Annotated in this window: 127 protein-coding genes and 1 tRNA gene (2 of these 128 running past the window's edge); 77 read left to right on the top strand and 51 right to left on the bottom strand. The window is 46.9% G+C overall.

The window, feature by feature from the left end:
• From gltB to ASF99_RS08230, 22 genes are all read left to right on the top strand, one after another.
• Positions 1–3439, top strand: partial view of a glutamate synthase large subunit gene (gene gltB, locus ASF99_RS08335; RefSeq protein ID WP_055968460.1) — the 3' portion only. 1034 nt of this gene lie to the left of the window's left edge; only the last 3439 of its 4473 coding nucleotides appear in the window; the start codon falls outside the window, past its left edge; the stop codon is at positions 3437–3439.
• On the top strand, positions 3436–4902 hold the full coding sequence (locus ASF99_RS08330) for a glutamate synthase subunit beta (RefSeq protein WP_055968458.1): 1467 nt from the start codon (positions 3436–3438) through the stop codon (positions 4900–4902). The genes gltB and ASF99_RS08330 overlap by 4 nt, the downstream gene beginning before the upstream one ends.
• Positions 4903–5060: 158 nt before the next feature.
• Positions 5061–5354, top strand: coding sequence for a hypothetical protein (locus tag ASF99_RS08325; RefSeq protein WP_023468563.1), 294 nt, complete (start codon positions 5061–5063; stop codon positions 5352–5354).
• Positions 5347–7359, top strand: coding sequence for a BglG family transcription antiterminator (locus ASF99_RS08320; RefSeq protein ID WP_055968456.1), 2013 nt, complete (start codon positions 5347–5349; stop codon positions 7357–7359). The genes ASF99_RS08325 and ASF99_RS08320 overlap by 8 nt, the downstream gene beginning before the upstream one ends.
• A 193-nt stretch (positions 7360–7552) precedes the next feature.
• Entirely contained in the window at positions 7553–8983 is a 1431-nt protein-coding gene (locus ASF99_RS08315; protein ID WP_023468561.1) for a PTS mannitol transporter subunit IICB, read from the top strand.
• Between the two features lie 34 nt (positions 8984–9017).
• Complete coding sequence (locus tag ASF99_RS08310; RefSeq protein ID WP_023468560.1) at positions 9018–9455, top strand: PTS sugar transporter subunit IIA; 438 nt, start codon at positions 9018–9020, stop codon at positions 9453–9455.
• 2 nt (positions 9456–9457) lie between these two features.
• Entirely contained in the window at positions 9458–10600 is a 1143-nt protein-coding gene (locus tag ASF99_RS08305; protein WP_055968453.1) for a mannitol-1-phosphate 5-dehydrogenase, read from the top strand.
• A 238-nt stretch (positions 10601–10838) separates the two neighbouring features.
• Positions 10839–11636, top strand: a complete 798-nt coding sequence (locus ASF99_RS08300) for a hypothetical protein (protein WP_035396979.1) — start codon at positions 10839–10841, stop codon at positions 11634–11636.
• Positions 11637–11704: 68 nt separating this feature from the next.
• Positions 11705–12229: a TraR/DksA C4-type zinc finger protein gene (locus ASF99_RS08295; protein ID WP_023468557.1), complete on the top strand. Its 525-nt coding sequence runs from the start codon at positions 11705–11707 to the stop codon at positions 12227–12229.
• A gap of 197 nt (positions 12230–12426) precedes the next feature.
• Positions 12427–13947 (top strand): aldehyde dehydrogenase, encoded by a 1521-nt coding sequence (gene adh / locus ASF99_RS08290; RefSeq protein ID WP_055968451.1) that lies wholly within the window; start codon positions 12427–12429, stop codon positions 13945–13947.
• A gap of 22 nt (positions 13948–13969) precedes the next feature.
• Positions 13970–14332 carry a DUF779 domain-containing protein gene (locus ASF99_RS08285; RefSeq protein ID WP_023468555.1) on the top strand — a complete coding sequence of 121 codons (363 nt, stop codon included), beginning with the start codon at positions 13970–13972 and terminating at the stop codon, positions 14330–14332.
• A 184-nt stretch (positions 14333–14516) separates the two neighbouring features.
• Positions 14517–15527, top strand: coding sequence for a S66 family peptidase (locus tag ASF99_RS08280; RefSeq protein WP_055968449.1), 1011 nt, complete (start codon positions 14517–14519; stop codon positions 15525–15527).
• 15 nt (positions 15528–15542) lie between these two features.
• Positions 15543–15884 (top strand): hypothetical protein, encoded by a 342-nt coding sequence (locus tag ASF99_RS08275; RefSeq protein ID WP_023468553.1) that lies wholly within the window; start codon positions 15543–15545, stop codon positions 15882–15884.
• Between the two features lie 21 nt (positions 15885–15905).
• Positions 15906–16838, top strand: a complete 933-nt coding sequence (locus tag ASF99_RS08270; protein ID WP_055968447.1) for an alpha/beta hydrolase — start codon at positions 15906–15908, stop codon at positions 16836–16838.
• 42 nt (positions 16839–16880) lie between these two features.
• Positions 16881–16964, top strand: a tRNA-Leu gene (locus tag ASF99_RS08265).
• A 201-nt stretch (positions 16965–17165) separates the two neighbouring features.
• Positions 17166–17933 carry a transporter substrate-binding domain-containing protein gene (locus ASF99_RS08260; protein WP_023468551.1) on the top strand — a complete coding sequence of 256 codons (768 nt, stop codon included), beginning with the start codon at positions 17166–17168 and terminating at the stop codon, positions 17931–17933.
• Positions 17934–17964: 31 nt separating this feature from the next.
• On the top strand, positions 17965–18609 hold the full coding sequence (locus ASF99_RS08255) for an amino acid ABC transporter permease (protein WP_023468550.1): 645 nt from the start codon (positions 17965–17967) through the stop codon (positions 18607–18609).
• Complete coding sequence (locus ASF99_RS08250; RefSeq protein ID WP_023468549.1) at positions 18606–19334, top strand: amino acid ABC transporter ATP-binding protein; 729 nt, start codon at positions 18606–18608, stop codon at positions 19332–19334. Before ASF99_RS08255 ends, ASF99_RS08250 begins: the two co-directional genes overlap by 4 nt.
• 312 nt (positions 19335–19646) lie before the next feature.
• Entirely contained in the window at positions 19647–22487 is a 2841-nt protein-coding gene (locus ASF99_RS08245; RefSeq protein ID WP_055968445.1) for a 2-oxoglutarate dehydrogenase E1 component, read from the top strand.
• A gap of 35 nt (positions 22488–22522) precedes the next feature.
• Positions 22523–23779, top strand: coding sequence for a 2-oxoglutarate dehydrogenase complex dihydrolipoyllysine-residue succinyltransferase (odhB, locus tag ASF99_RS08240; RefSeq protein WP_055968443.1), 1257 nt, complete (start codon positions 22523–22525; stop codon positions 23777–23779).
• Between the two features lie 157 nt (positions 23780–23936).
• A complete protein-coding gene (locus tag ASF99_RS08235) occupies positions 23937–24833 on the top strand; it encodes a glycerophosphodiester phosphodiesterase (RefSeq protein ID WP_023468546.1) in 897 nt (298 codons plus the stop codon).
• Positions 24834–25049: 216 nt separating this feature from the next.
• Positions 25050–25493: an Rrf2 family transcriptional regulator gene (locus ASF99_RS08230; protein WP_023468545.1), complete on the top strand. Its 444-nt coding sequence runs from the start codon at positions 25050–25052 to the stop codon at positions 25491–25493.
• 53 nt (positions 25494–25546) lie between these two features.
• On the opposite strand, the gene mnhG is transcribed toward ASF99_RS08230, so the two are convergent.
• From mnhG to ASF99_RS08195, 7 genes are read right to left on the bottom strand one after another with little or no spacing between them, the layout of a single operon-like run.
• Positions 25547–25921 carry a monovalent cation/H(+) antiporter subunit G gene (mnhG, locus tag ASF99_RS08225; protein ID WP_023468544.1) on the bottom strand — a complete coding sequence of 125 codons (375 nt, stop codon included), beginning with the start codon at positions 25919–25921 and terminating at the stop codon, positions 25547–25549.
• Positions 25905–26141 carry a Na(+)/H(+) antiporter subunit F1 gene (locus ASF99_RS08220; protein WP_369792030.1) on the bottom strand — a complete coding sequence of 79 codons (237 nt, stop codon included), beginning with the start codon at positions 26139–26141 and terminating at the stop codon, positions 25905–25907. Before ASF99_RS08220 ends, mnhG begins: the two co-directional genes overlap by 17 nt.
• A 47-nt stretch (positions 26142–26188) precedes the next feature.
• On the bottom strand, positions 26189–26665 hold the full coding sequence (locus ASF99_RS08215) for a Na+/H+ antiporter subunit E (RefSeq protein ID WP_023468542.1): 477 nt from the start codon (positions 26663–26665) through the stop codon (positions 26189–26191).
• A gap of 3 nt (positions 26666–26668) precedes the next feature.
• Positions 26669–28156, bottom strand: coding sequence for a Na+/H+ antiporter subunit D (locus ASF99_RS08210; protein WP_023468541.1), 1488 nt, complete (start codon positions 28154–28156; stop codon positions 26669–26671).
• Complete coding sequence (locus tag ASF99_RS08205; protein ID WP_023468540.1) at positions 28149–28490, bottom strand: Na(+)/H(+) antiporter subunit C; 342 nt, start codon at positions 28488–28490, stop codon at positions 28149–28151. The genes ASF99_RS08210 and ASF99_RS08205 overlap by 8 nt, the downstream gene beginning before the upstream one ends.
• A gap of 1 nt (position 28491) precedes the next feature.
• Positions 28492–28932, bottom strand: coding sequence for a Na(+)/H(+) antiporter subunit B (locus tag ASF99_RS08200; RefSeq protein ID WP_055968441.1), 441 nt, complete (start codon positions 28930–28932; stop codon positions 28492–28494).
• Positions 28929–31334, bottom strand: coding sequence for a Na+/H+ antiporter subunit A (locus tag ASF99_RS08195; protein WP_055968439.1), 2406 nt, complete (start codon positions 31332–31334; stop codon positions 28929–28931). Before ASF99_RS08195 ends, ASF99_RS08200 begins: the two co-directional genes overlap by 4 nt.
• Positions 31335–31691: 357 nt before the next feature.
• On the opposite strand from ASF99_RS08195, the gene ASF99_RS08190 reads away from it, so the two are divergent.
• Entirely contained in the window at positions 31692–31943 is a 252-nt protein-coding gene (locus tag ASF99_RS08190) for a hypothetical protein (RefSeq protein WP_023468537.1), read from the top strand.
• A 40-nt stretch (positions 31944–31983) separates the two neighbouring features.
• Here ASF99_RS08190 and ASF99_RS08185 read toward each other — a convergent pair whose 3' ends face one another.
• Together ASF99_RS08185 and ASF99_RS08180 are read right to left on the bottom strand one after the other, a co-directional pair.
• Complete coding sequence (locus tag ASF99_RS08185) at positions 31984–32277, bottom strand: hypothetical protein (protein WP_023468536.1); 294 nt, start codon at positions 32275–32277, stop codon at positions 31984–31986.
• A 244-nt stretch (positions 32278–32521) separates the two neighbouring features.
• A complete protein-coding gene (locus ASF99_RS08180; protein WP_023468535.1) occupies positions 32522–33235 on the bottom strand; it encodes a YebC/PmpR family DNA-binding transcriptional regulator in 714 nt (237 codons plus the stop codon).
• Positions 33236–33429: 194 nt separating this feature from the next.
• Here ASF99_RS08180 and ASF99_RS08175 point away from each other — a divergent pair, with 194 nt between their 5' ends.
• Positions 33430–35202: a glycoside hydrolase family 13 protein gene (locus ASF99_RS08175; RefSeq protein WP_023468534.1), complete on the top strand. Its 1773-nt coding sequence runs from the start codon at positions 33430–33432 to the stop codon at positions 35200–35202.
• Between the two features lie 55 nt (positions 35203–35257).
• Here the strand turns inward: ASF99_RS08175 and ASF99_RS08170 are convergent, their stop codons facing one another.
• From ASF99_RS08170 to ASF99_RS08145, 6 genes are all read right to left on the bottom strand, one after another.
• Positions 35258–36460, bottom strand: coding sequence for a DUF1015 domain-containing protein (locus tag ASF99_RS08170; RefSeq protein ID WP_055968436.1), 1203 nt, complete (start codon positions 36458–36460; stop codon positions 35258–35260).
• 13 nt (positions 36461–36473) lie between these two features.
• Positions 36474–37631: a phosphoglycerate dehydrogenase gene (locus ASF99_RS08165; protein ID WP_035397012.1), complete on the bottom strand. Its 1158-nt coding sequence runs from the start codon at positions 37629–37631 to the stop codon at positions 36474–36476.
• Entirely contained in the window at positions 37632–38696 is a 1065-nt protein-coding gene (gene serC, locus ASF99_RS08160) for a 3-phosphoserine/phosphohydroxythreonine transaminase (protein ID WP_055968434.1), read from the bottom strand.
• A 124-nt stretch (positions 38697–38820) separates the two neighbouring features.
• Positions 38821–39186 carry a nuclear transport factor 2 family protein gene (locus ASF99_RS08155; protein WP_055968432.1) on the bottom strand — a complete coding sequence of 122 codons (366 nt, stop codon included), beginning with the start codon at positions 39184–39186 and terminating at the stop codon, positions 38821–38823.
• A gap of 83 nt (positions 39187–39269) precedes the next feature.
• Positions 39270–39470, bottom strand: coding sequence for a cold-shock protein (locus ASF99_RS08150; RefSeq protein ID WP_023468529.1), 201 nt, complete (start codon positions 39468–39470; stop codon positions 39270–39272).
• Between the two features lie 243 nt (positions 39471–39713).
• Complete coding sequence (locus ASF99_RS08145) at positions 39714–39974, bottom strand: hypothetical protein (protein ID WP_055968430.1); 261 nt, start codon at positions 39972–39974, stop codon at positions 39714–39716.
• Between the two features lie 144 nt (positions 39975–40118).
• Here ASF99_RS08145 and ASF99_RS08140 point away from each other — a divergent pair, with 144 nt between their 5' ends.
• From ASF99_RS08140 to egtD, 5 genes are all read left to right on the top strand, one after another.
• Positions 40119–40676 carry a GNAT family N-acetyltransferase gene (locus ASF99_RS08140; RefSeq protein ID WP_055968428.1) on the top strand — a complete coding sequence of 186 codons (558 nt, stop codon included), beginning with the start codon at positions 40119–40121 and terminating at the stop codon, positions 40674–40676.
• A complete protein-coding gene (locus ASF99_RS08135) occupies positions 40663–41169 on the top strand; it encodes an NUDIX domain-containing protein (RefSeq protein ID WP_055968426.1) in 507 nt (168 codons plus the stop codon). The genes ASF99_RS08140 and ASF99_RS08135 overlap by 14 nt, the downstream gene beginning before the upstream one ends.
• Before the next feature lie 160 nt (positions 41170–41329).
• Positions 41330–42313, top strand: a complete 984-nt coding sequence (guaC, locus tag ASF99_RS08130) for a GMP reductase (RefSeq protein WP_055968424.1) — start codon at positions 41330–41332, stop codon at positions 42311–42313.
• Positions 42314–42436: 123 nt separating this feature from the next.
• Positions 42437–43717 (top strand): ergothioneine biosynthesis protein EgtB, encoded by a 1281-nt coding sequence (egtB, locus tag ASF99_RS08125; protein WP_055968422.1) that lies wholly within the window; start codon positions 42437–42439, stop codon positions 43715–43717.
• Positions 43717–44673 (top strand): L-histidine N(alpha)-methyltransferase, encoded by a 957-nt coding sequence (egtD, locus tag ASF99_RS08120; protein WP_055968420.1) that lies wholly within the window; start codon positions 43717–43719, stop codon positions 44671–44673. The genes egtB and egtD overlap by 1 nt, the downstream gene beginning before the upstream one ends.
• An 82-nt stretch (positions 44674–44755) precedes the next feature.
• Here the strand turns inward: egtD and ASF99_RS08115 are convergent, their stop codons facing one another.
• Complete coding sequence (locus ASF99_RS08115) at positions 44756–45085, bottom strand: hypothetical protein (RefSeq protein ID WP_162236805.1); 330 nt, start codon at positions 45083–45085, stop codon at positions 44756–44758.
• Between the two features lie 36 nt (positions 45086–45121).
• The gene (locus tag ASF99_RS08110; protein ID WP_055968416.1) at positions 45122–46240 is read right to left on the bottom strand and encodes an NAD(P)/FAD-dependent oxidoreductase; all 1119 of its coding nucleotides are present in this window, start codon (positions 46238–46240) and stop codon (positions 45122–45124) included.
• 284 nt (positions 46241–46524) lie between these two features.
• On the opposite strand from ASF99_RS08110, the gene ASF99_RS08105 reads away from it, so the two are divergent.
• The 3 genes from ASF99_RS08105 (at position 46525) to ASF99_RS08095 (ending at position 49251) form a co-directional block, all read left to right on the top strand.
• The gene (locus ASF99_RS08105; RefSeq protein ID WP_023468520.1) at positions 46525–47073 is read left to right on the top strand and encodes a hypothetical protein; all 549 of its coding nucleotides are present in this window, start codon (positions 46525–46527) and stop codon (positions 47071–47073) included.
• A gap of 306 nt (positions 47074–47379) precedes the next feature.
• Positions 47380–48330 (top strand): magnesium/cobalt transporter CorA, encoded by a 951-nt coding sequence (gene corA / locus ASF99_RS08100; protein WP_023468519.1) that lies wholly within the window; start codon positions 47380–47382, stop codon positions 48328–48330.
• A 12-nt stretch (positions 48331–48342) separates the two neighbouring features.
• Complete coding sequence (locus tag ASF99_RS08095; protein ID WP_023468518.1) at positions 48343–49251, top strand: LysR family transcriptional regulator; 909 nt, start codon at positions 48343–48345, stop codon at positions 49249–49251.
• 55 nt (positions 49252–49306) lie between these two features.
• On the opposite strand, the gene ASF99_RS08090 is transcribed toward ASF99_RS08095, so the two are convergent.
• Entirely contained in the window at positions 49307–52894 is a 3588-nt protein-coding gene (locus ASF99_RS08090) for a dynamin family protein (RefSeq protein ID WP_055968414.1), read from the bottom strand.
• 121 nt (positions 52895–53015) lie between these two features.
• Complete coding sequence (locus tag ASF99_RS08085) at positions 53016–54440, bottom strand: NAD(P)H-binding protein (RefSeq protein ID WP_055968412.1); 1425 nt, start codon at positions 54438–54440, stop codon at positions 53016–53018.
• A 159-nt stretch (positions 54441–54599) separates the two neighbouring features.
• On the opposite strand from ASF99_RS08085, the gene ASF99_RS08080 reads away from it, so the two are divergent.
• Both ASF99_RS08080 and ASF99_RS08075 read left to right on the top strand, forming a co-directional pair.
• The gene (locus ASF99_RS08080; RefSeq protein ID WP_023468515.1) at positions 54600–54989 is read left to right on the top strand and encodes a hypothetical protein; all 390 of its coding nucleotides are present in this window, start codon (positions 54600–54602) and stop codon (positions 54987–54989) included.
• Between the two features lie 245 nt (positions 54990–55234).
• Entirely contained in the window at positions 55235–56584 is a 1350-nt protein-coding gene (locus tag ASF99_RS08075; RefSeq protein ID WP_055968410.1) for a phenylacetate--CoA ligase family protein, read from the top strand.
• A gap of 55 nt (positions 56585–56639) precedes the next feature.
• Here ASF99_RS08075 and ASF99_RS08070 read toward each other — a convergent pair whose 3' ends face one another.
• Positions 56640–57494, bottom strand: a complete 855-nt coding sequence (locus tag ASF99_RS08070) for an AraC family transcriptional regulator (protein WP_035397033.1) — start codon at positions 57492–57494, stop codon at positions 56640–56642.
• A 172-nt stretch (positions 57495–57666) separates the two neighbouring features.
• Between ASF99_RS08070 and ASF99_RS08065 the strand changes: the two genes are divergently transcribed.
• Entirely contained in the window at positions 57667–59019 is a 1353-nt protein-coding gene (locus ASF99_RS08065; protein ID WP_035397034.1) for a phenylacetate--CoA ligase family protein, read from the top strand.
• A 131-nt stretch (positions 59020–59150) separates the two neighbouring features.
• Here ASF99_RS08065 and ASF99_RS08060 read toward each other — a convergent pair whose 3' ends face one another.
• The gene (locus ASF99_RS08060) at positions 59151–59501 is read right to left on the bottom strand and encodes a hypothetical protein (RefSeq protein ID WP_029341898.1); all 351 of its coding nucleotides are present in this window, start codon (positions 59499–59501) and stop codon (positions 59151–59153) included.
• Positions 59502–59610: 109 nt separating this feature from the next.
• On the opposite strand from ASF99_RS08060, the gene ASF99_RS08055 reads away from it, so the two are divergent.
• Both ASF99_RS08055 and ASF99_RS08050 read left to right on the top strand, forming a co-directional pair.
• Entirely contained in the window at positions 59611–60342 is a 732-nt protein-coding gene (locus ASF99_RS08055) for a DUF5694 domain-containing protein (protein WP_055968408.1), read from the top strand.
• Positions 60343–60939: a hypothetical protein gene (locus ASF99_RS08050; protein ID WP_055968406.1), complete on the top strand. Its 597-nt coding sequence runs from the start codon at positions 60343–60345 to the stop codon at positions 60937–60939.
• Here ASF99_RS08050 and ASF99_RS08045 read toward each other — a convergent pair.
• Positions 60921–61847 carry a zinc-dependent alcohol dehydrogenase gene (locus tag ASF99_RS08045; protein WP_055968404.1) on the bottom strand — a complete coding sequence of 309 codons (927 nt, stop codon included), beginning with the start codon at positions 61845–61847 and terminating at the stop codon, positions 60921–60923. The two genes, ASF99_RS08050 and ASF99_RS08045, sit on opposite strands and share 19 nt — an antisense overlap.
• Before the next feature lie 122 nt (positions 61848–61969).
• Between ASF99_RS08045 and ASF99_RS17250 the strand changes: the two genes are divergently transcribed.
• The 4 genes from ASF99_RS17250 to ASF99_RS08030 are packed head-to-tail and all read left to right on the top strand — an operon-like array spanning position 61970 to position 63708.
• Positions 61970–62137 carry a hypothetical protein gene (locus ASF99_RS17250; RefSeq protein WP_023468507.1) on the top strand — a complete coding sequence of 56 codons (168 nt, stop codon included), beginning with the start codon at positions 61970–61972 and terminating at the stop codon, positions 62135–62137.
• A gap of 12 nt (positions 62138–62149) precedes the next feature.
• A complete protein-coding gene (locus tag ASF99_RS08040) occupies positions 62150–62563 on the top strand; it encodes an RDD family protein (protein ID WP_055968402.1) in 414 nt (137 codons plus the stop codon).
• Entirely contained in the window at positions 62553–63278 is a 726-nt protein-coding gene (locus ASF99_RS08035; protein ID WP_055968400.1) for an alpha/beta fold hydrolase, read from the top strand. Before ASF99_RS08040 ends, ASF99_RS08035 begins: the two co-directional genes overlap by 11 nt.
• Positions 63250–63708: an NUDIX hydrolase gene (locus ASF99_RS08030; RefSeq protein WP_055968399.1), complete on the top strand. Its 459-nt coding sequence runs from the start codon at positions 63250–63252 to the stop codon at positions 63706–63708. Before ASF99_RS08035 ends, ASF99_RS08030 begins: the two co-directional genes overlap by 29 nt.
• 55 nt (positions 63709–63763) lie before the next feature.
• On the opposite strand, the gene ASF99_RS08025 is transcribed toward ASF99_RS08030, so the two are convergent.
• Complete coding sequence (locus ASF99_RS08025) at positions 63764–64507, bottom strand: SDR family oxidoreductase (RefSeq protein ID WP_055968397.1); 744 nt, start codon at positions 64505–64507, stop codon at positions 63764–63766.
• A gap of 202 nt (positions 64508–64709) precedes the next feature.
• Here ASF99_RS08025 and ASF99_RS08020 point away from each other — a divergent pair, with 202 nt between their 5' ends.
• On the top strand, positions 64710–65099 hold the full coding sequence (locus ASF99_RS08020; RefSeq protein WP_055968395.1) for a thiol-disulfide oxidoreductase DCC family protein: 390 nt from the start codon (positions 64710–64712) through the stop codon (positions 65097–65099).
• A 42-nt stretch (positions 65100–65141) separates the two neighbouring features.
• Here ASF99_RS08020 and ASF99_RS08015 read toward each other — a convergent pair whose 3' ends face one another.
• The 7 genes from ASF99_RS08015 to ASF99_RS07985 all read right to left on the bottom strand — a co-directional run bounded on the left by ASF99_RS08015 (position 65142) and on the right by ASF99_RS07985 (position 71103).
• Positions 65142–66257, bottom strand: coding sequence for a hypothetical protein (locus ASF99_RS08015; protein ID WP_055968393.1), 1116 nt, complete (start codon positions 66255–66257; stop codon positions 65142–65144).
• A 74-nt stretch (positions 66258–66331) separates the two neighbouring features.
• Entirely contained in the window at positions 66332–66625 is a 294-nt protein-coding gene (locus tag ASF99_RS08010) for a spore coat protein (RefSeq protein ID WP_029341888.1), read from the bottom strand.
• Positions 66618–66836, bottom strand: a complete 219-nt coding sequence (locus ASF99_RS08005; protein WP_055968392.1) for a hypothetical protein — start codon at positions 66834–66836, stop codon at positions 66618–66620. Before ASF99_RS08005 ends, ASF99_RS08010 begins: the two co-directional genes overlap by 8 nt.
• Positions 66837–66841: 5 nt before the next feature.
• On the bottom strand, positions 66842–67723 hold the full coding sequence (locus ASF99_RS08000; protein ID WP_055968390.1) for a manganese catalase family protein: 882 nt from the start codon (positions 67721–67723) through the stop codon (positions 66842–66844).
• A 205-nt stretch (positions 67724–67928) separates the two neighbouring features.
• Positions 67929–68480 (bottom strand): cysteine hydrolase family protein, encoded by a 552-nt coding sequence (locus ASF99_RS07995; protein WP_055968389.1) that lies wholly within the window; start codon positions 68478–68480, stop codon positions 67929–67931.
• Positions 68481–68492: 12 nt separating this feature from the next.
• Complete coding sequence (locus ASF99_RS07990; RefSeq protein ID WP_055968387.1) at positions 68493–68798, bottom strand: hypothetical protein; 306 nt, start codon at positions 68796–68798, stop codon at positions 68493–68495.
• The gene (locus ASF99_RS07985) at positions 68788–71103 is read right to left on the bottom strand and encodes a HAMP domain-containing sensor histidine kinase (RefSeq protein WP_055968385.1); all 2316 of its coding nucleotides are present in this window, start codon (positions 71101–71103) and stop codon (positions 68788–68790) included. The genes ASF99_RS07990 and ASF99_RS07985 overlap by 11 nt, the downstream gene beginning before the upstream one ends.
• A gap of 291 nt (positions 71104–71394) precedes the next feature.
• Here ASF99_RS07985 and ASF99_RS07980 point away from each other — a divergent pair, with 291 nt between their 5' ends.
• Positions 71395–71796: an RrF2 family transcriptional regulator gene (locus ASF99_RS07980; protein WP_047394819.1), complete on the top strand. Its 402-nt coding sequence runs from the start codon at positions 71395–71397 to the stop codon at positions 71794–71796.
• A gap of 327 nt (positions 71797–72123) precedes the next feature.
• Positions 72124–72552: a hypothetical protein gene (locus tag ASF99_RS07975; RefSeq protein ID WP_055968383.1), complete on the top strand. Its 429-nt coding sequence runs from the start codon at positions 72124–72126 to the stop codon at positions 72550–72552.
• Between the two features lie 44 nt (positions 72553–72596).
• On the opposite strand, the gene ASF99_RS07970 is transcribed toward ASF99_RS07975, so the two are convergent.
• The gene (locus ASF99_RS07970; RefSeq protein ID WP_235515895.1) at positions 72597–72980 is read right to left on the bottom strand and encodes a VOC family protein; all 384 of its coding nucleotides are present in this window, start codon (positions 72978–72980) and stop codon (positions 72597–72599) included.
• Between the two features lie 127 nt (positions 72981–73107).
• Here ASF99_RS07970 and ASF99_RS07965 point away from each other — a divergent pair, with 127 nt between their 5' ends.
• From ASF99_RS07965 to ASF99_RS07955, 3 genes are read left to right on the top strand one after another with little or no spacing between them, the layout of a single operon-like run.
• Positions 73108–73920: an MBL fold metallo-hydrolase gene (locus ASF99_RS07965; protein ID WP_055968378.1), complete on the top strand. Its 813-nt coding sequence runs from the start codon at positions 73108–73110 to the stop codon at positions 73918–73920.
• Positions 73917–74411, top strand: coding sequence for an AAA family ATPase (locus ASF99_RS07960; RefSeq protein WP_055968377.1), 495 nt, complete (start codon positions 73917–73919; stop codon positions 74409–74411). The genes ASF99_RS07965 and ASF99_RS07960 overlap by 4 nt, the downstream gene beginning before the upstream one ends.
• A complete protein-coding gene (locus ASF99_RS07955; RefSeq protein WP_055968375.1) occupies positions 74408–75040 on the top strand; it encodes an HAD hydrolase-like protein in 633 nt (210 codons plus the stop codon). Before ASF99_RS07960 ends, ASF99_RS07955 begins: the two co-directional genes overlap by 4 nt.
• Before the next feature lie 42 nt (positions 75041–75082).
• Here the strand turns inward: ASF99_RS07955 and ASF99_RS07950 are convergent, their stop codons facing one another.
• The gene (locus ASF99_RS07950) at positions 75083–76468 is read right to left on the bottom strand and encodes an MFS transporter (protein ID WP_023468496.1); all 1386 of its coding nucleotides are present in this window, start codon (positions 76466–76468) and stop codon (positions 75083–75085) included.
• A gap of 322 nt (positions 76469–76790) precedes the next feature.
• On the opposite strand from ASF99_RS07950, the gene ASF99_RS07945 reads away from it, so the two are divergent.
• Entirely contained in the window at positions 76791–77132 is a 342-nt protein-coding gene (locus ASF99_RS07945; RefSeq protein WP_055968372.1) for a hypothetical protein, read from the top strand.
• A gap of 92 nt (positions 77133–77224) precedes the next feature.
• Here the strand turns inward: ASF99_RS07945 and ASF99_RS07940 are convergent, their stop codons facing one another.
• Positions 77225–77680 (bottom strand): hypothetical protein, encoded by a 456-nt coding sequence (locus ASF99_RS07940; RefSeq protein WP_023468494.1) that lies wholly within the window; start codon positions 77678–77680, stop codon positions 77225–77227.
• An 18-nt stretch (positions 77681–77698) separates the two neighbouring features.
• On the bottom strand, positions 77699–78409 hold the full coding sequence (locus tag ASF99_RS07935; RefSeq protein ID WP_055968370.1) for a GntR family transcriptional regulator: 711 nt from the start codon (positions 78407–78409) through the stop codon (positions 77699–77701).
• A gap of 163 nt (positions 78410–78572) precedes the next feature.
• On the opposite strand from ASF99_RS07935, the gene ASF99_RS07930 reads away from it, so the two are divergent.
• From ASF99_RS07930 to ASF99_RS07920, 3 genes are all read left to right on the top strand, one after another.
• Entirely contained in the window at positions 78573–80465 is a 1893-nt protein-coding gene (locus ASF99_RS07930; RefSeq protein WP_055968368.1) for a beta-glucoside-specific PTS transporter subunit IIABC, read from the top strand.
• Between the two features lie 24 nt (positions 80466–80489).
• Positions 80490–81947, top strand: coding sequence for a 6-phospho-beta-glucosidase BglA (gene bglA / locus ASF99_RS07925; protein ID WP_055968366.1), 1458 nt, complete (start codon positions 80490–80492; stop codon positions 81945–81947).
• A gap of 105 nt (positions 81948–82052) precedes the next feature.
• Positions 82053–82610, top strand: coding sequence for a DUF402 domain-containing protein (locus tag ASF99_RS07920; RefSeq protein ID WP_055968364.1), 558 nt, complete (start codon positions 82053–82055; stop codon positions 82608–82610).
• Between the two features lie 17 nt (positions 82611–82627).
• Here ASF99_RS07920 and ASF99_RS07915 read toward each other — a convergent pair whose 3' ends face one another.
• Entirely contained in the window at positions 82628–83839 is a 1212-nt protein-coding gene (locus ASF99_RS07915; protein ID WP_055968362.1) for an MFS transporter, read from the bottom strand.
• Positions 83840–83969: 130 nt separating this feature from the next.
• On the opposite strand from ASF99_RS07915, the gene ASF99_RS07910 reads away from it, so the two are divergent.
• A complete protein-coding gene (locus ASF99_RS07910) occupies positions 83970–84539 on the top strand; it encodes a GNAT family N-acetyltransferase (RefSeq protein WP_035397071.1) in 570 nt (189 codons plus the stop codon).
• Positions 84540–84542: 3 nt separating this feature from the next.
• Positions 84543–85166 carry a zinc dependent phospholipase C family protein gene (locus ASF99_RS07905; protein ID WP_055968360.1) on the top strand — a complete coding sequence of 208 codons (624 nt, stop codon included), beginning with the start codon at positions 84543–84545 and terminating at the stop codon, positions 85164–85166.
• Here the strand turns inward: ASF99_RS07905 and ASF99_RS07900 are convergent.
• Positions 85149–85454 carry a hypothetical protein gene (locus tag ASF99_RS07900; protein ID WP_035397073.1) on the bottom strand — a complete coding sequence of 102 codons (306 nt, stop codon included), beginning with the start codon at positions 85452–85454 and terminating at the stop codon, positions 85149–85151. The two genes, ASF99_RS07905 and ASF99_RS07900, sit on opposite strands and share 18 nt — an antisense overlap.
• Positions 85455–85701: 247 nt before the next feature.
• Between ASF99_RS07900 and ASF99_RS17715 the strand changes: the two genes are divergently transcribed.
• Genes ASF99_RS17715 through ASF99_RS07885 form a run of 3 tightly spaced genes read left to right on the top strand, consistent with a single transcriptional unit; the run spans position 85702 to position 87669 of the window.
• Complete coding sequence (locus tag ASF99_RS17715; RefSeq protein WP_023468485.1) at positions 85702–85920, top strand: AbrB/MazE/SpoVT family DNA-binding domain-containing protein; 219 nt, start codon at positions 85702–85704, stop codon at positions 85918–85920.
• A gap of 24 nt (positions 85921–85944) precedes the next feature.
• Positions 85945–86445 carry a cation:proton antiporter regulatory subunit gene (locus tag ASF99_RS07890; protein WP_023468484.1) on the top strand — a complete coding sequence of 167 codons (501 nt, stop codon included), beginning with the start codon at positions 85945–85947 and terminating at the stop codon, positions 86443–86445.
• 3 nt (positions 86446–86448) lie between these two features.
• Entirely contained in the window at positions 86449–87669 is a 1221-nt protein-coding gene (locus ASF99_RS07885; RefSeq protein ID WP_023468483.1) for a cation:proton antiporter, read from the top strand.
• Positions 87670–87719: 50 nt separating this feature from the next.
• Here ASF99_RS07885 and ASF99_RS07880 read toward each other — a convergent pair whose 3' ends face one another.
• Positions 87720–88244 carry a dihydrofolate reductase family protein gene (locus ASF99_RS07880; RefSeq protein WP_055968358.1) on the bottom strand — a complete coding sequence of 175 codons (525 nt, stop codon included), beginning with the start codon at positions 88242–88244 and terminating at the stop codon, positions 87720–87722.
• An 83-nt stretch (positions 88245–88327) separates the two neighbouring features.
• Between ASF99_RS07880 and ASF99_RS07875 the strand changes: the two genes are divergently transcribed.
• Positions 88328–89236: a helix-turn-helix transcriptional regulator gene (locus ASF99_RS07875; RefSeq protein WP_055968356.1), complete on the top strand. Its 909-nt coding sequence runs from the start codon at positions 88328–88330 to the stop codon at positions 89234–89236.
• 56 nt (positions 89237–89292) lie between these two features.
• Entirely contained in the window at positions 89293–91308 is a 2016-nt protein-coding gene (locus ASF99_RS07870) for a Na+/H+ antiporter (RefSeq protein WP_023468480.1), read from the top strand.
• 85 nt (positions 91309–91393) lie between these two features.
• On the opposite strand, the gene ASF99_RS07865 is transcribed toward ASF99_RS07870, so the two are convergent.
• Together ASF99_RS07865 and ASF99_RS07860 are read right to left on the bottom strand one after the other, a co-directional pair.
• Positions 91394–91837 carry an NUDIX hydrolase gene (locus ASF99_RS07865; protein ID WP_023468479.1) on the bottom strand — a complete coding sequence of 148 codons (444 nt, stop codon included), beginning with the start codon at positions 91835–91837 and terminating at the stop codon, positions 91394–91396.
• A 155-nt stretch (positions 91838–91992) separates the two neighbouring features.
• On the bottom strand, positions 91993–93408 hold the full coding sequence (locus ASF99_RS07860) for an NAD-dependent succinate-semialdehyde dehydrogenase (protein ID WP_023468478.1): 1416 nt from the start codon (positions 93406–93408) through the stop codon (positions 91993–91995).
• 193 nt (positions 93409–93601) lie between these two features.
• On the opposite strand from ASF99_RS07860, the gene ASF99_RS07855 reads away from it, so the two are divergent.
• Positions 93602–94849: a polysaccharide deacetylase family protein gene (locus ASF99_RS07855; protein ID WP_235515894.1), complete on the top strand. Its 1248-nt coding sequence runs from the start codon at positions 93602–93604 to the stop codon at positions 94847–94849.
• Between the two features lie 36 nt (positions 94850–94885).
• On the opposite strand, the gene ASF99_RS07850 is transcribed toward ASF99_RS07855, so the two are convergent.
• The gene (locus ASF99_RS07850) at positions 94886–95683 is read right to left on the bottom strand and encodes an SDR family NAD(P)-dependent oxidoreductase (protein ID WP_055968354.1); all 798 of its coding nucleotides are present in this window, start codon (positions 95681–95683) and stop codon (positions 94886–94888) included.
• A gap of 62 nt (positions 95684–95745) precedes the next feature.
• Complete coding sequence (locus tag ASF99_RS07845; protein WP_055968351.1) at positions 95746–96513, bottom strand: SDR family NAD(P)-dependent oxidoreductase; 768 nt, start codon at positions 96511–96513, stop codon at positions 95746–95748.
• Positions 96514–96631: 118 nt separating this feature from the next.
• Between ASF99_RS07845 and ASF99_RS07840 the strand changes: the two genes are divergently transcribed.
• A complete protein-coding gene (locus ASF99_RS07840; RefSeq protein WP_023468475.1) occupies positions 96632–97261 on the top strand; it encodes a hypothetical protein in 630 nt (209 codons plus the stop codon).
• Here ASF99_RS07840 and ASF99_RS07835 read toward each other — a convergent pair.
• Positions 97249–98103: a LysR family transcriptional regulator gene (locus ASF99_RS07835; protein ID WP_035397093.1), complete on the bottom strand. Its 855-nt coding sequence runs from the start codon at positions 98101–98103 to the stop codon at positions 97249–97251. The genes ASF99_RS07840 and ASF99_RS07835 overlap by 13 nt on opposite strands.
• A 136-nt stretch (positions 98104–98239) precedes the next feature.
• On the opposite strand from ASF99_RS07835, the gene ASF99_RS07830 reads away from it, so the two are divergent.
• Genes ASF99_RS07830 through ASF99_RS07820 form a run of 3 tightly spaced genes read left to right on the top strand, consistent with a single transcriptional unit; the run spans position 98240 to position 99511 of the window.
• A complete protein-coding gene (locus ASF99_RS07830; RefSeq protein WP_055968349.1) occupies positions 98240–98605 on the top strand; it encodes an ArsR/SmtB family transcription factor in 366 nt (121 codons plus the stop codon).
• Between the two features lie 16 nt (positions 98606–98621).
• Positions 98622–99083: an SRPBCC family protein gene (locus ASF99_RS07825; protein ID WP_235515887.1), complete on the top strand. Its 462-nt coding sequence runs from the start codon at positions 98622–98624 to the stop codon at positions 99081–99083.
• A 17-nt stretch (positions 99084–99100) separates the two neighbouring features.
• The gene (locus ASF99_RS07820) at positions 99101–99511 is read left to right on the top strand and encodes a DUF4362 domain-containing protein (protein ID WP_055968344.1); all 411 of its coding nucleotides are present in this window, start codon (positions 99101–99103) and stop codon (positions 99509–99511) included.
• A 48-nt stretch (positions 99512–99559) separates the two neighbouring features.
• On the opposite strand, the gene ASF99_RS07815 is transcribed toward ASF99_RS07820, so the two are convergent.
• Positions 99560–100195, bottom strand: coding sequence for a homing endonuclease associated repeat-containing protein (locus tag ASF99_RS07815; RefSeq protein WP_050677254.1), 636 nt, complete (start codon positions 100193–100195; stop codon positions 99560–99562).
• 183 nt (positions 100196–100378) lie between these two features.
• Between ASF99_RS07815 and ASF99_RS07810 the strand changes: the two genes are divergently transcribed.
• Entirely contained in the window at positions 100379–101089 is a 711-nt protein-coding gene (locus tag ASF99_RS07810) for an SAM-dependent methyltransferase (protein ID WP_055968342.1), read from the top strand.
• Here the strand turns inward: ASF99_RS07810 and ASF99_RS07805 are convergent.
• Both ASF99_RS07805 and ASF99_RS07800 read right to left on the bottom strand, forming a co-directional pair.
• Positions 101078–101845 carry a nucleotidyltransferase domain-containing protein gene (locus tag ASF99_RS07805; protein WP_055968340.1) on the bottom strand — a complete coding sequence of 256 codons (768 nt, stop codon included), beginning with the start codon at positions 101843–101845 and terminating at the stop codon, positions 101078–101080. The genes ASF99_RS07810 and ASF99_RS07805 overlap by 12 nt on opposite strands.
• A gap of 54 nt (positions 101846–101899) precedes the next feature.
• On the bottom strand, positions 101900–102214 hold the full coding sequence (locus tag ASF99_RS07800) for a hypothetical protein (RefSeq protein ID WP_055968338.1): 315 nt from the start codon (positions 102212–102214) through the stop codon (positions 101900–101902).
• A gap of 74 nt (positions 102215–102288) precedes the next feature.
• Between ASF99_RS07800 and ASF99_RS07795 the strand changes: the two genes are divergently transcribed.
• From ASF99_RS07795 to ASF99_RS07775, 5 genes are read left to right on the top strand one after another with little or no spacing between them, the layout of a single operon-like run.
• Positions 102289–102693 (top strand): MarR family winged helix-turn-helix transcriptional regulator, encoded by a 405-nt coding sequence (locus ASF99_RS07795; protein WP_055968336.1) that lies wholly within the window; start codon positions 102289–102291, stop codon positions 102691–102693.
• Positions 102674–103045, top strand: a complete 372-nt coding sequence (locus ASF99_RS07790; RefSeq protein WP_055968335.1) for a DUF3147 family protein — start codon at positions 102674–102676, stop codon at positions 103043–103045. Before ASF99_RS07795 ends, ASF99_RS07790 begins: the two co-directional genes overlap by 20 nt.
• A complete protein-coding gene (locus tag ASF99_RS07785) occupies positions 103039–103494 on the top strand; it encodes a GNAT family N-acetyltransferase (RefSeq protein ID WP_055968333.1) in 456 nt (151 codons plus the stop codon). The genes ASF99_RS07790 and ASF99_RS07785 overlap by 7 nt, the downstream gene beginning before the upstream one ends.
• Before the next feature lie 56 nt (positions 103495–103550).
• Entirely contained in the window at positions 103551–103766 is a 216-nt protein-coding gene (locus ASF99_RS07780; RefSeq protein ID WP_023468465.1) for a helix-turn-helix transcriptional regulator, read from the top strand.
• The gene (locus ASF99_RS07775; protein WP_055968331.1) at positions 103763–104116 is read left to right on the top strand and encodes a hypothetical protein; all 354 of its coding nucleotides are present in this window, start codon (positions 103763–103765) and stop codon (positions 104114–104116) included. The genes ASF99_RS07780 and ASF99_RS07775 overlap by 4 nt, the downstream gene beginning before the upstream one ends.
• Positions 104117–104195: 79 nt before the next feature.
• Here the strand turns inward: ASF99_RS07775 and ASF99_RS07770 are convergent, their stop codons facing one another.
• Positions 104196–104519: a YnfA family protein gene (locus ASF99_RS07770; protein WP_081637374.1), complete on the bottom strand. Its 324-nt coding sequence runs from the start codon at positions 104517–104519 to the stop codon at positions 104196–104198.
• A 6-nt stretch (positions 104520–104525) separates the two neighbouring features.
• A complete protein-coding gene (locus ASF99_RS07765) occupies positions 104526–104927 on the bottom strand; it encodes a VOC family protein (protein ID WP_055968330.1) in 402 nt (133 codons plus the stop codon).
• A gap of 89 nt (positions 104928–105016) precedes the next feature.
• Here ASF99_RS07765 and ASF99_RS07760 point away from each other — a divergent pair, with 89 nt between their 5' ends.
• A complete protein-coding gene (locus ASF99_RS07760; RefSeq protein ID WP_055968328.1) occupies positions 105017–106003 on the top strand; it encodes a phosphotransferase in 987 nt (328 codons plus the stop codon).
• Between the two features lie 46 nt (positions 106004–106049).
• Here ASF99_RS07760 and ASF99_RS07755 read toward each other — a convergent pair whose 3' ends face one another.
• Both ASF99_RS07755 and ASF99_RS07750 read right to left on the bottom strand, forming a co-directional pair.
• A complete protein-coding gene (locus tag ASF99_RS07755; protein ID WP_055968326.1) occupies positions 106050–106913 on the bottom strand; it encodes an NAD-dependent epimerase/dehydratase family protein in 864 nt (287 codons plus the stop codon).
• Positions 106914–106919: 6 nt separating this feature from the next.
• A complete protein-coding gene (locus tag ASF99_RS07750; RefSeq protein WP_023468458.1) occupies positions 106920–107102 on the bottom strand; it encodes a hypothetical protein in 183 nt (60 codons plus the stop codon).
• A 100-nt stretch (positions 107103–107202) separates the two neighbouring features.
• Here ASF99_RS07750 and ASF99_RS17245 point away from each other — a divergent pair, with 100 nt between their 5' ends.
• A complete protein-coding gene (locus ASF99_RS17245; RefSeq protein ID WP_023468457.1) occupies positions 107203–107352 on the top strand; it encodes a hypothetical protein in 150 nt (49 codons plus the stop codon).
• A gap of 44 nt (positions 107353–107396) precedes the next feature.
• On the opposite strand, the gene ASF99_RS07745 is transcribed toward ASF99_RS17245, so the two are convergent.
• On the bottom strand, positions 107397–108095 hold the full coding sequence (locus ASF99_RS07745) for a DUF3169 family protein (RefSeq protein ID WP_055968324.1): 699 nt from the start codon (positions 108093–108095) through the stop codon (positions 107397–107399).
• Positions 108092–108298 (bottom strand): helix-turn-helix transcriptional regulator, encoded by a 207-nt coding sequence (locus tag ASF99_RS07740; RefSeq protein ID WP_023468455.1) that lies wholly within the window; start codon positions 108296–108298, stop codon positions 108092–108094. The genes ASF99_RS07745 and ASF99_RS07740 overlap by 4 nt, the downstream gene beginning before the upstream one ends.
• Before the next feature lie 159 nt (positions 108299–108457).
• Between ASF99_RS07740 and ASF99_RS07735 the strand changes: the two genes are divergently transcribed.
• The 6 genes from ASF99_RS07735 to ASF99_RS07710 form a co-directional block, all read left to right on the top strand.
• Complete coding sequence (locus ASF99_RS07735) at positions 108458–110056, top strand: M3 family metallopeptidase (RefSeq protein ID WP_055968322.1); 1599 nt, start codon at positions 108458–108460, stop codon at positions 110054–110056.
• Between the two features lie 55 nt (positions 110057–110111).
• Positions 110112–110552, top strand: a complete 441-nt coding sequence (locus ASF99_RS07730; RefSeq protein ID WP_082487090.1) for an NUDIX domain-containing protein — start codon at positions 110112–110114, stop codon at positions 110550–110552.
• 96 nt (positions 110553–110648) lie between these two features.
• Positions 110649–111350 carry an ABC transporter ATP-binding protein gene (locus ASF99_RS07725; RefSeq protein WP_055968320.1) on the top strand — a complete coding sequence of 234 codons (702 nt, stop codon included), beginning with the start codon at positions 110649–110651 and terminating at the stop codon, positions 111348–111350.
• Complete coding sequence (locus ASF99_RS07720) at positions 111347–112117, top strand: ABC transporter permease (protein ID WP_055968318.1); 771 nt, start codon at positions 111347–111349, stop codon at positions 112115–112117. Before ASF99_RS07725 ends, ASF99_RS07720 begins: the two co-directional genes overlap by 4 nt.
• 10 nt (positions 112118–112127) lie before the next feature.
• Positions 112128–112550, top strand: a complete 423-nt coding sequence (locus ASF99_RS07715) for a cytidine deaminase (RefSeq protein WP_055968316.1) — start codon at positions 112128–112130, stop codon at positions 112548–112550.
• 96 nt (positions 112551–112646) lie between these two features.
• A protein-coding gene (locus ASF99_RS07710; protein ID WP_082487087.1) for an ABC transporter ATP-binding protein crosses the window boundary here: on the top strand, positions 112647–113141 show its 5' portion. Its footprint extends 255 nt past the window's final position; 495 of the gene's 750 nt are visible here — the first part of the coding sequence; it begins with the start codon at positions 112647–112649; its stop codon lies off the right edge, out of view.

Below are 113141 nucleotides of genomic sequence, written 5' to 3'. Positions count from 1 at the left end.
TCCGTCTGCGATTGTCTTTACGAACGGAAAACAGATTGGTGCGACGCTTGACCGAAACGGTTTACGCCCAGCGCGATATGTATTGTTACGCGATGGTCACTTCATGTTGTCGTCAGAAGCAGGGGTACTTCCTCTTCGTGAACAAGACATTCTGTACAAAAAACGATTAACACCGGGTGAACTGCTTTTACTCGACTTTGCGTCCGGTCAGTTGATTGCAGACGAAGAGATCAAACGGGAGCTAGCGACACGGCACCCTTACGCGGAGTGGCTCGCGCAAGAAGTCGTGTCCCTTTCAAGTAACGACTTCAAGGAAACGCTCGTTGAACTTGGAACGAAACAACGGCATTTTGGATATACGCGTGAAGATATCGATCAATACTTGATCCCGCTCGTCGAAGAACAAAAGGATCCGTTAGGCGCGATGGGAACGGATATACCGCTAGCGGTCTTAAGTGAACGTCCTCAATCCTTGTTCCGATATTTCAAGCAACTGTTCGCACAAGTCACGAATCCACCGATTGACGCGTTACGCGAAGAGATCGTCACCTCGACGCTGACATGGCTTGGTCGACAAGGGGAACTGCTGACGCCGAACCGCGCGAACTGTCGTCGTGTTCGCTTGGATACGCCGATTCTGCGACCAGACGAAGCCCATGCGCTTAAACAAAGTGGACTTAAGCAAAAAACGATTTCGACGACGTTCACCGACTCGCTTGCAGAAGCACTCGACATGATCGTTGATGAGGCTGTGACCGCTGCACGAAACGGGTATGAATTATTGACGTTATCGGATCGTCTCGTACGCCCCGGCACCTTGCCGATGCCCATCCTCTTAGTGACGAGTGCGATTCATCATGCGCTGATTCGCAAGGGATTACGTACAAATCTCAGCTTGATCGTTGAAGGGGGAGAGATTCGTGAAGTCCACCATGTCGCAACGTTGCTCGGATATGGTGCGGATGCGATTTATCCGTACCTGGCATATGCGACGCTTGAAGAAGCGGTAGGGGATCGTTTTACGGATGTCGACAAACGTTACCAAAAAGCAGTCACGGAAGGCGTCGTCAAAGTCATGTCGAAGATGGGCATTTCGACGGTCTTCAGCTACCGTGGTGCGCAAATCTTTGAAGCGGTCGGAATCGATCGTTCCGTCATCGATGAGCACTTCACGGGTACGGTCTCTCAATTGAGCGGGATGACGCTTGAACTGATGGAAGAAGAAGTCCGACGAGCACAACAGATTGCAGATGAACGGATTCATTTAGAGTCCGGCAGTGTCTTCCGGTACCGTCAAGCGGGAGAACATCATGCCTTTAACCCAGCAACGATTCATTTGTTGCAACACGCATGCCGGACGAATGATTACCGGCTCTATCAAAAGTACGCTCAACGCATTCAGGAGGAACCGGCAACGGTGCTACGACATCTGTTAACGTTCAAGGAAACGACGGCGATCCCAATTGAAGAAGTTGAGCCTGTCAGCGAAATCGTCAAATACTTTAAGACGGGTGCGATGTCCTACGGATCGTTATCCAAAGAAGCGCACGAGACGCTTGCGATCGCGATGAACCGATTAGGTGGTAAGAGTAATAGTGGTGAAGGCGGTGAAGAAGAGGAACGGTACGAACGGGATGAAAATGGTGACTTCCGGATGAGTCGGATCAAACAGATCGCCTCTGGTCGTTTTGGGGTGACGAGTCATTACCTCGTTCACGCGGACGAATTACAAATCAAGGTGGCACAAGGTGCGAAACCCGGTGAAGGCGGTCAATTACCTGGTGAAAAAGTCTATCCGTGGATTGCGCGGGTGCGTGCATCGACACCTGGTGTTGGATTGATTTCTCCACCACCCCATCACGATATCTATTCGATTGAAGATTTGGCGCAGTTGATTCATGACTTGAAACGTGCCAACGATCAAGCCCGGATTAGCGTCAAACTTGTCGCCAAAGGTGGCGTTGGGACGATCGCGGCTGGGGTTGCGAAGGGGCTTGCGGACGTCATCGTCATCAGTGGTCATGACGGCGGCACGGGTGCCTCGCCGAAGACGAGTATTCAACATGCCGGACTGCCATGGGAACTTGGTCTTGCTGAGACCCACCAAACGTTGACATTAAACGGATTACGCGAGCGTGTCGTCCTTGAAACCGACGGAAAACTCTTGACTGGTCGCGACGTCATCCTCGCCGCGATGCTCGGAGCGAATGAGTATGGGTTTGCGACAGCGCCGCTCATCGCCGTCGGATGCATCATGATGCGAGCGTGTCATCTAGACACGTGTCCTGTTGGTGTCGCGACGCAAGATCCAGAGCTCCGTAAGAAATTCACAGGATCTGCCGATGATGTCGTCCATTTCATGACGTTCATCGCAGAGGAAGTACGAGAACATTTAGCGAAGCTCGGTGTAAGACGGCTGCAAGATCTCGTAGGGCGGACGGATTTACTCGAACCGTCAGAACGACAACGGACGCATTGGAAGGCGAAGAGTCTTGATTTTTCGCGTCTCCTCGTTCACGTGACACACGGTCCGGCCGAACAACAACAGCATCATGTCGAGCGTTCTTTTGACGCGCGTGAAATCTCGCCGTATTTAGAGGCGGCAGATTTCAGTCAGCCTCAGACACTACGTTTAACGATTCAAAATACAGACCGTGCGATCGGAACACAGACCGGTGCCATGCTGACAAGACGGTTTGGGGCCCTTGGTCTGCCGACAGATCGATTGAAACTCGAACTGAATGGATCTGCCGGACAAAGTTTAGGCGCTTATTTACCACGTGGTATAACACTTGATGTCACGGGAGAAGCGAATGATTACGTCGGGAAAGGATTGTCCGGGGGTATCATCGCCGTCCATCCTCCACGTTCGATTTCGTTCGTCTCGTCCGATCAATCGATCATTGGTAATGTCGCACTTTACGGGGCGACAAGTGGAGAACTTTATGTCAACGGTCAGGCAGGTGAGCGATTTGCGGTTCGAAACAGTGGAGCCGTCGCCGTCGTCGAAGGAATCGGCAACCATGGACTCGAGTATATGACCGGTGGATCCGTCGTCGTCCTTGGCGATGTCGGAAAAAACTTTGCTGCCGGTATGTCAGGTGGTGTCGCCTATGTCTTGCCGCGTCATCCTGAACAATTTTTACAACGTGTCAACCGCGAACTCGTTTCGACGGGACCTGTCACGCATGTCGAAGAGATTGCGCGACTGAAGACGTTCATCGAACGTCACGTCGCACGGACCGGAAGTGAGCAGGGCGATGCGATTCTAGCGAACTGGGATCATGTCATTCATTCGTTCATCCGCGTCATTCCCTCGACGTATGAGAAAGTGACAACGTTGATGGCTGATTTCGCTAAACAAGGACACAACACCGAAGAAGCGATGTTGCTCGCATTTGAGACACATCTAGGGCGCAGAACAGGAGGGGTACGATGAAACGACGCGATCAATTCATGACAGTTGCTCGTTCGGGTGGAACGGAACGACATCCAAGCGAACGGGTGGGTGATTTTAAGGAATATAAGACGGCTTTGACGGAAGCGGAAGCGAGTCAACAAGCAAGTCGATGTATGGATTGTGGCACCCCGTTTTGCCATGTAGGGGAAGTATTTGATCAAGTGAAGATTGGTTGTCCAGTCTATAACTTGATTCCAGAATGGAACTTGCTCGTAGAAGAAGGACGTTTTCAAGAGGCACTCGATCGCCTTCTTGAGACGAACAATTTCCCGGAATTCACGGGTCGTGTCTGCCCAGCACCATGTGAAGGATCGTGTACGTTGTCGATTCATGAACCTGCGGTCGCGATCAAAGATATCGAACGGACAATCATCGACATTGGCTTCGAAAAAGGATGGGTCGTGCCCCGAATTCCAGCAATACGATCGACACGTTCGATTGCCATCGTTGGATCTGGTCCTGCCGGTCTTGCGGCTGCCGATCAGCTGAATCAAGCCGGTCACCAAGTGACGGTCTACGAGCGGGAAGATCGGATTGGCGGATTACTCACGTACGGTATACCAGCCATGAAACTTGATAAAGAGGTCGTACAGCGCCGTGTTGATTTGCTTGAAGCAGAAGGGATTCACTTCCGGACGAACGTCACGATCGGTGCAGATATCACTCTCGAGACACTTGAAGCGGAGTATGACGCCGTTATCTTATGTGTCGGCGCGACGGAACCACGCAAATTAACGGATGCGCCAACGCGTGGAGTTGGTTATGCGATGGATTATTTGACAGGGGTGACACGTCACGTGCTCTCGCAAGAACCGTTGTCTGCTGATCACGATGCGAAAGATAAAGATATTCTCGTCATCGGTGGAGGCGATACAGGAGCGGACTGTGTGGCAACAGCACTCCGTCAACGCTGTCGCTCCGTCGTCCAATTCGGTAAACATGAACAACCGGGTACGACGCGTGCAACAGGAAACATGTGGCCGGATACACCGTCACTCTACTCCATCGATTATGGGTACGCAGAAGCGTTGCAACAATTCGGTCGGGATCCTCGTGAATACTTGATCGCGATCAAGCGATTCACAACAAGTGAATCGGGTCAAGTCACCGGTGTCTGGACGATTCAAACGACGAAAACAAAAAATGAATCGGGTACAGTGATCTTTGAGGAGATCGAAGGGAGCGATCGTTACTTCCCAGTCGATCAAGTCTGGATTGCCATTGGATTCAGTGGTGTCGAAGAGAACGTACTCGAACATTTAGCAGTCGCCTCGGAACGTGGGAAAATCAAGACGACACGTTACGCGACGAACCGTCCAGGCGTATTTGCCGCAGGTGACGCAAGACGTGGTCAATCACTGATCGTCTGGGCGATTCGCGAAGGTCGTGAAGTAGCAGAAGCCGTTGGACAATATTTAAAAGCAATGCAACAAACAGGCTAAATCACATCGTCTGGATTTTCTGGCAACATCGGAAATCCAGGCTTTTTTGTGTTTGGCAAAGAAATCTGCCAGTTCAAAAATAACTATTGATTTTGTTTCAAGGTGAAACACCGAAAATATTTCTGCTATTCTTATAAAATGAAGAGGAGGTATGACAGATGAATTCAGAAATCATCTATTTCGTATGCGAGAGTGGAATGGCGAGTAGTATCATGGGGGCTACGATTTTAAGAAAGCGCTTACTTGAATGCGGTATTACGACAGACGTCAAGACATGTCGGATCGCAGAACTACCTGATCAAGCAGCTTTTATCGTCGGAGAAACGCAACTCGTCCATCGACACGTATGGAAAACACATTGTTCGGTTCATCCAGTCGATCGGATTCTTGATCCGACTGCATATGACGTCATCCTCGAATCTTGGCAGAAAAGAGTGAGGCTGCATGACTGAATTTACACCACGGGAACATGATATCTTATTTTTCCTCTTATCACGCGAGGAACCTGTTCAAATACAAGAGATTGCGCAAACGCTCGAGACATCGGAACGAACGATTCAACGTGAACGCGATCGTCTTGCCCAGTCTTTAGAAGATCATGATTTGCGTTTGACATATGTTCGCGGCAGAGGTCTCTTAATTGAGGGAACGGACGAAGCCAAACATGCATTACGGGACCAACTCTTGTTGTCACATAAACAATTACCGAACGCTGAAGATCGCCAAGTCGAGTTAGCGTATCGGCTACTACAAGAAGAAGGGATGGTCAAATTACAGGCAATCGCCCATGCGATGTATGTGGCTCCGAGCACGGTTAGCCAGGATTTAGAACGGATTGATGAATGGTTTCTACAATATGACCTTGAAATCAAGCGCAAAAAAGGTATTGGTGCCGAAGTCATCGGCGAAGAAATCAACAAACGCCGTTTACTGATTTCATTGATCTTTACGCAATGGGATGTTCTCGCTTTCTATCGGTTGTTACAAGGCGACGCCGGGCAATTACCTCATCTGTTACGCATGAATCGAACAACCTGGCTTGAGATGATCAATCAAGCGTACGCGGTCATAGCGCCATTGACGAAAGAAGGGCGTCTCAATGACCGACAAATCATGCGTGCGACACTCAGCTTAGCTTTACAAGCGTTACGCAAAGATCAGTTTCCGATGCGTTACGAGTTAAAAGCGTATCCGGTCGAAATCCTCAAGTGGGTGGAACGCGTCGAAGAGCGATTACCTGACACGTTGTCGATTGCCGAACGCCAATGGTTATCAGAAGAATTGCGTGCTTTCTTTCAATCGGACGCAGGAGATACGGAGGAACTCGTCACGCGCCTTCGTGTAAAACGATTGATTGAGCATGTCTCCTTACTATATGGAACGAACTTTACGAAGGATCATGCGCTAGAACGCGGACTCGTCTCGCATATTCAATCGTACACCCGTCAAAATAGCGTCAATCCGTCCTATGTCATCAAACAAATCGAACGGGAATATCCGCGCTTGTTTGATGCGGTCAAACAAGCAGCATTGTCGATCTTCACCGATGCGACATTTGAAGACGTAGATTTAGCATTTTGGGTCATGCATTTCGGTGCCGTTCTCAGCAAACCGACATCAAAACTCCCATATCGTGTTCTAGTCGTCTGCTCTGCTGGACTCGGTTCCTCGAAGTTATTGATGAATCGGTTACGGCAAGAATTCGCTGAACTCGAGCACATCGATAACTCGTCCTTGTTTGGCATCGAACGGTTACCAATCGATTCGTACGACTTTGTATTGTCGACTGTACCGTTGCCTGACATTCGTCCACCACATCTTCTCGTCAACCCGTTGCTTCCTCAGGATGAGGTCGAACGGATTCGGAAATTAATTCTCGCCTTGCCTAAATCCTTTCAACCGGCACCGCGAAAGACAAAAACGGAATGGCTCGATCTTGAGCAATTGCATCGGCTCGTTGCATCGTCCATTCAAGTATCGGACGGATTCCGAATGGAACGGTTAGAGCGGGTGGGCGATGGGATTGAATCGCTCTTGTTTGAGATCAGTACACGCATGGTCGAGCAAGGATTGGCGAAGTCAGCTGTTTCGCTCTCTGGACAATTGCTACGTCGTCATGAGATGTCAGGTCTTGGTATTCCGGGAACGCGGCTTGCGCTGTTTCACGGACGCGATGCGACGATTCAACGAGGGGGATTCCTCATCTTTGAATTGCCTGAACCGATCGACTTGCTCGGAATGGATCAACAGTTACAATCCGTCGAACGGCTCCTCGTCTTGGTCGCACCGGAAGAGACCTCGAACGAACTGCTTGAATTACTCAGTTCGATCAGTGCTGCCATCATCGAGAGTCCCGAACAAATGGATCAATTCGAGTTCGGGGAGGAACAGACGATTCGTCTGCTTTTGAATCGAACGTTTCGAACGGTCATTGATCAATTCCTAGGTCACACGTGAAAAAATCCCTGTCACTCCATTCCTGAAGTGACAGGGATTTTTTCACGTCAAGCAGGCTTCTTTTCAGTCTGTCCAACTTCTTGGACAAAGACTGAACTAGGAAAGATTGAGTAAGCGCTTGCAATGATCTTACAATAAGGTCATAGCAACGCAATCATCTTATCAACTCATACACGAAATGGAGGCTAACGCAATGGCGACAGCTCAAAATGGAGCACGGGGCATCCGTGTACAAGTTCAACGGTTCGGAAGCTTTTTAAGCGGTATGGTCATGCCGAACATCGGTGCATTCATCGCCTGGGGGATCATCACGGCACTGTTCATCCCAACTGGATGGGCACCAAATAAGGAACTCGGTGAACTCGTCGGTCCGACGATCACCTATCTCTTACCGTTGCTGATCGGATACACAGGCGGGAAATTAATGCATGACGTCAGAGGGGGCGTCGTCGGAACGCTCGCGACGATGGGGGTCATCGTCGGAACAGAGATTCCGATGTTCCTCGGTGCCATGATCATGGGACCACTTGGCGGATACGTCATCAAAAAGTTCGATCAGTTGATCGAAGGAAAAGTCAAACCGGGTCTCGAGATGCTCGTCAACAATTTCTCGGTCGGAATCATTGGTGGTTTGTTGATGCTCGGTGGGTTCAAGTTATTCGGACCACTCATGACAGGTCTTGACGACATCATGGCTGCAGCAGTTGGTGCAATCGTCAGTGCGCACTTATTACCGCTTGCTAGTTTATTCATCGAACCAGCGAAAATTTTGTTCTTAAATAACGCCATCAACCACGGTATCTTAAGCCCACTTGGTCTCGATCAAGTGAATGAAGCAGGAAAATCGGTACTGTTCCTACTCGAAGCTAACCCGGGTCCGGGTCTCGGATTGTTACTCGCGTACTCGTTCTTCGGTTCTGGTGCAGCAAAGAAAACAGCACCGGGTGCCGCGTTCATTCAGTTCATCGGTGGGATTCACGAAATTTACTTCCCGTATGTCTTGATGAAGCCGGTCTTATTGCTTGCGATGATCGCAGGTGGTATGAGTGGAATTCTCACATTCGTCCTATTTGATGTCGGTTTAGTCGCACCTGCTTCGCCAGGTAGTATCATTGCGGTTCTTGCGATGGCATCCCGCGGCTCTTACATCGGATTGATCGCCGGTGTCCTTGTTTCAGCGTCTGTGACATTCGTTGTCTCGACTGTCTTATTGAAAACAAGCAAAGCAAAAGAGACATCGCTTGAAGAAGCAAGCGCGAACGTCAGTGCGATGAAAGGCAAACAATCGATTGCCTCGACACTCGTTTCAGCTGATGCTAAACCACTTGCGGAAGTCGAACATATCATTTTCGCTTGTGACGCTGGTATGGGATCAAGTGCGATGGGAGCATCCGTCCTTCGCAATAAAATCAACAAAGCGGGCTTACCGATCAAGGTAACGAATACGTCAATCAGTCAATTGCCGCAAAACGCCGAACTGATCATCACGCATCGTGATTTGACGGAGCGAGCGAAGGAACAGGTTCCAACGGCAGAACACCGATCAGTCGATAATTTCTTGAATGCCGGTTATTATGACCAACTCGTTCATGAGATTGAAACAGCACGAAATAAGATTTCTTAAAAATAAATATAGAGATATTCAAGGAGGAATAAACATGACAACGACAATGAACCTTTCACCGGAACTCGTATTACTGGATCAACAATTCGCAGACGAGACGGCAGCCATTACGGCTGCCGGTCAACTCCTCGTCGACCATGGATATGTCGAAGCGGGTTATATCGATTCAATGCAGGAGCGTCACGCTTTATCAACGGTTTATATCGGCAACCATGTCGCAATTCCCCACGGAACAGAGTCGGCTAAATCACAAGTCAAGAAAACGGGGCTATCGATTCTACAAGTACCGCAAGGCGTAGCGTTCGGAACGGAACAAGCACGACTCGTCATCGGTATCGCTGGTGTTGGGGACGAACACCTCGAGTTGTTATCGAATATCGCAGTCATTTGCTCCGATGAGGAGAACGTCGAGCGTATCGTGGCAGCGAAATCAAAAGAAGAAATCATTGCCTTATTGACAGCGGAGGTGTAAGCATGAAAGCCATTCATTTTGGTGCCGGTAACATTGGACGTGGTTTCATCGGCTTACAACTCGTCAAGACGGGTTACGAAGTCTGTTTCGTAGATGTCAATACGACAGTCGTCGATGCATTAAAAGCACGACATACCTATGAGGTCGGTTATGCCTCTGAACAAGGAGGACGTGAACGGGTCGACGGCGTGACGGCGCTCAACAGTTTGTCTGAACCGGATCAGGTCATTGCAGCGATTCGCGATGCAGATGTGATTACGACAGCTGTCGGTCCGAGCTTGTTGTCGAAAGTAGCTCCTTTGATCGCGGAAGGGTTACGTCAACGTGATCAACAGACACCTGTCTACGTCATTGCGTGTGAGAATATGATCGGTGGGTCAAAACACTTGCAAGCGGAGGTAGCGAAACATCAGACGGTAGCGGAGAACTGGTATTTCCCGAATGCAGCGGTTGACCGGATCGTGCCGCTTCAGCATCATGAAGACCCGTTGTACGTCGAAGTGGAAGAATTCTTCGAATGGGTGATTGAGACGACTGGACTACCGGAAGCCTATCCACGGATTAAAGGTGTTACCTATGTCGAGAACATCGAACCGTTCATCGAGCGGAAACTGTTCACCGTTAATACGGGACATGCGATCGCTTCGTACCTCGGAGCACTCTTTCATAAAGAGACAATCGCTGAAAGTCTAACGGATCCACGCATCCGTCGTGGTGTCCAGACAGCACTTTACGAAACAGGGTGGTTGTTACTTGAAAAGTACGGCTTTAACCCCGTCGACCATAGTGCGTATATCCAAAAGAATATGAAACGCTTTGAAAACCCGCAAATTCATGATGAAATCATTCGTGTCGCTCGTTCACCGATTCGTAAACTGAGTCCAAGTGACCGACTCGTCAAACCAGCGAAGGAATTGATGGAGCGCGGGATTGAAGCAGATGGATTAGCGCGCGGGATCGCAGCAGCACTGACCTATTTCGATCCAAATGATTCAGAATCTTCTGAATTAAATGCATATATCACGAAACATGGAATTGAAGATGCGTTAAACGCATATCTAAAACTGTCAGCAACGGATCCACTTGGATCTCGAATCATCGAACATTATGAAGCGATGCAACAACAAGTCAATTCGATTGCTTGAGAATAAGTGTGCGCACCACCCTTCACGTCACGTGAAGGGTGGTTTTGTATTTCAAATAACATGTAGCGCATCGTCATCGAAATAATCAGTTTTTGCAAATCTTCTATCACAATTTGATTACAATTTGTATATTCAATTTGGAATATTCGAAAACGAATATTTAGCGATTAAAATACATTGTACGCTATATGAACGGAACATCTCTATTCCGATTTTTCAGGTAAGAGAAGGTGATTATATGTTGAATTATAAAGTGAACGTATATAGATTAAACGGAGCACGACCAAAAGCAACAAAAGGAACCGGACCAAAACATTTGATTTATTCGAGTCAGTTTTCTTCACGTACACCAGTCCATTTATTGCATCAACTCATCTTGAATCGTTTGTTGGTTGAACAAGAAAAAAATCTTGATTTGACGTATACGATCGAAGTAAATGCGGTACTTGATCAATTTGTGATCGACGTCCGTGTCTTTTCAACAGATACGGTCAGTGTCAAAGTAGAGCGTGACTTGATTGAAATCATTGAACGAGAAGAAGTCCGTCATATCCCAGCGCTTGAGATCGGAAAACCGGATTTTGCGGAATTCGCCCACATCGTCTTAAAGGTCAAGGAAGGTGGCCCACGCCTGTCACAAGAGGATACGCAACGAATATTCAATGAGTCTGGTGTTCGAGGACGAATCATCCTGCATAAGGAACGAATCGACAGTCATGAACCGTCACATTCGATTCAACTACTGATTGGTGGGACGGAAAAGTCTTTATATAGTCTTTCGCAATACCAGCTTGATCCACTCTTCCGTAAAAATGGGTTAACGATTCAATCCTTGAATCTGTTACCGTTTGATTTATTCATGATTCGTGACAAAATCGCGATGCTGTCTTCGGCAGATGCTTCGCAACTGTGGATCGATGACATCACGACATCCAAGAACGGACGATCACATCAGATTTGTTTTAACGATGGGAATGAATGCATGACGGTTATCTGTGATCTTCATGGATCAATTCGTTCTTATAAGTGTTCGTGATGGTTTAACTCTTCTTCGAATAGGCTACATTCTTAACAGAGGTTCTAACGAAGGGGAGTCGAACAATCATGTTATCTAAACAACAGACGGAAGAATTCAAGCAACGATTATTAAAGGAAAAAGAAAAGACGACATCAAACATCGAACAACGCGATACGGATTACGATGAAGGTGAATTGTCGAGTTACGATAATCATCCTGCCGATTCCGGCGATGAATTGTTCTTGCGGGAACGCGATCAAGCGATCACAGACATGCAAGAGGATATGCTCTCTGATGTGGATCGTGCCCTAAAAGCGATCGAGGACGGAACGTATGGCATTTGTAAGGTCTGTGGAAAAGAGATTGAGATTGAACGTCTTGATATCATTCCGGAAACGCTATTATGTATCGAGCATGCAAAAGAAGAAGCAGAACAAAACGAGAACGATCCGAATTCGCGACCAAGTGAAGAAGATGTACTGGATCCATCTGTTACAGCCCGCGGGAAAGACATCGACGGTGATACGGATGGATTCTCGAAAGTAAGTGATTTCGGTAGTTCCGACACACCGTCTGACCAAGAAGACGGAATTGACCCGACACGGTCTTGACCGGCAAAACATCTCCCGAAAATGGAGATGTTTTTTTCTCGAAAAAAAATCACAGATATTTACCGGAATTTTTTGACTTTTCATATAATTTTGGTACGATGGTATCGAGGGGGCTGTTTTAGCCTATATTAAAATGTAAGCGCATACAAGCATCCGTCTCACTGCTTGACCATTTTAGTTGAGGGAGGAAATAACGCATGATTTATGACATTCCGAACAAGCAAGGGTCAAAAGTACAGTACAAGGAACGGTATGAAAATTATATCAATGGAAAGTGGACGGCACCTGTCGGGGGAGAATATTTTGATAATGTCACACCTGTCACTGGTAAAGTATTGTGCCAAGTCGCTCGTTCCGGTAAGGAAGACATCGAACTGGCTCTTGATGCAGCACACGCGGCAAAAGAAGCATGGGGGAAAACGTCTGTAACGGAACGCTCAAACATTTTAAATAAAATCGCGAATCGGATGGAAGAAAACCTTGAGATGCTCGCTTATGCAGAGACGCTTGAGAACGGGAAAGCGGTTCGTGAGACACTCAACGCCGATCTACCGCTCGCAATCGATCACTTCCGTTATTTCGCCGGCGTCATCCGTGCCCAAGAAGGTTCGGTCGGCGAACTCGATCAAGACACGGTAGCGTATCACTTCCATGAGCCACTTGGCGTCGTTGGTCAAATCATTCCGTGGAACTTCCCGCTCCTGATGGCTGTCTGGAAGCTGGCACCGGCTCTTGCAGCAGGAAACTGTGTCGTCTTAAAACCAGCAGAACAAACACCAGCGAGCATCATGGTGCTCATGGAACTTGTCGAGGATCTATTGCCACCTGGTGTCGTGAATATCGTCAATGGATTTGGTCTCGAGGCAGGAAAACCGCTCGCTTCAAGCAAACGAATCGCAAAAATCGCCTTTACGGGAGAGACGACGACAGGACGTTTGATCATGCAGTACGCATCACAAAACTTGATTCCGGTCACACTCGAACTCGGTGGGAAATCACCGAACATCTTCTTTGAGGATATCATGCAGGCAGACGATGCTTTCTTTGATAAAGCAATCGAAGGATTACTGATGTTCGCGTTGAACCAAGGAGAAGTCTGTACGTGTCCGTCGCGTGCCTTGATTCAAGAATCAATTTACGAGCCGTTCATGGAACGTGTTCTTGAGCGTGTCAAAGCCATCAAGATCGGAAATCCTCTTGATTCGGACGTCATGATGGGGGCTCAAGCTTCGAACGAACAGATGGAGAAAATCCTTTCATATCTTGAAATCGGTAAGTCGGAAGGCGCAGAGTGTCTCATCGGTGGAGAGCGTAACATGCTTGAAGGGGATCTTGCAGAAGGATATTACATCCAACCAACGATCTTCAAAGGGCATAACAAGATGCGAATCTTCCAAGAAGAAATTTTCGGACCGGTCTTGTCGGTTACGACATTCAAGACGGAAGAAGAAGCGCTCGAAATTGCGAATGATACGTTATATGGTCTTGGTGCCGGAGTCTGGACACGTGATATGAACCGTGCTTATCGGTTTGGGCGTGCGATCGAAGCAGGACGCGTCTGGACGAACTGTTATCACCAATATCCAGCTCACGCGGCGTTTGGTGGTTACAAAATGTCAGGGATCGGACGTGAAAACCATAAGATGATGCTCAACCATTACCAACGGACGAAAAACCTACTCGTTAGCTACAACCCGAATAAACTCGGTTTCTTCTAAGTCGGAAAGGACGTGGATGCAAATGGTGGAACGTGTTCAGGCGACAGCAGCTTGTCTAGAGTTAATCGACCAGTTGAGAGAAAAACACGGTCCGTTGATGTTTCATCAATCTGGTGGTTGTTGCGATGGCAGTTCCCCGATGTGTTTTGCGCAGGGTGATCTATTCCTGGGAGATCAGGATAAAAAACTGGGAGAGATCGGTGGTTGTCCGTTTTATATTCATGAAGATCAATATGAGTACTGGAAACATACGCAACTCATCATTGATGTCGTGGATGGTCGAGGCGGAATGTTCTCTCTTGAAGGTGTCGAAGGGAAACGTTTTTTGACACGCTCCCGTGCGTTCACGCAAGAGGAATACGCTGAACTATCAGCATCAAGCTAAGGAATCAAACACGGTTTCGTCGAGGTGACTTGTTCATTCAGGTCGCTCGTACGGAATCGTGTTTTTTGTTCGTATCACGACGTTCGAACAGGATAAAAGTTGGTAATGCGGCATAAGAACGGTATAATGAACTCATATTTTGACGAGAAGATAGTTTCACACTATGACATTATAGGGGGTCACCATGAAATATCCATTTTTAGGTTGGACAGGTCAAACGATCGGAGTGACGGCGCCCTCCTCCGGATTAAGTGAACAGCAACAGGAATGGGTCGAACGAGCAGTTGAACAGGTACAAGCACGACAAATGAACGTCCGTTTAGGCGAAACGATTTGGTCGCATCAACATGCTGAGAGTGCACCGGCTAAACAACGGGCCGAAGAATTGAACCGCATGATGACGGATGAGACGATTGATGCCGTCATCCCGCCATTTGGCGGGGAACGCGCCATTGATCTTTTACCTGAGTTGACGCTAGCTACTTACCAAACAAAATGGTTGCTTGGCTATTCCGATATCAGTACGCTATTGCTCAGTCTGACGCTTCAGACGGGAATTGCAACAGCACATGGTCCGAATTTCGTTGAGCTTCGAAGTGAAGAATGGGACGAGACGACAAGTGCCTGGCGACGAGTACTTGCGACGCCAACTGGAGGAACCGTTACACAGTGGGCTTCCGATCGTTATCAATCCGAGTGGACTGATGAAGAACGTCCAGCAGGTTCGTTATTTCAGCTAACGGAAGCGACGGAATGGAAAGCACTTGATGAGCGAACAGAAGTGACCGGACGTATACTTGGTGGGTGCCTAGAGACGATTCGCCATCTGATTGGGACACCGTATGGAGATGTGCAGCGTTTCCAGCGTGAAGAGATCAACGGAGAACCGATACTCTGGTACTTTGAGGTGTCTGAAGCGAATTCGGCAGAGGTGCACCGGACGCTGCGACAAATGGCGTATGCTGGCTGGTTCAACCATGCGGCTGGCTTTTTATTCGGGCGCACGTCTGCAAGGATTACAGAAGACCTGACATGGCTAAACGTGTATCAATATCTAGCGGATGAGACAGGCTTACCAATCTTATACGATCTTGACATCGGTCATCAGCCGCCGCAGGTGACGTTAATCAATGGAGCGACGGGTACGGTTCGTATTCAAGGAAAAGATTCACGAATCGATCTGACGTTCAACTAAAAAGGAGAGCACGCAATGGCACGTCGTAAGTTTCAAGCATTAGGCGTTTATAAACGCGTCCATATCAATCCGGAGACACGTCGGATGACGTTACCGGAACCATTTTACGATGCACTTCGTCTAGAAGATGAATTGCTGATTGCACAAGTCGGAGATGTTCTCGTCATGCGACGTCCGGGGGAGGTCGTCGAGACAGAAACAGATTTATTGAGCGAACTCGTAGAAGATGGATTCACGGGTACAGAGCTCGTCCAAGAATTTGCCTACCGGCGTCAGCAACAAGAACAGCGATTACGTCAACAAGTCTTGCAGGATGAAGAGGATGACCATGCTGCTCAACTGAAGATCGAGTTATAACGGAAAGAAGGAGTGGGGCAGATGCGTCGCAGAACAAAAATTGGAATCGGAGTCATCGGATCCGGATTAGTAGCAGCGAGTTATTATTTTTACGAGATGGCAATCGCTACGAATCCAAAGCCATTCTTATCGAATAATCGAGATCTAAGTGACGAGATGGTCCGATTGATGCAACCTGGTCAGACATGGATCAAGGAGCAACCGCTTGAGCGGATCGAGATTGAAGCGAAAGACGGTTTAACGTTACGCGGGCATTTTCTTCCGTCACCTGTTCCGTCAGATCGGATCGTCATTCTCGTGCACGGGTACGGAGGCGTCGGAACGGATTTAGCCGGATTCGCCTATCTGTACCATCAGGCCGGTTTCCATGTCATGATGCCCGATAATCGTGGACACGGAATGAGTGACGGTCACTACATCGGATTCGGATGGCATGATCGGGAAGATTGTCTCAGTTGGTCGAACTATCTGATTGAACGGATCGGACAGGAGGCGAAACTATTCCTGCATGGCGTATCGATGGGAGGGGCGACCGTATTGATGACGAGTGGCGAACAACTCCCACCACAAATCAAAGGAATCATTTCTGATTGTGCCTATACGTCCGTTAATGCAGTCCTTGCGTATCAGATGAAGCGGATGTACCGTCTACCACACTTTCCGTTCTTAGGCATGACGAGCGTATTGACGAAGCTAAAGGCTGGTTATACGTTCCGTGAAGCATCTGCGCTGAAACAGGTCAAAAAGGCACAAGTACCGATTTTGTTCATCCATGGTGGGGCGGATACATTCGTACCGACAGACATGGTGTATGAGCTGTATGAAGCTTGTCCAACGGAAAAAGAGCTCGTCGTCATTCCAAATGCCGCTCATGCGATGGCCTATTTTGAGGATCCAGCATTGTATGATGATGTCGTCGAGAAGTTCGTTCGCAACATCTTGCGAAATGATTGACAACTCCGTTCTTTACCCGCTATATTAATATCATAAATCAACGTCGTCGTGGCGGAACTGGTAGACGCGCTAGACTCAGAATCTAGTGGTGGCAACACCGTGGAGGTTCAAGTCCTCTCGGCGGCATAAATGATTGAAGGAGGCAATCCCAGCAGGGGGTTGCCCTTTTTTTATTGCTGAATAGAAAACGATTACAACGAATAAAAATTCAGAAATATTTATCTTTTTAGAATTTTTCTGGTAAAATACGTTTTAAAGAGGGTACTCTTCAGGGAAAGTACTAAGTGAAGTAGACAATCTTTAACACATAGGAGAGGGGAAACAAACATGAAAAAAGGGAGTATCTTGCTAGCGCTCTTGATGAGCTGTGTTCTCGTACTTGGTGCATGTAGCATCGGTTCGAAAGAAGAAGAGTCGTCTGAAGGAAAGACGTATAAGGTCGGCATTGACGTCACGTATCCACCATTCGAATATAAAGACGGGGATACGTACAAAGGAATCGACATCGATCTCATGAAAGCAATCGCGAAGGATCAGAACTTCAAGATTCAATTTGAAGCGATGGACTTTAGCGGCATCATTCCGGCACTTCAAGCAAATCAATTGGACGTTGCCATTGCCGGTATGAGTATTACGCCAGAACGGAAGAAAGTCGTCACATTCTCGGATCCATACTTCAAAGCTGGTCTTATTCTAGTCGTCAAAGAAGATGAGAATGGTATTAAATCTGTCAACGATTTAAAAGGGAAAAAAGTAGCCGTCAAAAAGGGAACGACGGGTGCGAAATATGCAACGGATAACGCAGATAAACTGGGCTTTACAGTCACACAGTTCAATGACAGTCCAGCGATGTTCCAAGAAGTGAAGAATGGTAACGCTGCTGCTTTGATTGAAGATTATCCTGTCATCTCATATGCAAACAAACAACAAAACCTTGGATTAAAACTTGTCGGAGACCGTCTCAACGGGGACAACTACGGAATCGCTGTCTTAAAAGGTGAGAACGAGGATCTGATGAAGAAAATCAACAAAGGGCTTGCGAATCTGAAAGAAAACGGTGAATACGATAAAATCGTTGACACGTATCTGAAATAAGTCGCAAGGCGATAAGGGAGTGGGATAGCCAATGGAAGTGGTCAAAACCGCATTTCCATTTTTCTTGGAAGGGCTTCAAGTCACATTGTATATTTTCATCATCGCGGTCATCGTCGGCTTTCTGATTGGCTTAGTCGTCGCATTGATGCGGTTATCACCATCAAAAATCTTAAACGGGATCGCAATTGTCTATATTGATGTCATTCGCGGAACGCCGTTCATCGTTCAGTTATTCTTCATCTATTTTGGACTCAATTCGCTCGAATGGTTATCGATGGACCGGATGTATGCAGGGATACTGACGGTCGCAATCAATGCCGGTGCTTATTTTGCGGAGATCATTCGAGCTGGTATCCAGTCGATTGATAAAGGACAAACAGAAGCTGCGCGTTCACTCGGGATGACAGGGCGTCAAACGATGGTACAGATCATCTTACCGCAAGCATTCCGACGGATGTTACCAACGATTACGAACCAATCGATCATCAGCTTAAAAGATACATCGTTGCTGTCGATCATCGGAATCGCTGACTTGACGCAACAAGGTCAGGTTCAGCAATCGACGACGTTCGAACCATTTATCGTCTGGTCTGTCGTCGGATTGATGTACTTCGTCATCATTTATCTCTTGTCCTTAGTGGCGAAGTTCTTGGAACGGAGGTTTACATTACGATGAGTATCATTGAAGTGAAGAACTTAAAAAAATCCTTCGGTTCGAATGAAGTCTTAAAAGACATCAACGTCTCGATTGCAGAAAAAGAAGTCGTTTGTGTCATCGGTCCGTCGGGATCTGGGAAAAGTACGTTTTTACGCTGTTTGAATCGATTGGAAGAGATCACGGGTGGTACGGTCATCGTCGATGATTTCGACATTACGAGTCCAAAGGTCGATATCAACAAGGTCCGGGAAGAAGTCGGGATGGTCTTTCAACATTTTAATCTCTTCCCACATAAGACCGTGCTAGAAAACGTCACGCTCGCACCGATTAAAGTGCGTAAATCGGATAAAGAACAGGCGAAACAGCGGGCACTTGAACTACTCGATAAAGTCGGATTACGTGAAAAAGCGGATAATTATCCAGGTGAATTATCTGGAGGTCAAAAACAGCGGGTCGCTATTGCCCGCGCGCTTGCGATGAATCCGAAAATCATGTTGTTTGATGAGCCAACGTCAGCGCTTGACCCGGAAATGGTCGGTGACGTGCTTGCCGTCATGAAACAGCTTGCCCTTGAAGGCATGACGATGGTCGTCGTGACCCATGAGATGGGATTTGCTCGAGAGGTTGGAGATCGCGTCTTATTCATGGATGGTGGCTATATCGTCGAAGAGAACGTGCCACAAGCATTGTTTGATTCTCCACAACACGAACGGACGCAATCGTTCCTTAGTAAAGTCTTATGATGGAACCGGCGTATCTAAATGCGGATACGCCGGTTTTTTGACGAATCATAAATAACTGGCTAAGCGCTCATAAGAAAAACTTATACATTTAAGCGCAAGAATTTGGGAATTCGAAATGCACACACAGGAAAAGAGTAGTAATATAGTAACGAAGGCACTTTCATGGAAGAATGACACGATCATTCCTTCTCATGACGTTCAGCGTTTTATTCATGCAATTCCTTTTGAAAGCGCTAACAGGTAGAGGGCTGGAAACACATCGAGTATCCACTGGATGTGTGGGGAGAAATATAGAAACGGGGGGAACCGTACATGGCAGGCCACGAGCAAGATCAACAAGCATTCTATGGACCAAACCTTGGCTACATCATTGAATTGTACGAGCGTTTTTTAGAAGACAAAACATCCGTTGATGAGGAGACACGTGCTTATTTCGAAGAGCATGGTGCACCCGTGACGGAACCAGTTGTACCGATGCAAGTCGAGACAGGAGATTTCGAAAAATATCTTGCGGCGAATCGTTTAGCGGAACAAATTCGTGCAAAAGGACATCTTGCGGCGGATATCTATCCGCTGAAGGACCATCCGCGAGAAACAGGATTATTCGAATTGAGTCAGTACGGATTGACAGAAGCAGATCTTCGAAAAATGCCAGTCTCACTCGTCTGTCCTGAACCACCAACTGGTGTACAGGACGCATTTGAAGGCATCGAACATTTAAAAGCGCAGTACACGGGAGCAGCCGCAGTTGAGTTCCAGCATGTCGACGATCTCGATGAAAAGAAATGGCTCCGTCAGAAAATCGAGCAAGGTGCTTTGACAGCGACGCTAGATGCTGAACAAAAGAAACAGTTGTTCAAACGCTTAGCTGAAACGGACCTCTTCGAAAAATACTTGCACAAAACATACGTCGGTCAAAAACGCTTCTCGATTGAAGGACTTGACGCGATGGTGCCATTGCTCGACACAATCGTCGGACACCTCATCTCGAACGGGTCGGAGACGATCAATATCGGAATGGCACACCGTGGACGGTTGAACGTTTTGGCGCACGTACTCGGGAAGCCGTATGAAATGATCTTTGCTGAGTTCCAGCATGCACCAAACCACGACCTCGTACCATCTGAAGGCTCGATTGGGATCACGTACGGTTGGACGGGCGACGTGAAGTATCACCTCGGTTTAAACCGAAAACTTGAGCAAGAGACACGTAACGTGCGGATGACGCTTGCGAACAATCCGTCGCACCTTGAGTTCGTCGACCCAGTCGTCGAAGGCTTCACACGTGCGGCACAAGATGATCGCTCACAAAAAGGAGCACCACGCCAAGAGCAAGCGGCTGCTGCTGCGATCCTGATCCACGGTGATGCAGCGTTCCCAGGTCAAGGAATCGTGGCTGAAACATTGAACTTAGCGAATCTCAAAGGATATAACACCGGCGGAACGATTCATATCATCGCGAACAACACGATCGGCTTCACGACGGAGCCGACGGACTCCCGTTCGACGCGTTACTCGAGTGATCTTGCCAAAGGATATGAGATTCCAGTCTTCCACGTCAATGCGGATGAGCCGGAAAGCTGTCTCGCTGTCGCGTTGCTCGCGAGCGAGTATCGGGCAACGTTTAAGAAGGATGTCATGATTGATTTGATCGGATATCGTCGTTTTGGTCATAACGAAATGGATGAACCGATGAATACGAACCCGGTCTTATACGATTTGATTCATAAACATGATCCAATTCGTGTCTTGTACGGGAAAACACTTGTCGCGAACGGGGATGCGACAGCTGACGAAATTCAATCGATTGAAACATCGATCAATGACCAGATGAAAGCAGCTCGTGAAAAAGTACCAAACGTCGAGAAAGAGTATGGTGGGGTCATGCCGGACGTCGTCTTTAAAGGCGTTCCGACCATCGAGACAGGGGTCTCGATTGAAACATTGACGGCGTACAATGAAGAATTATTACAGTGGCCGGACGGCTTCCAAGTGTTCCATAAACTTGAGAAGGTCCTGAAGCGCCGGACGGATGCGTTCTCAACGAAGAACGGAATTGACTGGGGACATGCCGAAACATTGGCGTTCGCTTCGATTCTCTCAGATGGAACACCCATCCGCTTGAGCGGTCAAGATTCTGAACGGGGAACGTTCGCACAACGGAACATTAATCTTCATGATGTGAAAACAGGAGAAGGCTTCTCGCCACTCCATGCCTTGTCAACGGCAACTGCATCATTCTCGGTCTACAACAGTCCGTTGTCTGAAGCAGGTGTACTTGGTTTTGAATACGGTTATAACGTCTTCGCTCCGGAAACACTTGTATTATGGGAAGCGCAATATGGGGACTTTGCGAACTCAGGTCAAGTCATCTTCGACCAGTTCATCTCAGCTAGCCGAGCAAAATGGGGACAAACGTCAGGTCTCGTCATGTTGCTTCCGCATGGTTATGAGGGGCAAGGACCAGAACACTCGAGTGGTCGTTTAGAACGTTTCTTGACGTTATCGGGTGAGAAAAACTGGACGGTCGCGAACGTGTCAAGTGCTGCCCAGTACTTCCACCTGTTGCGCCGACAAGCAGCGATTCTCGGGAAAGAGGAAGTCCGACCGCTCGTCGTCATGACGCCGAAGAGTCTCTTGCGTCATCCGCTTGCGACATCCGATGTCTCTGAGTTGACGGAAGGTAGTTTCCAACGTGTCATCGAACAAGCTGGACTTGGCGAAGCACCAGATCGTGTTAAACGTCTTGTGTTCTGTTCTGGTAAGATGGCAATCGATCTAGCAGAAGCCGTTTCAAAATCAGATGAGAATCTCGATTGGCTACAAATCGTCCGGGTCGAGGAGTTGTATCCGTTCCCGGCGAAAGCCTTACAAGAAGTCATCGCGCGCTATGAAGCCGTCGAAGAGATGGTTTGGGTACAAGAAGAACCGAAAAACATGGGGGCTTGGTCCTTCATGGAACCTCGACTTGAGACAGTCGCACCGAACGGCATCCAAACCGTCCGTTACATCGGTCGTCGTCGTCGTTCTAGTACAGCAGAAGGTGACCCGTCAGGTCATAAAGTAGAGCAGGCACGTATCATCAATGATGCACTCACAGCGACTGTTTCTACTCCAACAGCACCATCACACGTATCAAATCACACATCATAACTTAAGATAGAATCGAGTCATAGGGGGAGAATACGATGGAAATCAAAGTACCAGAACTTGCCGAATCAATTACTGAAGGAACGGTGGCGTCTTGGTTAAAACAACCAGGTGATCACGTGGAAAAAGGGGAAGCCATCGTTGAGCTCGAGACAGATAAAGTCAACATCGAAGTACCGTCAGATGAAGCAGGTACGTTGACGGAAGTGATGGCTGCTGAAGGAGATACAGTTCGCGTCGGGGAAACGATTGCTGTCATCTCTGCTGGTGGCGAGGCTCCAAAACCGGCTGCGGCAGAACCAGTACAAGAAACGCCAAAAGAGACACCAAAAGCAGAAGAAAAAGCGGAACAACCGGTGGCTGCAGCAGCGACTGAAAGTACATCTGTTGCGGATCGTCCGATTGCTTCACCTGCTGCCCGTAAACTGGCTCGTGAAAAAGGAATCGATTTAGCGCAAGTGGCGACGCAAGATCCACTTGGTCGCATCCGCGTCCAAGACGTCGCGACGTTTGAAGTAGCACCACGTGAGCAAGCAAAACCGGCTCCTACGAAACCCGCTACACCGGCACCAGCACCTGCAGCCGCTCCTGGGAAACCGGAAGAGCGAATCAAGATGTCACGCCGTCGTAAGACGATTGCGAACCGACTCGTTGAAGTTCAACAAACGGCAGCGATGTTGACGACATTCAATGAGATCGATATGTCAGCGGTCATGGCACTACGTAAACGTCGCCAAGAGAAATTTGTGAAGGAAAACGAAGTCAAGCTCGGCTTCATGTCATTCTTTACAAAAGCAGCAGTCGCAGCACTGAAGAAGATGCCATACTTGAATGCTGAGATTCAAGGGGATGAAATCGTCCTGAAGAAATTCTACGATATCGGGATTGCGGTCTCAGCACCGGACGGTCTCGTCGTTCCTGTCGTACGTGATGCGGACAAGAAGAACTTCGCTGAGATTGAAAAAGATATCATTCAACTCGCTGTCAAAGCGCGTGACAACAAACTCGGTCTATCTGATTTGACGGGTGGTACGTTCACGATCACGAATGGTGGTACGTTCGGTTCACTCATGTCGACACCGATCTTAAACGGTCCACAAGTCGCGATTCTAGGGATGCATGCAATCAACTTGCGTCCTGTCGCGATTGATGCTGAACGGATGGAAAACCGTCCGATGATGTATGTCGCACTCTCCTACGACCACCGAATCGTTGATGGAAAAGAAGCCGTTACGTTCCTGAAGCACATCAAAGATTTGCTTGAAGATCCAGAGTCATTGATTTTCGAAGCGTAAGTTTCAAAAAGACCCGTTTGATCGAACGGGTCTTTTTCTATGTCGTAATAACACTTTGTCATCAAATCACGAAATGACATTTACATTTTCTCTATATCAGCTTCATACATACGACTTAGGATAGGTATTGTAAGAATATTTCAAGGGGGAATCAATTATGTTGAAACAATTTGGGTTAACGATGGCTGCAGGCGCGATATTAAGTACAGGTTTTCCGACAGAAGATGTCGGTGCACAATCAAAAGGAAAATCATTGCTCGATCCAAATCGAATCATCAACGTCGCTCACCGCGGAGCTTCAGGGTATGCACCAGAGCATACGATGCCAGCTTATGAAATGGGACATAAGAAATTTAAAGCAGATTACATCGAGATTGACTTACAGATGACAAAAGATGGTCAATTGATTGCGATGCACGATGAAACGGTTGATCGGACGACAGATGGGACGGGTGCTGTCAAAGACAAGACACTTGAAGAAATCAAGAAGCTTGATGCAGGAAGCTGGTTCAATGAAGTAAACCCTTCACTTGCTCGAAAAGAGTACGCTGGATTAAAAGTGCCGACACTTGAAGAAATTTTCTCGACATATGGAAAGCATGCGAACTATTATATTGAAACAAAATCGCCAGAGGTTTATCCAGGTATGGAAGAGAAGTTATTGAATACCTTAAAAGCTTATGGTTTATCGAGTGATCGTGTAAAACCGGGTCAAGTCTTAATTCAATCGTTCAGTGAAGCAAGCCTTCAAAAAGTCAAAGCCATGGATCCGAATGTACCGCTTATTCAGTTGATGGAAGCGAACGAAGTCAAGGCATTGACGGATGATCGATTGACTGCAATCCGTCAGTATGCAGTCGGTGTCGGTCCTTCCTTCAAAGCGTTGACACGTGAGAACGTCTCAGCGATTCGCGCGCATGATTTATTACTTCACCCGTATACTGTCAATGAAAAAGCGGATATGGTACGTATGCTTGATTATGGTGTTACAGGTGTTTTTACGAACTATGCCGACCGTTTCAATGATGTCGTGAAAGGGCTGTACAAAAAATAAAGTAAAAACGAAACAGTACTATTTCTTCTTTCGAACAGGAAAGGAGGAATAGTTTTTTGTTTTTAAAACTCGTATTTTAAATCCAATATTTCATTCCATACGTAAACCCTATAGAGGTTTATCAGAATTTCGAATCATGAGACAAAACAATGTAGTCAGTTTCGTATTTCATGGTACGATAACAGTGCAGTTTTGGGAAGGAATGGAGTGAGGATCGTGAGAATTACACAGTATACGGATTATGGACTACGTGTGTTGATGTATCTCGGGGTGCACCGGGATGTTATCACACCAATGCCGCAGATTGCCAAGCATTATGGCATCTCATCCAACCATTTAATGAAGGTAACACAACAATTAGCGAAACTTGGCTATGTCGAATCAACAAGAGGTCGGTCAGGCGGACTCCGTTTGATTCGTGAGCCAAAAGACATCAACATCGGGAAAGTCGTTCGGGAGATGGAACCGATGGATATCGTCGAGTGTTTTGGAAGCAACGGTCATTGTGTCATCGAACCAGGATGCCGTCTAAAAGGTGTGCTCGGACGAGCGCTTCGAGCTTTTATCCGGGAACTGGAACAGCATACATTAGAAGAATTGCTAGATAATCGTGATGAGTTGGCACTCTTGTTTGCTGCCTCATCTTTACAGCGTTCCTAATCAAAAAACCCTCGCTTCCGTGAATGGAAGCGAGGGTTTTGTCAGATCGATACTTATACATCATCTTGACGTTTCTTTGGTTCCACATGTTCTTTGTTCTGGGACAAGTCGTCTCGAACAGACGATTTCCACAACGGAACATTGCTGTAATATGCAGCACGAGCGATCAGATGTCCTCCAATCGGTGCTGTGATGAGCACGAACAGGATGCCGAGAACGACACGAGAGGAGAAGAATCCATCTTCAGTGACGAAATAGATGATGACGCCGATTAAAATCGACATGACACCTAATGTCGCGCTTTTAGATGCAGCGTGAGCACGCGTATAGACATCCGGTAAGCGGATCAGACCAAGCGCGGTGACGAGACTAAATCCCATACCGAGCAAGGCGAAGACCGCGACGATCAATTCATTGGTTGCGATCACGTTCGATGATCTCTCCTTTCTCGATATATTTTGAAAAGGCAACTGTACCGATGAAGGCGAGTATACCAATCAACAGGATGACTTCGAGGTAGTCGCTCGTCCGTAAGATGATCGAGACAAGTCCAACGATTGAAATCAAGCTGATACCAATTGAATCAAGCGCGATGACACGATCCGCAACACTTGGTCCTTTGATGACCCGGTAAAACAGACCAAGCATCGAGAGAAAGACACCCCCGAGTGCGATATAGATTAAAATATCGAACATCACCGACTCACCTCCAGAATGGCTTTCTCAAAACTATCACGAATCGAAGCGACCGCTTCATCGACCTCTGGCATGTGGAGTGCATGAATGTAGAGTGTCTTATTATCATCCGAGATATCAACGACAAGCGTTCCCGGTGTCAGCGTGATCAGCATTGACAGCAACGTGATTTGCCACGGTTGATCGAGTTCGGTCTCATAGGCGAAAATACCAGGTTGAATATCTAACTTCGGCTTTAAAATGATTTTCAAGACATCGATGTTCGCGACGACAAGCTCGTAGAGAAAGCGGAAAAACAATAGGACGAGTGCGACGACAGGTCCGAGATAAAAGCGACCTTTGAAGCCGCGACGGAAAGCGAACATCGCAATCAGCCCTAGCGCGTAACCGATGACGAAACCGGAGGCCGAGAAATTGTTTGAGAGAAACATCCACAAGAATGCAAGAAATAAGTTGAGCAAGACTTGAAATGCCATGAATTAACGACCTCCTTTTAGTACGGCATCGATATAGAGCGTTGGATTCGTCAACGGTTCGACGGCTTGTTGAATCAGTGGACGCATCGCCTCAGCACCTACTCCATAGAGAACGCTGAGCGCAACTAAGACAATCGTAGGAACTAGCAGCTTGGGAACAAGCGCTTGTTTATCACCCGAGTAGGTCTTCGGTGTTCCCCAAAAGGCACGCATGAACAATTGAACGACGGAATACAAGACGAGCAGACTTGATAGTAAGACGATGATCGGTCCAATCAACTCACCAGCTTCAATACCACCACGAACAATCAGGAATTTCCCAATGAACCCGCTGAGCGGTGGAATCCCGGCAAGTGATAACGCCGCGATGAAGAACGTCCAACCTAGTACAGGATAGGTTTTGATCATCCCTCCCATATCTTTCAGTTTACTCGAGCCGGCAATTCCGACCATAATCCCTACGAGAAGGAATAAAGCGGCTTTGATCAACATATCATGAAGAAGGTAGAAAATCGCACCTTCTAGTGCTTGCGGTGTCATGAGGGAAACCCCGTACAAGATGACCCCGACTGCGACGATGATGTTGTAGATGATGATTTGCTTCGCATCCCGTGTCGCAAGCGCACCGATCACCCCGATGATGATCGTACTGAGAGCAAGGATACTTAAGATTTGATGAATCGTTCCAATCTCATTTGAGAAGAACAAACTATACGTCCGTAAAATCCCGTAGACCCCGACCTTCGTCAGCAAGGCACCGAACAGAGCAAGAACAGGCGTCGGCGGTACTTGATAAGAACCAGGTAACCAGAAGTAGAGCGGGAAGATCGCACCTTTTAATCCGAAGACGATCAGGAATAACAAGGCGATGACGTTTAGGATTGCCGGCTGTCCGACCTCTGAAATCTTTTGACTGATATCCGCCATGCTGAGTGATCCGATGATTCCGTACAAGAAGGCCACCGTCATGACGAATAATGCGGACGAGATGACGTTGATCAAAAGATACTTCAGCGATTCTCGTAATTGTGCCGGTTTCCCGCCGAGAACGATCAAGACATAAGACGAAATCAGGAAGACTTCGAAGAAGACGAACATGTTAAAGATATCACCTGTCGTAAAGGCACCATTGACACCAACGAGCAGGAATTGAACGGCGATGAAATAGTAGTACCGTTGATAGGAAACGCTCAAGTAGACAATGGCATACCAGATGATACAAAGAACAAGAATGCTCGTCGTCGTGACGAGTAAAGCGGATAGCATGTCTGAGACGAGCGTAATACCAAAAGGTGCTGGCCAGCTACCGAGTGTGACTGTTAAGATGCCGTTCGACCGGACAGTCAGCACGAGATAGATGGAGGCACAGACAGTCAAAATCGTCGAAAAGAGGGAAACGATTCGTTGTCCTTTGAGGTGTCTCGGGAAAAACATCAAGAGGACACCCGTCAACAAAGGGATGATGATTGGTAGTAGCGGTAAGTTAATCATTCGAATCGGTTCCTTTCATCTCTTCGATATTATCGGTTCCGAGTTCTTGATAGGCACGATAAGCGAGTACCAAGAAAAAGGCAGTGACACCAAAGCTGATGACGATGGCGGTCAAGACGAGTGCTTGCGGTAGTGGATCCGTATAGGAAGTCACGCCGTCCTTTAAGACCGGAGCCGCGCCTCGTTTTAATCCACCCATCGTCATGACGAGTAGATGGGCAGCGTGGCTGAGCAACCCTGTTCCGATGATAATGCGAAGAATACTTTTCGAAAGAATGAGATAAATGGCACACATCGTCAGGATGCCTGCGGCGATCGCCATGATGATTTCCATATTAATCACTCTCCCCAATCGTTTGAATAATCGTCATCGTCACACCGACTACAACAAGATAAACACCAAGATCAAACAACATCGCCGTATGAAGTGATGTCTTACCGAATAACGGTAGGTTGAAATAGTCATGTGCATGTGTGAAGAACGGGACGTTAAAGACAAGCGCTCCTGAAGCCGTCATTACGGCAATCAACATGCCAAGAGCCGTGATCCATTTGTAGTCGAATGGCAAAATCCGGCGTAACGTCTTGATGTCGTAAGCAAGTAAGATCAAGACAAGAGCAGACGCCGTCACAAGACCACCAATGAAACCGCCACCTGGCGTATAGTGTCCAGCAAAGAACAAGTAGACAGCAAACAGGAAGATGATGAACGTGATAAAGGAAGTCGCGGACTCTAAGATGACGTCATTCGTATGTTTTTTTGTCTGCTTTTTCATTTATCCATCCCTCCTGTTCGTCTGAATTTAATCATCGTGTAAATTCCGATTCCGGCAAGTGCGAGAACGGCAATCTCAAACAACGTATCGAAGCCACGGAAGTCGACGAGAATGACGTTGACCATATTACCGCCAGCGGCAAGATCAGCGACATTATCGATGTAATATTTGGCGATTGAAGTAAACGATCGTTGGCTGAGAGAAGCAAGTGCGACGAGTGTCACCGTCAGTCCGACGAGTGCCGAAATCAAGGCGTTGCCGAGCTTGAACGGAATGCGCTCTTCTTTCCGGCTGATTTCCGGTAAACGATAGAAAACGAGCAGGAACAGAGCGACCGATACTGTCTCGATGACGAGTTGCGTCAAGGCAAGGTCTGGCGCTCGGAACAAGACGAAGAACAGAGCGACCGTATAACCTGTCACACCGAGCAAGATGACCGATGTCAGTCGTGAACGCGCAAAGGTGATCGAGAGGGCACTCGAAACGAGAACGAGTGCAAGGATGATCTCATACGCGTCAATCGAGCTGATTGGATCAACCGCGAAGCGGAAGGCATTAAACCCGTATAATGCCGTCAAGATCAAGATGACGATGAATCCGAAGATGTAGACGAGATACGACCGCATGTATCCGGTCATGACCGTATCATGGATCTTTGTCGATGTCTGTTCACCACGACGTAACAAGGCGTCATATTGATGATTCAAGGAGACGGCACGTGGCATCCGGTTGTAAAGCGATTGCCAACGTGGGAGTGTTTTATACAAGATTACGCCAGCACTGATGATCACGAGTGTCAGGAATAATTCAGTATTGAATCCATGCCACATTGAAATATGCACATCAATCTTGCCACCCGCATCAACGACTTGCGGTAAGATCGCTTCGACTGCCGGTCGAATCAACGTATCCGATAATATATTCGGGAAGAGTCCGATGATGACGACGAGCGAGACGAGGACGAGAGGTGGAATCAACATGCCAATCGGTGCCTCGTGTGGTGTTTTCGGTAACTTGTCGTCTTGACGCTTACCGAAGAACGTTCTGCGGACGATCAAGATGCTATAGACGAATGTAAAGATACTTCCGACGACGGCGAGTACAGGAATAATCCAACCGTAAGACGGTAAGTGGAACAAGTCAGATCCTGAAACTTCAAGTACACCTGTCAAGAACATCTCTTTACTTAAGAAACCATTGAATGGTGGAATCCCCGCCATCGAAAGGGTCCCGATCATCGCAATCGTCATCGAAATCGGCATGAGTTGCGCAAGACCACCGAGCTTCCGAATGTCGCGAGTACCAGTCTCGTGATCGACGATTCCCGCCATCATGAAGAGACTGCCTTTAAACGTCGCGTGGTTGATCAGGTGGAAGATCGCAGCGACTGTCGCAATCGTATATAATCCGTCATCTAACGCGTCGACGTGCAAGGCGGCTGCTCCGAGTCCGAGCAAGGACATGATCAATCCAAGCTGAGAAATCGTCGAGTAAGCAAGGATTCCTTTCAAATCATGTTGTTTCACCGCATTGAGTGAACCCCAGAATAAGGTGAATATTCCGACAGATGAGACGAGATAGAACCAGAGCGACTCATCCGCAAAAATCGGACTGAAACGAGCGACAAGATACAACCCTGCCTTGACCATCGTTGCCGAGTGCAAGTAGGCGCTGACAGGGGTCGGTGCTTCCATCGCATCCGGTAACCAGATGTGGAACGGAAATTGAGCCGATTTCGTGAAGGCAGCTAGCAAGAATAAAACGAGGGCGACCGAAAAGAAGGGTTCACCTTGAATCGATTCAAGCGACGCATAGGTCTCACGAATACTTAACGATCCACTGAGTGTTGAGAGAATCGCGATTCCCCCAAGCATCGCTAGTCCACCGAAGACGGTGATCAGCATCGATTTTTGAGCGCCGTAACGAGAACGTTCCCGCTCGTACCAATAGGCGATCAATAAGAACGACGAAATCGACGTTAATTCCCAGAACAGATAGAGGACGATCATGTTATCTGACAGCACGACGCCAAGCATGGCGGTCATGAACATCAACAGATAAACATAAAATGTTCCGAGTGATTCTTTTTTCGCATCTAAATAAAAAATCGAATAAAGAACGACGAGTGAGCCGATTCCTGTGATCAATAGTGCGAACAATAAGCCGAGTCCGTCGAGATACGTGACGAAATCGATACCGAGCGATGGTATCCACGGCATGCGTGCCGTAAAGGTCTCACCTGACATCGTACCAGCGAGAAAGCGGCTGAAATACGAAACGAGCAGTACAGGTACGACAAGTACAAACCAACCGGTATGAATGTTCGGAAGGCGTTTCGCTAGAAGCGGAATGAAAAGACTGATCAATATGGGCAGTAAAATAGCCCCGTGCATCACGGACACGAAATTCCCTCCTTTGTGACATCGACGACCAAAAATGAAAAAGGGACGCGAACGCAAGCTGTTGAAGCTCGGAACTGTCCAGTAGAAGACACGATTCATTTTGTTCGTCGAAGATGTTTCTGAATCAAGTATAGCGTACTTTTTTCCTTCTTGCATGACGTGAAGCGTTGAAGCATAAGGGATAGAGCCATTTTCTCTCTTGATTATTAAATATGTAGGAACACGGCAGAAATAGGCTGAAATTTTTTTTGATTTTTTTCAAATAACACGTTGATCCATGAGAAGAATGATTCAAATTCAAGTAACTCGGGTACATCTACCTAGAGCACAACTAATGACCTTAGAGGGGGAACTTTCATGCGAGCAACATTCAAGACAGGTGTCATTTTAGGTGGTTTAGCGGCGATTGCGACAATCGCCTATCAACAATACCAACAACGAAAAACGACTTCAGACGATATTGACCATCGTCCAAGTGTCGACGCGAAACGCGATCCGGCTGAAGTCGGACTGACACAACTTGATTCTATTCATCGGGCAGATTGGCAAGCGAATGGATTCCCACAAACGCACGCAGAACTCGAACGCCTCGAGCGAGAAGAAAATTAAAAAAACACGTCTCTCGAATGAGAGGCGTGTTTTATAGTCATTAAGCACTTGTTGTGACTAGGGCACGTGTCCGTTCACTGTGTGCAGTATAAGAAGAAAGATGTTCGAATTGATAAAGCGTTAAGGTCGCTGTGCGACGTTGACCGGTACTCGATTCTAGCATTAAATAAGCTTCATTGAAGTCTGTTCCACCACCATCATAGCGGATGTGTGCCGTAATCGTTCGTCCATCTGTTGTCTGCATATAAATATCGTATCCTCCGAAATCAACGCGCTTAAAGCTAGTTGCCTCGCTTACGATGTGTTTGAATGTTTCAATTAAAGAATATGTCATCGTTCGTTCCTCCTTTTATTTCTTCAAAGCAAAATAAGTTATAATCGACTCCGAATATTACTATTCCCATTAAATTCAAGAAATAAACATCATAAATGAATCTTTTTTAGTTCTTGTTATGAAACGCGTTTCATACTTTATGATGAATACAGACGGTGCGTGACCGATTCTGGGCGTTAACCGATACAGAAACTATAATCAAAAAGACAAGGGGATGGTCGTGACCATCCCCTTGTCTTTTTGATTATAGTTCTACGTTGTGGTAGACCTGTTGCACATCCTCAAGATCTTCCAGTGCATCGATCATTTTTTCGAATTGGGCGACGTCGTCTTCAGACAACGCGACTTCGTTTTGGGCGAGCATGACGAGTTCGGCAAGTGAGAACTCAGTAATGCCTGCAGCTTTCAACGCTTCTTGTACAGCATGGAATTGTTCCGGCTCAGCGTAGATGATGACAGATTCGTCTTCTTCGAGGATATCGCGCACATCAATATCCGCTTCCATCATCAATTCGAGAACGTCATCTGCAGTTTTACCTTCAAAGGCAAAGATTGCCGTCGCATCGAACATATAAGCGACGGATCCGCTCACGCCCATGTTTCCGCCATTTTTTCCGAACGCAGCACGAACGTCAGAAGCCGTCCGGTTAACGTTGTTCGTCAACGTTTCGACGATGACCATTGAACCGCTTGGACCGAACCCTTCATAACGCAAGACATCGTAGTTTTCTTCCGCTCCACCTTTTGCTTTTTCAATCGCCCGATCGACGATGGCACGTGGCACGTTGTATGTCTTCGCTCGTTCGAGAACGACCTTTAATGCTTGGTTTGATTCTGGATCGGGTTCACCTTGTTTAGCCGCTACATAAATCTCACGACCGAACTTTGCGTAAATCCGACTCGTATTTTTGTCTTTTGATGCTTTTTTTTCCTTGATGTTATTCCATTTACGACCCATTTCGTATCCACTCTCTTTCCGTAATGTCAGAAATCCGTGATTTCCTATGCGTTATCAGTATACCTTAAACTACCTGACAGACTGAACTAAAATGTCGGTGGAACAGTTGAATTTCTACTAAATACGTTTAAGCGATGCGGAAGAAAGGAACTTTACCGATAGAGAAATATCAATTTAAGGGAGAGTGGCAGAATTTGAATCAGGCTGGAGTAGTTCATCGCGCATTATCACCGTTCGTTTATGCCTATGATCAAGAAACCGTCCATGTCCGACTTATGACGGCTAAAGGAGATATTGAAAAAGTTGAATTGATATATGGTGATCCGTATGAATGGGAAGCGGAAAAAGAAGAAGACCGAGATTGGAATTTTGATCCGGAGAAAGAAAAATCATGGAAAGTGAAACGGACGCCGATGCAACACAATGGAAGTGATGCGACGTATGACTATTGGTTCATTGCAATCCGTCCAGAACGGAAGCGGGTACGGTATGGGTTTGAGGTTCATGGCGATAAGATAGCCGTTTTAACCGAGCGCGGCTGGTATGACGAAGCACCACTCGATCATCCAGGCTATTATTTTTCTGTGCCATATGTTCATGCGACGGATGTCTTTGATACACCGGATTGGGTGAAGGATACGGTCTGGTATCAAATTTTCCCGGAACGATTTGCGAATGGCGACACGACGAATGATCCAGCGGGAACGAAGGAGTGGGGAAGTGAAGCACCGGCTTTTCAGAATTTCTTCGGTGGAGATTTTCAAGGGGTCATTGATCACGTCGATCATTTACAACGTCTCGGCGTCACGGGTGTCTACTTCTGCCCAGTCTTTGAAGCACCATCCAATCATAAATACGATACGCTTGATTACTTGAAGCTTGATCCTGCGTTCGGTGACGAGAAAACGTTCCGCAAGATGATCGATGTGCTACATGAGAACGGTATCCGCGTATTACTCGATGCCGTCTTTAATCATATTAGTGAAGAGCACCCAGCATTTCAAGATGTCTTAGAAAAGGGACAAGACTCAAAATACGCCAACTGGTTTACGATTGATTCCTTCCCGGTCGATCCATCGATTCCAAACTATGAAGTGTTTGCATTTGAACGAAACATGCCGAAGTTGAATACTGCCCATCCGGACGTCAAAGACTATTTGCTTCACGTCGGACGTTACTGGGTCGAGGAATTCGGAATTGACGGCTGGCGTCTGGATGTCGCTAGTGAAGTCGATCATGCGTTTTGGCGTGAGTTTCGAAAGGAAGTCCGGGCTGCGAACGGAACATGTTATATCGTCGGCGAATGCTGGACGGATTCGCAACCATGGCTCCTCGGCGATCAATTTGATGCCGTCATGAATTACGGTTTGACAGAGAGCTTTTTGACTTGTTTTGCGACGGGCGAGACGAGCGTTCGTGATTTCTCACATGCAGTCAGCCGGAATTTAAACTGGCATTCTCAAAATGTCAACGAGGTCATGTTCAATTTGATTGACTCGCATGATACGCCGCGTGCTCTAACGCGTGCGAAAGGGAATATCGATCGAATGAAGTTACTCTTCACTACACTGTTGACATTTCCGGGTTCACCCGTCATCTACTATGGCGATGAGATTGGAATGACTGGGGGGCAAGACCCGGCAAACCGTGCGTGTATGGAATGGGATGAGACGAAGCAGAACCGTGAGTTGTTCGATCACGTTGCACAGTTGATCGCTCTTCGAAAACAGCATCCGGTTTTAGCAAATGCCGGAACGTATCATTTCCAAAGGATCGATGATACAAAACAGACATTTGTCGTCGAGCGACGTCAGGGTGAACAGATTTACTTGCTCGTGGTCAACGTAAGTGAAGAGGCACAATCTCTTTCGCTTGAGGGAACGTATGAAAGTCTGTTAAATGCAACGACGTTGTCGGGAACTATTCAAGTAGAAGCTGTGTCGGCTCTTCTTTTGCGACACGTATAAGAAAAAGCAAGTCGTGGATATCGAATCCGCGACTTGCTTTTTTAGTGCGTGTGCATTATGAATCAAACGGATGGATCAGTAAACCGCTCCGAAGCTTCGGTTCGAACCAAGTCGACTTCGGCGGCATCACTTCTCCCGCATCAGCCACAGCCATTAAATCTTCGATCGAAGTCGGATGCAAGTGGAAGGCGACAGCGGCATGTCCAGAGTCCACGATCTGCTCAAGACCGGCATACCCCTTATGACCACCGACGAACTGAATCCGTGCGTCCGTCCGTGGATCTTCGATACCGAGTAACGGTGTCAACAACTCTTCTTGTAAAATCGAGACGTCGAGATTCGCTTTCGTCCCGATTCGTTCAGAATCGTACGAAAGGATATACCATTGCCGGTTGAGATACATCTCGATTTGGTGAGGCTTCGTTTGTTCGGCACGTCCTTTTGTGATCGTAAAGCGATGGGCTAATCGCTCGAGGAAGTCAACGACCGATTGACCGTATAAATCTTCGACGACACGGTGGTAGCCAAGGATTCGTAATTGATCCTGCGGGAAGGAGACGCCAAGAAAACGTTGGGCTTCCTCCTGGTCCGTCCGACTGGCAGCGATGGCTGCTGCTGCAGCACGATGGTGACCATCAGCGATATAGAGAGCATCGTGACGGGCGAACTGGCTCCCGATCGTCAATAGATGATTGCGATCGGTGATTTTATAAATTCGATGCGTCACTCCATCGACGGTGAAATCATATAGGGGATCGCCAGCAGTAATCGTCGTGACGATTGCTTCGAGTTGTGCATCGGTTTGATGCGCAAGTAAAATCGGACCCGTATGTGCTTGTAACTGTTCGACGTGTCGGACACGGTCGCGCTCTTTATCAGGACGTGTGAACTCATGTTTACGAATTTGATTCGTCTCATAATCACTGACGGCAACACATCCGACGAAACCGGATTGCGTATGTGTTCCATCTGACAATTGATAAATGTAATACGTCTCGTCTGCATCGAGCTGTAAGATGCCGTTTGTTTGACTCTCTTCGAAGGCAAGCGCTGCTTGCTGATAAACGCGTGGGTCATCTTCAGCGATTAATGACGGAAGAGTAGCTTCTGCTTTATCGATCCGTAAAAAAGACAGCGGATGACGTCGGATCTCGGAACGTGCTTCTTCGCGCGAATAAACATCATACGGTAAGGCGGCAAATTCTGCCGCATATTTTGAGTCCGGTCGTAACGCCGCAAAAGGTTCGAAAGTTGGCATGGGGTTCACTCCTTTAGAGTAGGCGTGTTTTCAAGACGCCAGGAATCTGATTCAGTCGGTCGAGCGAAATCATCTCGTCCGCATGGTTATCGATATCGATGATCGTATAGGCAATCGCATCTTTACTACCATTGATCATATTCGCGATATTGATCGACTCTTGCGCTAACACGGAGGCGATTTGACCGACCATGTTCGGAATGTTGTGGTGAGCAATCGTAATTCGTCGTTTTCCAGTGAACGGTAACTCGACGGCTGGGAAATTGACCGCATTGCGGATGTTTCCTGTCTCAAGGAACAGACGCAGTTGATCGACCGCCATAATGGCACAGTTTTCCTCCGCTTCACTTGTTGATGCCCCGATATGTGGTAAGGCAATGACCCGGGGGAGGGACAAGATGAAGGCGTTCGGGAAATCCGTCACATAATTCGCCAGGCGACCGGACCTGAGCACTTCGGCTAGCGCTTGTTCATCGACGAGTTCACCACGCGAGAAGTTGAGTAGGGTCGCGCCGTGTTTCATTTTTGAAAAGAGTGACGCATCGAGTAAACCCGTCGTTGCATCAACGAGCGGGAGATGCAACGTGATGTAGTCGCTTGTCGCGAGGAGATCCTCGAGCTGTGTTGCCCGCTGAATCTGATTCGAGACGCGCCAAGCGGACTCAACGGACATATGTGGATCATAGCCTGTGACGGTCATGCCGAGCTCGTGAAGGGTGTTGGCTAAGTTTGCCCCGATCGCCCCAAGTCCAACGATCCCGATTCGTTTCCCGAGTAACTCCGTTCCGACGAATTGTTTTTTGTTCGCTTCGATCCGCTCCGGAATATCCGGTCCGCGCAAGTTGTTCGTCCAAAGCAGACTCGGGACGAGTTTTCGCGCCGTCAGGAACAAACTACCGATGACAAGTTCCTTGACGGCATTCGCATTGGCACCTGGTGTCGAAAAGACGGGAATCCCGCGGTTCGCGAGTTGATCGAGTGGAATCGTATTGACACCGACGCCAGCTCGGGCGACGGCTTTGAGACTATCTGGAAAGCGCATGTCATGTAAATCCTTGCTGCGGACGAGAAAGGCGTCTGGTTGCTCCGTTTCCCGCTGGACGTGATAGTCGTCTGTAAATCGTTTTAATCCTTTGTCTGATAGATCATTCCATAGTTGGATGTGATACATTTAACGTTCCCCCTGTTCAAAACGGTGCATGATGTGAATCAGTGCCGTAACTCCTTCGGTCGGCATCGCATTGTAAAGACTCGCGCGCATTCCACCAATCGAGCGGTGACCGGCAAGGTTGATTAAATCGTGACGCGCAGCAAAGTTCAAGAAAGCAGCGTCTTTCGATTCGCTTCCGGTCGAGAATGGAATGTTCATCCGGCTTCGATCCTTGACAGCTACATGGTTATGAAATAGATCGGATTGATCAATTGCTTCATATAACATGCGCGCTTGTGAGACGTTTCGTGCCGCGATCGTCTCGAGTCCCGTCTCTTCAATCCAATCGAGCACTAATTTCGTCATATAAAGACTAAACGTCGGTGGCGTGTTATAAAGAGACCGCTGTTTTGCATGGATGTCATACCGTAAGTAGGCACCAATCGTGTCAGGAACACGATCAAGCAACTCGTTCTTCACGATGACGACCGTTAAACCAGCGACACCAAGGTTTTTTTGAGCACCAGCATACAACACATCGAATGACTCGATTGGCAATGGTTCAGACAAAATCGAAGACGAGACATCAGCGACGAGTGGCACATCGACATGTGGCGGTGTCTGATACGTCGTCCCTTCGAGGGTATTGTTCCAAGTGATGTGCAAATAGTCGGCCGTTGACGTGAACGGACCTTCTGGGATGAAGCGATACCCGTGATCAGCGGAAGAGGCGAGCACGTTGACCGTGGCGTACCGTTTGGCATCTGCAATCGCCTTCGTCGACCAGCCGCCGGTATCGATGAAATCAATCCGTCCGGTCTTCGTCGCCAGATTTTGCGGTAACATCGCGAACTGAAGTGTAGCTCCTCCTTGAAGAAACAATACGGAGTACGAATCGGGAATCGACATCAGTCTCCGTAAGGATTGTTCAGCTGCCTCCCGAATCGATTCGAAGATTGGCGAACGATGACTCATTTCAAGAACGGATTGTCCTGAATTTTCATAATCGAGTAGCTCGGATTGAGCCTTCAATAGGACCGGGGCAGGAAGGACTGCTGGACCGGCAGAGAAGTTATAAACCGTCATGAGGAACACTCCTTCTTGAATTTTCAGAAAATATGTACCCCTCAAGTGTAACGGAATGAAAAATGAGAAGCAATTCCAACTGACGATGAATGGAACATGAAAACAAAAACATCCCTTGAATCCGTTACGACGGATCAAGAGATGTCAGTTGACCAAAGTGCCATTTCCAACCATCTGACGTAGCACGATAGATGGATACGATCCGGAAACGACCAACATATTGAGTTGTCCCGTATTCAAATCGGTCTTCTGTCAAACTATACTGGATTGCCGTATCTTCGAAATGATCAATGTATGAAAAATCATCGGTCCGGGATAACCAGCGGATGTTTGCAGGATCCACGTAATGATCGAGGTAGGTCTCGGCATCAAATGACCGCCCTAACGCATCGATGAACGTAAATTCGGGAGATAATAGATGCGAGACTTGTGATAAATCTCCTTTTAGCATAGCCGCTTGAAGGTGTTGCATCGTTTGTTCGAGTGTCATGTTACATCTCCTTTCTTCCTGAATCGCTAGTGTAGCATATATAAACACAAAAAAGACCCTGCGTGAGCAGGGTCTAAAGGAAATTAAAGTTTTACAACGTTAGTTGCTTGTGGTCCGCGTTGACCTTCTTCAACTTCGAAAGAAACCTCTTGACCTTCGTCAAGTGATTTGAAACCTTCAGATTGGATTGCTGAGAAGTGTACGAATACGTCGTCTCCGCTTTCGCGCTCGATGAAGCCGAATCCTTTTTCTGCGTTAAACCATTTTACTTTACCTTGTTCCATGTGTATTGCCTCCTGCGTGTGACTGGCACACTGATTATTACTACCGTGATCAATTTCATCGAATATAAAGTGAAACACTTCGTATCTCCACCGAACAACAATAATTACTTAATAATATAGCATGCCTGTATCGAAAAAGAAAGGACAAAACAAAAAAAGAACAAACGAAGCTGTTCTTCTCTGAATAAAGCATACAATTAAAGGGTTCATTCTGCTCATGTCGAAAGAGTATAACTGATTCTTTCAACGAGTCGGAATATGTTCTCTTTTACTACTGAGTTGTCGTAATGTATGCAAAATGAATCCTTGAAAGTTCGGATAACGTGTCGGTTGTTCCCAAACAGTTCGGAATAGTTGCGTCATCGCGGAATGAATGAGTGCATCTTCCACTTGTGTGCGACGGAACAGAAGAAAGAGTGTTTTTTCGTAACGATCGTATAATCGTTCTAACGCGACAGGGTCGCGTTGTTTGATTTGATTGAGCAAATCAGTGTCTGAATACATAAGTCACTCCTTCTTCGACAGTTTTCTCTATAGTATGCTGTCACTGTAATGTAATGAAACTATTATGTAGATTCCCGCTACATGAATTATGAAACACGCAAACTTCTTGAACTAAAGATAATAATGGAAATGGAGGAGCGTTATATGTTTCCTGTATACATTCGTCCGTACATCTTGGAAGATGCAGCGGCGGTCCTTGAGGTGAACTTACGAAATCGTGATCACTTTGAATACTGGATGCCAATCAAGCCGTCACCAGAACAATACACGATCGAAGGGCAACGAGAACGGATTCATCGTCACCAAGAGTTGATGCGTCAAGATGCTTATTATGCGTATGGTGTCTTTTTATCTGAGACCGACCAGTTGATTGGGGATGTTTCGGCGATGTTCGTTCAACGTGGACCAGCCGAGACGTGCATGATCGGCTATCAACTGGATGCGGCCTTTTCAGGACGAGGATATATGGCGCAAGCAGTCGGATTGTTCGTCGATCATTTATTTGATGTCCACCAGTTCCACCGGATCCGTGCTGAAGTCATGCCGGAGAATATCGGCTCGATCCGTGTCCTTGAGAAAGTTGGATTTCGTAAAGAAGGAATCGCGAAACAAAATCTTTTCATCAACGATGCCTGGGAAGACTTTATTTTGTTTGCCCTATTAAAAGAAGACCGAGAGGAGTCAAAACATGCCAATCTCTGATTACTATGCTAATTTACGCCAACTTGTCGGAACGCAACGTCTTTTTACACCATGCGTCGCAGCAATCATTCGAAACGAAGCAGGTCACATCCTCTTTCAGGATCCAGGAGGTCCGTTTTGGAGTTTGCCTGCTGGAGCGATCGAACTGGGAGAATCACCGGCGCAAGCAGTCATTCGCGAAGTCTATGAAGAAACGGGTCTATTCGTCCGACCGGTTCGTCTGATTGCGACCTTCGGTGGAGAGTCGTTCCGTTTGACGTACCCAGATGGAAACGAAGTTGAATACGTAGCGACGGTATTCGAGTGTGAGGTTGTCGGGGGAACGCTCGAAGCGATCGATGGAGAATCGAAACAACTGGCATATTTTCCAAAAAAGGAGCGTCCTCCTCTAGCACTGACTTATCCTGATCACGTGTTTGAAGCATCCGAAGCAACAAGCTATTTTGACTGGGAAGAACATTGGTTGACAGATTTACAACAACAAAACCAGTAAAATCCGAACATTTAACTGATGATATCTGAATAAAGTTCTTGAAAAACCTTAAAAATGCGAAAATTTCTTTGACACTATGAGGACAGTTCGTTATAGTAGTCAAGGGGCGAATGATTATCGCCAATATATTAAAAAATATTCGTAATTAGAGGTGTTATTCATGGATGTAGTATTCGATTATGAAGATATTCAATTAATTCCAGCAAAATCAATCGTTGGTAGTCGTTCGGAATGTGATACGTCAGTCGAGTTCGGTGGTCGTCGTTTCAAGCTTCCGGTCGTACCGGCAAACATGCAAACGATCATTGATGAATCGATTGCTTTGTTCTTAGCGGAAGGCGATTATTTCTATATCATGCATCGATTCGAGCCGTCTCGTCGTTTGGCATTCGTTCGCATGATGCAAGAACGTCAACTGTTCGCTTCAATCAGCGTCGGTGTCAAGGAAGAGGAATATCAGCTGATCGAACAGCTCGCATCAGAAGGGCTGACTCCGGAATACATCACGATTGATATCGCACACGGTCATTCGGAGGCCGTCATTCAGATGATTCGCCACATCAAGTCGCTTCTACCAGCAAGTTTCGTCATCGCTGGTAACGTCGGTACGCCAGAAGCGGTGCGTGAACTTGAGAATGCGGGAGCCGATGCAACAAAAGTCGGGATCGGACCAGGTAAAGTGTGTATTACGAAGATTAAGACAGGATTCGGTACAGGTGGTTGGCAACTCGCGGCACTTCGTTGGTGTGCAAAAGCAGCAAGTAAACCGATTATTGCTGATGGCGGGATTCGGACGCATGGCGATATCGCGAAGTCAGTCCGGTTCGGTGCGTCGATGGTCATGATCGGTTCACTCTTCGCAGGGCATGAGGAATCGCCTGGTGAGACACATGAGGTGGACGGAGTGCTCGTCAAGGAATATTTCGGTTCTGCTTCTGAGTTCCAAAAAGGGGAACGCAAGAACGTTGAAGGAAAGAAGATGTTCGTCGAGCATAAAGGGAGTCTTGTGGATACGTTGATTGAGATGGAGCAAGATTTACAATCGGCAATTTCGTATGCTGGCGGGAACAAATTGCAGGCGATTCGGACGGTCGACTACGTCGTCGTCAAGAACTCGATCTTCAACGGCGATAAAGTATATTAAAATGATCAGTTCGCTCTTAACGGGGCGGACTTTTTTTGTTTCTTTAGCATAACTCTTCCATAGGAGGGGTATACATCAAATGGACCAAAAGATTCGGAATATTTTGGATAGGGAGTGATTGACATGCTATTTGAAACGACATCGTACTTAATCGAAAAATTTGCCACTGTTCGTAACCAAACAATTGCCTTGATTGAACCGCTCGAAGCAGAAGACTTCATCATTCAAGCGAGTTCAGACGTGAGTCCACCGAAATGGCACATCGCCCATACGACTTGGTTTTTTGAACGGATGATACTACAGGAATATAATGAAGACTATCGCGTTTTCCATCCGAAGTACAATTATCTGTTCAATTCATATTACAACTCGATTGGTGCTTACCAGCCTCGTCAACAACGGGGAATGCTGTCGCGTCCGACCGTCGAGGACATCATTGCTTACCGGGCATATGTCGATGGACAAATGGTCGAGTTCTTGAAGGAAGAACGGACTCCAGAAGACCAACGGAAAATCGAAGCGTTAGTCGAGATGGGATTACAACACGAACAACAACACCAGGAATTGATCTTGATGGACGTGAAGTATAACTTTTTCACGAATCCACTGTTACCTGCTTATCAATCAAAGTCGTTGGCATCAGATGTGCCTGAAAATGCAGTCAAGGAAATATCGTTTATCCAATTCGAGGAAGGACTCGTCGAGATTGGTCATACAGGAGACGGATTTGCGTTCGACAACGAAAGTCCACGTCATAAAACGTGGCTGCATCCATTTGAACTCGCGACGCGTCCTGTCACGAACGGTGAGTATTTGGCGTTCATTCAAGCAGGGGGCTATGAAAAATCAGAGTATTGGCTATCTGACGGCTTTGCGACGGTGCAAAAAGAAGACTGGAAAGCCCCGTTATATTGGATGAAGGATGACGCGGGAGAGTGGACGATCTTTACGATGAACGGTGTCGAACCACTTCGTCTCGATGAACCGGTCTGTCATGTCAGTTTTTATGAGGCGGACGCTTATAGTCGCTTTATAGGGAAACGCTTGCCGACAGAAGCGGAATGGGAATGGGCTTCTCGCCAAGTCGATTCTGTCACGAAGCGTAATATGATGGGAAGCGGAACCTTCCATCCGGTAGCCGTCGAAGAGTCAGAGACAACGCTTGCGAGCATGTTCGGAAACGTATGGGAGTGGACGTCGAGCGCTTATAGTTCATATCCAGGCAGTAAACCGCTCGAAGGAGCGCTCGGGGAATACAATGCGAAGTTCATGTGTAATCAAATGGTACTGCGTGGAGGAGCGTGCGTGACGCCTGACGATCATATTCGCGAGACGTACCGCAACTTCTTCCCGCCTGATAAACGCTGGTTATTTGGCGGCTTCCGATTGGCGGGTGACATGTGATGCGGGAAACGGTCATTGGCTACGATTTATATACTCCGCAACAAAACATGCGTTTAGAAGTCATCGAAGGTCTGATGCGAGAGCAAAAGGTCTTACCGGCAAAATATTTTTATGATCATATCGGATCCCAGTTGTTCGAACAGATTACGCAACAACCGGAATATTATCCGACACGGACAGAACTCGCCATCTTGGAGCAGCATCGAGCGGAGATCGCACGAAGTATCGGCGATGTGCATACACTGATTGAATATGGAAGTGGCAGCAGTCGTAAAATCCAGATGTTACTGGAGACATTTACACATCTCGACACGTACATGCCCATTGATATCTCAAAAGACTTCCTGATGGAATCTGCACGCCAATTGTCGGAACGGTATCCTGCGCTGCATATTAAAGCGGTCTGTGGGGATTACTCACAATCGATTTCTTTACCGGTCGAGGAGTCTCAAAAACGAGTCATCTTTTTCCCGGGATCGACGATTGGTAACTTTGAACCGGAGGAAGCGATGCGCTTCTTACGTCATTCCTCACGAATTCTTGAAACGGGTGATGGATTCTTGATCGGCGTCGACCTGAAAAAGTCTGTTGATGTGCTTGAACGGGCTTATAATGATGCAGCCGGTGTCACAGCAGCATTCAATTTGAACATGTTGACGCATTTGAATCAGATGCTCGAGGGAACGTTTGATGTGACACGATTCGAACATCATGCTTTTTATAATGAAGAAAAAGGACGAATCGAAATGCATCTTCGGAGTCAACTCGATCAACTCGTGCAAGTTGGAGATGTGACGGTTCCATTCAAACAAGGGGAAACGATTCATACGGAAAACTCCTATAAATACAGTAAAGAAGAGTTTGAGACACTTGCCCGTCAAAGTGGTTTTCATTCAGTCAATTGTTGGATCGATGACGATGAACGATTCAGCGTGCATTATTTAGAAAAAATGTAACGGCGAAAAAACTAAAAATACTCCCGCTTGTAAGCTTCTGTGTAGAAGCGATGAAGGGGAGTATTTTTGTGGGTGAAAGCGTTTATTCGATCCGAGCGCCTTCTGGAATCGGATGTTCCGGTACGACGAGGATTGGCATCCATTGTTCCGAACGTCCGATCTCAAGCAACCGCCCCGACTCTTCAGGCGTACGACCAGGTACATTCAACACGGCAATCGCTTGTTTTCCAAGCAACTCATGGACATCCGGGCGAAGCGATTCCCAAGCGAGTGAAAAAGAACGCGTAAAGCCGTCGAATTGTAGTTCAAGCTGAATTGAGCCATCGGTAAGATCCGAAAGCGACTGGATTGTACCAACACGTATATCTAAAGCATCGAATAATTCAAGAGGAACGATTGGTTTCATGGACAATGGTGTACTTCCTTTCAAAGTGAAGTATAGAGTGGGTCAGGAGTCGAGAGAGACGTAGGTCGGCTCATAAGTCGTCCATTCGATATCAGGAGTTTGATGACGTGCAAGCTTCGCTAATTGGCTACCGAGATACGGTCCGATCGTCAAACCGGATGCACCGAGTCCGTTCGCTAGGAACACGTTCGGATGATTTTGAAGCGGTCCGATCACCGGCAGGGAGTTTTTCGTATACGGGCGTAAGCCGATACGCAGTTCATCAATCGTCGTTTCTTCGAGACGCGGTAAGACAGGTAAAGCGCGATTCAATAAGGCATGCATCCCTTTGACGGTCGGTTTCAAATCATAATCGGTCTGTTTTTCGTGTGTTGAACCGACGATCAGTTTCCCTTCGTGGATAGAGACGAGATATAATCCGCGTTGTCCCATGACGACGGGCCATGTCGTTGATGTAGAGTCCGTCAAATCGAGTTGCAGAATCTGTCCCTTCTCCGGATGCAAATCGATTTTAAGCTCAAGTGGGCGGAGTAAGTCATTTAACCAGACACCCGCCGTTAAAATGAACTGTTCTGCCGAGTACTGTTCATTTTCCATGGTTATACCAGTGACGACTCCCTTGTCTACGACAAGAGAAGCATCTCCTTCTAGGACGGTCGCTCCATGTTCGATAGCGCCACGAATCAGTGCAGCACACAAGGCACGTCCGTCAACGCGGGCACCACCGGAAACGAATAAGGCATCCTCGATCTGTTCGACGAGTGGAAAGAGCATTTTGACACGATCTTGGTCCAGTCGTTCGATACGTTCGATGGCAGGAGCTTCCGGAAAACGGTTTTGCGCAATCGTCTCCATCTTTTCGATTTTTGATGTTTCATGTAAGGCGATCGTGCCAACTTGCTGATAACCCGTACTCGTCTCACCGAGTGCTTCCAGTTCAGGAATCAATGTCTTGTAAAAATGAGCCCCGTTATTCGCTAATTGGTACCATGCCTTATTTCGTCGTTGTGTCATCCATGGACAGATGATGCCGGCTGCCGCATGAGAGGCTCGACCGGGTTCCTTCCGATCGACGAGTAAAACGCGTTCACCAGCCTTCGATAAATGATAGGCCGTCGAGGCACCGAGAATTCCGGCGCCGATGATGATATGGGTGTACATGAAAGATTCAACTCGATTCTGTTCAATTGGAATATCTTATATTGTAGCAGTAGAAGATCCGGACGACTAGCAAGAGCGGGTTTCCAATCTGTAGCACATCGAATGATGGGAAATGATGGGGAAAGTGAACCATTTGGCGCGTCATGACGTATACTAAATATACAGTTTCTAAAAACTGTGAATTAGACGATTAGAAACAGCTGAATTCGGAAACATACCCTTATAGGCATCATGTCCTGTCATCATCGACTTTGAAACGGTCCATCATGAAGGAGGGGAAGGCAATGAATATGAGTCAAGCCATCGTACGCAGACGCTACACGGATCATACTTTATTTTATTCCGCCATCCTAATCTGGAAATTGCTATTCTTCCTGCCACTGCTCATGTTCGTCAACAGCGGCACGGACCATGTGTTTCAAATGTACTTCGTACCGTACCTCACGGTCATCTTCCTATTTCGTGTGATGACCTACTTCGCGACCTATAAAGCATCTTTCATGGAGATGACGGAAATGGGTCTTTCGTTATCCTTGCTGATTGCAGATGTATATTTGATTGCGTTGTTCGACATTCCACTTCCGTTTGCTTTAATTATCCTTGCGCTCGCTTTACTCCACTTCAGTGCGGCATTCAGTCGTTTTCGTTGGTTCCGCCGTCGTCTTTGGTTGAATCGGCATCTTGAGATCCTCAATTATTTGACGGATCACGGTGAAGTACCCATTAAAATTGCCGTCATGGCAGAAGATGAAATGCTTGTGACGACGAAGAGTGGAAAAGAGTTTACGTATCGTCAGGTTTATTGGAGCGGATTTTATATTGAACATGGTTGATTGCTATTTGAAACGGATTTCTCTTTGGGGAAATCTTTTGAGACTGAAGACAAGTGCAATTGTTCTCTAACGAGAAGGATTGCGCTTTTTTTGTTCGACTCGCATCGTTTTCCTGGGACAAGCTTCGCTTCGCTGCAGGGTTGCTCTGGCTTGTGTCTCGCCTGAGGAAAGGGCGTGAAAAGGTGTGTCATTTTTTGAGTCAGTTCATTTGTCTACAATCTGAAAGGATTTCTCTTCGAGGAAATCCTTTTTTTGTTGCATACTAAAAAATATAGTACGCTTACATAGGAAAAGGGGGAGAAAAAGTTGATTCGTTGTATACTGATCGATGCGAATGACACAATCATTTTGACCGATGATGTAAGTCGGACACAGGAGTCGGGCATGAAACGTTATTTCGTTGATTTCGATCAACCGACAGACGTAGAGAAGCAAAAATTGATTGAGGTTTTTGATTTTCATCCACTGGCGATTGAAGATTGTTTTCATTACTTGCAACGCCCAAAGCTTGAATATTATACAGAACATAGCTTTTTTGTCCTTCATGCGCTCGATGAAGGAACATTGACGAGTCGTGAAATCAATTTGTTCGCAAGTGATCGGCATCTCGTTAGCTACCATGAGCAATCTTCACCAGAAATTGATATCGTGTTTGAACAGTGTAGCCAACGCCTCGACAAACAAGAAACAGTCGACCTCGTACATAAAATCATGGATAAGATCGTCGACGGGTATTTTCCGATCGTTCATGCAACGGAAGATGAATTATTTGCGCTTGAGGAACGCTACCGAACGCGTGGCAATGATCGTCGGTTGATGGAGGAGATTTTCGAACTACGCGCGCGGTTACTTCGAATCTCGCGGACGGTCATGCCGATGCGGGACTTACTGTATCGTGTCGTCGAATCAAAGCGTTTATCGATTCATCCAAAGAAACAGGCATTCTTTCGCGATTTGTACGATCACTTACTGAAGTTATCGGAAATGATCGAATACAATCGATTGATGACATCTGAGTTTCGGGATAATTTCATCTCTCTCAACTCGTACCGGATGAATAGTATCATGAAGACATTGACGATCTTCACGACGATTTTCATGCCGTTGACGTTCATCGCAGGTATATATGGTATGAACTTCGAACACATGCCAGAACTGACGACCCAGTATGGTTATTTCGTAACGTTAGGGGCAATGGGACTCCTCGCTTTAGGAATGATTCTGTTCTTCAAAAAAAATCGCTGGTTTGATGAATAAGGGGGGATGTAAGTGGATATTCGACAATTGCTCTTTTTTACGACGATCGTCGAGCAAGGCTATAATTTAACGCGTGCTTCGAAGCACTTGTCAATCTCGCAACCGGCGCTTAGTCAGATGATCCGCGACTTCGAACAGCTGGAGCAAGTAGAACTGTTCATTCGAAAGCACGGACGGTTGACAGGGTTATCGGAAACGGGACGTCAATTGTATGAGGATGCGAAGATCGTTCTGACACGTCATCAAGCATTGATGGGTCATCTGCGTGAACGTTCGAACGTCGTCCGAGGAAAGGTCCGTCTCGGCATCCCACCCGTCATCCTCCCTGTTTTATTTTCGCAGTTGATTCCGAAGTTCATGGCGGAACATCCAGGCATCGAACTCGAAATCATCGAAGAGGGGGCGTTTGAACTCAAGCGTCGACTGTTACTTGAAGAACTCGACTTGGCCATTTTGATTGAACCGGGCGAATCCTATGGTATCGAACGTTTTCGATTGATCGAAGATGAGGTCGTCGTCGCCGTGCGTCCGAATCACCCGTTTCAAGCCAAAGAAGCGTTGTCGTATCGTGATATCGGAAATGAACCACTTGTCATCTTGAACGATCGATTCATGTTACATCATCAAATACTATCGGAGTTTCGTAAAGTGCAGCAAGAGCCGAATATCTTCTTCATGTCAGGGGCATGGGACTTGTTGATCGGGATGGTCCAAGAACTTGACGTCATCTCAATCCTACCGGAACCGATACTACGGTTTCATCATGCGGATGACATTAAAATCATCCCGTTCGACCCACCGATGTTATGGGATGTCTCGTTGAACCGACTCGTCGGGACGGAATTACGTCCTGTTGTCCGGCACGTCCACCAATACATCGTTCACTATTTTCAGTCGTATTGGCCAACGCCTGCGCGATGAAGAAAAAAGACCGGAACGCATCGCGCTCCGGTCTTTTGTGTTGAACGATTGTATTTTACGAAGTGACGTGTTGCGTCAGACTGCGAATCTGCTTTGCTGCTTGTTTATAAGGAGTCAGCGTCTCTTGTGCCTGTAACGTCGCTCGTTCACTCTCAAGTTGCTCGAGTGTTTGGCGTAATAGGTGCTCTGAAACGGCTGTCAAAGAAGTGTCCAGATGTGCCGACGCGACTGCAAGCAAGCGTTCTTCTTGAGTGGCAGTATACGCGAGTGCTTCTTGTTTAGTTAATGTCGCAAGCTCCTCCTTCAACTGCTCCTTCTCATTTTTCTCAAAGAAGGCTTTCGCATTCCGGAAGTGGCGTTTGACGCCGACATAAGGCGTTGCATCTTCGAATGGACCATCGAACGTCATTTCGTTTAATCGAGAGACCGTGACAGGTGCGAGTTGGAAGGATTCGTTCCATTGCTCTAGCAACTGTTGCTCCTCTTGTTGACGCCGGATCAAGGACGCTTCGAGCCATTGATCGACACGGAAATGCGTGACACGGAGCTCTTGTTCAAAATCGAACCGAAGGAACGTCAACAGTTCCGTCAATGCATCCTGTAATGCCGCTCCTTTGCCAGTTTGAGCAAAACGAACAGGATTATAGGCTTCCTTGAAAAAGTCGGAGAAACGGTAATAAATGCGTTGTACGACATGGTGCATCAGCTCATGGATCTCTGCTTTGAGTGCAGGTTCGATCAAAGCGGCGCGATTGTCTTCGAAACGATCCGTGACCTGCTGTTCTAAAGCAGACAGCTCAGCCAACCGTTCTTCTTTTCGCAACAGATTCGCTTCAGTCGCAGCGATAAATCGTTCGAGTCGCTGGACGGTCTTTTCCGTCTGCTCAGACAACGATACTTTGGCGAGACCGGTCAGATCCTCCGCTAGGAAGTGATGGAATGCCTCCTCGAATTCAGGTAGACCGGAAGTTGAATCCGATCGCTCTTGTTGCTTTTCCGTGAGTCCTTGTAAGCTCGAGACTCCATACAGTCGAGGCGATCGAATCCCGAAGCGTTGCAATTCCGTCGCGACATAGTTCAAGACATCTTGACGTTCGCTATCTGATGCAGCGAGATCAATCGCGTTGACGAGGAAGAACATCTTATCGAGTTCGAATGCGTCTTTGACACGACCGAGTTGAATCAAGAATTCACGGTCAGCGCGGGCGAAGGCATGATTGAAGTACGTGACGAATAAGATCGCATCCGCGTTCTTGATGTAATCAAAAGCGACATCAGTATGACGGGCATTGATTGAATCTGCTCCAGGCGTATCGACGAGCGTCACGCCGAGACGTGTTAACGGACTATCGTAATAGAAATCGATGACATCTACGAAACAGCTTCGTTCTTCCTGCGCGACATACTGTTTAAAAGCGTCTTGATCGACCGTCTGAGCGGTACCGATGAAGGATTGGACGGTAGGGAATCCTTTCAAGAAAGCACGCAAGAACGGGTCCATCAGTGACGCGGCACGTGATAAGAGCATATCGTATGCCTGTTTCGTTGACTCGAACGTCATCGTTCCGACCATCGCTTCATTTAAGTCCTCAAGCATCGCTGCTTCCGACTTGAACGTGACTTCTGCCACGCCGTGCGGGTGTGCAGCGTCAACAGGGTGAATCCGGTTGATCGATGCGGTCGTCGGATTCGGAGAGACCGGGAGTACCTTGTCTCCGAGCAAGGCATTGCAAAACGACGATTTTCCAGCACTGAAGGCACCGAATAAGGCAATCGTGAACGATTGGTGTGTCAGTCGGTTCAATTTGTCATTCAAATAAGCGACGGCATCTTCAAAACCTTGAAGACCATTTAGATGCTGACGGATTTGAGCGACGTCTTCCGGTGCATAACGGACGGCTTGTTGCTCACTGATCGTCGTCGCAACTTCAAACGAAGTAGTTTCTGTCACCGATTCATATCCGGTAAAGGAAACGATCGCCGCTTCTTGCTGAATCAATTGCTCCTCCCAGATTGAAACTTGCGTCCGAGCCTGTTCGAGTTGTTGGTCAGATGGATTGGCAACGCCATGCTCATATCGCTCGAGTGCTACGGTAGCCTGTTGCCATGCTTGAACGCTATTCCATTTATGCTGTAGTGACGTCTGTTGTTGCAATAGTTCAGCTTGTTCTTTCGGGAAAGTTGCCGTCAACTCTTGACGAACAAGCTCACGCCACGAGTTCGTTTCCTTGACGAACCACGCTTGTGTCTGTTCGGCGACACGATTCGTGAACTGGAGCACTGATTCACCTGTGATCGTAATACCGGTTGGCAAGGCACTTTCGAGTACGGAAAGCGGTGGGTCGAGTGAGAGCTGATCGATTGCGACGATATGCGTATCCTGCAGGAGACCAAGGTCACGTAACGATTGTTTCATCAAGTTACGTAAATGAAGCGAAATTTCGGAAGCGGTCACTGTCTGATAGGCACGGAGCACGTCTTGTGCGATCTCCGCTTGAGCCGCTTCCGTTTTTTTCGCGCTACGGAATAATCCAACCTTGAAATCATGCTGACGTGACTCGAGGAAACGGCGCATCTTCTCGCGTAATTCAAATGGCATCAATGTCGCATTTTTCAAGAGTTGATCCCGATGAAGCGAAAACGTCTGTACCCAGCGGTCCGGTTGACGTGCTTCTAACTGTTGCGAGACACGCGTTAATTCGGTTTCGATTTTCGCCGGATCCCGTCGTTCAGCGTCATTCAATTGCTCAGCCATCGTCTCATAGGTTTCTGAGACGAGACGTGTGAGATAACGTGTATGCTCCTGGTGAAGACTTTCAAGTGTCAGAGCGGCAGAAGTCAGTAACTTCGGTTGAGCGTCGCGAATGCTTTGTTTGACGAGTTGTTCGACTTCCGTGAAATCGTTATGCGGATGGGCTGGGTCCCGTAGGCTCGTAAAGAAAATCCCTTTCGGTACGACACCGTGTTCGGCGAAGGACGCATGAACCGAACGACGGAAGGCGTCGAATGATAGTTCATCGTCACGATGTTTATCGATTTGATTGACGATTAAATACAATTCCGGTACGGCAGCTTGTAATTCATCCGTCACCATGAAGTTCAATTCGGATTGAACATGATTGTAGTCCATGACGTAAAACAAGATGTCAGCCAAGTGAAGGGCAGACTCCGTTGATACACGGTGGGCATCATCGACCGAGTCGACGCCTGGCGTATCCATTAAGACGAGACCAGGAGGCAGCGCGGACGCGGCATGCGTCAAATCGATTTGTCGGACATCACCACTTTTCCCAAGCGATTGAAGATGCTCCTCTTGCTCTGTTGCTGTCAGACGAACAGACGGCTGTTCATGAAAGTGAACGATTGCTGAATCCATCTCACCTTGCTGAAGTGTCACGATGTTCGCACTCGTCGGAATCGGACTCGTCGGTAAGACCGATTCACCCGTCAAGGCGTTGATCATGCTCGATTTTCCAGCTGAAAAGTGACCGGCAAACGCAATCGTGAACTCTCGTTTTAATAGTTTGCTAGCGAATTTATCTAGTTTATCTAAACGGAGTTGATCCGTTGAAGGTTGAATCAATGTGGCGAGTGAAGCCGTCGCCTCGAGTTGGTTCGATAATCGTTCCTCAAATGAGCGCATGCAGTGAAACCCCTTTCTTTCAGTCATCGTCCAGTGTATCACGATTTTTTCCATTTCGTCATCCTTCTGTAAACGTCAAAAAACGATTCGCCAAGGAAGAGGCGAATCGTTTTGATTGGCATTAAGAGGACGGAACGATTTCGTCCGCACGTGTCGATTCTTGTTCCGTCGAATGAATCCGGCGCAACAAGTGTAATTTGAAGAGATACATCACGAGCAGGTGAACGTTCGCCTGTGTTGCCTTGTAGAGTATCCACGGTAGCGCAGGGACGAATTCATGGATGGCGATGATACATTCCTGCGTACCGGGAATTTGCCGGAATTCAATCCGACCACGGCTGTCTTGCTCGACTTTTGCGAACAATCCGCCGGTAATCCGGTACGTCGCCATGTGTCGATCGTGAACCGGTTCCTTCGTCAATTCCAGCAGCGGTTGTTCGTAAAACGGAATGTGGATCCGAACGACTTGATCTTGCACGGTTGACGATAGGAAAGGGCGAGCAAATGATGACAACCAGTTCATATAATCTTCAGCTGCCCAGTCGGCATCGCGATCCTTTGGCAAAAGAACACGTTGTACCGATCGGACGTCAAGGACGTCTGGTGTCGAAGACGACGAGGAAGAAGATCCTTTTTGTTCCTCCTCCTCTTTTAACGCATCTTGGACTGATTGTTCGAATGTGATTTTGCCGTCACTGATTCCGGGAACCATTTTTTCTGGATCCGCAACCATCTCATGGACCATGCTTTCAACGAGTGGATAGACGGTTTCTTTTGGTTCTCCGGACACGAGTGTCACCCAAAGGCGGGATAATTTAACGGTCAATAAAGGAATATCGATCGTCGGTTGTCGTTTACCCATGATGTCGGCTGTTTTAAGGATCATCTCTTTATAGGTCATCGCTTCCGGACCACCGATATCGATGGCCCGGTCTTTGACATCATCGCGATCGACACTTTCACCAAGAGCATGAATGACGTCTGGTAAGGCGACAGGATGTGTCTTGTTACGTGTCCATCGTGGGAGTGCCATGACGGGTAAGCGTTTGACGAGTTTCGATAAGATTGGGAACGATGAACCTTTAGGACCAACGATTAACGCAGCACGGATCGTCGTCACCGGTGTTCCGTACGCACCGAGAACGCGTTCGACTTCAAGTCGACTCTTTAAGTGACGCGATAGATTTTCTGTTTCCTCGGGGATGATACCACTTAAGTAGATGATTTGCCGGATGCCGTTTTCTTTTGCGGCACGGGCGAAGTTATCGGCTAACAATAAGTCCATATTCTCAAACGATCCTTGTGTCAATTTAGCAGATGGCATCATCGAATGGACGAGGTAGACAGCGATGTCTGCTCCTTTCATACCAGCGATCGTATCGTCTAGAGAAAAGAGGTCGCACGATCGCCATTCGACGCGTTCCTCATTGTCCTTGTCGTCACCATTTCGTGAAAGGGCGATGACGTCATATTTTTTCTTTAGTTCGTTCAGTAAATTGTGACCAATGTATCCGGTGGCTCCGGCTAAAGCTAGGCGCGTTGGCATGGATGTAAACTCCTCTCTTATATCTGTTGTAATGTACCCCCAATCGAGTCGGTTCAATCGCAAGAGGATATGCTGAGACGATTCAGTTGAATGGAATAGGGAATAGTAACATATGGAAAAGAACCAACAGGAAGTATGAAAACAAAGGGGGCTTCAACCATGCAGACGATACAATTCATGCAAGAGGGACATGAACGACGATTCGATCTGTTGTGGAGACGATTAAAGCCGAAACAACGAGAAGATGCAGCGATGGTCTCGATGCTGTACCTTGCGACAGGACAGCCACAAGTGCTCGAACGGTTCTCGGATTACTTCTTTCCGGATAGTGGTGAGTTTTTTGATCGTGAATTTCTGGCTGAACCCTATCCGAGTCCAGCGTTAGAAGCAATCATCCACTTGATCGTCCAATTGTATAATGGACGAACGACGATCACGATCATCGAGCTGATTGAACGATTGGATGAGCAACAGATGTCGCTCGTACTCGAAGCGATTAAATTGCGGGCATACGGATGTCAGATGCTACAAAAAGGTGCGAAATCGTAATACCACTCGTATGAATCCGATTGATGAAGAAACTCCTCTTCATCAATCGGATTTTTTGTGAGGGAAGAAAAGTTGTAAGTTCAAGAATCGATAAGAATATGTTCGTGAATCAGAGTTCATTAAAATAAATCGCCATGAAAATAAAAGCTAAGTTTATTCACGAAGAACTAATTGAGATGGGCGGCGACTGGAAATAAGATGAAAGTATCAGTAAAAGGTGGTCTAACTATGGAAGGAGTGACATCATGCAGCTCAAAGAATCGATCTACTTTCACTCACCGATTTTCATCCAAAACTTGTTGACGACTTTACAAGGACGTCGCCTGTTCCATGAACGATACGGTCCCGCCTATCAGCAACGCTTACAAGAACTGAAACAGAAGTTAGGACGACCGATTGACGTTCGAGCAGAACAATTGCATCGATTAAACGACTTCCTTTCTTTTTGCCAAACACATAGTCCATACTATCAGGAATTGTTTTCTACCATCGCACTAGAGCTCCCGCTAAAATCGATTGACGAACTAAAACAGATTCCCCCTTTGACGAAAGAAATCTTACGCCAACAAAATGAGGACGTCCATGCGCACGTCCATGCCCCGATTCTCGGAAAAACGGGCGGTACGACCGGTAAATCGATTCAAGTGCATTATACAAAGGAAGACATGCAAATCCGGATGGCACATCTTGACTTCTTCAAGTGGACCCATGGAGTCGATCAAGGGATGCGCCGTGCAAGTTTTACCGGTCAAACGCTTGCTTCCCCGCAACAAAAGGCACCGGTTTATTGGCGGACGAATAAAGTCATCAATCAGATGTTGTTCTCGATCAAAAACATCAATCCGAAAACCGCCGCTGCATACATCGAACAACTGAATCGGTTTCAGCCGGAATCGATTGATGGTTTGCCTTCAGGAATGATCGAAGTCGCACGATATGCTAAAAAATATGGGATGACCTGTACGTTTCGTCCCAAAGCAATCTTCCCGACGGCTGAGATGATGACGGCAGAAGAACGAACGCTCGTCGAAGAAGTCTTCCATGCGCCAATCTATGATCAGTATGCGTCGTCAGAAGGGGCGCCGATCGTCGCCGAATGTCCGTATGGGAAAAAACATTTACATTATGAGATGGGAATCATTGAACGTGATGAGGACGGTGAAATCCTTGTGACGAGCTTCGATACGCATGGTACACCACTTGTCCGTTACCGCGTTGGCGATCGCATGACGCTTAGTCAGGAAACGTGTCCTTGTGGTCATCAAGGTCCGATCATCGCTTCGATCGACGGACGGGGGAGAAGCTTCATTCAACTCAGAAACGGGCACCGTGTCTTTGAAGGCGAACTTGCGGGAATCGTTCGAGCGTTCCCGAACTGTATCGAACGCGTGCAATACATTCAAGAGTCGCGGGATGAGATTGTTTTATTATATGTTCCGGATGAACGATGCTTCGAGAAAGAACATGAGAAGAAACTCTTTTTCGTTCTTGACCGACTGTTTGACGGACAATTGAATGTCGTCATGCGCGCGGTACCCGAAATTCCGAAAGAAATCAGTGGAAAAACGTTACTGATTAAACAACAGTATGCATGACACACGAAAAGGCGAGATCACCGATGATCTCGCTTTTTCATATGTCCTGAAACCGTCAGTCGCGTGGCCGCACCGGAATCCAGATGGCAGATTGATAATCGGCGGCAGACGGATCGCCTGCCGAATAAACTTCGAGTTCAGCGTGAGGTAGAGGATCATATCCATGCGATGGGATCCACTCTTGATAGATACGCTGCCACATCTCTTGAATGGCATGCGGCATCGGACCAACGACCGGAAACGTCGCCCAAAGACTCGCCGGAATCGTCATCGTTTCCTGACCGGGCAGAACTTCCGTTGTCGTCGTCGCGATCCAATAATCCATCGATGCTTCGGTGAAATTGGAGCAGACACCAATCACACCTTCAATCTGACCGTCATTTTGTTTAAACAAGGTAGCATCTTGACCGGAATGATTCACATCATTCCAAAACAACGGAATCAGTTGTTGTTGGGCACCATCTTGCGTCGGGAAATGTTTTCGCCATCCTGAAATTTGTAAAGCCGGTCGTTCGATGAGTTGGTAATCCATTTGCTCCAGTCCCTTCAAGGTCACCTGAATGCTCAGGCGGTTATAGGCGTGAATCGGACGTCGCTCGCTTCGCATCAACGTTGGCGAACAACCATGCTGACGTTTGAAAGCTTTTGTGAAAGCTTCCGGCGTCTCATAACCAAAACGTAAGGCGAGATCGATGATTTTTTCGTCCGTCTGTGTCAATTGTTGGGCAGCGAGCGTCAGACGTCGCCCCCGAATGTATTCCGGTAAGGTCATCATCGCAAGTAACGAAAACGTCCGTTGTAAAGGATACGTTTGCATCTGCGCCACCCTTGTCAAAACGTTGAGATCGAGCGAATCTTCTAAATGATCTTCGATATAGTCAATGACGCGTTGAATCGATTCGAGCCACATCTTGTCACCTCCTTGTTTTTAGTATAATAGAGCGATGATCGTCGGACCTGTCCAAGGCGATAGTAATTTGTCAGGATGCATGTCCCCTTATTTTTGTCATATTCTTGTCAGGTACATAGGCTATCGTAGAGACATCGAAACCGTTACTTCCCTTGCGAAAGGACGTGATGACATGGGTATCAAAGAGCAGATCTACAATCGCTCTCCTCTATTTCTCCAGCACCTCTTCACAACCCTCTATGGGTATCAATTGCATCGCGAACGTTATGGACCGGTCTATCAAGAACGGTTCCGGATGCTCCTCGAACGAGAACATACGACGATCGACGTCAAAGCGGAACAACTTGATCGTTTAAATGACTTCCTTCACTTCTGTACGGAACACAGTCCCTATTACCGTCAACTCTTCGCTTCACATGGCATTCGCCTACCTTTAACGGACTTATCCGAACTAAAACATATTCCTGTACTATCAAAAGAAATATTACGAACGCACATGGAGAACATTCAAACAGATATCGCTGCGCCAATCATAGGGAAAACGGGCGGAACGACAGGCACGTCACTACAAGTACGATATACGATACCGGATATGCAAATTCGCATGGCCCATCTGGATTATTTCAAGGCGACCCACGGTGTCTACCGTGGCATGCGACGAATCAGCTTTACGGCACAGGATCTCGTACCCGAGCGTCAACAGGTGGACGTCTATTGGCGAATGAATCGAGCGGCGAATCAGCTCTTGTTCACGGTAAAACGATTATCCCCACGGACGATGGCAGCGTATCTTGAAGCCATCGAACGTTTTCAACCAGAAACGATCGATGGTCTTCCGTCAGCGATGATTGAGCTCGCCCGGTTCGCGAAGCGAGAAGGGATCCGCTTGACGTGTCAACCGATTGCGATTTTTCCGACGGCTGAACGGATCGATGCGGAAGAGCGCCAAGTCATCGAAGAAGTGTTTCGCGGACCAGTCTTTGATCAATATGCATCGTCTGAGGGGGCACCAATCGTTTCGGAATGTCGGTTTGGTCAAAAACATCTGCATCATGAGATGGGGATCATCGAACTCGATACAGACGGGGAGATTCTCGTGACGAGTTTTGATACACACGGGACCCCCCTCATTCGCTACCGGGTCGGAGATCGGATGACGCTCAGTCAGCGCATCTGTTCCTGTGGTCATCCGGGACCAATCATCGAATCGATTGACGGCAGGGGGCGGGCATTCATCCAAAAACCGGATGGACAAAAGATTTTTGAAGCGCAACTGGCGAGTCTCGTCAAACATTTACCAAACAGTATCGAACGTATTCAATATGTCCAAATGACGACAGATAGCGTATCGATCTACTACGTTCCGGACGCAGAGCGGTTCAGTCAATCAGACGAACGACTTCTGATGGAACGGCTGTACCGTTTGTTCGGTCGTGATATCCATCTCGATGTGCAAGCCGTTTCTTATATCGATGCTGAGGAAAGTGGTAAGATCTTGCTCGTCAAATCAAGCTTAACAGGATAAAAGAAAGGAGACAGATGGCGCCATCTGTCTCCTTTCTAAATTCTTCTCACCATACCTCGTGTAAAAGTACAAAACATCTCCGTTGTTAGTACTTCTAAAGAGGTACCACGTTAAAAGTGTTAAGTACCTCATTAATTCAAATGGTTTTTGATATCTCTTACCTTTTGTAAAAGCCATTTTTTATTTTCTTTGTCTTTTACGATGATAAAATCTTCTGTTCCTTTAACAGAATAGATGGTGGACCCGACTGAAAAAAGATTCGATTGACTGTTCGCTTGGGGCATTTCATATGCTTTTGTTTTCTTTAGTATCGTGCTAATTTTTTCTCCTTGTTGCTTAGATGCATCCAATTCTGCTTCTGTTCCGTTATACTCTTTGTTATTCACAATGACGATCATGGCATAACTAGCTTCGTCCTCTGTACCGGTTTGACTGCATCCGAATAAAAATCCAATGAACACAATGACGAATATCTTTTTCATCGGAACCTCCTTATATGAGTATTTGTTGAAGAGGAACGTAAATTCATGATAGGTAAAAGTCGCTTCCTTTACCAAATATAAGGTAAAATCAGGAAAAGGAGGGGGGTAGATGAAACCTCAGATTTTACTGTTAGGCATGTTCCATCTCGATCGCCCGACCAATGGTGATTTGATTCGTCCAGCAATTTTTGATGTCGCGTCAGAAAAAAGGCAACGAGAAATCCAAGAAGTTGTTAATCGATTGAATGCATTTCGACCGACAGGCGTTGCCCTTGAGACGTCACCTGAACGCATAAGTGACCTGCAACATACATATGACACCTATCAACATGAGAGCGATTTAACCGAAAATGAACGGCAACAAATTGGCTTTCGATTAGCCCGGATGGCGGGAGTAGCAGATCTCCATGGGGTCGATTGGAACGAAATCGTACCTGGCGTACCGGATTTAGGAATCGTCCGTTCACATCATCCGGAAGCCTTTGAGACGATCGTCGCGGCTGAGATGAAGCGGACAGAACAGTTAGAGCACGCGATGGAGCAGTCATCATTCTCCGAATGGCTCGATCGATTGCACGCTGAAGAAACGATTGCAGCGTCGGCTAGAATCTATGATCAAATCGAACGACTGGAGAGTGGTCGGATTTGGGTTGAACGCTACTGGCGAGTCCGCAATCAAAAGATTGCAAATCGTTTACTGCACCTCGCTCAGGCGAACGAACGAATCGTCTGTTTGTACGGTGCTGCGCACCTCCCGTTATTACGACAATATTTGAATGAATCGAACCAAGTCGAAGTGATGACGTGGAACGATTGGAACAACAAAAAGGAGTGTATGTAAATGCTATTTCACTACCATATTTGGACACCACATTTGGAAGAAACAGAAGCTTGGTACACGGTACGCGGATTTCACGTTTCCCAGCGCATCGGGAAGAAAGACGGAGAATTTTCGTCGTTCAATCCACCTCTATCATGGGATGATTTTCGAGCCGATCAAATTTTATTCCGAATCATTGAAATGAAAAGGGGAGCGGTCAATGTGACGATCGGATTCGGAAAAACGGTTCGTTTCGATCACATCGGATTTTTGATTCAGCCCGGTGACGTGCAAACGATTCTCGATCGCGCAGAAACGTTATCGTTCACCGTCCAAGCGAACGAACGGCGGACATTCTTGCAGACACCATACGGATTACGGATTGAACTGCAAGTCCATGAAGATGCGATTGCGGATACTGATGGAGCGACGCTTGAGCGTCTGATCCTAGCGACGCCGCGCGAAGGATTAGAGGCGGATTTAGCGAAACTGTTCGATCGACCGATCTCACAAATCCAAACTGTCCGCGGGGAGAAGACCGTCTTACAAGAAGCAGTCTTTTCCGACGTATCGCTCGTAGGTACGGATCCGAACGGTGTTCAGCTCGTCTGCTCATAATCAACGAATACTTTGATCGGGAGATCTGGTGTTTCCATTAAGCTAGCGAAGCAACTGGCAAGCTCCGAAAACGAAGTCTCGTGTTCGAACAAAGCGGGCAATGTCGCGTGACGATCGTCTGAAAAGAGCCAGTCTGCATGCTTGCGGTAGTCCCAGCCGTCACTCGATGCAATGATCTGAAGTTCTTTTGCGTGAAACGCGGGCGTCAACGTCAAGGCTTCCCGGTTGCCGTCCGATAAGACGCAGATTGCACCATGAGGACGGGCAGCAGACTGAAGCTCGGCAAAGGCCGCTTGGCGTCCGGAACATTCGATGGCGGCGTCATACATACTTGAATCCGGTGTGACGACACGTGCACCTAATTGACGTGCTAACTCCGCTCGGGACGTAAGCGGCTCGATGATATCAATCTGACGAACGTTGATATAATGCCGTAAGTAATGTACCGTCAGCAAACCGATCGTACCCATTCCAGAAACTAAGACGTTTGTGTCGGGTTTCAATGTCAGCTTACGGACGCCTTTTGCCGCGTCACAGGACAGAATCAGTAGTAAGGCTTCACGTGGTGAGACATAAGCAGGAACCGGGATGACTTTCGATTCAGGAACGATCGCTTGATCTTGATGACCGTAGAAGCTGACAACCCGATCTCCGGGCTTGACGATTTGGACGGCGTCACCAACTGCAAGCACTTCGCCATAACTTTCATATCCTGTCTCGAGCGGATAGTCATAGCTGGTTTCGGTCATGTCTTGTTCCAGCCATTGGGGAAGTTCGGCACCGATACTAATGGCACCGGCTAGAGTGCGGACGTAGACGTCATGGATGCCAAGCGGCGGCAGTTCCCGAACAAGATAACCAGGTGTCTTCGACTCAACAAGACAGCAAATCGTTGTAGTGTTCAACATGTAAACCTCATTTCATTGTTGGATTGATGACATATGGATCAAGCATATACCACTTTACTTGTAAAATATAACAATTCGAAACCAGAAATGATGTAGAATAAGAAAGAAAAGGGGGGAATCGAATGGAACCATTATTGATTTTGGCATTGCTCGTGTTCGCATTCTTGACGTATCGGTATAGTAAGATCCTCGTCCGAAAGGATATTTCTGCTGCAAACAAACGACTCGCAATCGTCTTTTATTTGATTGCCGTCAGTGGACTTGGCGCTGTCGTCTATTTCAACGTATAAGGAGGACCACCCATGCATTCAACGACTAAACGACGAATCGGTGCGTATATCATCAACCAAGCTGTTTATTTCGGACTTTCCTTCGTCATCGAAAAAACGGTGTTACGACGTGTGAAGTCAGAAGTCGTTCACGCTGTCGTGACACAACCGACAATCAGTTTTCTAGGAGAAGTCGCGCAATTAAAACTGTTGAACGGAAAAACGATTGGTGGTCGGATTTGCGGCATCCAGGTTGAAAGCGAGAACGGATTGCCGTTGACGACAGAACAAATTGTCCGCCGAACAGTCTATCGTGATACGGTCTCGCTATTTAAGATTCGACCGTATTGGAAACCGTTTCTTGAGAACGGACAACGATTACCGGAAGATGACTTCGCGAGAACGATCGTCCGCTTGAATCAGGAGAAGCTAAATAATGAAGCTTGATTTTCATGTTCATTGTGTCCGTGCCTCTCAACCTACAGGAGCCATTCTGCTTTATCATGGTTGGGGCGGAACGGCTGTTTCTTATCTAGAGTTTGCGCGACAATTATCTGACGAAGGATACGATGTCTTCATCCCGGAACTTCTTCGACACGACCAGCGTGAACCGCTTGATCATCCATTTGATCCAGAAATAACGACGACCTATTTTTGGTCCGTCGTCGAACAATCGATTACGGAAGCGACAGCTATCATCGAACAATCAGGCTGGCATGTTTCAGACGTGATAGCGATCGGCGTCTCGATGGGTGGGTTCATTGCCCACGGGATCATGTCGCGTCAGCCGATTAAAGCACTCGTTGCGATCAATGGGGGCGGTGCCTATCTTGAAGCGGAACGTCAATTCCGCGTTCGCGACGGGCGACCTGCCATCAAAAAGGTGGATGTACCATGGAAGCTCGATCCAATCAGTGTGATGGATGAGCGTCCGCGGTTGCTCCTGCACGGCGATGCCGATGACATCATTCCACTATCAATCCAGCAGTTTTATCACGGGACAGCTGTTCAAGCAGGTAGGGCGCAAACGACTATTTTAGATGTTTTTCCAGATATCAATCATACCGTGACTGATGCTATGATCAAGCAACTGATCACATGGCTGAAGCACGTCAAACTTCAAGGGGCGACAGATGGACTACATACGCTTTCTTCGCAGTAAGGTTGGTCAAGAAAAAGCGATGTTGAACTTTGCGGATGGCATCGTCATCGACGAGGAGGGGCGCATTCTTCTTCAAAAACGGTGGGAGCAACAAGCATGGGGCTTTCCCGGCGGCGCACTGGAACTGGGAGAGTCGCTCGTTGAAGCCGCACAGCGTGAGATTTTTGAAGAGACCGGTTTTCATGTCACGATCGAACGCTTGAGTGGTGTCTATTCGAAATACGAAGAGATGTATCCAAACGGGGATGTCGTCCAGCCGATCGTCCATTTTTTCGTTTGCCGAATCAATGGGGGGCAATTGACGATTGATTCCGATGAATCACTCGACGTTGCTTTTTTTGAAAGAGACCAAATGCCAGAACTCTATAGCGAACTGCATCAAACAGCCTGGAACGATTTTTTGACGGAAGCGGGTCCGGTCTTTCGATAATGCAAAACATCCTTCTGATTTTAACGTCAGAGGGATGTTTTTACATGCGACATATTCAGCGTTCAAAGCCACCTTCGGAATGGATGACTTGCCCGGTCACCCAGCCACCGTCAGGACTGACGAGGAATTGGATCAATCGTGCGACGTCTTCCGGCGCACCGATTCGCCCGAACGGAAAACTAGGTTTAAGCGCCGTCCGGGTTGCTTCATCCATCCAAGTCGAGTCTGTCGGACCCGGATTGACAGCATTGACGGTGATGCCAAGCGGTGCCACGGCTGCCGCGTAAGTCTTCGTAAACGTCGACAAGGCACCTTTTGTCGTAGCGTAAGCAATCTCGTCAGGCATCGGACCGAGATCTTGTCCGGACGTCAGTTGAATGATACGACCGGACGTTAGATGTGCTTCAGCGAATCGTTTCGTGAAACGTGTCGCGAGCAACAACGGTGCCCGGAGATTGACGGCATAGTGTTGATCAAGACTGGCTGCATCAAGTGTTTTCCAATCCGTCATCGTCGAATGGGCAGCGTTGTTGATCAGGATGCTTGGTGTTCCAAAGTCTTCTACCTGATTGAATAAATCGTCAGCAGCATCTGCTTGACCTAAATCTAGCTCGATCGCAAGGACGCGGGCACCTTGATTTTCGAGTTCGGTCGTAAAACTAGCCGCCCAATCCGCTGTTGCTTTAAAATAAGTAAAGACCAGGTCATGTCCGGACGAGGCAAGCTGGCGGCAAATCGCAGCTCCGATGTCGCGTGTCTGACTGGCACCGGTCACGATGGCAATCGGTCGTTTCGTCATATGTACGCTCCTTTACATAGATACATTCAAATAAATGAATGGTTCCAAATGTTTACAAAAACAGTATAGCGTAAGAAAGACAATGAACGGAAGCGTTATCATGATTTAACATACTGATTAAATGCATGTTTTGACTTGAAATGTGGTAAAGAAAAAGTGTACGAAATTATTCGTTAAACAGGTGGGGAAGGATGAATCGATCATGAAAGCAATCGTCTTATTCGACGGAGAATGTAATCTCTGTGACGCGAGTGTCCAGTTCATTTTGAAACGAGACAAAGGATATCATGATTTTGCTTCGTTGCAAGGGGAAACAGGACAAGAAATCGTCCGTCGTCATCATCTTCCGGAAACGATCGACAGTGTCGTTGTGATTGACCGGGGTGTACCCTATATCAAATCAGATGCAGCGTTACGGATTGCCCGTCATTTAAAAGGTGGATGGCGTCTGTTGAGTGTGTTTCAGATTGTTCCACGTTCACTTCGAGATCGCGTCTATGATTTCGTTGCAAACAACCGTCATCGCTGGTTTGGACAAAAGCAGCAGTGCGCGTTACCGTCTCCGGAGACGCGAGCTCGATTTCACGACTAAAGATGAAAAACCGCGACGAATCGGTCGCGGTTTTCTTTCTGTTCATTGGTTGGTCACATGCAACCAGTGACAACTTGGCAATGGATCGCCGAGGAAACTTAATCCTAAATCATGGGCTTGGTGGATTGTTTCAAAACAATCGTCTCCCTCATCCAGATACACTTCATGATGCGGTGATTGGAGGTGTGTTCCTGCGATACGCCAAAGATTTGAACGGTGTGTCACCGTTATTTCGTAGTCGATGTTTGGTGAGACGACGAGCGGATTACCAACAGAATGATGAAGCGTATATCGAGTTGGTGATTGATGTGATAAATAGACTTGCTGTGTCGAAGCGACATCTTCTCGATATAACTGATGACGAGCATCAAAAGAGCGAGTAGGATTTGCTTGTTTTGATAGTTGATGAGTGGTTTCACCATTACATGTCAGGACCTCTGTAAAGGTACGATACTCTTTAGAAAAAGGCGAATATTGTCGCGCATCGCCTTCGAAATAACGATGCGGAGAAAACGGATTCGGGTTCATGAGAATCGGAGGAGCAATGAACGTTAGTACACGCAATCGGTATGAAGAAACCTTTGTATGTGAAGCGGATAGCGGGTACAAAGAAAAATAGAGCACGAATTGTTCAAATTCCCGTTCTCGGTCTTGTTCTTGTTTTATCTGATTCGTAACGCGGGCGAACGTCTCGATAATACGTGCGAACGGCATCGATTTTCTAGAAATGGGACGTAACATCCGGATTTCGAAACGTGTAAACTGTTCAGGGTCAATCGTTCCTTTCCATTCGGGTGTTGTAGTTTGACCTAATCGATGCTTATCTTGAAATATCGAATAATGCGATACCTCTGGAATTTCACCCCATAATAGTCGGACAGCATGATTTTGTTGAATCAGGACAGTCACTTTTCGGTTCCAGAACAAATCATCCGTACTTGAAACAAGAGCCGTGACGATACGTGTCTTCGAATCTGAATCAATCAGTTCGAACGACAAAGGCTCATATAAAGGGAGTACATCCGTTTGATAGGTATTCGAGTTCTGAATGAAACAAGGTATACCGTTTAAGAAGAGTCGGACGTTACTTGTTCCTTTCCAGGTGAGACAAACGGTTTCTCCGCTTTGTTTGATTTGAATGTGATTGATGTCAATCATGGGACTGATCGCTCCTTACACGAATTATGAAAGAAAACCCCTTCCGCTTCAGGATCAGAAGGGAAGGGGAAACGTCATAGTAATCCTTTTGCGACCTCTAGCTTTTCTTGATCGTGTTTTAATTGTTTTTTCAAGTCATGCGCGTGATACATATCGTGATCAATCATGTATCCGGCGATCGCAGCGTGAGTCTGAATGGCTTTATTCAGTTGTTCGGTCAAGACTTTCCGCACATCAGGAGAAGCCGTTTCCGTAATTGCGACAGCATAAGCACGGACAAGTGATTTGCTGCTGATCAAGAAGTCTGTCGCAATCAACTCGTCGCGTTTTTTACTAGGACGGTTGATGGATTGGAGAGCTTCATTCATGAGAACCGCCTCCTTCATGATCTGCCAATAGCTTTTGTAAATCGTTTAATGCTTGTTCGCTATCTTTGATGTCTTGAGCAATCAATTTTTCAAGCGTCTCATCTTTAACAAAAGAACGAACAGCAACAGCTTTAACGAGACAGGCTTGTTTCATCGTCATGATTTCATGGATTTCGAGTGTTTCATGGATTGCAAGTGGTGATTTAGCCATCGGTCTCACTCCTTATCATGTAACATACGTTTGACAGTATCTTTAACGTTTTGCATTCCTGTTTTTTCTGCTAGGTCGTGGTGAAGTTTGTGTGCTGGTACCTTCATATTCGGAATATTTCCTTGTGGTGCAGGGTTTTCTAGATGAACGAATTCACCGGTGCCATCTTGTGCTTCCCCTTGAGCCCAGCGACCTTCTTTTGAAGCTGTTCCTTGCGATAGGTCCCAGAACTCATAAGCATGCGGTTGCGCTTCCATCTCATCTTCCGGTGCGAAAGTAGCAGGCACGACGACGCCGTTTTTCGTTTCCAGCTCTTCGATCGCAGCCATCCATTGATACTGGTGATAGCGGTCACGGGCGAGCATCTTACGGAATGTAGCACGCACGCCTTCATCCGTCGTCATATGATAGAGACGGGCGACTTGAAGTCGACCTTGTGATTCAGCATGTAGGTTCGAGCGCATATCTGCCAATAAGTTACCGCTCGCGACGATATAGGATCCGTTCCACGGAATGCCGTTTGCGTTTGATGGCAGTCCACCGAGACCGCTAACTAAAAGATGCTGTGGATTCATACCCCCGAGAATTGCTGCCGTCGCTGGATCTTTGGCAGCTTCTGCCTGATCATCCGGTGACGCCCCGTCGAGCAATTGAGAAATGAGGGAACATAGCATTTCAACGTGCCCGATTTCTTCCGTCCCGATATCCATCAGCATATCCTTGTACTTTTCTTCACCTCGACAATTGAAGCCTTGGAAAAGATATTGCATCATGACCGTCATCTCACCGAATTGTCCACCGAGTACCTCTTGCACGGCCCGAGCGAGTTTTGGATCGGGTCGATCAACCTTGACTTCGAATTGTAATTCTTTTTGATGGCGAAACATGAAAAGACCCCCTTTAAGTTTTAAACATATGCGAGTTACACATGTTATATACCTTAATCAGTTTCTTTCAAACCTGTTTACCTTATTTTTCGATATGCTGAAGTGAACGTTCAATCAAAGAATGATTTATGAACAAGTTTGGGATAGTGCCAAGGCAGTATTTCCTATGCAGTTTTAAACGTTTCAAAAAAATGATGCAATATCGTCATTCCCCCTCCATCAAGCTTAAACTTGAGGAGCAATCAAGAGATAATGTCGAACTGAGAATTTCTAAAGCATGATCTTTTGCAACGGCGGTTTCTGCTGCCGTACAGTCTGCAGGAACATGAATGGCATATTCTCGCATGTAGGCGTCGTTTGCAGTAAATAAGATACACATATCCGTCGTTAGACCGGTGATGATAAGACGTGAGACATCCAAATGCTTCAATAAAATATCAAGTTGGGTCCCGAAAAAACCTGAATGTTTTGGCTTGATGATAAAGTAATCGTTCTCTTCTGGGTGCATTGCTTCAATGAGGACATCGCCAAGACCACTGCGACACTCATCAATGATCTGATTAACATTCTCTTGCCACAGACCAAAATTGTCATTGACGTAAATCACCGGGATGTTTTGACGTTTACAATGTTGTTTTAATTTTGAGAGTGGTTCAAGGACAGGGAGCGTTTGTTGCAATAACTGCTCGGCTCCTTCAAAATCCATCTTATTGATAACATCAATAATCAACAATACTGTATTTTCTTGAACAGTCATGGCGGACTCCTCTCATAAAAAAGTGATTAAATAATGATAAGGCGAATAGAGCTGGGCTTTAGAGATAAAAATCTCAGAAGGGGAGGCTGATTCACGGGCTCCGCGGACATCAATTAAACAACGATAAATGAGGGATTCCAACTCTGCGATGAAATCAGGATATTGATATAAAGCGTCATACAGCCGTCTTTTGCGGTGATCTTCCATCAAGACGATGCAGGGGTTGGTCTCTTTCAGTGCCATTGCACTGAAGACAGTTTTTTGCTGTTTAAAATCTTGATTTAAACAGCGAACGATTTGATTTAAATCAGTTTCCACGTTCTTCACTTCCTAGTTGTAGATTATTCATACTGTTCTTATACATGTTATTGGTTGTGTTCCACTCTTCATCACGAGGTAAACGGATAAAAAAGTCGGATCCCTTTCCGATTTCTGAATGAACGGTGATACGTCCGCCATGCGCCTCAATGATCTCCTTACAAATCGGTAAACCGAGACCTGTGCCTTGAACTTGGAGGTGGTCTGCCTGTTCGACGCGGTAATATGGATCAAACAGATAGGGAAGATCTTGAGTTGGGATACCATATCCGTCATCGCTAATGGTGATGACGATTTCAGATTCACAGCACGCTAGCGAGACTTGGATATTTGAATCAACGGGAGAATATTTTATCGCATTATTCAAGATGTTTAATAAGACTCTCCGGATTTTTTCTTGGTCAGCCGTGATCAGACAAGGACCGTCGCTTTGGATTTGTAAATGATGTGTCGATGTCGAAACGTTCAACCACTCGGTTAACTCAATGAGCAGATGTTCGATGCAAAATCTTTCTAACTGATAGGACTCTTTTTGATGACTAAGTCGCTGATAATCTAGGAATTCGGTTAATAGTTGACTGAGTCGCTGCGTTTCACTTCGCATCGTCTCTAAGTATTTGCGCTGTTTTGAAGGAGACAACGTCCGGTGTAACATTAGTTCGCTAAATCCTTCAATGGAGGCAAGCGGCGTTCGTAGCTCATGAGATAAAACCGAAATGAAGTTCTGCTCTTTTTTAGCATGGTTGACTTCAATTGTGCGTTCACGAAAAACAAATAAAATACCTTGACGATCGGGCAAAAATTCTGTGTAAAGTCGTACGTGACGATCATCTGGCATTGAGAAATCCTGAGCAGGAACGACTGATGCATGCTCGAAGCCTGCTTTGATTTGTTCGACATATGCCTGCAACGCATCTGTTTCGAGAATCAACGGTTCGAAGGCTTCGATAACGAATGCTAAGTTTTCAGATTGTTTTTCAGATGGTGACCAGTTCGGGAACAATTGATGGAACATGTGATTCGTAAAAATATTTGTGTTCGTCACATCGACGAACAATATAGCTTCTCGAAGACCATTTAAAATGCGTTGAATTAATTGATGGTGATCTTTTATAAGGATGTCATCTAACAACCGCATCAACCCGATATTCAATAAATGTGTCGTTTTCTGAAGTGCGATAGTCTCGGTGAAACGATGATGAAATTGTAACGTCAATGTACCAATGAATTTTGACGGACTGTGTAATGGGAGAGCACACAACGTCAATTGTTCTTCCTCAATTAGATGGATCGATGTATCTAGCTCGGTCTTGGCTTCTAACTCTAGCCGTTTTTGGACATAAGTCGGTTCGTCTGATAGTGCGATATGGACAGCTTCAAAACTTTCCGACTGTGGTGAAAAAAAGATATGCGTCGCCCGAAAATGACTACCGATTGCTTGTAGCCACGTGTGAAGACCTGACATTGATTGATGACGTAAAATTTGAGTAGCTAACTGGTTTTGAAATTGAAGTTGTCGCTCAATTATTTTTTGTTGATAGAAAGACTCTTGGAGTTGTGAATTGACAGCTTGTGTTTGCTGGTGTTCAAAGGCGAGCAACGTCGTCATTTGTTGCATCGATCGCCCAAGTGTACCAATCTCGTCGTGACGGTTCTGAAAATCGTTCTGCTCCAATTGGTCAGGGTGTCTCGTTTGATCGACGAGGTCAAGTAAGTCCGTTCGAAAAGACCGCACAAGTCTTAAAATCAAGTAACTGAGAAGGCAAAAAGCAATGATCATCACACCAAAGGCGTAGCGTAAAACTTCAACGGTTCTTTGTTGTAGTGATTGTTGTGCTTTTCGCTCTTCATTATGAATCAATCGAAAATAGTCATTGATAGCGGAGTCAGATTGTTGAACCAGCTTTTGATTATCCGTGAGTACTTGTAACGTCAGTTCCAGTTCTAACAATCTTGCAAATTGAACGAGTTGATATGTAAAGCGTTCATCCGCTGGATCTGAATAACGTTGACTAAATGATTGAACGTGTTGTTGTAAGCGTTCCAACCGCTGATTGACCTGCTTAAGATCGATTTGATCATTAAAGTCGATTTGTTGGACTTGAAGATTGACTTGTTGTGCTTCATTCCATAGTGTGCGAGCTTGCGTTTTTTGTGATGTGATCTTCTGTGATGAAGTTCGGTGTTGCTCCAGCTCTTGTTGAGCAAAGTAAAATGTTAAGACGCCGATGCTTGCAAAAATCAAGAAATTCGAAAACAATAGGATATAAAATCGATGAAACATACTTGATGAAAGCCACTTCATGACTAGACCTCTTTCTAAAAAGATATATAAACAAACGATAAAAATACATGTTTAAAGAAATCTTATCATAGACATTAAACATTCTGCTTGAATTGCTTCATCGACTAAAATATCATTTTGCCTCTTTCCGAAAAAATCCCTAGATTTTGACACTTCATTTCCTTTAAGATAAACGATATACATATGTGCAAAATCACTCAAAATGACACTTCAAGCCATACTATTGATTGTGAAAATGAGTAAGCTTCTGTACTATGTTTATATAAAGGAAAGAAAAAGAAGGTGAAATGGATGAAGATGACTCGCTCTACGGACTATGCCATTCGTGTGCTTATTTTCGCAGCGTCGCATCCGAATCGGCTCGTACAAATTCAAGAAGTGGCAACCCATTATGATATTTCTAAAAATCATTTGATGAAGATTGTCCATTCATTGAGCAAGTTTGGTCTCATCATTTCCGTACAAGGTCGTAATGGTGGATTCAAATTAGCGAAATCGCCAGAGACGATTACGTTAGGAGAAATCGTTCATTTATTTGAAGAAGTATCCTATCTTGAAAATGTGACCGTTCCCAATAAAAATGGTAGTTTGCAAAACACACGTCAAGCGTTCGATCAAGCATTCATGTCCTTTACGGACGCGTTGCAGGCATACACGTTACAAGATTTAATCGCGCCGACGATGAACGACTGAAGAAAGAGTCAGAGAGGGATAGATGATCTCTGACTCTTTATCCGTGTACATATTCCAGTCATGCAGATTTTTATCAGATCATCATGTTAATTATGATTAAAACTAGTATCTTTTATGTTACTATAAACAAGATTCGGACGCTATTCGAATCTTAATTTTGAAACAAAAACATGTACACTTTGTACTTGTTTTTGTGGTATAACTTTACAGGAAGGAGGGGATATTTCCAATTTACCTGCTTGATTTCATATAGGACTCTTACTGTCCATTCAGATAAAGGATTAAAGGCATTCGTCCATTGATCCACGTAAAAGGGAGGGTTTCGGTATGTCCGAAATGACCATCGAAATGTTCGTTCACTTCATTCAACACTTAGTGCATTCTCCACGATTTATCGTCCAGCGTCATCATGAATATGAGGACACCTACATTTTTGAAATTCGTGAGTTGAATTTATCTCGTGTCTCAAAAGCCGTTTTGCTTCATAAAACAGTTGATCTTCTTCATGAAAAAACGTCAGAAGATACACGCGAAACGTTGACGAATGAACTGGTCACTCTATCACAAAAGACATTATTGAAGTCAGATACGATTGCTACACTTAAAGTGGAGTCTACAATAGAAGGCTCATTACATCTTATATTTTCGGAAGACAAAAAGATCTGGTTTTCTGGCATTCTTGATACTGAAGAGGCGATCAATCGGTTCACAGAACGTTTTCAAAGCGTCATAAATGATGATCGAACGTCTTATTAAACAAAGCAGGGCGAGCCACATCAGTGGTTCGGCCTGCTTTTGTCTTACCCTGTACAGAGCATCAAGACGTTGCCGTCGGGATCTGCAAACGTAAAGTAAGCAAAATCATCGAAACGCTCGATGTCACGAATGATGGGAGCCTGTAACGACAACACAAACTGATAAGATGCATCAATATCTGTTGTATAAAAATTAAATAAAGCATGTGGTGAAGGGTGATGTTGGTACGTTGCGTCATTCGAATGATCATCGAGTGTCAAACTCGTTGGACCTTCGAGTGGGAGATTGTAAACAGGTGACGAGACACGCGACACATCCAACGGCAACTGCAGTAACTGGTGATACCAAGCGGCGGCACGTTTCACATCCTGAACATGCAAAAAGACAGCGTTCAAGCGGGGCGCAATAAGGTGGGTCGAAATTGACATGAGCATCTCCTCCTTTTTTCATACATGTTTCTTTCGGTAAACGCCTCTTAATTCCTTCAATCCCTATAAATGGAATATGGTATGATATATCAGGAAAATCATTTACGAATGGGAAAGGAATGATGAGATGGAAACGATCATCTGTACGACGTGTGGCGTCGAACAAATCAATCCAGAGCGCGAAACGTGTCCGATTTGCTTAGAGGAACGACAGTATGTCAATCCAACTGGTCAAACGTGGACGACGCTCGCTGCCATGCAAACGTCAGGAACGTATCAAAACGTCATTAGTGACGACGGAGCAGGCGTCTATGCGATTCAGACGACACCGGCGTTCGGTATCGGTCAGACGGCATATCTTGTCCAAGGAAAATCGTTCAACCTGTTATGGGACTGCATTACATATCTTGATTCAACAACGAAAGAGCAACTTGAGAAATTAGGCGGAATTCACGCGATTGCTTTATCACATCCGCATTATTACGCGACACAAGTCGAATGGGCTGAGACTTTTGACGTGCCGATCTATATTCATGAAGATGATGCATCGTTCGTGACGCGACCAAGCGAACGCATCGTCTTCTGGAGTGGTGAACGCTTGGAATTGGCAGAAGATGTGATGTTACATCGCGTCGGTGGTCACTTCAAAGGAGCAGTCATCTGTGAACGAAAAGACGCATCAGCGGGGCTATTGTTGACAGGGGACATCATTCGGATCGTTGCCGATCGGGCATGGGTCAGTTTCATGTACAGCTATCCGAATGTGATTCCGCTTCCGGCAAAGACGGTCGCGCGAATGGCAGAAACGTTACGTCCGCTTCACTTTGAAAAATTATATGACGCCTTTCATCGGAAAATCGAAACCGGCGCGTCTGAAGCTGTAGCACGCTCTGCAGAGCGGTACATTGCTGCCTTGAACGGGAACTGGTTCACGACATGAAGTCGCGCTTGATCGTCATTCGCGGGAATTCTGGTAGTGGAAAAACGACGCTTGCTAAAGCGTTACGATCGGTTTTACCGGATAGCATCTTGTTTTCACAAGATGTTATCCGCAGGGAGATGTTGAACGTAAAAGATGGACCAGGAAATCCGGCGATTCGCTGGATCGAGGAGTTGGTCGGACTTGCTGACGGACGCCACGCGACGATTCTGCTGGAAGGCATTCTTGCACAGGATTGGTACGGTGAGATGATTGACCGGTTGGAACGTCGCTTTACGTCACGGTACGCGGCGTATTATTTTGACGTCTCCTTCGAAGAAACCATTCGTCGCCATGCGATGCGCCAGCCGACGGAGTTTTCTGAGACGGATATGAAACGCTGGTGGATTGATCGGGATCACCGCCCAACGGATCGTTTGATTGCTGAGGATACATCGATAGAAGCCATGATTCAGAAAATAAAACAACAGCAAAAAGGGGAGAGCGAATGACACACTACATTTTTGACATGGATGGAACGTTGTTTCAAACGAATGCCGTGCTTGCGCATGCGCTAGAAGATGTCTTTCATGAGTTGCGTCAGACGGGGCGCTGGGAGGGAGAGACACCAGTCGCCCTCTATCAGCAGATCATGGGCGTCTCGTTACTGGAAGTCTGGCAGACGTTACTACCGGACTTTTCAGCCACAGACCAACAGGCTGCGGATCAAAAGTTTCGACGTAGCATAGAGCAGGCAGTCAAGGCGGGGCATGGTTGCCTATATCCAGGAACGGTCGAGTTGCTAAGTCGTTTGAAACAAGCGGATCACTCCGTCTATATCGCCAGTAATGGGTGGCCATCCTACTTGTCAGCGATCTTGACGACGTATGGACTCGAAGCCTATATCGATCATGTCTATAGTATCGAAGACATCCGTTCCGGTGATAAATCAGCACTCGTACGGGAGATTTGTAAGACGCACGACATCTCGTCAGGCTACGTTGTCGGTGACCGCTTATCTGACTTCAAAGCGGCGCATGTGAACGGACTCGTTGCGATCGGTTGTCAGTTCGATTTTGCACAAGAGCAGGAACTCGCAGTCGCGGACCGCGTCGTAAAAGAGTTGAGTGCTGTTTATTAAAAAGAGCCGTCTTCTGTGGAAGACGGCTCTTACTTATAGCGATTATTCTGCCCACCAGAGAGCATCGTCTGGTTTCTTCGCGATCGACGCGACTTCTTTTTCACTCGATACAGTCGGATGCGACCCTTTCAGTGCCTTACCAGCTGTATTCTTAAAGAAGAAGAAGAACGTGACGAAGCCGATGACGCTGACTGCTGTTAGATAGAAAGCAGGAGCGAGCGGGTTTTGTGTCGTATGAACGAGCCATGTCGAAACGAGTGGCGTCGTTCCACCGAAGATCGAGACAGAGACGTTAAACGTCACGGATAGCGTCCGGTAACGGACATCCGTATAGAAGATACTCGGTAGAAGACTTGGCATCGTTCCTTCAAAGATCGCCAAGAAGAAGCCAAGGATGAAGATTCCGATCCCGACGAACAAGAGTGGTTTAAGACCAATCAAGAAGAACGACAGGATTGAAAGCAACGATAGTCCGGCTAACGCGAAAAGAACAATATTGCGATTGCCTTTTTTGTCACTAAGCTTCCCGAAGAAGTAAGCGAGCGGAATCATGATCACCATGACACCAGTAATTAGAATCGTACTTGTCGAACTTGACATACCGATGACTTCATCGAGGTACGATGGCATGTAGGACAAGAGCATATAGTTCGTAATGTTGAAGAAGGCGACAGCGATGAAACAAACGATGATATCACGTTTGTGGTCACGCAGGATTTCGCGGAATGTCGCGGGTTCTTCTGTATTTTCATTGATCTCATTTTCGAAGATCGGTGATTCATCCAAGTGACGACGTAAATAGAGACCAAATAAACCGAGTGGTGCCCCAAGAATGAAGGGAATCCGCCATCCCCAAGATGCCATTTGATCATCCGATAAGGTGACGAAAAGTGTTGTAGCCAGTAATGATGCGAGAATATATCCACCGAGTGTACCGATTTCAAGTCCACTTCCGAGGGCACTCCGTTTGTTATCTGGTGATGACTCAGCGATGTAGACCATTGCGCCGGCATATTCACCGCCAGTCGAGAATCCTTGTAAGATCCGGGCTAACAATAACAGGATCGGTGCCCAAATTCCGATTTGATCGTAGGTCGGTAATAGACCAATGATGAGCGTGGAACCAGCCATCATGACGATCGTCGTTGTTAAGACGACCTTCCGCCCGAGTCGATCTCCGATGCGTCCAAAGACGATTCCGCCGATTGGTCGCATTAAAAAAGCGATCGCAAACGTCGCAAAAGTAAAGACGAGCTTCAGTTCATCATTTTCAACAGCGCTAAAGAAGTTTTGACTGATGATGATTGCGAGATAGGAATAAAGACCAAAATCGAACCATTCCATCGCATTCCCAATTCCGGTCGCGTAGACACTCTTTTTGGTTTGCTGCATGTCAACGACATTGACTTTTTCTTTTCTGAATTTCATAAGTTCTGTTCACTCCCTTTGATAAGTTCGTATCGTACCATAGCAGGAAATGAAGTCAAGTTGCTAATGCGCTTAACCACTTGAAAACGACTGAAAATGGCTCTGTGCCGGGAGTTGTCAAACCGTTGCTACTCTAAGGACGAACAGGGGTGTGCATTTTTTATGAAAAAAATTGAAAATTTTTTGGATGTTTTCATAAATTCGAAACAATTTTCATATGTTCTCACAACTAAAAAATCAGTAATCCGCCTTTAGGATGAGGGGAGTTAAACTATTTTTTGGTAATTTTAAAATGAAGATGGAAAGTAAAAGGAGAATACTTATGAAGAAGAAATGGATCGCCATTGTATGTCTTGGGCTCATTGTAGTCATCGGTAGTTGGTATGCTGGATTTCAAGAATCAAAAGTATCCGGTTTTCCGTTGCCGCGATTTGCTACGGCAGTTGAAAAACAAGGCGAGTGGAAAATCAAAACCCGTCTAGTCTCGGAAACTGACGGACCGGGTTTACTCTATGGGACTCGGATTCGCCAAGCCGGTTGGAAAGAACTCGATCGTGAAGGCGCAACGGCGTGGTATGAAAAAGACGGGAAAGTGATTGCCTTGACGACGTTTGATGGGGAACTGTATCTCGAAAATTCGAGTAAAGAAAAGATTCGGTTATAACACAATGAAATGAGACAACGATTGGCTTGTCTCATTACTGTAAGCACTTCAAAAGGATTGCATGGGCATAAGCTCATGCAATCCTTTTTGTTTTAATCATCTTCGGAAGAGGAGAGTTGTTTATGTGTCTTAGAATCGTAAATTTTATAGGAAATCGGAAATCGATGGTTCTTTGTTGAAATGACGCGACAGAAATAGGGCACGTCTTCTCCGTACGCTCCTAATTCCGGATAATCTTGAAAGGTAAAATCCTCATAATCTTCGGTTGAGTCGAAAATAATAGACATGGATTGTGTCTTTCCTGAGTTTTCCTCTACATAACAGTCACCTTTGATGACAGCGTAGTCCTTGAAGACGATTTGCGATAGGCTAGGGACCGTCCAGTAAAGTAGTCCAAATCCAAGTAACGTGATGAAGATGAACTGAAGTTTGTCTTTAAATGTTTCTGTCGAGTCTTTCCATGTATCAATCGTAAAGAAGATGCCACCAAAAAGTGTAATGATTCCGAGTATAAGCATTCCGTAATACAGAATGAGTTCACGATTCATTTGATTTAGCTCCGTTCTTCATAAATATAGTCCATTCGCCTGAACGACGAAATGCGAATGTTCATAATGGTATGTGATGACGGAATAGTCGAACGGACGACCGTTCGTCAAATGAAATACTGTCTCGATCGTTAATCCAGGATCGCCCTCGGTGAGATCCAGATGATGAGCCGACTCAGCGCTTAACTTCCCGACGTGCATGTACATATCCGAGAACCCAATATTCAATTGGAGTGCCGTCTCTAAGTATTCGAAGATCGACTGCTCGACGATTTCACGATTTAAGTACGGAACGATTGATTGGCGATAGTAAGACTCTTCGAGACAGAGGATCTTGCCGTCGATGTAGCGGATTCGCTTAACGTAATAAACCGTCTCACCTGCCTCGATCCCGAGATTCTTCGCGATGTTATTCGTTGCAGACATTGGTTCGAGTGCAAGAACGGTCGACTCAATCGTATGACCGACGAGATTCTGCTTGAATCCTTGGGTCGAGAACAGACGAATGTAGCCGGTGCGATTCGTCTTCCGGACAAAAATCCCGCTTCCGCGGACTTGAAAAATGATTCCTTTTCGTTCGAGTAACTCAAGTGATTTTGTCATCGTCGTCTTACTGACGGCGAACTGCCGGATCAACTCTTCAAGAATCGGTAGTTTGTCCCCTTGTTTCAACTCATGTTGTTCTATGTACCGTTCGATTTCATCAGCCGTCTGTTGGTATTTCAGCATAGGACACCTTCTTTTCTTGCGAACTTTTTCTTTCTTTAGTATAGCATAAGCCTTCTGTTGATTAATAACATGTTAAATTTAATTATTTATGTATTGATTAATTGTGCATGTACAATTAAAATGAAAGGGTATTCAAGCGTCATATTCAGGGGAGGGACACGATATGGGCAAGGTTCGCGATTATCAACAATTGGCGCATTCGATATTAGAAGCTGTCGGTGGTGAAGACAACGTCATCAGCGCCGTCCGATGTGCAACTCGACTTCGTCTTGTCTTGAAACGATCGGATTCGTCAGCTAAGGAAACAGTCAGTGCACTACCTGGCGTCATTACGGTCGTTGAGTCTGGCGGGCAGTTTCAGGTCGTCATTGGTCAACACGTCGGAGAAGTCCATCAAGAATTTTTGAAGCTCGTCGATTTGGAACAATCGGAAACGGAAGAGGCGCCGAAAGGGACGGTCCTCAACCGAATCATTGCGACGATGTCAGCCGTCTTTGCACCGTTCGTCTACATCTTAGCTGCAGCGGGGATTCTGCAGGGAACTTTGATTTTGACGACGCTCGCTTTTCCGGCATTTGCGAAGACAGGTACTTATGAAGTCTTCAGCTTCATCTCATGGGCACCGTTTACGTTCTTGCCGATTTTCATTGCCATCACGGCAGCGAATCATTTTAAGGTCAACGCCTTCATCGCGGTCGCCTGTAGTGCGGCACTGGTCAGTCCAACATGGGCAGATATCGCAGCACGCATCACTGCCGGTGAATCCATCACGTTCCTAGGAATCGCTTTATCCGGTACGACGTATACGTCATCGGTCTTACCGCCATTATTCCTCGTCTGGATGTTGTCCTATGTTGAGCGATTCCTGAACAAGACGATTCATGAAGTCATTCGTCCGTTGTTCGTTCCATTCTTCAGCATGGTGTTGATGGTGCCGCTTACGATTCTCTTGATCGGACCGATCACGACACTTGGTGCAGAAGGAATCGCAAACGGGTATAACTACTTAGCGGAGAATGCTCCTGCGGTAGCTGGTCTCATCATCGGTGGCTTCTGGCAAGTCATCGTTATCTTCGGTGTCCACTGGGGTGTCACGCCGATGGTGCTCGCAAACTTTGAGCAATATGGTCGCGACTCGTTCCAAGCCTACCAAACGATTGCTGTCATCGCCCAAATCGGTGCTGTCATCGGGGTCATCTTGAAAGCACGTAACAAAGAAACGAAAAAAGTCGGGGTTTCAGCCGGACTGACAGGTATCTTCGGTATCACGGAACCGGCTATCTATGGGGTGACGCTCCGTTTTAAAAAACCGTTCATCTATGGCTGTATCTCGGGAGCAATCGGCGCTGTCACGGCAAGTTTCTTTAAACCGTATTACTTTGCCTACGCCGGATTACCGGGACCATTGACGCTCGTCAACGGCATCGATTCCGACTATCCATCGTCGATCATCGGCTTATTGATCGGAACAGCGATTGCCTTGATTCTACCGATCGTCTTGATTCAAGTGTTCGGTTTCGGGGAGCAGGCTGCTCCGGTCGTAGCACCTGAAAGTACAGCGACACCAGTTGCAAAACAGGAAGTCAGTGCAACTCTGACAAACGAAGAGACGCTTCGCGCACCACTTGAAGGAACGATTGTTGCTTTATCAGATGTACCGGATCCTGTATTTGCTTCCGGTGCGATGGGACAAGGGGTAGCGATTCGTCCGACGAACAACCGGGTCACGGCTCCGTTTGACAGTACCGTCGTCATGGTCGCTCCGTCAGGTCACGCGATCGGATTACGCTCGACGAGTGGTGTCGAAGTTTTGATCCATGTCGGTCTTGAGACCGTGACGCTCGACGGTAAACCGTTTACGCTTCACGTCAAAGAAGGCGAATCCGTGACGACAGGCGATCTACTCGTAACGTTTGATGCGACAGCGATTGAAGCGCATGGACTCGAGACGATCACGCCAATCATTATCACGAACACTCAGAGTTATGCACAAATCCTACCGACGGACGAGACGGTCACGACGGCAAATACACAGATTTTGACGATCATCAAGTAAGAGAAAAAGAAGGAGGACATGAAGATGAAGACATTACCAAACGATTTCTTATGGGGCGGTGCGTTAGCAGCGCATCAATTCGAAGGTGGCTGGAATGCTGGTGGAAAAGGACCGAGCGTCGTTGATGTATTGACGGCAGGAGCACACGGCGTTGCACGACGTATCACGGATCAGGTAGAGGAGAATGAATTTTATCCGAATCACGAGGCGATTGATTTTTATCACCGTTATAAAGAGGACATCGCCCTGTTCGCTGAGATGGGACTGAAGTGTCTCCGGACGTCAATCGGTTGGAGTCGGATTTTCCCAAACGGAGACGAAGCGGAACCGAACGAAGAAGGACTGAAGTTTTATGATGACGTCTTCGACGAATTACTGAAATACGACATCGAGCCGATCATCACGTTGTCGCATTTTGAGATGCCACTCCATCTTGCGCGTGAATATGGCGGTTTCCGCAACCGGAAAGTAGCGCTGTTCTTCGAAAAATTCGCGGAAGTCTGTTTCACGCGTTACAAAGACAAGGTCAAGTACTGGATGACATTCAATGAAATCAACAACAAGATGGATGTCAGCAATCCATTATTCCTCTGGACGAATTCCGGTGTCCTCCTTGATCCGGAAGAGAACGCGATGGAAGTCATGTATCAAACGGGTCACCACGAGTTGCTCGCGAGTGCACTTGCCGTCGCGAAAGGGAAAGCGATCAACCCGGACTTCGAAATCGGAGCAATGGTCTCACACGTACCGATCTATCCGTACTCATCGCATCCGGAAGATATTCTGCTCGCTGAGACATCGATGCGTCAGCGCTACTTCTTCCCAGACGTCCAAGTCCGCGGCTACTATCCGTCTTATGCGTTGAATGAGTTCAAACGGGAAGGGTATGATATTCCGATTCTAGACGGTGACGCAGAAATCTTGCGAAACGGAACGGTCGACTATCTTGGATTCAGTTACTACATGTCGACGACCGTCAAACATGATGCTGTCGTCAATAACACGGGAAATATCGTCAACGGTGGTCTCGCGAAAGGCGTTGAGAACCCATACATCCAGTCGAGTGATTGGGGTTGGGCGATTGATCCGGTTGGTCTGCGCTATGCGATGAATCGTCTATACGATCGTTACCAGATTCCGTTGTTCATCGTCGAAAACGGCTTTGGTGCAATCGATACGATCGAGGATGGTCAGATTCATGACACTGCGCGAATTAATTACTTGCGTGCGCATATCGAAGCATTCAAAGCAGCTGTACTCGAAGATGGAATCGAATTGATTGGTTACACGCCGTGGGGCGTCATCGACATCGTCTCCTTTACGACAGGGGAGATGAAAAAACGCTACGGCATGATCTACGTCGATCGGGATAACGAGGGTAACGGATCGATGGAACGGATGAAAAAGGATTCGTTCGATTGGTATCGTCACGTCATCGAGACGAATGGTGCTGCGTTACACGGTTCAGAGACGGCCAAATGATGAAGTAAGGGGTAACGGAAAAAATCCGTTGCCTCTTTTTTTAAAGAATTAGAATGAAAAAGAAGTGGGGTATGGCACACTAAGGAAAAAACGGAGGACCGGTAAATGATTAAAAAACGCTATGCCGATCGACGTGACTGGCGTCGCATCACACAACGACACTATGTTCATGAACAAGTAGAAAACAAAGTGTTCAAAGGACATGTGACACTCCTTCAACTGATTGAAGTCACTTCACCGTTAGACGTCCGATATGGTGACGAAACGATTCGAATCGCTGACGCTGGTTACGTCTGGGTACAACAATTCCCAAGCGATGCCCATCATGCCGTGACCTCGATGTTTGACGCCACAGGTCAGTTGGTACAAAACTATATCGATATCTGTCTTCGTACTGGAGTGGAAGACGGACGTATCTACTGGGAGGATCTGTTTCTCGATCTGATCGTTTTGCCATCGGGAGAAGTCTTGTTAGTCGATGTGGACGAACTGGAAGCAGCACGGGAGCAAGGGGACGTCTCAGAAGCGGAATACGCGCTCGCTTTAGCGGAAGCAAAACAACTGCAAAAACAACTACAAGACGGAACTTTTCCGCTCGTCGCACACGTTGAAGTAATGAAAGAACGGTTAGAATTGCAACTCAAACAGGGAACACCGCGTTGACGGGGTTCCCTGTTTTTTTAGGCATGTCGTTCTTCGTTGATCTCGTTCGTTGCGAAATACTGTTGCTTGCGCGGGAGGAGAACCAATCCAAGGAAACAGATTGTCACGATCACGAGGAGACCGGCAAATAGAATCGTACTGAAACGAATCGACCAGATGTCACCGAGCAGACCGATCGCGACGATCGCTAGAATCTGTAGCAGACTGACGCCGACACCGTATAGACTCGTAAAGCGTCCCATTAAGTGGAGTGGAATATTCGTCTGTTGGAACGTCAAGAAACCGGTTCCCGCAAATGCGTGAAAACTACCGAGCAACAAGAAACCAGTACAGACGATCGAAAACGAATTCGCATTCGCATACAGCATGTAACCGACAGCGACAAATACATAGCCGATCGTCAGCATCGTCCGAATGGAGAGGGTTTTAGCGTAGCGGGCGACGACCCAGCTGCCGGAGACGGAACCAATCCCAGTCAGACTCATCAGTAAACCATAGTCGGTTTCCGATAACCCGATGCTTCGCTGTAAAAAGATGACTTCTTGTGTATCAAGCGCAAGTGTCGCGATCATCATCAGCATCGCGAGGATATACAATCCGGTCACGTAGCGTGCACTTTTGCTGAACTGATAGACAAGCCGCCAATCGGATATAATGTCTTGCAGCCGCATCCCTCGTTCGACCGCAGCAGTAAAACGCGGCAAGCGCATCAGCAGGACAGCTGATCCGAAAAACGAGACAGCGTTGAGCCAAATGGCAACGTCAGCAGAAGCAACATAGAGCAGTCCTCCAGCGAGAGCAGGCCCGATCAAAAAGGCACCAGACGTGATCAGACTACGATAGGCATTGAACGACGCCCGATCGTTTTGAGGAACAAGCGTCGTGATGTAGGTCAACGTTGCCGGTTCAACGACCGCTTTGATGATGGCTAAGGCGATCAAGTCGATGTAAAGCAACGATAGTGGTAGAAATGGCATGATACCGATTAAGAAAGCACGCAACAAATCAGTCTGAATCAATAGTCGACGTAAGTCGGATCGGTCGACCCAACTTCCCGCGAACGACTTGATGACGAGAGAGACGACCGGACTGATGATCCAAAGCGCAGCAACGGCTGACGCAGAGCCGGTCAAGCGATAGATGTATACGTTGATCGCAACGAGATAAATGAAGTCACCAAACTGTGAAATACCGAGCGCACTTAAGAGGATTCGTTCCCGAGAAGACATGACAGCATCCTTTCTTACATCATTTTCCAATAGTATACCAGAAAATTCAGATAACGTTTTCGTATATCTCTATACTTTTTATGGAAGAGTGGGTATACTTGGAAAAAATCAAAGGAAGAAGGGTTCAATCATGTTAACGACCATCGATTTATATCAAGCTTTGCCTGTACTTGAAACGGAACGACTTCGTTTGCGACCGGTTCGCACAGAAGATGCAGCAGATATCTATGCCTACACGAAAGATGAAGAGACGGCGCGTTATGTCAGCTGGCATGCGCATAAAAGCCTCACGGATTCTGAACAATTCGTCGATCACATCCTTCGTCAATACGAACAAGGGAATCCGGCACCTTGGGCGATTGAAGACAAAACGAACGGACGAGTCATCGGAACGATTGATTTCATCAAAGTCTCGTTTGAGCAACAGCAAGCAGAACTTGGTTATGCGCTGTCGCGCGAGTACTGGGGGAAAGGTTTGATGCCGGAAGCGGCAGCGCGTCTCGTGCAGTACGGCTTTGAGACACTCGGACTCGAGCGCATGCAAGCCCGTTGTTTTGTTGGGAATGATGGATCTGCTCGTGTCATGGAAAAGATCGGTATGACGTTCGAAGGGATCTCGCGGAGTGCTTTATTCGTTAAAGAGCGTTTCTGGGACTTAAAAATTTACGCGATCACGCGTAGCGATTACGAAGGGAAGTAAGCGATGGGTTCACGACTAATGCATGCCTACATCGGACAACGATTGATTACGTTACTTCCGGAACTAGACCCTGCTCGATTCCTTATAGGTACGATCGCTCCTGATGCACGCCACGACGAGAAGGAGCAAGCCCACTATTATACGGGTGAATTAGCGAGCGGAACACGAGCGATTGACTACGAAGCGTTTTGGAGAGACTCGACGTCTTGGAATCCATCTTTTCGAAGTGGCTATTACGTCCATCTGATAGCGGATGATATTTGGTTACGCGGTTTTTATATGGGGTGGTTACGGCAAGCGATCATAGCTGACGCCTCGATTGGTTCAAGGTATCATGATGACTTCAGGCGGTACAATACACGCATTGCTCCGTTCGTGAACTGGAATGAACAAGCGATCAACGGAGCGCTTCATGAAGTGAGTGTGCAGTCGAGATGGAAAGCACTTCCGCATTTCATTAGAGAGGTAGAGGAGGATCGACGAACCGTTCTGCCACAAGAATATGATATCTTGTTGCCGTGTCAATTGGATGGATATATCGAAACAGCGATTGAACGTTCCTTCCATCACTTAGGTGAAAAAGGGCTAAAGATTGTTCCGACCAAAGAATCATCTCCGAATCATTGAAATGACCCATTTGACGATCCCGAATAAGATGTAGCAGCATCCGTTCAGCAGACCAATCCACATCAGGTTAATCAGACTTTCTAAACCTTCAAACCAATCCATGACTGGTGTAACGAATAAAGCGAATACAAAAAGTACCATGACGGTCCAACTGACGGTTGGAATCAGGAAGAGAATTGTTAAGCCGGCGACTACAGCTGGTACGATTCGTTTATAGATAAGATAGATTGCTGCCACGTTCAACGATAAAATATAGATTACAAACGCAATTAAAAATAATTGCGACATAAAATCACCTCCGAATAACAATAAGACGAAGAACGCATCCCTTTAGATTAGGATGCGTTTTTCTATGTTTATTGTAAGATGTCTTGAAAATAATCGTATGCATACGGTTGAACAAAAAGAAAATCGATTTTTAAATTTTAATTCAAAGCAAAACACTCGGAATAAGTTTAGAACTATGTTATATTGGAAATAAGAAAAGTAAGGAAGTAAGGAATACAAGAAAAACACAGAAAGAAGGAAGTTCGTGATGGAGCTATCAAAGTTAACGTCAAAAGGACAGATCACCATCCCCAAAAAAATTCGGCAGGCCTTGCAAGTGGAGGAAGGAGATCGCGTGGCATTCATTGAGGAGGACGGGTTTGTCATCATGGCGAAAGCGGATTTGAAACAGCTGCATGACCTTCAAGATATATTGAGCGATGAGACGTTCAAGACGCTCATCCACAAAGCGAATCATCATTTGTAAAAAATAAAAAGGAGGAAATAACAGATGGATATGCGCGAAGTAGATTTACCAGGAATCGGACGGAAGTTCGAAGGCATCACGACACGAGGAGATAAGGTGGTCGTCATCGTCCATGACGACGGACGACGCGAAATGCATCATTATGATGACGATGATTTTGATGAGAGCATCTCGAGCGTGACGTTCAATGATGCAGAAGCTCGTCAGATGGCAGGGATTCTCGGAGGATTATCTTATAAGCCAAAGGATCTTGAAAAAATTGAACTCGCGTTTGATGATCTCGTCATCGAGTGGTTCAAAGTCGGTCAGGATTCAAAGGTCAACAATCGAACGATTGGGGAACTCGATGTCCGTAACCAATATGACATCTCGATCATTGCAGTGCTTAAACATGACCGTTCGAAATCGTTAAATCCTGGACCAGAAACGCGCCTTGAAGCGGGAGATACGATTGTCCTGTCAGGAGAACGTCAAAACGTCCGTCACATCACGAAAGCATTATTCTCAATCGAAGGAGGCGGATAATATATGGATCATCTCATATTTGAAGTCGGTACCGCGCTTATCTTAGTGGCGATCGCGGCAGTGCTCGCGAACAGACTCAATTTCTCAATCATCCCGTTTCTGATTATTCTCGGGATGATTGTTGGACCGCACGCTCCGACAATCGGGATACTAGACTTCAAGTTCATTGAAAGTGCTGAGTTCATCAGTTTCCTCGGACGAATTGGCGTCCTATTCCTCTTGTTCTATCTCGGACTCGAGTTCTCGATCGGTAAGTTGATCCGGTCTGGAAAATCGATTGTCACGAGCGGAACGATCTATTTATCGATTAACTTTACCGGTGGTCTCTTATACGGGTTCATCGCCGGATTCCCACTCTATGAAGTACTCGTCATCGCCGGAATCATTACGATCTCCTCGAGTGCGATCGTGGCGAAAGTCCTCGTTGATCTCCGCCGGACTGGTAACACGGAGACGGAATTGATTCTTGGAATCATCATGTTCGAGGACATTTTCCTCGCTGTCTACTTGTCGGTCTTATCGGGACTGCTTCTCGGTGGTGGGACGACATTACTCGCATCCCTCACATCGATCTTGATCGCCCTCGGGTACATGTTGCTGTTCTTCATCGTCGCTCGGAAGGCAACACCGCTTTTGAATAAGATGCTGAAGATCGCCTCGGATGAAGTCTTCATCATCGTCGTCTTTGCTGCCTTGTTCTTCATCGCCGGATTCTCGGAAACGATTCATGTTGCAGAAGCAATCGGGGCGTTGTTACTCGGTCTCGTCTTCTCGGAAACCGATCAAGGAGAGCGGATCGAACATCTCGTCGTACCATTCCGTGATTTCTTCGGTGCGATCTTCTTCTTCAGTTTCGGATTGAGCATCGATCCGACGATGTTACTTGACGCCGTCTGGCTCGCACTCGGTGCCGTCGTCATCACGATTATCGGGAACTACGTGGCTGGTATGATTGCGGGGCGTAAAGCAGGTTTGTCACACAAAGCATCCTCGAACATCGGCTTGACGATCGTCTCGCGCGGAGAGTTCTCGATCATCGTCGCGAATCTCGGAATCGCCGGTGGATTGATGGATATCTTGTCACCATTCTCTGCCTTATATGTCTTGATTCTCGCCATTCTTGGACCGTTGATGACGAAGGAATCGAAACGGATTTACAACGTCATGAATAAAATCTTTAAGTGGACGGAACCAAAAGCGAAAAAGACGAAGAAAAATGCCTAATCTGATGTAAACGAACAACCGGTTCGCTTTCCCGAACCGGTTGTTGTTGTTTAAGTCAAGACTTCATACGTTGCCATCAGGAATTGTCCCGAATGGCGACTTGCTGTCAAACGAAGATTGGTCTCATTCGTCCCTTCCGGAAACAGCGGGATACCTGTTCCGAGGATGACAGGGGCGATTGCCAGTTCAATCGAGCGGATGCGTTTTAAGCGCAACGCTTCTTGAATCAATTCGCCACCACCGATCAGCCAAACGTCACCTTCGATCGTTGGCGTGATCCGGTCAAGCAGTTGATCGAGCGGTTCATCCGTATAAGTGACCGTCTCAGACGTTCGTTTCGTCCGGCTATAGATATAACTCGGAATATCTGCGTAAGGGTACGTCTCGCTGAGTTGCAGGACTTCATCATATGTTTTTCGTCCCATGATGACGGCACCGACTTGATCATAGAACGCTTGATAACCATTATCCCCGTCTCCGGCAACGGCAAGTAACCAATCAAGTGAACCGTCGAGTCTAGCAATTTTCCCGTCAAGACTACAAGCGATATAAAGAACGGTCGTAGGTTGTGACATCCATAATTCCTCCTTTTGCATCGTGTGACTTCATCTTAGCGTATAATGACGACAAAAGATGTCGTTATTTGAGGAGGAAATGTATGAATACGAGACAATGGCGTTTAGTCCGCTTGTTAAACCGGGGGGAACACTTCTCTGCACGGATGCTTGCGGAAGAATGTCAGGTGTCGATCCGGACGATTCAACGGGACATGACGGTACTTGAAGCAAATGGTTATCCGATCTACAGCGAACCAGGCGTAGCGGGGGGGTACCGGATGCTGCCGCACCGGAACATGCCGCCACTCGTCTTGACGGATGAAGAGACGATTGTCTTATTCATCCTTCTGGAATGGGTCGGACAGATTCCCGATTTTCCATTCGGTACGATTCGACAGGAAGTCGCTGAACGCTATGCGAACGAGTTACCGAAAATGACGGAGCAACAGATTGTAAAATGGAAAGACCGCTTTCGCTTTCAAACGGTCGACACACCACCGTCGCCGCAAAATCCAGCGTTACTCGACTTGTTAGAGAGCGGACGGATGGGGAATATTCTGTATGAGACGACAAAAGGACAACGCATGATCGTCGTAGATCCGATTGGTTTATCGTTCGAACAGAATCGCTGGTACTTCTATGGACAGACGAATCGAGGGTATCGCCAGTTCCGTGTTGATCGGATCAAAGACGTGACGCTTCATGAGTTGCCAGCAACCGAGTTAACCTTTTCAGATTTGGAACAAGACATGACACGTGTACCGATGACGACGGTGAAACTGGAAGTATCACCATTAGGCGAACGGTTGCTAGAGGGGATTTTACCGATTCAGTCGGAACGAACATGGTTGGTTCCGGAAACCGAACTGCCGTATCTCGGACGCCAATTGATGCGGCTCGGTCCGGAAGTGCGAGTCCTTGAACCACTCGAACTCCGGGAGCAGTTGATTCGTCAAGCAGCAGAAATGATTGCTGTGCAACGGTCCGATAAGGCGCTCGGACAGGATTGATTAAAAAACTATGTTAGGATATAGGTAGAAAGAAACAATAGAGGAAGGGGTCTTCCATGGAAACACTATCATTGATTTTATTGATGCTTGCGCTTATTTTATTGACGCAAGTCATCGGACATTACATCCGTTTCATCCCAACGGCTTTGATTCAAATCATTGCCGGAACCGTCGCCGCTCTCCTGATGAGTGGTTTGACGATCGAGGTCGAATCCGAGTGGTTCCTCCTCTTATTCATCGCACCGTTACTTTACAACGATAGTTCTCACTTCCCACGAGAAGATTTATGGCGGATGCGGACAGCGATCTTCGGGAACGCGATCATTCTCGTCTTGTTGACGACGATCGTCGGAGGATACTTCATCAACTGGTTGATTCCAGTTATTCCAGTCGCTGCTGCCTTTGCTTTAGCTGCGATTTTATCGCCGACCGATCCGATTGCCGTCAACGGGATTGCGAAACGTGTCCAGATTCCAGAACAGATTCTGACGCTCGTCCGTGGAGAATCGCTGATCAATGACGCATCGGGACTCGTTGCGTTCAGTTATGCGGTCGCTGCTGTCGTCACAGGGTATTTCTCGCTTCAAAGCGCAACGACTGAGTTCTTCTACATGTTCATCGTCGGAGCATTGATCGGATTGACGATTTCACTCGCGATGAACTTTCTCAAGGTTCGCTTGCGTCGCGCCGGCATTGAAGATGTTGTTTTTTATGCCTTATTGCAAATTTTAACGCCATTCATCATCTTCTTCATCGCCGAAGAAGGGTTTCACGCGTCAGGCGTCATCGCCGTCGTGACAGGTGGTATCTTGCATGCCTTGATCAAAGAACGGACGGAAACGTTCTTTGCACAAGAGCAGACGTTGACGGATAACATCTGGACGATGATTGCGTATACGTTAAACGGGATTATCTTCTTATTGCTCGGTTTGACGTTGCCGGAAGCGACACGCGAGATTTTTGCAGATGATGCGATCAACAACTGGCGTCTCATGCTATATGTCATCGAAATCGGTTCATTCATTCTCGCGATCCGTCTCGTCTGGACGATGTTCTTCAATTGGTTCGATCATCGGTTCTTTAAAAAAGAGGACCGCGATCATCGTCGACCGTCCTTCAAACAAGATTTAATCACGACACTGGTCGGGGTTCGCGGAACGATCACGATGGTCGGGGTCTTGTCATTACCGTTCTTGACGGAGTCCGGCGAAGCCTTCCCGGAACGCTCATTGATCATCTTCCTTGCAGCGGGAGTCATCATCTATACACTCGTTCTCGCAACGATTCTCTTACCGGTCTTGAACCGGGGAGAAGCGGCTACACCGATCGCACTCGACCTGAATGCCCAAAAACAACGGATGATTCGCCGTGCAATCTCAGAAATCAAACAAGTGACGGACGAAGACAATGCGGTCGTTGCGTTTGATCTCCTTAATGAGTATCATGTCATGCTTCGGTTGCTTCGGGCACAGGAAAAAAGTCAGGAAGAGCTCGATCAATTCAATGATCAATTGAAAGCACTGCGACTGGAAGCCGTCCAGTGGGAAAAGGAAGAATCAAAACGTTTCGTCGCTGAGCACAAGGTGCCGGATCTGTTGAAGAAGGATGTCTTCCGCTCGATCGAAAACCGTCGTAAGGCGATCGGCAAGGATTCGCGTTTCCAAATCGTCCAACCGATTCGAAAATTGTGGTGGAAGCGGAAACGATCGAACATGTCATCTGACGCGTTGATTCAAATGACACAAGTCGAGCATGAACTGTATGAAAAGGTAATGGGCACAGTGATCGAACGTCTCGAGAATTGCCGCTCATCGTACCCACCAGACGTCGTTCAAAGTGTGCTGGAATTCTATAAACGACTTCGCTTCAAACATACGCGTTGGTCGTCACCAATCGGTGGCAAGGACGTCGATCAGCAAAAAGAAGAACTTTGCTTGAAAGCGATCGAAGTTCAGCGTCTTGAAATCGCGAATATGTCGAAAGAAGGGGATCTCTCGAACGAAGAGGAGAAGGAATTACGTCGCTTCATTCACTACATCGAGAGTGTCGTTCTCTACGAATACGTCGAATAACAACGAGACTGTTCGTTTGTCACATATTTAAAAGGAGCACGTTTTCTCTGAAAAAGAGAATCGTGCTCCTTTTGTGCGTCTTGATTTAAATCATGTATAGCGTCTTTTGGACTGCGTAGCGTTGATGGTCGTGAAATAGATGTTCGATTGCTTCAACCGGGTCGATCCATCGTAAGGCATGATCATCCTCAATCGGATCTTGTACTTTCTGCCCAGCATCACAACGATAGAACTGCCCTTCGTTCAAATAATATGCCGTTTCGTTTTGTGAATAGAAATGTTGATTGGCTCGTCCGATGAAATCACCGATTTCGATGTCCATCCCCGTTTCTTCTAGTACCTCTCTTTTAAGACAGTCTTCATACGTCTCATAGGTCTCGATACCGCCACCTGGAAGAAACAACTTACCGTCCTTTTTTTGAATGACGGCAATTTTACCTGTTTGAGAGTCGCGCATGACCGCATAAACAGCAGGTCTTGTTATGTAGTGTTGGTTCTGTTCTTGTTGCCCGAAGGTGATGACATCCATTCTTAAATCACTCCTTTTCGTATAATCATTTGAATTCAATCATACCTTACAAAATAGTATGTAAGCATGCCAAACAAAAACCCCTCATTTCACTCAAGAAATGAGGGGTGACCTATGGGTAAAGATCGTTTGTTTCAAACGAAATGTTTAATTGATTAACCGAGCGACAAGTATTTGACTTCGAGATAATCTTCGATGCCGTAGACGCCACCTTCACGGCCAAGACCACTCTCTTTATAGCCACCAAATGGAGCTTGTGCAGCAGATGGTGCGCCATCGTTCAGACCGACAATCCCGTATTCGAGTCGTTTTCCGAGCATCAATGCTTCATCGATGCGTTCAGAGAACGCGTAAGCTGCAAGTCCGTATGGTGTGTTGTTCGCCCGTTCGATGACTTCATCGAGTGTCTCAAAGACAGAGATCGGTGCGAGCGGACCAAACGTTTCTTCCTGCATGCAGAGCATGTCTTCTGTGACATTTGCAAGCACGGTTGGAGTGACGAAGTAGCCGACAGATTCGTCAATCGTACCACCAGTCAGGATCGTTGCCCCTTTTGCGACAGCGTCATCGATGTGTGCTTTGACTTTTGCGACGGCTTTCGCATTGATTAATGGACCAACTGTCGAGTCGGCGTCCATCCCGTTACCGACTTGCAGTTGTTTGACGGCAGCTGTGAATTTTTCCGTAAACTCATTAAGGACAGATGCTTGCACGTAGAAGCGGTTCGTCGCGACACACGCTTGACCACCGTTTCGGAATTTCGAGCGCATCGCGCCTTCGACAGCTTTGTCGAGATCCGCATTTTCCGTGACGATGAAGGGTGCATGTCCACCGAGTTCAAGTGACAATTTTTTCATCGTATCAGCTGCTTGACGCATGATCAATTTCCCGACGGCTGTTGAACCTGTGAACGTGATTTTCCGGACGCGAGAATCCGCTTGCCAGACGCCACTGATTGTTGCTGCGTCACCTGTTAGGACGTTGATGACCCCTTTAGGGATACCTGCTTCTTCTGCTAGTTCAACGAGGCGAAGTGCCGTAAACGGTGTCTCTTCTGATGGTTTAAGGACGATTGTACAACCTGCTGCAAGAGCCGGTGCGAGTTTGCGTGTGATCATTGCTGCTGGGAAGTTCCATGGTGTGATCGCTGCGACGACACCGACCGGTTCTTTTTCGACGAAGAGTCGTTTCCCTGGAACAGAAGCCGGAATCGTTTCACCGTAAATCCGACGTGCTTCTTCAGCGTACCAACGGACGTATTGATTGCCGTAATCGACTTCGCCAAGTGCTTCGACGTACGGTTTCCCTTGTTCCGTCGTCATGATGCGGGCGAGTTCCTCGCGGTTTTCGTTGATCAAGCGATACCAGGCGTCGACTAAATTCGCGCGTGTGTCTGCTGTTTCATTTGACCACTTAACGAATGCTTCGCTCGCTGCGTCAACGGAACGTTGTGCGTCTTCCGCTGAACTTGCTGGAACATGTCCGAGCAATGCTTTCGTTGCTGGGTCGTAGACCGGAATCGTTTCTGTCGTATCGTACCATTCACCATTAATTAAGTTCTTTTCAATCATCTTGTTGCACCTCCGTGAATTTCATTACGTCCTTTATTAAACACCTCAAGACGAGTGAGCGGAAGTTCCGCTTTGGATGGACAGTCATAACGAAACGGAATGACTCAAAAAAGTAGTTAATCGACTGAACAATCGGGAACAGTTAGAATAGAGGGGAATGAAAACGTCAAAATTGATGAAGGAGTCTAAAAACATGAGACGGAACTGGATCATTGGCGGTGTGGCGCTGAGTCTGCTACTAAGTGGATGTGGGGAAAGCGAAGTCAGCGAGAAAAAGTCGGAAAAAACACGAGAGACACAGCAAAAAAGACAAGCTTCGCAACAGGCATACATAGAAAAGACGATACAGCGTGCTGATCGTTACGCTGCCCAGTACGATTATGACCGGGCGATCAAAGTGTTGAAACCCGTCCGCGCAAAAGAGACGAAACAGAGGGAAGAGGAATACGAACAGAAAAAGCAGGCGCTCCTGCCTGTGACGAAACCTGTACCGCATCTCTTCTTCCATTCATTGATTGCTGATCCAAACCAAGCATTTGATGGCGACCGGAAGGAAGCAGGGTACGATGATTACATGGTGACGCAACAGGAATTCGAACGGATCTTGGATGCGTTGTATAAAAACGATTACGTGCTCGTCCGACCAACAGACCTAGCAAAAGAGGTGAACGGGAAGATCGTCGAGACACCCGTCCGTTTACCAAAAGGAAAGCAACCGCTCGTGTTGTCGCAGGACGACGTCAATTATTACGAATACATGGAAGGCGACGGATTTGCGAAGAATTTAAAAGTGAAGGATGGCAAAATTGTCAACGCGATGATTGGAAAGCCGGATGGTGCTTATGATCTCGTACCGATTGTCGATGCGTTCGTCCAGTCTCATCCTGACTTTTCCTATAAAGGAGCAAAAGGGTTGCTCGGTATCACAGGCTATAACGGAGTGCTCGGGTATCGTTCCTCCTACAATCAATACGGTCATAATGAAAAGGTCGAAACGGCACGAAAACAAGCGAAGCAGACCGCCGTCGCGTTAAACAAGGACGGCTGGCAGTTCGCGAGTCATACGTATGGACATATTTGGGTCGGAAAAGAGTCAGTTCCTACGATCCGCGCGGATCTTAAACGTTACAAACAGGACGTAGAACCATTGATCGGAAAAACAACGCAACTGATTTATCCATATGGCAGTGACGTCGGGGATTGGCATGAGTATTCGGGTGAGAAATATCGTTTGCTCATCGATAGCGGTTTCCGTTATTTCTTCAATGTCGATGCGAGTCAACATGCGTGGAAGCAAGTTGGACCCGACTACTTCCGCCAAGCTCGAATCAACGTTGATGGGATTCGTTTACGTCAAGCCGTTGCCGGAAATACGAGCATACTCGATCCATTCTTTGATGCGAAAGAAGTCTTTGATCCAGCACGACCGGAACGGAAGTGAGTGATTGAAAACTAGTTAATTCATCGATTAAAGCAATTAAAAAGGTAGTGGCTGCATTCCGTCCTGATCCGTAAAGTGATAGGTCTTCGCGAGATCGGCAACGAAGACGGCTTGTCCAGAATAACGGCTAACATCGTCATCCGCTATCAGCGCTGTAACGGCTCGTCCGATATAGGTCGTCGATTCAGTCGCAGCACTCGCGAATCCAGCATCGACGACCCGTTCCGTCCGCATGAAACCGGGGCAGAGCGCGATGACAGAAATGGTCGTCTGAGCTAACTCCTGCGCCATGACGTGTGTCATTCGATTAATCGTTTGCATCGCCAAATCATAATAAAGATTTCCAGCCATCTGATCTGGAGTGAATGACGTCAAATTGATGACGAGCGCAGCTGGACTCTGTTGCAACAAGGGCATCGCAGCCCGAATCGTCCACAAATACGCTTTTGGTCCGGCAGACATCATCGCGTCCCAATGTTCCGGTGGTCGCTCCCAAAACCGTCGTCCAGTTCCAGACGGTAAGTGGCTTTCCGAACCACCGAACACACAATTGACGAGGAGATCGATTCGACCATGTTGGTGCTGAATCTGCTGAATCAGAAGATCAATGTCCGTTTGATTCGTATGGTCACAAACGACCGGTATGCCGAGTCCGCCGCGTGCCGTGACACCAGTAGCCGTCTCTTCGATCGTTTCGCTTCGATGATCCGTCGTCTGTTCATTCGTACTTCGTCCCGTGACGTAAACGATCATTCCGGCGTCACCTAAGGCATAAGCGATGCCACGTCCGGAGCCACGGGAGCCACCAGCGACGAGTGCAATCCGTTTTGACATGATGAAGCTCCTTTCAGATACGAGAAGACGGATGGGCAGATGCGCATCCGTCTTCTTCTGTCTTAAAAACCTTTAATCGTCATCCCACCATCGACATAAAGCGTTTGCCCGGTCACGTAACGGGCAGCAGCAGACGATAAGAAGACGGCTGGTCCAACCAGTTCTTCTAATTCACCGACCCGCCCGAGTGGTGTCACGTCAACGATCTCTTGCAGGTATGTAGAATCTTTCAGCAATGGTTCCGTTAATGGTGTCTTAAAATACCACGGTCCGATCGCATTGACGCGAATGTTTCGTGGTCCCCATTCAAGCGCCAATACTTTCGTCATCTGAATCATTGCCGCTTTCGTCGTCGCATATACGACGCCGGTCCGTAAGGCGACGTGACCAGCAACCGAGGCGATATTCAGAATGCTTCCACCTGTCTCCTGCATCCGTTTACCAATTTCTTGAGCAAAGAAGAAAGCGGATTTCAGATTGGTCTGTTGGATCGTTTCCCACTCGTCTTCCGTCACATCGAGTGCCTTCGAACGAATGTTCATTCCGGCATTGTTGACGAGCCCATCAATCTGCAGTACTTGTTCGTAAGCACGAGCTACCGTCTCGACGACTTGTTTCCGGTCAGTGATGTCGCACGGGAATATGTAAGCCGTTCGACCGAGTCGTTCGATTTCTTGTGCCGTCTCCTTCAAATCCCGTTCCGTCCGGGCGACGAGAATGATGTTAGCACCGGCTTCAGCCATCCCGATGGCGAGCGCGCGTCCGATGCCTCGACCAGCTCCTGTGATGAGAAATGTCTGATCGGTTAACGAAAAACTTGGAAGATACATGATGTCACGTCCTTTTATTGAGAGTCATCACTTACTCTAATGAAAAATTGACTGAAAAGAAAGAAAAATCACTCCAAGGTAGAGTAGGGATGGTAAAATATTGAAAAGGAGGGATGAGATGAAGCGTGGTTTAGTTGTGACATTATGTATAACACTCGTGAGCCTTGCTGCTATTCAACTAGTCGGTACAGAAGTTTATCGTTATTTCTTTTATGATCCGGCAACCTATCAAGCCCGATTTATGGTTGATGGAGGCGGGAAAGAAGAAGGAAAACCGACCAAGCAAAAAATGGACATCCAAAGCGGGGGATTTGCGGATAAGGATGCCTTAGGTGTTGCTACCTTTTACGGCGTCATCGGTCTTGTCATACTACTGATTGTCATCTTTAGTGTGCGTTATTTCTTGAAGCGTTTGCGAAAACGACGCAAACGAGAGAATGTAATCGACGATTTAATGCAGCCGCCGCCGGTGTTTTCCCCAAATCGTTCGACACGACAAACACTTGTTGGTGAAGAATCAGAGTCAGAGATTCGCCGTCTGTTACAAACGTTCGATCGGCAACTGACACGACAAAAACGCCGCCGCTCCGAAGAGACGGTCGGCGAATGGTTACAACGGATTGATGTCACGCTTGATCCATCGATCTACCATCTCGTCCGGTACGGTGACACACCGGATTCGGCGATTTCACAAGATCAAGTCGATGGGCTGAGGCATGAACTACAAGTGCACCTTCAGCGCGACTGACCAAGTAAATCAAGCAGAATCGCATGATGAGAGGCGTCCCGTGAGACGAGTGACAATTCACGGACGACATCAAACCCGTCGACCGGTAACGTCTTGATTTCTGGGGATAGTCCGTCTTGGAAAATCTCCGGCAACAGGGCAATACCGAGCCCTGCACGGATGAAACCGAGGACGCTTGAACCGAATTCCATCTCGTTTTCTGCTTGGTAGACGGCACCTCGCTCGATGAACGCGTCCTTTAGGATGTTCGTCGAATCGCAATCGATCGGAAGCGACAAGAAAGAGGCGTCACGAATTTGCTCAAACGCCACAGACGTACAGCCTGTGAATCGTTCATCGTCTTGATGGACATAAAGTAAAAAGTTCTCCGTATACAAATGGGTCGTATGATACGGATGGACATGGTGACGATCGTCGAGTAAGACAGCATCGTATCGGCGTTCTTCAAGACCTTGCATCAAATCGATCGTCGTATGCGCCGTCTTCAACTTAAGATCCGGGGCCGTCGCTTGACGCGAGACGTGACGGGGGAGATACGTCATCGCGACGCTTGGCCATGATCCGAGCGTCAGTGTCGTCCGTTCGTCGATCGTACCGATTCGTCGTTTCATCTGATCGATCCGGTCAAGCAGTTCACGACTCTCTTCAAAGACGATTTCGCCAGCAGTCGTCAACGTGACACCATGTGCCGAACGGTGTAACAACGAGACGTCGAGTGCACTCTCAAGACTTTTGATTTGTTTACTTAACGCCGGTTGCGTCATATGCAGTACTTCGCTTGCTTTCGTCAGGCTGCCGGTCTCCGCGGTGACGAGGAATGCTTCCATCCATTCGGTCTTCATTGGTTCACGCTCTTTTCATACAGGTTGTTTAGAACTTACGCCATTTGAACGCATCTGACAATCATTTTGCATTTTTTATATTCTTAGTTTGGAATATTCTAAATTGGGAATATATAAAATAAAGAGGTGAACGGATATGAATGATCGGATACCAATACGATTCTCAGCTCTCGGAGACGCGACACGGATTCAACTCATCGAAGCGTTACGAAATGGTCCTCGCTCCGTCAATGAGTTAGCTGAACAACTACACTTACGCCAACCGCAAACCTCGAAGCATTTAAAGCTGTTGCTTGACGCGGAACTAATCACTGTCGAACGGCAGGCGAATCGTCGCTTGTATAGCCTTCGCCCAGAAACGTTTCGAGAGCTCGTCATGTGGAGCAACTCGCTTGCACAAATGGAAGCCCGCATGCATCGTCTAGACGCACATTTGAAGCAGATTCAGTCGAACGTGAAGGGAGACGGGACGAATGAAAAAGGAATTGAAGACCTCGATTGAGGGGAAGACTTTACGAATGGAATGGACATGTGAGGCTCCTCGAGATAATGTCTTTGCTGCATTCACAGAAAAAGAGCAACTCGAAGCGTGGTGGGGACCGGAAGGCTGGGAGACGATGATCAAGACGTTTGAGTTTCAACCAGGTGGTGTATGGCATTATTGCATGCGCTGTGTTGATCCGGCGCAAGGTGACTTTTACGGCATGGAGTCGTGGGGGAAAGCGATTTTCAGACACATCGATTCTCCGAACACGTATAGTCATGCCGATTATTTCTCGGACGCGTCAGGGGCGATCTCTGAACATTTACCGGGTAGCGAAAATGTCACGACATTCCTCGACCTCGGGGAGACGACGTTGATTGTCTTCGAGTCGACCTATGAGACAGAAGCAGCCGTGCAAGAAGTGCTCGGTATGGGGATGAAGGAGGGCTTTACGTCGCAACTGTATCGCCTTGATCGCTTATTAACGAAACGTTGAGAAGGAGTCGGTGAAGGATGCGGAAGCTCGGTCTTATAGTATGTCTGCTTTGTTTAGCCGGTTGTGGAAAATATACGTTGGAAGAGGCGAAAGAGAATGGCGACATCATCGTCCAGAATGATGTTACGAACAGCGACCGATTCGAGTCCTTTTTAAAGAAGTCAACGCAAGGCAAATCAGATCAGATCCGCATCACGGCATTTACGACTGAAGGAGACCCAGTATTGTATGACGTCAAGTATGATGGAAAGTCGTATCAATACACGTCTGATTCATCGCGTGATCAATTCGGTACAACAGACGATGATCGTAAAAACGAAGTCTGTAAGAGACTCGTCAAGACAAGCGAGAAGGAACAGTCGGTCTATACGTTACGCCAATGCGCTGAAGGGGCGGATCATGAGCTCTTACGATTGCCAACACAATAATCAAAAAGGATCGTGTCCCGTCGAATCAATCAGCGGGCACGATCCTTTTTATTCGATTTCGAGACGACGTAAAGCTTCGCGCCAACTGGAGAAGCGTTCAATCAACAACGTCAGTGAAGGTGCTTGATGCGCACGCGCCCACTTAGCATATTGTTGACTCGTCAGAAGTGGTCCATGTGTGGCTGCAGCTTGTTGAAGAGCGTCTAAGCAGTCTTGATCGGTGAAGAAGCCGTTCGAGGTGAGGTCGAAGTGCGCTAAGGCATTTTTCCACGTGCCGAAACGACGAATGATCGTATTTGCGCTTAGCATCTCTGGGTGTAAATCTCGTAATTCTGTGTAGGAGCGAATCGTCATGTTCGTTCCTTTTTGTGCGACATAAAAGGCGACGCTCTCTTCGATCGACCACCGTTTCGTTCGCTTAACCGCGGCGGGACGGTTTAACGTCATGCGTTCTTTCGTCGATAAATGGGAAGTCTTGACGATTCCAGCTCGTTCTAACAGGTGTGCCCACGAACCGAATCGGGCATTGATCTCTTCAAGAGAAGGATAAGGAAGTTGAGCTGCTAACTTTTGATAATGGGTAGCTTTCATAGGTGAATGGTGCATTTGATGAAGACCTTGAATCAAGCGGATGATCTTCTCATCCGTTGCTAAGGTGGAAGTGGAAGTCGGATGTTGACGCATGCAAGATATCTCCCTTTTGAATGGTTGTTTCAATTACAGGCTAGTGTAGCATGAGCGATTGCGAGAACATACTAACAATATCGTAAGGTAAGAAAAATAGCGCATTTTTATCCAGGAAATACAGGAAAATCAGAGAAGAAACACGAATACAATATTATAGAAGAAAAGAGGGGGAACTGATCAATGACAGAAACACAGACGATTGATACGATGGAGGATATTTTAAAGATGCTCGACGCACGATTGCGTGAACCAGAACCGTTTTGGGACAAGTTCTATGAAGATCGGTCGAAACCGGTCCCGTTTTTTAAGAACATTCCGGACGAGAACTTAGTTCGCTACATCGAAGAGGGCTGGCTCTCGCCTGGTGACGCATTAGATCTCGGAACAGGACCGGGTCGAAATGCGATTTATCTCGCAACACACGGTTTCTCGGTGACGGGACTGGATCTCTCAGCAACCGCGTTAGACTGGGCAACAGAACAAGCGCAACAGACTGGAGCGCAGGTTGCGTTTCGAAAGCAAGATTTTCTAGAGACGACCGAACAGAATACATATGATTTCATTTACGATTCCGGCTGTTTTCATCATATGGCGCCACATCGACGTGTGACTTATGTGACGCGACTGAAGGAGATGTTGCGCCCAGGAGGATATTTCGGATTGACGTGTTTTGTTGCGGGCGGTCCGCTTGGCGGGGCGACGTTGACGGACTGGGAGGTCTATCAAGAAAATAGTCTCCAAGGTGGACTCGGATACACGAAAGAGCGATTACTCTCCATATTCGATGCATTCGACGTCATCGAACTAACGGAAATGAAACCCGTTGACAATCCGGAGGCATTATTTGGTCATGCTGGACTGTGGACCGGTCTGTTTCGATTAAAGGATTGATTCGTCCGGCATTCGAGACGCGAACCAGTCTACAAAGTAGTGGACATCCTCTAGCGAAACGATTTGGTGTGTATCGTAAGCGGCGAACAGTGACAAAAAGCGCGGTTCGTCAGGAAAATAATGAAGCAAGATCGGGCGGAGTGTCTCTAGGTCATGCATGAAGCTTTGATCTTCCTCTAAGATGAGGTGATAGGCGCTCCGAACAATCCGTTTCACGATCGAATCCGAATCAAGCAAGGTGACTTGCCCTTTCTCTAGACGTGATAGATCAGACCTCAACTGCTCGGATAGCCCACTGTTTAATGCGAAGCCAAGAGCGCGTGTCGGACGAAGGGACGGAAATCGACTTTGGAGATTTTCGCCTGCCAGAAACAAGTTGACGGATTTCAACCAGACGCCCCAACGAAGTGCTTCGTCATCCCGTATGACGTCGCCAAGCAGACCGATGTCATAATCGATTTTGGTGACGAATGGATAGTCCTTCAACCAGTCTTCTGTCCGTTCATCTAACTGCATGTGTTCTTCTTCCGTCAACGGTTCTGTCAAAATCAGTGTAAAATCGAGATCGGATTCAAAGGGACGCGCCGTTCCTTTGGCGACGCTGCCATACAAGTACACGCCATGAAACGCGGATAAGGTTTGTACATAGGCGACGACGTCCTGAATCACGGCACGATAACGGACAGGAATCGCTTCAGCGGAAGTTGGATTATGGATGTAGCCATTTTTCGTGCCCAATGTCGTTGGATATTGCATCTGTTTTCCTCCTCATCCTTCAGGGATGGATTGATAGCGATACCACTTCTTGTTTCACTCTACATATAAAAACATCGTATCATCTTTTTCTTGATAGATGACCGTACCGCTCTTACGACGAGTGGCCATGCCGTCCTTGAGCGTCTTTTCGGATGCTATTTTTTGAACACGTGGACCAGGAGTCAAAGAAAGACTCGAGACGGTTACTACCTGATCTAGTCGATACACGCGATCGTTCAAGCGGATGACGTCTTGAGCTTGCTTAATGGCTTCCGCCGCGATGAGGTCCGTCGTTGTCATCGTCGTCTCCGCTAAGCATCCACTGAGAAAAAGAATGACCAATACAATAGTAGCTAACACTTTTTTCATGAAAATACCTCTTTCTCTGGTTATATGTCGTAATTTACGATATATTCGGATTATACGATGTAAGGGGGAGCATTATGATTTCAGCTGATTTTGCAAAAATTTATTATCAATTACATCCACGGTTCGAAGAAAACCTGTCTCACCAAAGTGTGCGTATTTTGCAATACATTCAATTTGCGATGAATCCGACGATCAAGCAGATTGCCGAGGCATTTCGCCTCTCACATAATACGACGTCTGAGCACGTCAAAAAGTTGGAGAGATTAGGCTATATCGAAAAAAAGCGAAATCCAGAAGACCAGCGCCAAGTGACGATTGGTTTGACAGTCTTAGGAGATACAATCGTTCGTCGTCATACCGAGCTCGATCCTGAACGGTTAAATCAAGTCCTTGCTACGATGTCAAAAACAGAACAACAGACGATTGAACAGGCGTTTCGATTGTTGCGGGAGGCGGCAGATGACTGCTTTTCTCGTTAAGGTGCTGTCGAGCGCACTGGTCATCGGTCTCGTCACGGAAGTCGCCCGGCGTTCACCGTCACTGGGTGGTGTGTTGTCTGCATTGCCCGTCGTCAGTCTGATCAGCTTTGCCTGGCTCGTTAAACAGGGAAGTGAACGGGCAGAACTGAGTACATTCTTAAAGAGTGTGTTACTCGGATTACCAGCGACGTTCTTATTGCTTGCCGTCTTATATGGGTTAATTCGCTTAGGGATTCCTGTTTTTTACAGTATACTTGGTGCAACAAGTTTTTTTTATCGTTTGTTGGTATGTTCAACGTCAACTACAACATTGGTGGCAAACGTAATCAAAAAGGAGCGAAAGCGATGGTAATCCTTCAAACGGAGCGCTTGACGATTCATCCATGTTCAGCGAATGACGTGACACGTTTACAACAACAGCACTACGATAACGGACCGGAAGTTCAGCAGCATTTGATGTCAATAGCGTCAGATCCCTCGCTACTATACTGGGGCAGCTGGCTCGTCATGACAAAGGATGGTCAAGTAATCGGGGATATCGGATTCAAGGGGAAGCTGGACATACGACAAGCGGTCGAAATCGGTTATGGTCTGTTACCAGCGTATCTCAATCAAGGGTTTGCGACGGAAGCAGTTCTAGCATTGATTGAATGGGCGTTTGAACAAACGGAAGTGACAGGGGTACTTGCGAAGACGGAGTCGACGAATCAAGCATCAATCCGAGTACTCGAAAAAGCGGGATTGATTCAGGTCGGGAGCGACAATCAATATATCATGTGGGAGCGTATGAAGAGGGTGTAAAGGAAACTTGACAGGTGGTGTGTTATTTACATATAGTGGGACTACGAGGTGAAATCATGAAAAATAAGGTCAAGGAGATGCGCGAAGAACGAGGTTGGTCGCAAGGCGAACTGGCAAAACGATTGAACGTGTCGCGTCAGACGGTCATTTCCATCGAAAAAGAACGGTATAATCCGTCACTCGACCTCGCGTTTTCACTAGCTGATCTGTTTGAACGGCGAATCGAAGACATCTTTACACCGAATCGAACGAACGAGGAGGGAATAGAATGAAGCGAGTCAATATGTTACTAGACATCATTTTAATTGGAGTAGGTCTGTACTTAACAATGACAGATCCGGCGGCTAAAACTCTCGGGATCATCCTCGTTTTAGCTGGCGTCACGTCACGTATCACAGGAACGGTATTCTCGCCAACGGAACCGTATGATGAGCGCCAAGGAATTGTTAAAATTCGTAGTGGACATATCGCTTATCTCGTAAGCATCGGATATCTTTTCTTGATCTTGATTCTCGTCAATCTGTCGATCATAAAAGACATTCAATTTGCTCTGTTGCTGGCATTAGGAGGACAAATCTTACTCTTCCCGATTACGTTGCTGTATGTGAATCGAAAGATGTGAATTAGGGGCTAAAGATTCCTCGATGATTGGATAAAACAAAGAGAGGAAAAAGCTACATTCCTCTCTTGGTCCTTAAAAATTAGTGCCGCGGAGCAAACAGCATGACACTGACACCGATTAAACAGATCAAAGCACCAATCATGTCATACGAATCTGGTGACTTACGATCTACGATCCAACCCCAAAATACGGACATGACGATGAATACACCACCATACGCTGCATAGACACGACCGAATGTCGGAAACTGCTGAAATGTTGCGATGATACCGTACAAAACGAGAGTTAATCCACCAATCAGACCAAAGTACGATGGGCGTCCCTCTCTTAGCCACAGCCAAATCAAATAACCTCCACCTATCTCACTTATACCGGCTGCAATAAATATTAAAGCGGACATCATCACGGTTCAGCCCTCGATCGCAAACGTATCCCGTAATTCGATGATTGTTCCTTCGGGTGCTTTTAATTTGCTGAGATGACCATCGACGACGAAATAGATGTTTCCGCCGTGTTTCGGTAGGAAAGGCATCCCAAGTCGTTCCAAGCGTGCTACTTCTTCTTGCAAGTCGTCAACGTAAAGTGCGAAATGGACGGGACCCGCTGCTTGTTTCGTATAATCGGTGAAAGGCTGACCCGATTTGGGTGTTTGCAATTCGATATAAAAGTCACCGAGACGTAACCAGCTGTTAAAGGCGCGGTCGTGAAAACCAGGTGACTCTTGAATGAGTGAGAATCCAAGTTGTTCATAAAATTGTTTAGACGCAGCATAGTCTGTCGTCTGAATGCAGATGTGATGAATTTGTTTCATACTAAAACCTTCCTTCGTGTTCAATGAAATCATGCAGAACTAGTGTAGCATTTCACGGATCAGTTGGAACGATTGAAATGGAGAATCTGATGCAACAAACGATGAATTTAATTTGTGAACGTTTTTTGTTAGGGCAAATGATCGGCGAACCTGTCAAATTGACAGGGGGATTCCTGCACGAGACGTGGCGACTACAGACGACGACTGGATCTTACGTCTTAAAGCGATTGAATCCGGACATCATGCGACGTCCTGAAGCACGAAATAATTTTAAGATGTCAGAAGATGTCGCCATGCAAGCGTCACTTCACTTAGCAGCATTACCAGCACGTCGCATCAAAGACCAAGCGGTACAGACGATTGACGGCTCGGATTACCTTTTGTTTGATTGGATTGATGGCAAGACGCTATCAGCCGACCAGCTTCGATCGGCACATGCACGACAAATCGGAGTTCAATTAGGACGGTTGCATGGACTTACGATAGTGACAACTGGCTTTTCAAAGCCGGATACCTCTACTACTTCAATCAATTGGAACGGTCATGTAGAAGAAGGAAAACGGCAGCAAGCAAAGTGGCTGCAACTATTCATGGAAGAGCAGGAACAGCTGCAACGAATAGAAAGACTAGCACAGGAAGCACAGAAACAACTGCCAGTAGACTGGATCGTCAGTCATCGAGATCTCGATCCAAAGAACGTCCTCTGGACACCAACGGGTCCAGTCTTGATTGATTGGGAGTCTGCGGGTCTGATTCATCGAGCGGTCGACGTGTTCGAGACAGCCTGTTATTGGTCGAAGCAGGAAAACGATACGTTTGACCGCGTTCGATTTAACGCATTTCTTGATGGTTACGCGATAAACCAAAGTTTGCCTGATGTCGACTGGACGCACGTCATCGATAGCAGTGTTCAAGGAAAGCTCGACTGGCTGAATTTTAATCTCAATCGCTCACTTGGGAAAAGTGGAATCCCTGAGGCGGAACGAGTACTTGGAACAGAACAAGTCGTTTTAACAATAAAAGAATTACGAGCGCACGACCGGAATCTCTGGATCAAGTGGATGTCGGTAAGATAAGCATAAAAAGAGGCATCAAATCACTCGATTCGATGCTTCTTCGTTATTAAAACGATTTGACCAACTGTTCAATAGTTGATTCAGGAGTACGAATCGGAGCATATCCGAGTCGTTTGATTCGTTCGTTTGAGAAAGTAGCGCGTTCCGCCGAACGATTCGGTGTTTGGTACGGCTTGTCACTTGCTGTGATCAACTTCATCCGGAAATCCGTCTCAGGTAGATTCGCATCGATCGCATTGAAGATATCCCCATTATGCGCATTTTTTGCGGCGATGACGATCATCTCGACTAGATTATCCGTATGGACCCACGGGACGACATCGTCCGGATGCACCCAGGTAATCACATCCGCCTCCTTCATCCGCTCGACTTGACGATCCCCCCAATAGGACTGCTCCTCGGCACAAATTGATCCTGGGCGTAAGATGATTAAATCGGAATCGGGTGTGTTTTCCTGTAACAGGCGTTCGGATTCCTGCTTTGTATGGATGTAAACGTGCTCGGACGGTAGGAGCGGTGACGTTTCCGTAAAATGTCCACTCACGACTTCGCCGTACACGGAAGTCGTCGAGATGTGAACGATGCACTTGACACGAGCTTTTGTCGCAGCATCCGCGAGATGTTGTACACCTGTAACATTTGCTTCCTGTGCTAAATCGGGATCATCTCCGAGATAGGCAGCACAGTGAATCAACAGATCGACGCCTTGAAGTGCTGTAAGAAGCGAATCCGGATCACCGAGCTCACCGATGACTGCGTGGACATCTTTGAAAGCGTATTGATCCGCTTGTTCCTGAGAGCGATACAAACCGCGCACTTCACGCGCTTCTTCTAGAAAACGTCGCGCAACACGAGAGCCAAGCGTTCCGGTCATTCCTGTAACTAAAATCGTACTCTCTTTCAGGTTCATAAGTGCTTACCCCTTTGACTCTGTCTTTTCTGCGAAACATTGCTCACAAATGAAACGTCCTTCGCTTTTTAGGTATGCTTTGACTTCCGTCATCCCGCGATGTTTCGGATAACGCATCTGGATGTAGACTTTTTCGTTTCCTTCAATCGTTTTGCCGCAATGCATGCATGTCGGTTCTTTGCCGAACATCCTAACGCCCCCTTATTATTTTTATCTTCTACCTTATCGTAAAGGAAAAACCAGGGTGTTGGAAGAATAAAGTAAAAAAGGAATCTAAAGGAGGGTGTCCATGATCTTCATTGCGATCTTTCTCGCCGTTGGTGGAGTCGTCTGGTTCATTTCAGCGCGGAGTCAATCGAAACATCGCTCGCTCGACGATCAGGAATATACACTGAACCAGCATGATGTCCATCAACAACAAAATCATCGTGATTTTTGAAGGCATGTAAAGGAGCATCCAGTCGATTGACTGGATGCTCCTTTTTAGCGATTGCGTACATGGAGAAAATATTTTGCGTTGCTCCAGATCAAGGCGATAATCAATAAGCTGATTGCAAAGATCTGAGATTGACCGGTCTCATACGAATACACGACTAATACGACAATGATACCCATCAATAAAAATTGTAACAGGAACTGTGACCGGATCAGACCTTCGAACATGACGTGACGTTCGCCGTCATCTGAGGCAGCGAATAGCTTTTCAGCATAGTTCTTTTCTGAATACTTTGGGAAATAGCGGTTGGGATAGATCTGGTGCATAAGATTGAGAAAATAAATCGAGGCAATACAACTGATGACGAAAAAGAATCCACTCAGTATCAAATGAAGACCGAACTGGTTTTCAATGATGCTAAAAGAAGCGAGCCCGATACTGAGGAGATTGGAGAACTGCACGATCATCATGCCGTCCGCATAGTAGCGATTCACTTGATCGTCAATCGCGTCCTCTTCGTCGGAAGAAACAGAGCGTTTAGTCAATTGACGAATTTGCAAATAGCGTACGATGTAACTGAGAGTCAAGATCGTCAAGATAACGAAAAGACTAGTGAATATGTAATCAAGATAGAGCGATCGTTCAAACTGTGACAAATGTGTATTTTTTAGAACAAACATGACGAAATAACTGCTGATGCCACCGAGTAATGCTGCGATGATGACTTTGACTGCTTCTTTGTTCATGTTAATTCCTCCTCATCGAAATAAAAGATGTCTTCTAACGGCGTATCAAACACACGAGAAATTTTGACAGCGATCAATAGCGACGGCATGAATTCTTCGCGTTCGATTAAGCTGATCGTCTGGCGCGAAATGTTCGCACGCCGTGCCAGTTCAGACTGATTCCATCCGTGACGGGCACGTAATTCTTTTAATCTGGATTTCATATAGGGATTCACCTCCTATATAATGTAACTTATCACGGTCTTTTTGACAACGATAATAGTCAAAAAAGACAATATAATAGTCATTTATTCGTAAAATGATCATATCGTTGGCATAAACTGTATACTGGAATAAGTTGAAAGGAGATGTGAAATCCGTCGATGAAATCTCAGTCACGTGTAAATAACGTTATTTATCATGATGAGAATGTTACGCACCAGATTGCTTCGATTCTAAAAATGGAAGAGACATTGCTCAAACAAAAAATTGCGTATCTCCAGGACGTCACAGACCCCGGTACCACTTCTGAATACGAACAAGGGCGTCAGCAGCTATCGGATAAGCTCGATACGTTGAGACGTTCCGTAAAAATGGATCTCGTCTCGCGTGATGACATCACACTTCGAACGAGAGCACGTTTTGAACAATCACTCAGAGCAACAAGTGTGACAGAAGAGGAAGCTTGTCTTATTCAAGACTATCTCCGAATTGAGGCGACGATGCTGACAAAATCGGGAGAGGCGGTTTCCGATCTGCATGCTGCTTTATTTGACGCGGATGAATCCACTCGAAAACAAGCGCTCTTATCGATTGAGGAAGCATTCCGCATGAAAGAATCCGTCATTCAACCGTTGTTTTCACGACTCGTTGAGTTACGACAAGCGCGTGCCACTGCAAGTGGTAAGATCGGATACGAGGAACTAGCTTTTGCAGAACTCGGACGCGTCGATTATACGAGTCAAGATGTCAATCACTACGCCGCCATCATTCAATCCGAATTTCTACCGGTCAAACGGCAATTTCAGCGCGAACAACAAACGTTTCTCGGCAAACATGCGCTCCATCCGTGGGACGTCCGGCAATCGGCCTATACACAGATTGATCATCACGTGACCGATTCCGATACTTCATTCTTAGATCAGACTCAAGCCATCCTCAAGAGCGTTCACCCCTATTTTGCTGAAGTATTAAAAGACATGCGACAGATAAATCATCTCGATATCGATGCCCGGTCGAACAAAGCAGGCGGAGGGTTTTGTGAGTATTTACCGGTCGAACAACAATCGTTCTTATTCATGAATCGCATCCATACCTTCGATGATCTCGTCATCTTTATGCATGAGATCGGCCATGCCGTCCATCATGATGCGATGAAAGAAACGTACGACGGACTACAACCGATTCCGCTCGAAGTAGGGGAGTTCGCTGCCATGTCGCTCGAGTTGTTGACGATGAACGAATGGCATCAGGTGATTTCGGATAAAAAAGACGTTGCCCGGGCGAAACTGGAACAGATTCGTTCCATTGTCGAGTTCTTACCCGAGACGATCATCGTCGATCGTTTTCAATCATGGCTCTATGCTTACCCCGATCATGATCCGACAGAACGACATGCCTATTATGCCGATCTCCGAGAATCATACGATACGGACGTCATTGATTGGTCGGAAACACCCGATTGGAAAGGTCACGCATGGATGAGTGTCATCCATCTCTTTGAGACACCTTTTTATTACATCGAGTACGCGATTGCTCAAATCGCCGCTCTCCAGGTTTATCACCGTTTCACGAAAGACCCTGACCAAACGCTGAAAGATTTCATCGCAGCTCTAGCGCTTAGTCAAACCCATTTGATCCAAGATGTCTATGCGAGAGCGGGTGTATCCTTCTTACCAAGTGATACGGAAATGAATGAGTTGATGGCGTTCCTAGAAGGTCAAATCGAAATTTGGACAAATGAGTTAGAAAAGGCATATTAAAAACAACACGCTTTGATCAGAAATAGCAGATGTACATAACGATAGGAGGACGAACATGAATATCCGTAAAAACATTGTCTATGCGACATTATTTAATGAAACAGGCGGTCAATTATTGATGGTCGAGAATCGTGGCGATCACGGTGACTACTATACATTGCCTGGTGGAACAGTCGAGCGCGACGAAACGTTACATACGGCAATCACGCGTGAAGTACTAGAAGAGACAGGATTTACAATCATACCCGGTGACATCGTCCATGTGGCAGAAGCATTCTTCCCCCAAGCGGGAGAACATTGTCTCTTTTTCTTCTTCGCGGGAGAAATCACTTCCGGTCAATTAAAGACGAATGTTCCAGAAGAAATTTCCGGACTCGTCTGGATGGATCGTGAAGAAGCGTTCAAACACCTCAATTTACCGGAAGCATCAAAAGAATCGCTCTTTGCTGGTCGAACGGTACCGTATGATTTTGCCGGAGAGATCATCCACTCGTAAGGAAGTGTCGCTTGACGTACTAACGTGACGGATTTTCGGGTACAACACTACAGGAGCATTACCCGAAACTTGTAGAAAGTCAGGTGAACACACGGTATGTCGATTCTTACGTTTCACGAAGTCAGCTATCAACACATCTTACACGAAATAACAGGTGAGTTCCGCGAAGGCGTCATTACGACGCTCGTCGGACCGAGTGGTGCCGGGAAATCGACGACATTGAAACACATCAATGGACTGATTTCTCCCGATCGCGGCGAAATTCGTTTTCGAGACGAACCACTTGAGCAGATGAATCTGCTCGATGTCCGCAAAAGGATCGGAATGGCGTTCCAAAGTGCGCCGATGATTCCAGGTACCGTCTACGATAATATCAATTTACCGAAATCGATCTTCGGTGAATCGTTACCGCGCGAAGAGGCGGAACGCTTGCTACAACAAGTTGACCTATCCGTCGAACTTGAGCGACCGGTCAAAGATTTGTCGGGTGGTGAACGAAGCCGACTTGGAATCGCGCGGACACTTGTCAATCGACCGGACGTCCTGTTGCTTGACGAAATTACGGCAAGTCTCGATTACCGGATGGTACAGGAGATTGAGAAGCTGATTCTTGATTTACAGCAGAAGTTACAGACGACGATCATTTGGATTACGCATGACTTAGAGCAAGCCAAGCGGGTCAGCGACGACGTCTGGTTTTTAAAGGAAGGACGATTGATCGAGTCTGGTGCATTCAAGGAACTCGTTTCAAGTGGTCAAGCAGAGACGCAAGCGTTCTTGAAGGGGGAATCGGTATGAGTTATCTCCAACTGGCGACTTCGCTCATCTTCATTTTGATCCCCCTCGTCTTAGCGCGGACGTTACGGCTTGGTCTAGAGAAGGACATCCTCATCGCAACCGTTCGATCGATCGTCCAACTCTTGATCATCGGTTATATTTTGACGTTCGTCTTTGAAAGCGGCAGTCCAATTTTCATGTTACTGATGATTCTGTTGATGATCGGTGCAGCGACACTGAACGTCATCCGTAAAGGGGACGGGATTCCCGGGATCCAGTGGATAATCTTGTTCACACTGATTGCGGTCGAAGCATTGACAATGGGCATTTTGCTCGGGTTACGAATCATTCCGTTCGAAGCCCAGCAAGTCATTCCAATCAGCGGGATGGTCATCGGAAACTGTATGATTTTGTCCTTATTGTTTCTCAATAAGTTCAAGGACGAGGTCGAACGAAGCGACGAGATCATCGAACTGATTCTTTCACTCGGTGGAGATGCGAAGACAGCGATTGATACGAGCTTAAAAGGCGCGATCCGGACAAGTATGATTCCAACGATCGAAGCGCAAAAAACGATGGGGCTCGTCCAACTGCCAGGGATGATGAGTGGGTTGATCATCGGTGGCGCCGATCCAATGGAAGCGGTCCTCTATCAACTATTGATTCTATTCCTGATCTTGACGACGGCAGCGATGGCATCGGTCCTCGTTGGTTTTCTATCCTACCGTCGACTGTTCAATGAAAAAGCACAATTCATCGGTTTGACCTATAAGAAAAAAGACATGTGAGGAGCACATTATGCAGACTTATCCGATTACAGAAGCTGACCTGCAACTGGTCGAACTAGCAACTGAAACGATTCAAAGCCGTTACGCTGACGATAAACATCACGTCGCAGCTGCGTTGCGGACAAAAGATGGCGCGACGAAAACGGGTGTTCATGTCGAAGCCTATATCGGACGGGTGACGGTGTGCGCGGAAGCCATCACGATCGGTTCCGCCATCACGGATGGATTGACGGATTTTGAGACGATCGTCGCCGTCCGACATCCCTATTCGGATGAGGCGGACCGAACGATTCGTGTCGTCAGTCCGTGCGGCATGTGTCGCGAATTGATTTCCGACTATGCACCGGACGCATTTGTCATCTTGACGATCGACGATCAGTTGACGAAAGTCCGGATTGAAGATTTGATACCATTAAAATATGTCCGACAATAACCAGTAACTCCTCGTCGTTTAGATGAGGAGTTTTTTGCATTTACTTCTAAATAATCCTTATTATGGTTATGATAAAGACGGAATAACTAAGGAGGGATATGCGTGTCAGCTTTATTAGAAGTCGAACGGTTATCAAAAACCTACATACGTGGAACGGAGACGATCCATGCATTGAAACAAGTCAGCTTTACGTTAGAGGAAGGAGGATTCATCGCCATCATGGGAACGAGTGGCTCCGGGAAAAGTACACTGTTGAATATCCTGGGAGCGCTTGACGCACCAACCGGCGGAACGTTGACCTTAAAGGAAAAACGGCAACGCGACATCTTCACTGAGCCTGCTGCGACGTTATACCGTCAGCAACACATCGGGTTCATCTTTCAATCGTTTCACCTGCTCGATGACTTGACGGTTCAGGAGAACATCGCTTTACCGTTGATGCTGAAGGGGATGGATGATAAAACGATCAATCAAGAAGTAGACACTTGGCTCAAACGAGTCGGACTGACGAAGTGGAACAATCATCGACCGCAAGAGCTGTCGGGAGGACAACAACAACGTGTCGCAATCGCACGTGCCTTGATCAGTCGA

The organism is Exiguobacterium sp. Leaf187 (assembly GCF_001423925.1).
GTDB classification, from domain to species: domain Bacteria; phylum Bacillota; class Bacilli; order Exiguobacteriales; family Exiguobacteriaceae; genus Exiguobacterium_A; species Exiguobacterium_A indicum.
This window is presented reverse-complemented; position numbering and strand designations above follow the sequence as displayed.

Bases quoted from the DNA above. Each gene is read 5' to 3' on its own strand.
- ASF99_RS08330 (WP_055968458.1), top strand. From the start codon at position 3,436: ATGAAACGACGCGATCAATTCATGACAGTTGCTCGTTCGGGTGGAACG.
- ASF99_RS08325 (WP_023468563.1), top strand. From the start codon at position 5,061: ATGAATTCAGAAATCATCTATTTCGTATGCGAGAGTGGAATGGCGAGT.
- ASF99_RS08320 (WP_055968456.1), top strand. From the start codon at position 5,347: ATGACTGAATTTACACCACGGGAACATGATATCTTATTTTTCCTCTTA.
- ASF99_RS08315 (WP_023468561.1), top strand. From the start codon at position 7,553: ATGGCGACAGCTCAAAATGGAGCACGGGGCATCCGTGTACAAGTTCAA.
- ASF99_RS08310 (WP_023468560.1), top strand. From the start codon at position 9,018: ATGACAACGACAATGAACCTTTCACCGGAACTCGTATTACTGGATCAA.
- ASF99_RS08305 (WP_055968453.1), top strand. From the start codon at position 9,458: ATGAAAGCCATTCATTTTGGTGCCGGTAACATTGGACGTGGTTTCATC.
- ASF99_RS08300 (WP_035396979.1), top strand. From the start codon at position 10,839: ATGTTGAATTATAAAGTGAACGTATATAGATTAAACGGAGCACGACCA.
- ASF99_RS08295 (WP_023468557.1), top strand. From the start codon at position 11,705: ATGTTATCTAAACAACAGACGGAAGAATTCAAGCAACGATTATTAAAG.
- adh (WP_055968451.1), top strand. From the start codon at position 12,427: ATGATTTATGACATTCCGAACAAGCAAGGGTCAAAAGTACAGTACAAG.
- ASF99_RS08285 (WP_023468555.1), top strand. From the start codon at position 13,970: ATGGTGGAACGTGTTCAGGCGACAGCAGCTTGTCTAGAGTTAATCGAC.
- ASF99_RS08280 (WP_055968449.1), top strand. From the start codon at position 14,517: ATGAAATATCCATTTTTAGGTTGGACAGGTCAAACGATCGGAGTGACG.
- ASF99_RS08275 (WP_023468553.1), top strand. From the start codon at position 15,543: ATGGCACGTCGTAAGTTTCAAGCATTAGGCGTTTATAAACGCGTCCAT.
- ASF99_RS08270 (WP_055968447.1), top strand. From the start codon at position 15,906: ATGCGTCGCAGAACAAAAATTGGAATCGGAGTCATCGGATCCGGATTA.
- ASF99_RS08260 (WP_023468551.1), top strand. From the start codon at position 17,166: ATGAAAAAAGGGAGTATCTTGCTAGCGCTCTTGATGAGCTGTGTTCTC.
- ASF99_RS08255 (WP_023468550.1), top strand. From the start codon at position 17,965: ATGGAAGTGGTCAAAACCGCATTTCCATTTTTCTTGGAAGGGCTTCAA.
- ASF99_RS08250 (WP_023468549.1), top strand. From the start codon at position 18,606: ATGAGTATCATTGAAGTGAAGAACTTAAAAAAATCCTTCGGTTCGAAT.
- ASF99_RS08245 (WP_055968445.1), top strand. From the start codon at position 19,647: ATGGCAGGCCACGAGCAAGATCAACAAGCATTCTATGGACCAAACCTT.
- odhB (WP_055968443.1), top strand. From the start codon at position 22,523: ATGGAAATCAAAGTACCAGAACTTGCCGAATCAATTACTGAAGGAACG.
- ASF99_RS08235 (WP_023468546.1), top strand. From the start codon at position 23,937: ATGTTGAAACAATTTGGGTTAACGATGGCTGCAGGCGCGATATTAAGT.
- ASF99_RS08220 (WP_369792030.1), bottom strand. From the start codon at position 26,141: ATGCTTGGTCTGTTTTACCGGGTCATCAAAGGACCAAGTGTTGCGGAT.
- ASF99_RS08215 (WP_023468542.1), bottom strand. From the start codon at position 26,665: ATGGCATTTCAAGTCTTGCTCAACTTATTTCTTGCATTCTTGTGGATG.
- ASF99_RS08210 (WP_023468541.1), bottom strand. From the start codon at position 28,156: ATGATTAACTTACCGCTACTACCAATCATCATCCCTTTGTTGACGGGT.
- ASF99_RS08205 (WP_023468540.1), bottom strand. From the start codon at position 28,490: ATGGAAATCATCATGGCGATCGCCGCAGGCATCCTGACGATGTGTGCC.
- ASF99_RS08200 (WP_055968441.1), bottom strand. From the start codon at position 28,932: ATGAAAAAGCAGACAAAAAAACATACGAATGACGTCATCTTAGAGTCC.
- ASF99_RS08190 (WP_023468537.1), top strand. From the start codon at position 31,692: ATGCGAGCAACATTCAAGACAGGTGTCATTTTAGGTGGTTTAGCGGCG.
- ASF99_RS08185 (WP_023468536.1), bottom strand. From the start codon at position 32,277: ATGACATATTCTTTAATTGAAACATTCAAACACATCGTAAGCGAGGCA.
- ASF99_RS08180 (WP_023468535.1), bottom strand. From the start codon at position 33,235: ATGGGTCGTAAATGGAATAACATCAAGGAAAAAAAAGCATCAAAAGAC.
- ASF99_RS08170 (WP_055968436.1), bottom strand. From the start codon at position 36,460: ATGCCAACTTTCGAACCTTTTGCGGCGTTACGACCGGACTCAAAATAT.
- ASF99_RS08165 (WP_035397012.1), bottom strand. From the start codon at position 37,631: ATGTATCACATCCAACTATGGAATGATCTATCAGACAAAGGATTAAAA.
- serC (WP_055968434.1), bottom strand. From the start codon at position 38,696: ATGACGGTTTATAACTTCTCTGCCGGTCCAGCAGTCCTTCCTGCCCCG.
- ASF99_RS08155 (WP_055968432.1), bottom strand. From the start codon at position 39,186: ATGACACTCGAACAAACGATGCAACACCTTCAAGCGGCTATGCTAAAA.
- ASF99_RS08150 (WP_023468529.1), bottom strand. From the start codon at position 39,470: ATGGAACAAGGTAAAGTAAAATGGTTTAACGCAGAAAAAGGATTCGGC.
- ASF99_RS08145 (WP_055968430.1), bottom strand. From the start codon at position 39,974: ATGTATTCAGACACTGATTTGCTCAATCAAATCAAACAACGCGACCCT.
- ASF99_RS08140 (WP_055968428.1), top strand. From the start codon at position 40,119: ATGTTTCCTGTATACATTCGTCCGTACATCTTGGAAGATGCAGCGGCG.
- ASF99_RS08135 (WP_055968426.1), top strand. From the start codon at position 40,663: ATGCCAATCTCTGATTACTATGCTAATTTACGCCAACTTGTCGGAACG.
- guaC (WP_055968424.1), top strand. From the start codon at position 41,330: ATGGATGTAGTATTCGATTATGAAGATATTCAATTAATTCCAGCAAAA.
- egtB (WP_055968422.1), top strand. From the start codon at position 42,437: ATGCTATTTGAAACGACATCGTACTTAATCGAAAAATTTGCCACTGTT.
- egtD (WP_055968420.1), top strand. From the start codon at position 43,717: ATGCGGGAAACGGTCATTGGCTACGATTTATATACTCCGCAACAAAAC.
- ASF99_RS08110 (WP_055968416.1), bottom strand. From the start codon at position 46,240: ATGTACACCCATATCATCATCGGCGCCGGAATTCTCGGTGCCTCGACG.
- ASF99_RS08105 (WP_023468520.1), top strand. From the start codon at position 46,525: ATGAATATGAGTCAAGCCATCGTACGCAGACGCTACACGGATCATACT.
- ASF99_RS08090 (WP_055968414.1), bottom strand. From the start codon at position 52,894: ATGCGCTCATTTGAGGAACGATTATCGAACCAACTCGAGGCGACGGCT.
- ASF99_RS08085 (WP_055968412.1), bottom strand. From the start codon at position 54,440: ATGCCAACGCGCCTAGCTTTAGCCGGAGCCACCGGATACATTGGTCAC.
- ASF99_RS08080 (WP_023468515.1), top strand. From the start codon at position 54,600: ATGCAGACGATACAATTCATGCAAGAGGGACATGAACGACGATTCGAT.
- ASF99_RS08075 (WP_055968410.1), top strand. From the start codon at position 55,235: ATGCAGCTCAAAGAATCGATCTACTTTCACTCACCGATTTTCATCCAA.
- ASF99_RS08070 (WP_035397033.1), bottom strand. From the start codon at position 57,494: ATGTGGCTCGAATCGATTCAACGCGTCATTGACTATATCGAAGATCAT.
- ASF99_RS08065 (WP_035397034.1), top strand. From the start codon at position 57,667: ATGGGTATCAAAGAGCAGATCTACAATCGCTCTCCTCTATTTCTCCAG.
- ASF99_RS08060 (WP_029341898.1), bottom strand. From the start codon at position 59,501: ATGAAAAAGATATTCGTCATTGTGTTCATTGGATTTTTATTCGGATGC.
- ASF99_RS08055 (WP_055968408.1), top strand. From the start codon at position 59,611: ATGAAACCTCAGATTTTACTGTTAGGCATGTTCCATCTCGATCGCCCG.
- ASF99_RS08050 (WP_055968406.1), top strand. From the start codon at position 60,343: ATGCTATTTCACTACCATATTTGGACACCACATTTGGAAGAAACAGAA.
- ASF99_RS08045 (WP_055968404.1), bottom strand. From the start codon at position 61,847: ATGTTGAACACTACAACGATTTGCTGTCTTGTTGAGTCGAAGACACCT.
- ASF99_RS17250 (WP_023468507.1), top strand. From the start codon at position 61,970: ATGGAACCATTATTGATTTTGGCATTGCTCGTGTTCGCATTCTTGACG.
- ASF99_RS08040 (WP_055968402.1), top strand. From the start codon at position 62,150: ATGCATTCAACGACTAAACGACGAATCGGTGCGTATATCATCAACCAA.
- ASF99_RS08035 (WP_055968400.1), top strand. From the start codon at position 62,553: ATGAAGCTTGATTTTCATGTTCATTGTGTCCGTGCCTCTCAACCTACA.
- ASF99_RS08030 (WP_055968399.1), top strand. From the start codon at position 63,250: ATGGACTACATACGCTTTCTTCGCAGTAAGGTTGGTCAAGAAAAAGCG.
- ASF99_RS08025 (WP_055968397.1), bottom strand. From the start codon at position 64,507: ATGACGAAACGACCGATTGCCATCGTGACCGGTGCCAGTCAGACACGC.
- ASF99_RS08020 (WP_055968395.1), top strand. From the start codon at position 64,710: ATGAAAGCAATCGTCTTATTCGACGGAGAATGTAATCTCTGTGACGCG.
- ASF99_RS08015 (WP_055968393.1), bottom strand. From the start codon at position 66,257: ATGATTGACATCAATCACATTCAAATCAAACAAAGCGGAGAAACCGTT.
- ASF99_RS08010 (WP_029341888.1), bottom strand. From the start codon at position 66,625: ATGAATGAAGCTCTCCAATCCATCAACCGTCCTAGTAAAAAACGCGAC.
- ASF99_RS08005 (WP_055968392.1), bottom strand. From the start codon at position 66,836: ATGGCTAAATCACCACTTGCAATCCATGAAACACTCGAAATCCATGAA.
- ASF99_RS08000 (WP_055968390.1), bottom strand. From the start codon at position 67,723: ATGTTTCGCCATCAAAAAGAATTACAATTCGAAGTCAAGGTTGATCGA.
- ASF99_RS07995 (WP_055968389.1), bottom strand. From the start codon at position 68,480: ATGACTGTTCAAGAAAATACAGTATTGTTGATTATTGATGTTATCAAT.
- ASF99_RS07985 (WP_055968385.1), bottom strand. From the start codon at position 71,103: ATGAAGTGGCTTTCATCAAGTATGTTTCATCGATTTTATATCCTATTG.
- ASF99_RS07980 (WP_047394819.1), top strand. From the start codon at position 71,395: ATGAAGATGACTCGCTCTACGGACTATGCCATTCGTGTGCTTATTTTC.
- ASF99_RS07975 (WP_055968383.1), top strand. From the start codon at position 72,124: ATGTCCGAAATGACCATCGAAATGTTCGTTCACTTCATTCAACACTTA.
- ASF99_RS07970 (WP_235515895.1), bottom strand. From the start codon at position 72,980: ATGTCAATTTCGACCCACCTTATTGCGCCCCGCTTGAACGCTGTCTTT.
- ASF99_RS07965 (WP_055968378.1), top strand. From the start codon at position 73,108: ATGGAAACGATCATCTGTACGACGTGTGGCGTCGAACAAATCAATCCA.
- ASF99_RS07960 (WP_055968377.1), top strand. From the start codon at position 73,917: ATGAAGTCGCGCTTGATCGTCATTCGCGGGAATTCTGGTAGTGGAAAA.
- ASF99_RS07955 (WP_055968375.1), top strand. From the start codon at position 74,408: ATGACACACTACATTTTTGACATGGATGGAACGTTGTTTCAAACGAAT.
- ASF99_RS07950 (WP_023468496.1), bottom strand. From the start codon at position 76,468: ATGAAATTCAGAAAAGAAAAAGTCAATGTCGTTGACATGCAGCAAACC.
- ASF99_RS07945 (WP_055968372.1), top strand. From the start codon at position 76,791: ATGAAGAAGAAATGGATCGCCATTGTATGTCTTGGGCTCATTGTAGTC.
- ASF99_RS07940 (WP_023468494.1), bottom strand. From the start codon at position 77,680: ATGAATCGTGAACTCATTCTGTATTACGGAATGCTTATACTCGGAATC.
- ASF99_RS07935 (WP_055968370.1), bottom strand. From the start codon at position 78,409: ATGCTGAAATACCAACAGACGGCTGATGAAATCGAACGGTACATAGAA.
- ASF99_RS07930 (WP_055968368.1), top strand. From the start codon at position 78,573: ATGGGCAAGGTTCGCGATTATCAACAATTGGCGCATTCGATATTAGAA.
- bglA (WP_055968366.1), top strand. From the start codon at position 80,490: ATGAAGACATTACCAAACGATTTCTTATGGGGCGGTGCGTTAGCAGCG.
- ASF99_RS07920 (WP_055968364.1), top strand. From the start codon at position 82,053: ATGATTAAAAAACGCTATGCCGATCGACGTGACTGGCGTCGCATCACA.
- ASF99_RS07915 (WP_055968362.1), bottom strand. From the start codon at position 83,839: ATGTCTTCTCGGGAACGAATCCTCTTAAGTGCGCTCGGTATTTCACAG.
- ASF99_RS07910 (WP_035397071.1), top strand. From the start codon at position 83,970: ATGTTAACGACCATCGATTTATATCAAGCTTTGCCTGTACTTGAAACG.
- ASF99_RS07905 (WP_055968360.1), top strand. From the start codon at position 84,543: ATGGGTTCACGACTAATGCATGCCTACATCGGACAACGATTGATTACG.
- ASF99_RS07900 (WP_035397073.1), bottom strand. From the start codon at position 85,454: ATGTCGCAATTATTTTTAATTGCGTTTGTAATCTATATTTTATCGTTG.
- ASF99_RS17715 (WP_023468485.1), top strand. From the start codon at position 85,702: ATGGAGCTATCAAAGTTAACGTCAAAAGGACAGATCACCATCCCCAAA.
- ASF99_RS07890 (WP_023468484.1), top strand. From the start codon at position 85,945: ATGGATATGCGCGAAGTAGATTTACCAGGAATCGGACGGAAGTTCGAA.
- ASF99_RS07885 (WP_023468483.1), top strand. From the start codon at position 86,449: ATGGATCATCTCATATTTGAAGTCGGTACCGCGCTTATCTTAGTGGCG.
- ASF99_RS07880 (WP_055968358.1), bottom strand. From the start codon at position 88,244: ATGTCACAACCTACGACCGTTCTTTATATCGCTTGTAGTCTTGACGGG.
- ASF99_RS07875 (WP_055968356.1), top strand. From the start codon at position 88,328: ATGAATACGAGACAATGGCGTTTAGTCCGCTTGTTAAACCGGGGGGAA.
- ASF99_RS07870 (WP_023468480.1), top strand. From the start codon at position 89,293: ATGGAAACACTATCATTGATTTTATTGATGCTTGCGCTTATTTTATTG.
- ASF99_RS07865 (WP_023468479.1), bottom strand. From the start codon at position 91,837: ATGGATGTCATCACCTTCGGGCAACAAGAACAGAACCAACACTACATA.
- ASF99_RS07860 (WP_023468478.1), bottom strand. From the start codon at position 93,408: ATGATTGAAAAGAACTTAATTAATGGTGAATGGTACGATACGACAGAA.
- ASF99_RS07855 (WP_235515894.1), top strand. From the start codon at position 93,602: ATGAGACGGAACTGGATCATTGGCGGTGTGGCGCTGAGTCTGCTACTA.
- ASF99_RS07850 (WP_055968354.1), bottom strand. From the start codon at position 95,683: ATGTCAAAACGGATTGCACTCGTCGCTGGTGGCTCCCGTGGCTCCGGA.
- ASF99_RS07845 (WP_055968351.1), bottom strand. From the start codon at position 96,513: ATGTATCTTCCAAGTTTTTCGTTAACCGATCAGACATTTCTCATCACA.
- ASF99_RS07840 (WP_023468475.1), top strand. From the start codon at position 96,632: ATGAAGCGTGGTTTAGTTGTGACATTATGTATAACACTCGTGAGCCTT.
- ASF99_RS07835 (WP_035397093.1), bottom strand. From the start codon at position 98,103: ATGAAGACCGAATGGATGGAAGCATTCCTCGTCACCGCGGAGACCGGC.
- ASF99_RS07830 (WP_055968349.1), top strand. From the start codon at position 98,240: ATGAATGATCGGATACCAATACGATTCTCAGCTCTCGGAGACGCGACA.
- ASF99_RS07825 (WP_235515887.1), top strand. From the start codon at position 98,622: ATGGAATGGACATGTGAGGCTCCTCGAGATAATGTCTTTGCTGCATTC.
- ASF99_RS07820 (WP_055968344.1), top strand. From the start codon at position 99,101: ATGCGGAAGCTCGGTCTTATAGTATGTCTGCTTTGTTTAGCCGGTTGT.
- ASF99_RS07815 (WP_050677254.1), bottom strand. From the start codon at position 100,195: ATGCGTCAACATCCGACTTCCACTTCCACCTTAGCAACGGATGAGAAG.
- ASF99_RS07810 (WP_055968342.1), top strand. From the start codon at position 100,379: ATGACAGAAACACAGACGATTGATACGATGGAGGATATTTTAAAGATG.
- ASF99_RS07805 (WP_055968340.1), bottom strand. From the start codon at position 101,845: ATGCAATATCCAACGACATTGGGCACGAAAAATGGCTACATCCATAAT.
- ASF99_RS07800 (WP_055968338.1), bottom strand. From the start codon at position 102,214: ATGAAAAAAGTGTTAGCTACTATTGTATTGGTCATTCTTTTTCTCAGT.
- ASF99_RS07795 (WP_055968336.1), top strand. From the start codon at position 102,289: ATGATTTCAGCTGATTTTGCAAAAATTTATTATCAATTACATCCACGG.
- ASF99_RS07790 (WP_055968335.1), top strand. From the start codon at position 102,674: ATGACTGCTTTTCTCGTTAAGGTGCTGTCGAGCGCACTGGTCATCGGT.
- ASF99_RS07785 (WP_055968333.1), top strand. From the start codon at position 103,039: ATGGTAATCCTTCAAACGGAGCGCTTGACGATTCATCCATGTTCAGCG.
- ASF99_RS07780 (WP_023468465.1), top strand. From the start codon at position 103,551: ATGAAAAATAAGGTCAAGGAGATGCGCGAAGAACGAGGTTGGTCGCAA.
- ASF99_RS07775 (WP_055968331.1), top strand. From the start codon at position 103,763: ATGAAGCGAGTCAATATGTTACTAGACATCATTTTAATTGGAGTAGGT.
- ASF99_RS07770 (WP_081637374.1), bottom strand. From the start codon at position 104,519: ATGATGTCCGCTTTAATATTTATTGCAGCCGGTATAAGTGAGATAGGT.
- ASF99_RS07765 (WP_055968330.1), bottom strand. From the start codon at position 104,927: ATGAAACAAATTCATCACATCTGCATTCAGACGACAGACTATGCTGCG.
- ASF99_RS07760 (WP_055968328.1), top strand. From the start codon at position 105,017: ATGCAACAAACGATGAATTTAATTTGTGAACGTTTTTTGTTAGGGCAA.
- ASF99_RS07755 (WP_055968326.1), bottom strand. From the start codon at position 106,913: ATGAACCTGAAAGAGAGTACGATTTTAGTTACAGGAATGACCGGAACG.
- ASF99_RS07750 (WP_023468458.1), bottom strand. From the start codon at position 107,102: ATGTTCGGCAAAGAACCGACATGCATGCATTGCGGCAAAACGATTGAA.
- ASF99_RS17245 (WP_023468457.1), top strand. From the start codon at position 107,203: ATGATCTTCATTGCGATCTTTCTCGCCGTTGGTGGAGTCGTCTGGTTC.
- ASF99_RS07745 (WP_055968324.1), bottom strand. From the start codon at position 108,095: ATGAACAAAGAAGCAGTCAAAGTCATCATCGCAGCATTACTCGGTGGC.
- ASF99_RS07740 (WP_023468455.1), bottom strand. From the start codon at position 108,298: ATGAAATCCAGATTAAAAGAATTACGTGCCCGTCACGGATGGAATCAG.
- ASF99_RS07735 (WP_055968322.1), top strand. From the start codon at position 108,458: ATGAAATCTCAGTCACGTGTAAATAACGTTATTTATCATGATGAGAAT.
- ASF99_RS07730 (WP_082487090.1), top strand. From the start codon at position 110,112: ATGAATATCCGTAAAAACATTGTCTATGCGACATTATTTAATGAAACA.
- ASF99_RS07725 (WP_055968320.1), top strand. From the start codon at position 110,649: ATGTCGATTCTTACGTTTCACGAAGTCAGCTATCAACACATCTTACAC.
- ASF99_RS07720 (WP_055968318.1), top strand. From the start codon at position 111,347: ATGAGTTATCTCCAACTGGCGACTTCGCTCATCTTCATTTTGATCCCC.
- ASF99_RS07715 (WP_055968316.1), top strand. From the start codon at position 112,128: ATGCAGACTTATCCGATTACAGAAGCTGACCTGCAACTGGTCGAACTA.